This window comes from Marinibacterium profundimaris (assembly GCF_002210095.1).
Classification (GTDB): Bacteria; Pseudomonadota; Alphaproteobacteria; order Rhodobacterales; family Rhodobacteraceae; genus Marinibacterium; species Marinibacterium profundimaris.
Map to the genome: position 1 here is coordinate 1 of NZ_AQQR01000016.1, position 82,886 is coordinate 82,886.

General features: G+C 61.4%; 73 protein-coding genes and 1 pseudogene. 42 read left to right on the forward strand and 32 right to left on the reverse strand.

Annotation, left to right across the window (positions count from 1 at the left end; all coding sequences use genetic code 11):
* Window positions 1-159 precede the first annotated feature (159 nt).
* The 9 genes from ATO3_RS22350 to ATO3_RS22390 form a co-directional block, all read right to left on the reverse strand.
* A complete protein-coding gene (locus tag ATO3_RS22350; RefSeq protein WP_028093934.1) occupies window positions 160-978 on the reverse strand; it encodes an MBL fold metallo-hydrolase in 819 nt (272 codons plus the stop codon).
* Window positions 979-1,179: 201 nt separating this feature from the next.
* Window positions 1,180-1,746: a biotin transporter BioY gene (locus ATO3_RS22355; RefSeq protein ID WP_035366645.1), complete on the reverse strand. Its 567-nt coding sequence runs from the start codon at window positions 1,744-1,746 to the stop codon at window positions 1,180-1,182.
* A gap of 48 nt (window positions 1,747-1,794) precedes the next feature.
* Window positions 1,795-2,961, reverse strand: coding sequence for an acyl-CoA dehydrogenase family protein (locus tag ATO3_RS22360; protein WP_035366643.1), 1,167 nt, complete (start codon window positions 2,959-2,961; stop codon window positions 1,795-1,797).
* The gene (locus tag ATO3_RS22365; protein WP_233152265.1) at window positions 2,958-4,961 is read right to left on the reverse strand and encodes an acetyl/propionyl/methylcrotonyl-CoA carboxylase subunit alpha; all 2,004 of its coding nucleotides are present in this window, start codon (window positions 4,959-4,961) and stop codon (window positions 2,958-2,960) included. The genes ATO3_RS22360 and ATO3_RS22365 overlap by 4 nt, the downstream gene beginning before the upstream one ends.
* Window positions 4,958-5,752, reverse strand: a complete 795-nt coding sequence (locus ATO3_RS22370; protein WP_088652137.1) for a crotonase/enoyl-CoA hydratase family protein — start codon at window positions 5,750-5,752, stop codon at window positions 4,958-4,960. Before ATO3_RS22370 ends, ATO3_RS22365 begins: the two co-directional genes overlap by 4 nt.
* A gap of 9 nt (window positions 5,753-5,761) precedes the next feature.
* Entirely contained in the window at window positions 5,762-7,360 is a 1,599-nt protein-coding gene (locus ATO3_RS22375; protein ID WP_088652138.1) for an acyl-CoA carboxylase subunit beta, read from the reverse strand.
* Window positions 7,361-7,364: 4 nt separating this feature from the next.
* On the reverse strand, window positions 7,365-7,994 hold the full coding sequence (locus ATO3_RS22380) for a TetR/AcrR family transcriptional regulator (RefSeq protein ID WP_028093929.1): 630 nt from the start codon (window positions 7,992-7,994) through the stop codon (window positions 7,365-7,367).
* Window positions 7,995-8,174: 180 nt separating this feature from the next.
* Window positions 8,175-9,005 (reverse strand): SDR family NAD(P)-dependent oxidoreductase, encoded by an 831-nt coding sequence (locus ATO3_RS22385; RefSeq protein ID WP_088652139.1) that lies wholly within the window; start codon window positions 9,003-9,005, stop codon window positions 8,175-8,177.
* Window positions 9,006-9,029: 24 nt separating this feature from the next.
* Window positions 9,030-10,214 (reverse strand): lipid-transfer protein, encoded by a 1,185-nt coding sequence (locus ATO3_RS22390; protein ID WP_088652140.1) that lies wholly within the window; start codon window positions 10,212-10,214, stop codon window positions 9,030-9,032.
* Between the two features lie 243 nt (window positions 10,215-10,457).
* On the opposite strand from ATO3_RS22390, the gene ATO3_RS22395 reads away from it, so the two are divergent.
* Window positions 10,458-11,120 carry an acyltransferase gene (locus ATO3_RS22395; protein ID WP_233152267.1) on the forward strand — a complete coding sequence of 221 codons (663 nt, stop codon included), beginning with the start codon at window positions 10,458-10,460 and terminating at the stop codon, window positions 11,118-11,120.
* A 114-nt stretch (window positions 11,121-11,234) separates the two neighbouring features.
* On the opposite strand, the gene ATO3_RS22400 is transcribed toward ATO3_RS22395, so the two are convergent.
* The 5 genes from ATO3_RS22400 to ATO3_RS22420 are packed head-to-tail and all read right to left on the reverse strand — an operon-like array spanning window position 11,235 to window position 17,436.
* Window positions 11,235-12,842, reverse strand: a complete 1,608-nt coding sequence (locus tag ATO3_RS22400) for an acyl-CoA carboxylase subunit beta (RefSeq protein ID WP_088652142.1) — start codon at window positions 12,840-12,842, stop codon at window positions 11,235-11,237.
* A 2-nt stretch (window positions 12,843-12,844) separates the two neighbouring features.
* Window positions 12,845-13,348, reverse strand: coding sequence for an acetyl-CoA carboxylase biotin carboxyl carrier protein subunit (locus tag ATO3_RS22405; protein ID WP_233152268.1), 504 nt, complete (start codon window positions 13,346-13,348; stop codon window positions 12,845-12,847).
* A complete protein-coding gene (locus ATO3_RS22410) occupies window positions 13,348-14,817 on the reverse strand; it encodes an acetyl-CoA carboxylase biotin carboxylase subunit (protein WP_088652144.1) in 1,470 nt (489 codons plus the stop codon). The genes ATO3_RS22405 and ATO3_RS22410 overlap by 1 nt, the downstream gene beginning before the upstream one ends.
* Window positions 14,818-14,829: 12 nt before the next feature.
* A complete protein-coding gene (locus tag ATO3_RS22415; RefSeq protein WP_088652145.1) occupies window positions 14,830-16,629 on the reverse strand; it encodes an acyclic terpene utilization AtuA family protein in 1,800 nt (599 codons plus the stop codon).
* Between the two features lie 21 nt (window positions 16,630-16,650).
* Complete coding sequence (locus ATO3_RS22420) at window positions 16,651-17,436, reverse strand: enoyl-CoA hydratase-related protein (protein WP_088652146.1); 786 nt, start codon at window positions 17,434-17,436, stop codon at window positions 16,651-16,653.
* 133 nt (window positions 17,437-17,569) lie between these two features.
* Between ATO3_RS22420 and ATO3_RS22425 the strand changes: the two genes are divergently transcribed.
* The 6 genes from ATO3_RS22425 to ATO3_RS22450 are packed head-to-tail and all read left to right on the forward strand — an operon-like array spanning window position 17,570 to window position 22,553.
* Complete coding sequence (locus ATO3_RS22425) at window positions 17,570-18,784, forward strand: acyl-CoA dehydrogenase family protein (RefSeq protein ID WP_088652188.1); 1,215 nt, start codon at window positions 17,570-17,572, stop codon at window positions 18,782-18,784.
* A 13-nt stretch (window positions 18,785-18,797) separates the two neighbouring features.
* Window positions 18,798-19,997 carry an acyl-CoA dehydrogenase family protein gene (locus ATO3_RS22430; protein WP_088652147.1) on the forward strand — a complete coding sequence of 400 codons (1,200 nt, stop codon included), beginning with the start codon at window positions 18,798-18,800 and terminating at the stop codon, window positions 19,995-19,997.
* Window positions 19,998-20,045: 48 nt separating this feature from the next.
* Complete coding sequence (locus ATO3_RS22435) at window positions 20,046-20,861, forward strand: SDR family NAD(P)-dependent oxidoreductase (RefSeq protein WP_269845430.1); 816 nt, start codon at window positions 20,046-20,048, stop codon at window positions 20,859-20,861.
* Window positions 20,854-21,657 (forward strand): enoyl-CoA hydratase-related protein, encoded by an 804-nt coding sequence (locus tag ATO3_RS22440; protein ID WP_088652149.1) that lies wholly within the window; start codon window positions 20,854-20,856, stop codon window positions 21,655-21,657. The genes ATO3_RS22435 and ATO3_RS22440 overlap by 8 nt, the downstream gene beginning before the upstream one ends.
* A gap of 12 nt (window positions 21,658-21,669) precedes the next feature.
* On the forward strand, window positions 21,670-22,152 hold the full coding sequence (locus tag ATO3_RS22445; RefSeq protein ID WP_027264417.1) for a PaaI family thioesterase: 483 nt from the start codon (window positions 21,670-21,672) through the stop codon (window positions 22,150-22,152).
* Entirely contained in the window at window positions 22,152-22,553 is a 402-nt protein-coding gene (locus tag ATO3_RS22450) for a PaaI family thioesterase (RefSeq protein ID WP_028093915.1), read from the forward strand. Before ATO3_RS22445 ends, ATO3_RS22450 begins: the two co-directional genes overlap by 1 nt.
* Here ATO3_RS22450 and ATO3_RS22455 read toward each other — a convergent pair.
* Entirely contained in the window at window positions 22,535-23,869 is a 1,335-nt protein-coding gene (locus ATO3_RS22455) for a TetR/AcrR family transcriptional regulator (RefSeq protein ID WP_233152270.1), read from the reverse strand. The genes ATO3_RS22450 and ATO3_RS22455 overlap by 19 nt on opposite strands.
* A 154-nt stretch (window positions 23,870-24,023) precedes the next feature.
* On the opposite strand from ATO3_RS22455, the gene ATO3_RS22460 reads away from it, so the two are divergent.
* The 6 genes from ATO3_RS22460 to ATO3_RS29585 all read left to right on the forward strand — a co-directional run bounded on the left by ATO3_RS22460 (window position 24,024) and on the right by ATO3_RS29585 (window position 29,677).
* Window positions 24,024-24,785, forward strand: a complete 762-nt coding sequence (locus ATO3_RS22460) for a glucose 1-dehydrogenase (protein WP_088652151.1) — start codon at window positions 24,024-24,026, stop codon at window positions 24,783-24,785.
* Between the two features lie 79 nt (window positions 24,786-24,864).
* A complete protein-coding gene (locus tag ATO3_RS22465) occupies window positions 24,865-26,835 on the forward strand; it encodes an AMP-binding protein (protein ID WP_233152271.1) in 1,971 nt (656 codons plus the stop codon).
* Window positions 26,832-27,686, forward strand: coding sequence for an SDR family oxidoreductase (locus ATO3_RS22470; protein ID WP_088652153.1), 855 nt, complete (start codon window positions 26,832-26,834; stop codon window positions 27,684-27,686). The genes ATO3_RS22465 and ATO3_RS22470 overlap by 4 nt, the downstream gene beginning before the upstream one ends.
* Window positions 27,670-28,395, forward strand: a complete 726-nt coding sequence (locus ATO3_RS22475; RefSeq protein ID WP_088652154.1) for a helix-turn-helix domain-containing protein — start codon at window positions 27,670-27,672, stop codon at window positions 28,393-28,395. The genes ATO3_RS22470 and ATO3_RS22475 overlap by 17 nt, the downstream gene beginning before the upstream one ends.
* Before the next feature lie 21 nt (window positions 28,396-28,416).
* Window positions 28,417-28,872 carry a PaaI family thioesterase gene (locus ATO3_RS22480; RefSeq protein WP_088652155.1) on the forward strand — a complete coding sequence of 152 codons (456 nt, stop codon included), beginning with the start codon at window positions 28,417-28,419 and terminating at the stop codon, window positions 28,870-28,872.
* Window positions 28,873-29,137: 265 nt separating this feature from the next.
* Window positions 29,138-29,677 carry a DNA-3-methyladenine glycosylase I gene (locus ATO3_RS29585; protein WP_408630826.1) on the forward strand — a complete coding sequence of 180 codons (540 nt, stop codon included), beginning with the start codon at window positions 29,138-29,140 and terminating at the stop codon, window positions 29,675-29,677.
* A gap of 87 nt (window positions 29,678-29,764) precedes the next feature.
* Here ATO3_RS29585 and ATO3_RS22490 read toward each other — a convergent pair whose 3' ends face one another.
* Window positions 29,765-30,193, reverse strand: a complete 429-nt coding sequence (locus ATO3_RS22490) for a MarR family winged helix-turn-helix transcriptional regulator (RefSeq protein WP_084658444.1) — start codon at window positions 30,191-30,193, stop codon at window positions 29,765-29,767.
* Between the two features lie 98 nt (window positions 30,194-30,291).
* On the opposite strand from ATO3_RS22490, the gene ATO3_RS22495 reads away from it, so the two are divergent.
* Together ATO3_RS22495 and ATO3_RS22500 are read left to right on the forward strand one after the other, a co-directional pair.
* On the forward strand, window positions 30,292-30,726 hold the full coding sequence (locus ATO3_RS22495; RefSeq protein WP_040608736.1) for a DoxX family protein: 435 nt from the start codon (window positions 30,292-30,294) through the stop codon (window positions 30,724-30,726).
* Entirely contained in the window at window positions 30,723-31,475 is a 753-nt protein-coding gene (locus ATO3_RS22500; RefSeq protein ID WP_088652156.1) for a glutathione S-transferase family protein, read from the forward strand. The genes ATO3_RS22495 and ATO3_RS22500 overlap by 4 nt, the downstream gene beginning before the upstream one ends.
* Window positions 31,476-31,890: 415 nt before the next feature.
* Here the strand turns inward: ATO3_RS22500 and ATO3_RS22505 are convergent, their stop codons facing one another.
* Both ATO3_RS22505 and ATO3_RS22510 read right to left on the reverse strand, forming a co-directional pair.
* The gene (locus ATO3_RS22505; RefSeq protein WP_088652157.1) at window positions 31,891-33,411 is read right to left on the reverse strand and encodes a class I adenylate-forming enzyme family protein; all 1,521 of its coding nucleotides are present in this window, start codon (window positions 33,409-33,411) and stop codon (window positions 31,891-31,893) included.
* Between the two features lie 26 nt (window positions 33,412-33,437).
* Window positions 33,438-35,438, reverse strand: a complete 2,001-nt coding sequence (locus ATO3_RS22510) for an FAD-dependent oxidoreductase (RefSeq protein ID WP_088652158.1) — start codon at window positions 35,436-35,438, stop codon at window positions 33,438-33,440.
* 59 nt (window positions 35,439-35,497) lie between these two features.
* Here ATO3_RS22510 and ATO3_RS22515 point away from each other — a divergent pair, with 59 nt between their 5' ends.
* From ATO3_RS22515 to ATO3_RS22575, 13 genes are all read left to right on the forward strand, one after another.
* Entirely contained in the window at window positions 35,498-36,748 is a 1,251-nt protein-coding gene (locus ATO3_RS22515; protein ID WP_332888715.1) for an acyl-CoA dehydrogenase family protein, read from the forward strand.
* Window positions 36,745-37,524, forward strand: a complete 780-nt coding sequence (locus ATO3_RS22520; protein ID WP_088652159.1) for an enoyl-CoA hydratase/isomerase family protein — start codon at window positions 36,745-36,747, stop codon at window positions 37,522-37,524. Before ATO3_RS22515 ends, ATO3_RS22520 begins: the two co-directional genes overlap by 4 nt.
* A gap of 9 nt (window positions 37,525-37,533) precedes the next feature.
* Entirely contained in the window at window positions 37,534-38,694 is a 1,161-nt protein-coding gene (locus ATO3_RS22525) for an acyl-CoA dehydrogenase family protein (RefSeq protein WP_088652160.1), read from the forward strand.
* Between the two features lie 26 nt (window positions 38,695-38,720).
* The gene (locus ATO3_RS22530) at window positions 38,721-40,112 is read left to right on the forward strand and encodes a phenylacetate--CoA ligase family protein (protein WP_088652189.1); all 1,392 of its coding nucleotides are present in this window, start codon (window positions 38,721-38,723) and stop codon (window positions 40,110-40,112) included.
* A complete protein-coding gene (locus tag ATO3_RS22535) occupies window positions 40,109-41,716 on the forward strand; it encodes an acyl-CoA carboxylase subunit beta (protein ID WP_088652161.1) in 1,608 nt (535 codons plus the stop codon). Before ATO3_RS22530 ends, ATO3_RS22535 begins: the two co-directional genes overlap by 4 nt.
* A gap of 10 nt (window positions 41,717-41,726) precedes the next feature.
* Window positions 41,727-43,733, forward strand: a complete 2,007-nt coding sequence (locus tag ATO3_RS22540; protein ID WP_009803515.1) for an acetyl/propionyl/methylcrotonyl-CoA carboxylase subunit alpha — start codon at window positions 41,727-41,729, stop codon at window positions 43,731-43,733.
* Window positions 43,675-44,697 carry a hydroxymethylglutaryl-CoA lyase gene (locus ATO3_RS22545; RefSeq protein ID WP_233152272.1) on the forward strand — a complete coding sequence of 341 codons (1,023 nt, stop codon included), beginning with the start codon at window positions 43,675-43,677 and terminating at the stop codon, window positions 44,695-44,697. The genes ATO3_RS22540 and ATO3_RS22545 overlap by 59 nt, the downstream gene beginning before the upstream one ends.
* A 12-nt stretch (window positions 44,698-44,709) precedes the next feature.
* Window positions 44,710-45,624, forward strand: a complete 915-nt coding sequence (locus ATO3_RS22550) for an SDR family NAD(P)-dependent oxidoreductase (protein ID WP_040608815.1) — start codon at window positions 44,710-44,712, stop codon at window positions 45,622-45,624.
* The gene (locus ATO3_RS22555; protein ID WP_088652162.1) at window positions 45,624-46,418 is read left to right on the forward strand and encodes a citryl-CoA lyase; all 795 of its coding nucleotides are present in this window, start codon (window positions 45,624-45,626) and stop codon (window positions 46,416-46,418) included. Before ATO3_RS22550 ends, ATO3_RS22555 begins: the two co-directional genes overlap by 1 nt.
* Before the next feature lie 3 nt (window positions 46,419-46,421).
* On the forward strand, window positions 46,422-47,585 hold the full coding sequence (locus ATO3_RS22560; protein ID WP_088652163.1) for an acyl-CoA dehydrogenase family protein: 1,164 nt from the start codon (window positions 46,422-46,424) through the stop codon (window positions 47,583-47,585).
* An 11-nt stretch (window positions 47,586-47,596) separates the two neighbouring features.
* On the forward strand, window positions 47,597-48,436 hold the full coding sequence (locus ATO3_RS22565) for an FAS1-like dehydratase domain-containing protein (protein ID WP_028093896.1): 840 nt from the start codon (window positions 47,597-47,599) through the stop codon (window positions 48,434-48,436).
* Between the two features lie 210 nt (window positions 48,437-48,646).
* Complete coding sequence (locus ATO3_RS22570; protein ID WP_088652164.1) at window positions 48,647-49,426, forward strand: ABC transporter ATP-binding protein; 780 nt, start codon at window positions 48,647-48,649, stop codon at window positions 49,424-49,426.
* Between the two features lie 4 nt (window positions 49,427-49,430).
* On the forward strand, window positions 49,431-51,491 hold the full coding sequence (locus tag ATO3_RS22575; protein WP_233152273.1) for an AMP-binding protein: 2,061 nt from the start codon (window positions 49,431-49,433) through the stop codon (window positions 51,489-51,491).
* On the opposite strand, the gene ATO3_RS22580 is transcribed toward ATO3_RS22575, so the two are convergent.
* The 7 genes and pseudogenes from ATO3_RS22580 to ATO3_RS22610 all read right to left on the reverse strand — a co-directional run bounded on the left by ATO3_RS22580 (window position 51,407) and on the right by ATO3_RS22610 (window position 59,035).
* Window positions 51,407-52,339 (reverse strand): IS5 family transposase, encoded by a 933-nt coding sequence (locus ATO3_RS22580; RefSeq protein ID WP_088652165.1) that lies wholly within the window; start codon window positions 52,337-52,339, stop codon window positions 51,407-51,409. The genes ATO3_RS22575 and ATO3_RS22580 overlap by 85 nt on opposite strands.
* 23 nt (window positions 52,340-52,362) lie before the next feature.
* Window positions 52,363-52,791 (reverse strand): type 2 periplasmic-binding domain-containing protein, encoded by a 429-nt coding sequence (locus tag ATO3_RS22585; protein WP_088652166.1) that lies wholly within the window; start codon window positions 52,789-52,791, stop codon window positions 52,363-52,365.
* A 246-nt stretch (window positions 52,792-53,037) separates the two neighbouring features.
* A pseudogene (locus ATO3_RS22590) lies at window positions 53,038-53,398 on the reverse strand (acyl-CoA dehydrogenase family protein).
* A gap of 143 nt (window positions 53,399-53,541) precedes the next feature.
* Complete coding sequence (locus tag ATO3_RS22595; protein WP_088652190.1) at window positions 53,542-54,345, reverse strand: IclR family transcriptional regulator; 804 nt, start codon at window positions 54,343-54,345, stop codon at window positions 53,542-53,544.
* Window positions 54,346-54,485: 140 nt separating this feature from the next.
* On the reverse strand, window positions 54,486-56,600 hold the full coding sequence (locus ATO3_RS22600) for an acetate--CoA ligase family protein (RefSeq protein WP_233152274.1): 2,115 nt from the start codon (window positions 56,598-56,600) through the stop codon (window positions 54,486-54,488).
* Between the two features lie 23 nt (window positions 56,601-56,623).
* Window positions 56,624-57,790, reverse strand: a complete 1,167-nt coding sequence (locus ATO3_RS22605) for an acyl-CoA dehydrogenase family protein (protein ID WP_088652168.1) — start codon at window positions 57,788-57,790, stop codon at window positions 56,624-56,626.
* 30 nt (window positions 57,791-57,820) lie between these two features.
* Entirely contained in the window at window positions 57,821-59,035 is a 1,215-nt protein-coding gene (locus ATO3_RS22610) for a CaiB/BaiF CoA transferase family protein (RefSeq protein ID WP_088652169.1), read from the reverse strand.
* 158 nt (window positions 59,036-59,193) lie between these two features.
* Here ATO3_RS22610 and ATO3_RS22615 point away from each other — a divergent pair, with 158 nt between their 5' ends.
* The 6 genes from ATO3_RS22615 to ATO3_RS22640 are packed head-to-tail and all read left to right on the forward strand — an operon-like array spanning window position 59,194 to window position 64,543.
* Window positions 59,194-60,609, forward strand: a complete 1,416-nt coding sequence (locus tag ATO3_RS22615; RefSeq protein WP_233152275.1) for an acetate--CoA ligase family protein — start codon at window positions 59,194-59,196, stop codon at window positions 60,607-60,609.
* On the forward strand, window positions 60,606-61,277 hold the full coding sequence (locus ATO3_RS22620) for an acetate--CoA ligase family protein (RefSeq protein WP_088652171.1): 672 nt from the start codon (window positions 60,606-60,608) through the stop codon (window positions 61,275-61,277). The genes ATO3_RS22615 and ATO3_RS22620 overlap by 4 nt, the downstream gene beginning before the upstream one ends.
* Window positions 61,274-61,774, forward strand: coding sequence for a MaoC/PaaZ C-terminal domain-containing protein (locus ATO3_RS22625; RefSeq protein ID WP_233152276.1), 501 nt, complete (start codon window positions 61,274-61,276; stop codon window positions 61,772-61,774). The genes ATO3_RS22620 and ATO3_RS22625 overlap by 4 nt, the downstream gene beginning before the upstream one ends.
* Window positions 61,771-62,913 (forward strand): acyl-CoA dehydrogenase family protein, encoded by a 1,143-nt coding sequence (locus ATO3_RS22630; RefSeq protein WP_088652172.1) that lies wholly within the window; start codon window positions 61,771-61,773, stop codon window positions 62,911-62,913. Before ATO3_RS22625 ends, ATO3_RS22630 begins: the two co-directional genes overlap by 4 nt.
* 48 nt (window positions 62,914-62,961) lie before the next feature.
* On the forward strand, window positions 62,962-64,134 hold the full coding sequence (locus tag ATO3_RS22635) for an acetyl-CoA acetyltransferase (protein WP_088652173.1): 1,173 nt from the start codon (window positions 62,962-62,964) through the stop codon (window positions 64,132-64,134).
* A 4-nt stretch (window positions 64,135-64,138) separates the two neighbouring features.
* Window positions 64,139-64,543, forward strand: a complete 405-nt coding sequence (locus tag ATO3_RS22640) for a Zn-ribbon domain-containing OB-fold protein (protein WP_088652174.1) — start codon at window positions 64,139-64,141, stop codon at window positions 64,541-64,543.
* Between the two features lie 89 nt (window positions 64,544-64,632).
* Here ATO3_RS22640 and ATO3_RS22645 read toward each other — a convergent pair whose 3' ends face one another.
* The 5 genes from ATO3_RS22645 to ATO3_RS22665 all read right to left on the reverse strand — a co-directional run bounded on the left by ATO3_RS22645 (window position 64,633) and on the right by ATO3_RS22665 (window position 70,979).
* Complete coding sequence (locus tag ATO3_RS22645; RefSeq protein ID WP_233152277.1) at window positions 64,633-66,576, reverse strand: TRAP transporter permease; 1,944 nt, start codon at window positions 66,574-66,576, stop codon at window positions 64,633-64,635.
* Window positions 66,577-66,661: 85 nt separating this feature from the next.
* Window positions 66,662-67,633, reverse strand: a complete 972-nt coding sequence (locus ATO3_RS22650) for a TAXI family TRAP transporter solute-binding subunit (protein WP_088652192.1) — start codon at window positions 67,631-67,633, stop codon at window positions 66,662-66,664.
* Window positions 67,634-67,675: 42 nt separating this feature from the next.
* Complete coding sequence (locus ATO3_RS22655; RefSeq protein ID WP_088652176.1) at window positions 67,676-68,443, reverse strand: CoA-transferase; 768 nt, start codon at window positions 68,441-68,443, stop codon at window positions 67,676-67,678.
* Entirely contained in the window at window positions 68,440-69,378 is a 939-nt protein-coding gene (locus ATO3_RS22660) for a CoA transferase subunit A (RefSeq protein ID WP_233152278.1), read from the reverse strand. Before ATO3_RS22660 ends, ATO3_RS22655 begins: the two co-directional genes overlap by 4 nt.
* Window positions 69,379-69,551: 173 nt before the next feature.
* Window positions 69,552-70,979 (reverse strand): hypothetical protein, encoded by a 1,428-nt coding sequence (locus tag ATO3_RS22665; protein WP_088652177.1) that lies wholly within the window; start codon window positions 70,977-70,979, stop codon window positions 69,552-69,554.
* A gap of 500 nt (window positions 70,980-71,479) precedes the next feature.
* Between ATO3_RS22665 and ATO3_RS22670 the strand changes: the two genes are divergently transcribed.
* Genes ATO3_RS22670 through ATO3_RS22680 form a run of 3 tightly spaced genes read left to right on the forward strand, consistent with a single transcriptional unit; the run spans window position 71,480 to window position 75,113 of the window.
* Window positions 71,480-72,910 carry an MmgE/PrpD family protein gene (locus ATO3_RS22670; protein WP_088652178.1) on the forward strand — a complete coding sequence of 477 codons (1,431 nt, stop codon included), beginning with the start codon at window positions 71,480-71,482 and terminating at the stop codon, window positions 72,908-72,910.
* Window positions 72,910-73,968 (forward strand): acyl-CoA dehydrogenase family protein, encoded by a 1,059-nt coding sequence (locus ATO3_RS22675; RefSeq protein ID WP_088652179.1) that lies wholly within the window; start codon window positions 72,910-72,912, stop codon window positions 73,966-73,968. The genes ATO3_RS22670 and ATO3_RS22675 overlap by 1 nt, the downstream gene beginning before the upstream one ends.
* Complete coding sequence (locus tag ATO3_RS22680) at window positions 73,965-75,113, forward strand: acyl-CoA dehydrogenase family protein (protein WP_088652180.1); 1,149 nt, start codon at window positions 73,965-73,967, stop codon at window positions 75,111-75,113. The genes ATO3_RS22675 and ATO3_RS22680 overlap by 4 nt, the downstream gene beginning before the upstream one ends.
* Window positions 75,114-75,145: 32 nt before the next feature.
* Here ATO3_RS22680 and ATO3_RS22685 read toward each other — a convergent pair whose 3' ends face one another.
* Window positions 75,146-75,964, reverse strand: coding sequence for an IclR family transcriptional regulator (locus ATO3_RS22685; protein ID WP_088652181.1), 819 nt, complete (start codon window positions 75,962-75,964; stop codon window positions 75,146-75,148).
* 99 nt (window positions 75,965-76,063) lie between these two features.
* Window positions 76,064-76,546, reverse strand: a complete 483-nt coding sequence (locus ATO3_RS22690) for a MaoC family dehydratase (RefSeq protein ID WP_088652182.1) — start codon at window positions 76,544-76,546, stop codon at window positions 76,064-76,066.
* Between the two features lie 173 nt (window positions 76,547-76,719).
* On the opposite strand from ATO3_RS22690, the gene ATO3_RS22695 reads away from it, so the two are divergent.
* Genes ATO3_RS22695 through ATO3_RS22715 form a run of 5 tightly spaced genes read left to right on the forward strand, consistent with a single transcriptional unit; the run spans window position 76,720 to window position 82,861 of the window.
* Window positions 76,720-77,982, forward strand: coding sequence for an acyl-CoA dehydrogenase family protein (locus ATO3_RS22695; protein ID WP_233152279.1), 1,263 nt, complete (start codon window positions 76,720-76,722; stop codon window positions 77,980-77,982).
* A 16-nt stretch (window positions 77,983-77,998) separates the two neighbouring features.
* Entirely contained in the window at window positions 77,999-79,225 is a 1,227-nt protein-coding gene (locus ATO3_RS22700; protein ID WP_088652184.1) for an acyl-CoA dehydrogenase family protein, read from the forward strand.
* Between the two features lie 46 nt (window positions 79,226-79,271).
* Entirely contained in the window at window positions 79,272-80,420 is a 1,149-nt protein-coding gene (locus tag ATO3_RS22705; protein WP_088652185.1) for a TAXI family TRAP transporter solute-binding subunit, read from the forward strand.
* Between the two features lie 31 nt (window positions 80,421-80,451).
* Window positions 80,452-82,419 carry a TRAP transporter permease gene (locus tag ATO3_RS22710; RefSeq protein ID WP_233152280.1) on the forward strand — a complete coding sequence of 656 codons (1,968 nt, stop codon included), beginning with the start codon at window positions 80,452-80,454 and terminating at the stop codon, window positions 82,417-82,419.
* A 1-nt stretch (window position 82,420) separates the two neighbouring features.
* Complete coding sequence (locus tag ATO3_RS22715) at window positions 82,421-82,861, forward strand: PaaI family thioesterase (RefSeq protein WP_088652186.1); 441 nt, start codon at window positions 82,421-82,423, stop codon at window positions 82,859-82,861.
* The last annotated feature ends 25 nt before the right edge of the window (window positions 82,862-82,886 follow it).

Consider the following 82,886-nt stretch of genomic DNA (forward strand, 5'->3'; position numbering starts at 1 on the left):
GGCTGCCGGATATGTCTCAGGTTAAAGGTCTGAGGCTCTAGCCCGGTGAAAGAGGCGGCATCGGCAAAGCCGATGCCGCCAGAGGTTCGCCCACAGGGAGGAGGTAGAGGGCGAAATTCAAATGATTTCAATGTTTTGTTGCTAGTCGCATAACGCGTCTTATGTTAATTTCCAGACTCCGCCATCTTGTACCACCCGCGACTCAGACAACAGCTTCTCCAGATGCGCCGCAACGTTTCGTTCTGCGGCCATTGCGATATGTGGGTCGGTTTTCTGGTAGACGGAAGCGGCGATATTCTGGACCGAACCCGGGGTGTTTGAGAGGTGGGCGAGGATCTCCGCCTCGCGACGCATGCGGTTGGAAAGCAACCGTTTGACGTAAGGTTGCGGATCCCGGAGTATAGGTCCGTGCCCCGGACAGTAGATCCTATCGTCGCGCTCAATCAGCCGCTGTAGCTGCGCGCAGTAGTCGTGCATGTTTCCGTCAGGGGGGCTGACGATCGAACTGTTCCAGCTCATAACGTGGTCGCCCGTGAAGAGCACTCCGTCAGGTCTCGCGAAACAAAGGTGGTCGCTCGCGTGACCAGGTGTGTGCAGGACGGTAAGACCGGCAATGACCTGTCCGTCCTCCAGAAACCGGTCAGGTCGAAATGCATCGTCAGGGAATGCCCGTGAGGCATAAACAGGTGCGTCTGTCCGTGCTCGCAGGGCTGGGACGACTCCAAAATGATCAGAATGGTGGTGTGTGAGCAGAATCCCGGATGGTTTGGCCCCCAAATTTTCGATGATTGCCTCGAAATGTGTACTGTCTTCTGCTGGGCCGGGGTCGATTATGAACCGACCATCAGGCGTATCAATGATGTAGCTATTTGTCCCGTGGTAGGTCATCTTTCCGGGATTGTTCGCGACGATCCTCAGAATTCCAGGGGCCAATTCGACTCCCTTCGCGCGGCAAGGCTCCGGCTCTGAGAAAAACATGCTGCTTCTTTTCATTGTGTGCGACCAGTTATTGATTGCGAACAATCCGGTTCGCACAGTTTTGTGCGTTGCTCTCGCATGGCGCCGGAAACCTCAGGCTGGCGTCCGGTGCCTACCAAATCTGGCATCGGACCATTTCAACTTATATCGGACTAAGACCGTATGAGACTAAAACAGTCTGATACGGTCTTGGGCTGGCAGTCACACAGCGCGGCGATTATGGTAAGCAGAATACAGAACTACAGCAATTGTCGCCTTCGTCAGATCCCCGATCAGGAATGGGTAAAGCCCGGCGTTCAGCAATTCCTCGCCATAACCGACAAAGCCACCCAACCAGAACAGCCCTGCGCAATACATGAGTATCGAGCCCGAAAAGACCGCGACAGATGCTCTGAATGAAGGCCAAAGTCCTTGCAGTGCTTGAACAACCCAACCGGCAGCCGCCGCTGCAAGTGCGAAGCCTACCAGGTATCCGCCTGTGGGACCCGCGATATATGCCAGTCCTGCCGGAGCCGGAGGCGTGCCTGCGAAGACCGGCAGGCCAAGCAGACCTTCAAAAAGGTATGTCACAACAACAAGACTACTACGCACCGGCCCCAGGAAAAGACCCAGACCCAAGACAACCAAGGTCTGTGTAGACATAGGTACGGGGTAGAACGGCACCACGATTTTGGCGGATATTGTCAGAAGAATTGTGCCGACGAGTATTATCGAGATCTCTCGGGTCAGTCTTGCGACTGATCGGCTTTGAGTGGTTTCCAGATTCATCTTTTTCGTCCTTGTTTCTGTAGATTGTTACTTTTTTGGATAGTAAGCTCACATGCGCTTGGCGACTTCTTCCAACATGACTTCGCTCGCCCCGCCGCCGATGGCCTGCACACGGGCATCGCGTGACATGCGTTCCACCGGTGTTTCGCGCATATAGCCCATACCGCCATGAAACTGGACGCAGTCATAGAGCACGCTGTTCACCAGTTCGCCGCAATAGGCTTTGACCATCGAGACCTCTTTCACGCAGTCACGGCCCGCGGCATCCAAACCGGCGGCGTGATAGACCAGCTGACGCCCTGCCACGATCCGCGTCTGACAGTCGGCCAGTCGCTGGCGCACGGCCTGCTTGTCCCAAAGAGCGCCGCCAAAGGCCTTGCGCTGCTTGACGTAATCCACAGTTATGTCCAGCGCGGTTTGCGCCTCGGCACAGGCCATCGCACCCAGCACGATGCGTTCGTTCTGGAAGTTCTTCATTACCGAATAGAAGCCGTGGTTGACCTCGCCCAAAACGTTTTCGGTCGGGATGCGGACTTCTTCGAAGATCAGTTCGGCAGTGTCCGAGCACAGCCAGCCGGTCTTATTCAACGCCCGGCCCACCGAAAAGCCCGGCGTGCCCTTTTCGACCGCGAACATGGTGATCCCGCGCGACCCCTTGGCATCGGGATCGGTCTTGGCACCGACAAAGTAGAGATCGCCATGCACGCCGTTGGTGATGAACATCTTGGTGCCGTTCAGCACCCAGTCCGACCCGTCCCGCACCGCGCGGGTGCGCATGCCGGCCACGTCCGAGCCCGCGCCCGGTTCAGTCACAGCAACGGCGGTGATCATTTCGCCCGAGACGATCGACGGCATCCAGCGCGCCTTCTGTTCGGGCGTGCCGGCGTTTTCCAGATGCGGCGAGGCCATGTCGGTGTGGACCAGAACCGTGGCCGAGAACCCGCCGAAAGTGGATCGCCCGACCTCTTCGGCCAAAACCACGCTGGACATCACGTCCAGCCCCGCGCCGCCATACTGTTCGTCATAGCGCATCCCCAGCACGCCGAGATCACCCATCCGGCGCAGCACGTCGCGGGGTACCTTGCCCTCCTCCTCCCAAGGCTCGGCCTTGGCGATCACCTCGGCTTCAATGAACCGGCGCAACTGGTTGCGGATCAACTCGAGGTCTTCGTTGAACGGGCCGGTGACCTGAGTAATGCTGTCTTGTCTGGTCATGTGTTTTCCTCTGGATCGAGTTTGATAAGTGGGGCGTGCCCGGCGACCGTATCGCCGGGTGCACAATAGATTTCAGTCACCACGCCCGCGACCGGCGCGGGCAGGCTTTGCAACAGCTTCATGGCCTCAAGCACCACCAGGGTGTCACCGGCTTTGACGCGGTCGCCGAGTGCGACGCGCACCTCGGCCACGGCGCCGGGCATGGGTGCGGACAACAGGTCAGCGACGCCAGACCCGCCGGTGGCACGTTGCAGATGCTGGTCTTCCAGCGTACGCAGGTCTGTCGCGGTCATTCCAGCAGGGGTTTGCAGGTGCACTCGCCAGTGACTCGGCGCGCGCACGACGTAAGCGATGCGCGAAAACGGAACCCCATCGATGCGTCCGCTCAGTCGGCATCCTGTTAAAGCGGCACTCTCGACCGTGATGGTCTGGCCGTCCGGCTGAATGGCAGTCAACCCCGACCCGGAGCCGTTCATGCGGATCGGTTCGTCTTTGGTTGTGTCCCAATAGAAGGCCGCGCCGGACTGTCTCGCAGGGGCTGTGAGTCGCCATGACCCCAGGCTTTCCCAGGGCGACGCGCCCGCCGGCACGAGACGCAGATGCAGCGCCATCGCGGCAAAGGCCATGTCCCGGGGATCAGCGGACGGTTCAGTCCAGCCGCCTGGAAACATCTCGGGCAGGCCCGAGGTATGGTGACGGAACGCCTCAAAATCCGGGTGTGTCAGCAACGCGCGCTGATAGGCCAGGTTCAGACCGACGCCACCGACGGCAAAGGCATCCATTGCGACGACCGCCTGACGGATCGCACCGGCCCGGTCCGGCGCGTGGACGATCAGCTTGGCAATCATCGAATCGTAATGGTGGCTGACGACCGAGCCTGCCTCGACCCCGGTATCGAGCCGCACGCCGGCGGGCGGAGCCCAAAGGCTGATCTCGCCCGTTTCGGGGCGGAAATTCTCGGCCGGGTTTTCGGCGGCGATGCGGATTTCAATCGCGTGCCCGTCGAATTTCACATCCGATTGCGCCAGTGTCAGCGGCTCGCCCCGCGCGATGCGCAACTGCCATTCAACAAGGTCGATGCCGGTGATTGCCTCAGTCACGGGGTGTTCGACCTGCAAGCGGGTGTTCATTTCCAGAAAGTAGTATTCACCGCGCCCGGGGTCATAGAGGTATTCCACCGTCCCGGCGGAGCGATAGCCGATCGCCAGCGCCAACCGCACCGCTGCAGCACGCATGCGGTCGCGCACAGCCTCGGGAAGATCGGCGGCGGGGGCTTCTTCGATCAGCTTTTGGTGGTTGCGTTGCAGCGAACAATCGCGGTCGCCCAGATGCAGCACGGTGCCGTGAGTGTCGCCCAGAACCTGCACTTCGACGTGGCGGGCACGGGGCGCATAGCGTTCGAGGAACACCGCCGGATCGCCGAAGGCGCTCTGCGCTTCGGCCCGGGCAGATGCAATCGCTTCGGGTGCGTCGCCCAGATCGGAGACAAGCCGCATCCCGCGTCCGCCGCCGCCGGCGCTGGCCTTGACCAGAAAGGGGGTGCCAAGCGCCTCGGCCTCTTGCAGCAGGCGCGCGTCGGACTGATCCTCGCCGCGATAGCCGGGCAGGACGGGCACGCCTGCGGCTTCGGCGGCAGCCTTGGCCTCGATCTTGGAGCCCATCCGCGCGATAGCGTCGGGTTCCGGCCCGATGAACACAAGGCCCGCCGCCTCGACCGCCGCCGCGAAACCGGCATTCTCAGACAGAAAACCATAGCCCGGGTGCACCGCACCCGCGCCCGTCGCCCGCGCGGCCTCAAGGATGGCCTCGACGTTCAAATAACTGTCCGACGGGGCGGCTCCGCCGATGCAGACGGCATGATCGGCCTCGGCCACGAAGGGCGCGTCGCGGTCCGCCTCTGAGAACACCGCTACGTTTTCCAGCCCCAGTTTGCGGCACCCGCGCTGGATGCGCCGGGCAATCTCGCCCCGGTTGGCGATCAAAACGCGGGTGAAGCTCATTTCACCCGCCATGACGGAACGCCCTTGTTGATGAAGCTGTTGATGCCTTCGATACCTTCCTCCGTCTCCCACGCATCGGCCAGCCGGTCGGCGGTGTAGATCATATTGGTCTCCAGATCGTGGGACGCGACATAGGCGATCAGCGCCTTGGTATCGGCCACGGCACCCGGCGCGGCCTGAAGGTGATCATGCACCAACCGGTTCACCGTGGCGTCCAGGTCGGTCGGCGCGACAACTTCGGTCAACAGACCGATCCGCTCGGCGCGGACCGTGTCGAACAACGCCCCTGACAGCATGGTTTCACGCGAATGCACCTTGCCGATGCGGGCCACCACATAAGGCGATATATTCGCGGGCAGAAGGCCCAGTTTGACCTCGGTCAGACCGAAGCGCGCGTCTTCGGCGCCGATGGTGTAGTCGCAGACGGAGATCATGCCGACACCGCCACCGTAGGCCGGGCCGTTGATCCGCCCGATCAAGGGCTTAGGCAGCGTGTCAAGACGGCGCAACAGCAGCGCCAGCGTGGCGCTTTGTGCGACCCTTTCACTACGGGTTTTCTCGACGTTAGAGGCGAACCAGTTGAAATCGCCGCCCGCGCAGAAGCTCTTGCCCGCGCCGGTCAGGACCACAATACGCACATCGTCATCTGCAGCCAGCTTTTCTGCGGCATCGTATAGCTCTGCGATCAATTCGCCATTCAGCGCGTTGTGTTTGTCGGGGCGGTTGAGCGTCAGCGTGGCGACGCCGCGCGCATCAGTTTCGACAAGGATCGTGTTGTAGGTATTGGTCAACTTGAAGCCTCACATTCTGAATACAGGCGTATGGCGACCGGCTTCGGGCACCGATGTCACGATGGCCAGGCACAGGCCAAGGATATCGCGGGTTTGCGCGGGTTCGATCAGCCCGTCATCCCAAAGCCGCGAGGTGGCATAATAGGGATCGGACTGTTCACCATACTGGGCCCGAACCTGCTCCTCGATCAGCTTCATGTCGGCCTCCATCTTGCCCGGGTCGCCCCCTTTCTGGCGGCGCAGTTCCAGCATCACATTTGTGGCGATGTCGGCAGACATGGTGGCCAGTTCCGCCGTGGGCCAGGCAAAGAGAAAATTCGGGGCGAAACCACGTCCGCACATGCCGTAGTTGCCTGCCCCGTATGAGCCGCCCAAGAGGACCGACAGGCGCGGCACCTTGGCAACCGACATGGCATAGACCAGCTTGGCACTGTCTTTGGCAATGCCGCCGCGCTCGGCTTCGGTGCCGACCATGAAGCCCGAGATGTTGTGGAGGAACAAAAGCGGTATGTTGCGTTGATCGCACATCGACACGAATTGCGCGCCCTTGAGCGAACTGTCGGACACAAGCGCCCCATTATTTGCGAGAATGCCCACTCGATAGCCGTGAATCCGCGCGGTGCCGCAGACCAGCGTCTCACCCCATCCGGGCTTGAATTCGCGGAATTCGCCGGCGTCGATCATGCGCAGCAGAACCTCGCGCATGTCATAGGGCTGTTTGCGATCGGCGCTGATGACGCCAAGCAGTTCCTCTGGGTTGCGCGCCGGCGGCGCGCAGGTTGCATCGGGACCCATCGGGCGCGACAGGCCCAGTTCGGATACGATGTCGCGCATCAGAGCAAGCGCATGATACTCGTCCTCGGCCAGATGGTCAGACACACCGGAGACGCGCGAATGCATCTCGGCCCCCCCCAATGTTTCTCCATCAACCTCTTCGTTGATCGCCACCTTGACGATCGAGGGGCCGCCCAGATGGATGCGTGCGTTGCCGCGTACCATGATGACTTCGTCCGACAGGGCCGGGATATAGGCCCCACCGGCCGTGCAGCCTCCAAAGACCGCCGAGATCTGCGGCAGGCCGCTCGCGGACATGTTGGTTTGACGATAAAAGGAATTGCCGAAATGGCGGGCATCGGGGAAAACCCGGTCCTGCTCTGGCAGATAGGCACCGCCGCAATCCACCAGATAGAGGCAGGGCAGCCGGTTCTCGGCTGCGATTTCCTGGGCGCGGATGTGTTTCTGCACGGTTTCGTGATAGAAAGACCCACCCTTCACTGTCGCATCGTTGGCGATCACAACGCAGGGAAGCCCGTGGACGATCCCGATACCGGTCACGATTCCCGCACCGGGCACCTCGCCCCCGTATTGACCGTAGGCGGCAAGCGACGACAGCTCAAGAAACGCAGTGCCCGTATCCACCAGCAGGTCGATCCGTTCGCGAACCAACAGCTTGCTGCGCTTGCGATGCCGCGCGACCATGTCGGGGCGGCCGCCAGCCGTTGCTTCGGCGATCCGCGCGCGCAGCGTTTCGACGCGCTCGCTTTGTGCGGCGTGGTTGCGGGTGTAGGTCTCTGATGCGGTCAGCACCGCTGTTTCAAGACGTGCCATGAAGTCAGGTATCCTGTCTTTGGAGTATCCCGTTGAGGAACACATCGGCATAGGTGCGTGACAACGCATCGGCGCTACCGCGGTCCGGGTCGAACCAATCGAGCGTGGCGTTCAATGTACCGATCAGCATCAGGCGCAGGCGACGGATATCGACGTCTTGCTTCAGCGTGCCATCTTTCTTAAGCTGGGACAGAAGACTGTCCCACTCTGCCTCATAGGCCCTGCGCGTGGGCAAGTTGGCATCCCGGACGGATTGCGGCACCTGCCCGAAAATACGCACATTCGCCGATGTATAATCGCTCACATCAAGAAGCGCGCGCAAATGCGCCCGGATCGCAGAGCGCAGGATCGTTTCGCCATCGGTATCGGCTGGCAGGTCGGTGATGGCGTCTCTCATACTCGCGTGAACGACCCGAATCCCTGCATCAAGAACGGCCGCGACGATCTCGTCCTTGGAACCGAAATGATAGTATATGCTACCCGCCTTGATCCCGGCGGCCTCGGCAATTTTTCGGAGCGAAACGGACCCGTAGCCTTGTTCGCGGAAAAGCCGCGCGGCAATGTCCAGCACCCCGTCCCGTCCGACCGCGCTGCGCGATGTCTCGTTGACTTTGCTTGCAGTGCTTTGTGCCATAGACCTTCGTTTCGCCTCAGCGCCTAACTAACGCCTGTTAGGTCAATAGCGCAAGTGAGTCAATCGTCTTAATCGTGCCCGATTGGAGTTTGCGGGAAATTCCGCATGGGCGACCGCCAAGAGGCCGCCCAGACAACAATGTGCTTGCCCGGACCCCGTTATCGGCTCCGGGCAAATGCTTTAGATCACGAAACCGCCGCCACATATGACGTGCTGCCCCGAAATGAAGTTCGATTCCGGCGCACAGAACAGATAGACGGCACCGGCAGCTTCTTCCGGAGTGCCGACCCGGCCCAGCGGGATCATGCGCTCCATCTGGGACAGGAGATCGGGATTCACGCCGACCTTGATCTCTTTTTCGTCGACCTTGATTGTGCTGTTGCCATCAGCGCTACCTTCAGTCAGGCGGGTGCGGATCGGGCCGAAGGCGACGGCGTTGACGTTGACCTTGTAGCGGCCCCATTCCTTGGCCATCGTCCGGGTGACACCCAGGATGCCGGCCTTGGCGGCGGAATAGTTGATCTGGCCGGCATTCCCGCCAGTGCCCGCGATTGACGAGATGTTGACCACCTTGCGGAACACTTCATGTCCGGCGGCGGCCTCTTCCTTTGCCTTGGCGCTGATCACCGGCTGCGCGGCGCGCAGGATCCTGAAGGGGGCCGTCAGGTGAACGTCGATGATCGCCTGCCACTGTTCGTCGGTCATTTTCTGAACGACGCTGTCCCAGGTATAGCCCGCATTGTTCACGATGATGTCCAGCCCGCCAAAGCTGTCCATACCGGTCTTGATGAACCGTTCGGCAAATCCGTCTTCGGTGACGCTGCCGGCACAGACCACGGCCTCAGCTCCCATTGCGCGCAACGCCTCGGCGGTTTCATTGGCCGGATCGGCGTCCAGATCGTTGATCACCAGCCGGGCCCCTTCCGACGCGAGTTTGAGAGCGATTTCGCGGCCAATGCCCCGGCCCGAGCCCGTGACCAGCGCCACGCGCCCGTCGAGTTTTCCAGTCATATTAATTCCTCCCGAAGGGCGCTATCAGGCTTTTTCATAAAGCGTGGCGACGCAGGCCCCGCCGAGGCCAAGGTTGTGCTGAAGCGCCAGTCGCGCGCCATCGACCTGCCGAGCATCGGCCTGGCCGCGAAGTTGCTGAACAAGCTCAGTGCATTGCGCAAGTCCGGTCGCGCCCAGAGGATGCCCTTTGGACAACAGACCGCCAGACGGGTTGGTCACGTACTTGCCGCCATAGGTGTTGTCGCCATCATCGACAAACTTCGCCGCTTCGCCGCGACCGCAAAGGCCAAGCGCCTCATAGGTGATAAGCTCGTTGTGAGCGAAACAGTCGTGCAGTTCGACCACATCCACGTCCTCGGGCCCGATGCCGGCGGCCTCGTAGACCTGATCGGCGGCGCGCTTGGCCATCGAAAAGCCGACCACTTCGCGCATGTCATGGGCTCCGAAAGTTTCCGGGCCGTCCGTTGTCATTGCCTGCGCCGCGATCCGAACGGAACTGTCGAGTCCGTGCTTGTCGGCGAATTCCTTGGAACAGATAATTGCCGCCGCTGCGCCACAGGTTGGCGGGCAGGCCATGAGCTTGGTCATCACGCCCGGCCAGACGACCTGGGCCGCCATGACATCCTCGGCGGTGACTTCCTGCCGGAACAGGGCCACCGGATTTTTGGCCGCATGCCGGCTGGCCTTGGCGCGGATCTTTGCGAAGGTCTCAAGGGGCGTGCCGAACTCATCCATATGCGCCTTGCCCGCACCGCCGAAGTACCGCAGTGCCAGCGGGATCTCGGCACTGCCAACCAGATCGTCGGTTTCTGCGTCGAAAGCTGCAAACGGGCTGACCCGATCATGGAACATTGCACCGATTGCGCCGGGCTGCATCTGCTCGAACCCAAGCGCCAGAGCACATTCCACCGCGCCGCTTTCCACGGCCTGACGCGCCAGGAACAGGGCGGACGACCCCGTCGAGCAGTTGTTGTTCACATTCAGAACCGGGATGCCGGTCATTCTAACATGGTACAGGGCGCGCTGGCCGCAAGTGCTGTCGCCATAGACATAGCCCACATAGGCCTGTTGGATTTTGTCGTAGTCCAGACCCGCGTCGGCCAGAGCGGAACGGGTCGCCGCGGTTGCCATCACATCGTAGCTCTCGGATTTCCCCGGCTTCTGGAACGGGACCATCCCGACGCCGACGACATAGGCTTTATCTGACATTTCTCTCTCTCAGGTTTGGACTGGCCTGCATTATACAAGTGCCATTGCATTTTCTACCGTTTGTTAGAATTTACATGACGCCACGCGGACCTGTCAACACGATCACACTGTGGAGTATGGTGCTTGTCGAAGTTTCTAACATATGTTTGGTTGTTCGCGCTGCCTGTCTCGGAAGTCCGGGCAATTTTCGGTCCAGACCTCTGAGTCTGACCATGGCCTGACACAGCGAATGATGCATTTGGGATGTCTGGATTTCGCGACCATTGGTTTACAGACTACGAAAGGGCAAGAAAAATGGCGCATTGCTATGAATTCAAAGGGTTTATACCCGTTGTTCCCGATGATACATATGTCCATCCTCAGGCCGTTCTGATCGGAAATGTCATCTTGGGTCATGGATGCTACATCGGACCCGGCGCAAGCCTGCGGGGCGATTTCGGCAGAATCGTGATCGGTGACGGCGCCAATGTACAGGATAACTGCATCATCCATTCCTTTCCCGGCCGCGACGCCGTCGTGGAAACCGACGGTCACATCGGCCATGGCGCGATCCTGCACGGCTGCACAATTGGCCGGAACGCTCTGGTCGGGATGAATGCCGTCATAATGGATGGTGTAGATCTTGGCGCGGAATCGATTGTCGGCGCGCAGGCGTTTTTGCGCGGCGAAACTGTGATTCCGCCCCGTTCGATGGTGGTCGGTTCGCCGGCAAAGGTGATCCGGGAGGTCAGCGAGAAAGAAGTCGCGTGGAAAACACGCGGCACCGCGGAATACCAGCAACTTGCGCGCGACTGTCTGGCCGGATTGATGCCGGTCGAGCCGCTGAAGACGGTCGAGGCAGACCGGCCCGGGATGGTGGCCTCTGACGTCGTCTCCATTCAGGAGGCGCGGCGGACATCGTCCTGACCTCTCCAGGCACCGGACCGGGGCGGGTTTAAGAAGCGGCCCGAAGCGGCAGGACCTATCTGAAAACGGGCGACACGACCGTTTCCCGGTGTATCGCCCGAGCCCCTCAAGCCGTTACAGACGGAAGATCCCGTAGTGCGGATCGTCGATCGGTGCATTTAGCGAGGCGGATATAGATATTCCAAGCGCGTTGCGAGTGTCTGCCGGGTCAAGAATGCCATCGTCCCACAATTCCGAGGTCGAGGTATAGGCCTCGACATCCCTTTTGTACTTTTCCAGCACAGGCTCTCGGATGGCGGCGATTTCCTCTTCGGTCAGCTCTTTGCCTTCACGCTGAAGCTGCCGGATCTTGACGTCCGCCATGGTGTTGGCGGCCTGATCCGCGCCCATCACGCCGATTTCGGCCTGGGGCCACATGAACAGCGTGCGCGCATCCCAGGCCCGCCCACACATGCCGTAATTACCGGCCCCGTAAGAGGCATTGGCGATCACTGTGAACTTCGGCACGACCGAGCCGCCCTGCGCCATCAGCATCTTGGCGCCGTCCTTGGCGATGCCGCGCTCTTCATATTCGCGGCCGACCATGTAGCCGGTGATGTTCTGGAAGAAGACCAGGGGCGTCCGGTTCTGATTGCAAAGCTGCATGAAATGCGCCGCCTTGAGCGAACTGTCGTTGAACAAAACCCCATTGTTGGCAAGGATGCCGACCTTGTAACCCCAGATATGGGCAAAACCGCAAACCATCGTGGTGCCATAGTCCGGCTGGTATTCGTGAAAGCGTGAGCCGTCCACGATCCGGGCCAGAACCTCGCGCATGTCGAACTGGGTTTTCCGGTCCTTTGGAATGATCCCGTAAAGTTCCTTCGGGTCATAGAAAGGCTCTTCATAGGACGCGGTTTCGATGATTGTTTTTGGCATACGTTTCCACTGGCTGACAATTTCGCGCGCCAGTGAAAAGGCGTGCTGTTCGGTCGCGGCGCGATAGTCGCCCGTGCCCGAAACCGAGGTGTGCATGACCGCCCCGCCCAGTTCCTGAACGCCGACCTCCTCGCCGGTGGCCGCTTTGACCAGCGGAGGGCCGCCAAGGAAAATCGCCCCTGTACCTTCGATGATGATGTTGTAGTCGCTCAGGGTCGGCACATAGGCGCCACCAGCCGTGCAGTGTCCGCCGACCACGGCAATCTGCGGGATATTGGCCTGGCTCAGCTTGACTTGGTTGCGGAACACCCGTCCGCCCAGATACCGGTCGGGAAAGACGCCGTGCTGAAGCGGCAGGAAACCACCCGCGCTGTCGCAAATATGGATGACCGGCAGTCGGTTTTCCAGCGCGACATCCAGAAGCCGCACGATCTTTTTCACGGTATGGGGATACCAGGCGCCGCCCTTGACGCTGGCGTCGTTGGCGTGGATGGCGACCTCGCGACCTTGCACGATACCGATGCCTGTCACCACAGCGGCGCCGGGCACGGTGCCGTCGTATTCGCGACAAGCGGCAAGTGTGGAAAACTCCAAAAAGGGCGTGCCGGGGTCCAGTAGTAGTTTCAGTCGCTCGCGAACGCCCAGCTTGTTCTGGCGGGCAAGGCGGTCGATATCGCGCTGGGGGCGTTCGAAACGCGCCGCGTGCTGGCGGGCGTGGAATTCCTTAAGCCGTTCAGACATGGCGGCATAATTTGCCTTGTAGTCGGCGGCATTGGTGTCGATCTGACTTTCAATCCTGCGCATTGTCACTCCTCCTCCGGGGCCAATTGGGCTAGGATGTCTTTCAGACCAAAACTGTCGCCTACGGCGAATGGCATTTCGGCAACAACCCCGCTGCGCGGCGCCACCAGTGTGGTTTCCAACTTCATGCTTTCGATCACCAAAAGCGGCTGGCCTTCCTTAACCGCATCGCCGGGTTTGACCGCAACCGACACCACGACACCCGGCATGGGCGCCACCAATCGGTCGTCGCTCGCGCCACCGTCGCTGCCGGCCAGGCGTTCGGCGGGATCAACCCGTCCGACTTCGTAGGTCCGGCCGTTCATGTGCACAAAAGTTGCTTCCGGCCCCACTGCCAGTCGCAGTTCGCGCACAACACCCTTGGCCCGCAACGTATACCCGCCCGGCAGACCCGTCGGGTCCAATTGGCAGGCAACAGCGCGAGTGGGGGTATGAAGCACGAACCGGCTGCCATCATGACCCAGCCAGCAATCTGTCTCTTCTCCGTCGATTTGAAAAATCCGTTGCATCAGTTTCTCCACCCGCCCATCTTGCGGTACATTTCCGGTATCTGCATGACCTCAATCACCAGCCGCTCGTCCGATAGGGCTGCCGCCGCCATCAGCAGGTCAGTGACATCTTCGCCCGTTGCAGTCAGCGTTTCGGATTGTTCCGCCAGGAACCCGGTTGAAACTTCCCCCGAGGCGAAATCCGGATGAGCTAGGATCGCATCCAGGTAACCGGTGTTGGTCGTCACCCCGAGGACCACATAGTTTTGCACCGCTTGCCGGGCACGGGCGATCGCCTGCGCGCGATCCTGGCCATGCACGATCAGCTTGGACAACATCGGATCAAAGTCGGTCGTTACCTTGCCACCGTCCAGAATGCCGCTGTCCACCCGCACGCCGGGCCCAGTGGGTTCGTCCAGCAGCAGGATATCGCCGACCGCGGGGCGAAAATCGACCGTCGCATCCTCAGCACAGATGCGCAGCTCGATCGAATGCCCGGTTTGAGGAATATCCGCCTGCACGGCGCTCAGCCCGTCGCCCGCCGCGACACGCAGTTGCTCAGCAACCAGATCGAAGCCGGTCACCATCTCGGTCACCGGATGTTCGACCTGAAGGCGGGTGTTCATTTCCAGGAAGTAAAAGGTCCCGTCCTGCGCATAGATGAATTCGACGGTCCCAGCCCCGCGATAGTTGACGGCGCTGGCAATACCTGCGGCGGTTTCGCAGATCTCGTCCCGTTGTTCGGGAGTCAGCGCCGGTGACGGCGTTTCCTCGATAATCTTCTGGAACCGGCGCTGGATCGAACATTCGCGTTCCCAGAAATGGACCACTTTACCCTGCCCGTCGCCCATCACCTGCACCTCGATATGGCGCGGACTTTCAATATAGCGCTCGACGAACAGCCGCCCGTCACCGAAATACCGCTCGCCTTCGCGGCGTGCGGTTTCGATTTCGGTCTCCAGCGTGCTGTCCTCGCGTACGACGCGCATGCCCTTGCCGCCACCGCCGGCCGAGGGCTTGATGAGCAGCGGATAGCCAACGGCGCGGGCGCGTTCGACAAAGTTCGCCGGATCATCATCCTCGATGGCCGAGGGGGCGACGGGAAACCCGCGTTCCTCGACAAAGGCGCGGGCGCGGACCTTGTCCCCCATCAGGTCGATGACCTCGGACGTCGGGCCGACAAAGGTCACTCCGGCTTTTTCCAGCGCCGCGACAAAACCGGCATTCTCTGACAGAAAGCCATAGCCGGGATGAACCGCGTCCGCGCCGATCCCTTTGGCGGCTTCGACGATCTGAGGAATATCGAGATAGGCGGCCACGGGCGTCGGGCCCTCGATCATCACGACCTCATCTGCGATCAGATGCGCCGGCCCCTCTTGCTCGGCGACATGACGCAACACGGCAGTCGCAAGCCCGCGGGCCTTAGCGGTGCGCAACACGCGCGCCGCGATCTCGCCCCGATTGGCGACCAGGAGTTTCGAAATGGTCATGGTGTCGTCCTCTTAGTTCCGGGCCGCGGCATTCAGTCCGTCACGTGCGGCCAGATCGGCTGGCACGGGAATTTCGATATCAAGCAGCATCTGCGCGAACCCTTTGCCCTGCGGGTCTATGCGGACCGAGGCGATGCCGCCACCGCCAAGCGATTCATGCAACAGGAAATTCAGCGAATGGCTTCCAGGCAAGTCGAACCGTTCTACCCTGCCGTCGCAGACATGGGAGAAATAGTCCTTCACCACCTCTTCGCTGAGAGCCGAGCGGATATATGGCAGGTAGTCCGGCTTGCGCGCGAGGATGCCGATATTGGCGATGTCCCCCTTGTCGCCCGAGCGGCCCCAGGCCAAATCGACGAGGCGGACCTTGACAACGTCCGGACCGGGCTCGCGGCTATCTGCGGGCGGTGCGGCAGGCGGATCAAGGTGGACTGGCGTAGTGGCCACGCTCACGGGCACATCCTTGCCGTCGACCTCGACCGCGACGGGGGTTTCGGCCTTGCTCTGAAGGAAGGAAAATAGACGGACCACCGGCTGCACCTTTGGCCGTCCGGCGAAGAACCCGGTCAGACCCTGCGCGGTCGAAATCGCCATCGGTGCGATTTCGCCGGCAAAAATGTTCAGCGCGGCGCGATCGTCATGGACCGCGCCGATCTTGAGCACCACCTCGCGGGTCCGGGCGCGCGCATTTGCGCCATAGGCCGCCTCGGCCCCCAGCACCTCGACGCTGACCTGCCGGAAATCTCCCATGTTGCGGTCGCGGAAAATCCGGCGACAGCGGGTCAGGATCGCCTCGGCCACACGTTCGGCCTTGGCGGGTGCGTCAATCGCAGCCAGTGTCAGGGTAGAGACCGCGCGCCAGCCATCGGCATGGGTCGCCGACACCTTGTAGCTGTCGGTGCGCCCAAGCCCCCTGCCGCCCTTGACCAGCACCCGGTCGGGTCCGACCTGTTCCAGGGTGACCCCGGACCAGTCGCAGATCACGTCGGGCAACAGGTAGGCGCGCGGGTCCCCGATTTCATAGAGCATCTGCTCTCCGACTGACCCGGGCACGACCAGCCCGCCGGTGTCAGGCGTCTTGGTCATGATGAAACTGCCGTCTTCGGACACCTCGACGATGGGCATGCCCATATTGTCCCAACCCGGCACGTCCTGCCAGTCGGTGAAGTTGCCGCCGGTTCCCTGGGGGCCGCATTCGATCAGGTGGCCGGCCAGCGATCCCTGGCTGAGCTTGTCCCAGTCATCGTCGCCCCAGCCGTATTCATGCATCAGGGGACCAAGCGCGACCGCGCTGTCGGCGCAGCGTCCGGTGATCACGATGTCGGCCCCGGCATCCAGCGCGGCAGCGATGGGGCGGGCACCCAGATAGGCATTCATGCTCCAGATATCATCTGGAAATGCGACACCCGAGAACATTTCCGTCTGACCGTTTTTGCGAATTTCATCGGCCCTGGGCAACAGGTCATCGCCTAGCACGACTCCGATGGACAGATCGATTCCGGCCTGGGCGGCGGCTTTGGCAAGCGCATCGCGGCAGCCACGCGGGTTCACGCCCCCTGCATTGGCAACGACCTTGATCCCTTTTGCCTTGATATCCGGCAACCAGGGTGCCAGCGCCTTGACGAAGTCCGGCGCATAGCCCGACTCGGGCGCTTTGGCGCGGGCCCGCGCCATCAGCGACATTGTCACCTCCGCCAGATAGTCAAACACCAGATAGTCGATCTCGGCCTTTGAGACCAGTTGACCGATCGCTTCCGGCGTATCGCCCCAGAAGCCCGACGCGCATCCGATGCGCAGCTTTCGTTCCGACATATTCCTCTCCTCCCCGTTTGATCAGCGGCCCGTCCATTCAGGTTTGCGCTTCTCAATAAAGGCATCAAAGCCTTCGCGCGCGTCTTCGGTCTGTGCTACTCGCGGTAACAGTGTTTCTGCAAACCGCATCTGCTGCGGATAGGTCATGTCCTCCATCGCGTGACAGGCGTATTTTCCCAGCCGGATCGCGCTCGGCGATTGCGCAGCAATCTGGGCAACCAGTTCTGCAACCTTGTCGTCCAACCCCACGGCATCGGTCACATAGTTGACCAGATTGAACTGCAGGGCTTCCTCGGCCGTCAGAGGAACGCCGGTGATGAACATCTCCATCAGCCTCCGCCGGGGCAGCACGCGCATCATGGGTGGCACGATCGTCATGGGAAACAGACCTACCTTCACTTCCGGCGTTCCGATGCGGGCATGATCCACCATCACAGCCAGATCGCAGGCACAGATGATGCCCGCCCCCGCCCCCATCGCGATGCCATTGATGCGCGCGATCGTTGGCTTTCGGCACGCCTGTATCGTCTCGAACAACCTTCCGGCAAAATGATCCGGGTCCGCCGGATCCTGAACAAACGGGCCGCCATCCGCCCCCGCCTTGATGTCGCCCCCGGCACAGAAGGCGCGCTCGCCCTCGCCGGTCAGAACGATCACGCGACAATCGCTGTCCCTCTCGGCAGCACATACGGCGGCAATGATCCCGTCTGCGACCTCACGGTTGAGGGCATTTCGATTATCAGGACGTCGAATCGTGATACGCACTTCTTTGCCGAGCGCCTGCGATTGAACAACGCTCTCAGTCATTTCCGAAGCTCCCCCCTGTATTTAGGACACCGCGCTTTCTTACGTCAGGTCGTCAAAAGCTTGGCTTGATCTATTTTCTAACATGTGTTTGATTTTGGTCAACACGGCGGACGACATTTTTCGGGAGGATGATATGACGACTCAAAGTGAGGCTCTCGCGGCTGATCTGAAGGCCATCAGGGCAAACTATTCGTTGACCGATGAGCAGCGCCAGATTGTCGATCACGTGGATCGAGTATCGCGCGAGGTGCTGCATCCGCTACAGGCGCGCATGGACGAAGAGGAGTGGTGGCCCGACGATCTGTTCAAGCAGATGGGCGAACTGGGCCTTCTGGGCATCACCGCGCCCGAGGAGCTGGGTGGCTCCGGACAGAATGAATTTACCCAGGCGCTGGTCTCTGAGGTGATATCAAAATGGAACCCTGCCGTGGGACTGTCACATGGCGCACATGACAACCTGTGCCTGAACAACCTTCTACGCAACGGCTCGGAGGAGCAGGTCAAGAAATATGTGCCCGGCCTATGCTCGGGCGACTTGGTTGGTGCTCTGGGTTTGACAGAGCCGGGCGCGGGGTCAGATGCGCTTGGGTCCATGGCGACCACCGCGCGCCGCGACGGCGACGACTATATCATCAACGGCTCGAAGATCTACATCACCAACGGGCCGATTGCCGATGTGATCCTGCTTTATGCCAAGACCGACAAATCGAAGGGCGCCAAGGGCATTTCTGCTTTCATCATCGAGACGGACAATCCTGGTTTCAAGGTGGCGCAAAAGCTTGACAAGATGGGCTTCCGCGGCTCGCCAACCGGAGAACTGGTGTTTGAGGATTGCCGCGTACCCGCATCCGCCATGGTTGGACAGGAAAACACCGGCGTTTCGGTGGTAATGAGCGGACTGGATCTGGAACGCGCCATGGTCGCATCGGTCTGTGTCGGCATGGCCGAACGCGCGCTGGAACTGGGGCTGGAATACGCCAAGATTCGCGAACAGTTCGGCAAGCCAATTGCAAGTTTCCAGATGATGCAGTCGAAACTGGCCGAGATCTACACCGAGGTCGAAACGGCACGCGCCTTCGGGTATCGGGCGCTGGCCGCCTGTACGGGCCTGCCGAAAGGCGCCGGGGGCCGTGGCGAAATCCACAAGCTGACCGCGGCGGCCTGTCTTTACGCAGGCGAGGCATTCAACAAGGCGGTCACCGAAGCCTGCCATATACATGGTGGCTCCGGCTACATGCAGGACACCGAAATCAACCGGCTCTACCGCGCCAACAAGCTGTTGGAGATCGGCGCTGGAACAAGCGAAGTCCGCAAGATCATCATTGCCGAAGAACTTTTGCGCGCCTGAGGGAGACGAGACCATGAACAAGCAACTGCGCAACGATACCGCTCTGCCGAGCCATTTCATGACGGACGAACAGCAGGCGCTGGCCGATCAGGCTGGTAAGTTCTTCATGTCCGAGTTCCACCATCTGAACGCGGAAATGGACGACACCGACGATTTACCCCCTTCGGTTTTTCCAAAGCTGGGCGAAATGGGCTATCTGGGCCTGAACGTGCCGCCGGAATTCGGCGGCGCGGGGCTGGATTTCACCTCGGCCTGCATCATCACCGAAGAGCTGTCGCGCGCCTCCGCGGCCATCGGGCTGACCCATGTGGCCCATGACAACTTGTGCGTCAACAATATCTACCGCAACGCCAATGACGATCTGCGCCGCAAGTATCTGCCGGGGCTTTGCAATGGCACGCTGATCGGCGCCCTGGGTCTGACCGAACCCGGCGCGGGGTCTGATGCGCTTGGCTCGATGCGGACCACGGCCAAACAAGATGGTGACGACTACATCCTGAACGGCGCCAAGATCTACATCACCAATGGGCCGATTGCCGATCTGGTCCTTGTCTATGCGAAGACTTCGCCGGAAAAGGGCGCCAAGGGCATTTCCGCCTTTATCGTGGAAACCGACACGCCCGGTTTCAAGGTGGCACAGAAGCTCAACAAGATGGGATTCCGCGGCTCGCCGACGGGCGAACTGGTATTCGAAGATTGCCGTGTTCCGGCCAGAAACATGGTCGGCAAGCTGGATGGCGGGGTTGCCGTTACCATGTCCGGACTTGATCTGGAACGTGCCATCGTCTGTTTCAACGCCTTGGGCATTGCGCAGCGGGCGCTGGATATTTCCATCGATTATGCCAAGACACGCCAGCAATTCGGCAAACCGATCGCCAGTTTTCAGATGGTTCAGGCGATGCTGGCCGACATGTATACGCAGATCGAGGCCGCGCGCAGCCTGTCCTTGCGCACCGCAGCCATGTGTGAGGGCCTCGAAGAGGGCGAAGGCGGGCGCGGCGAAATCCACAAGCTTACCGCTGCGGCGATCTACAAGGCCGCTGAGGCGACATCCTTCGTGCTCGACAGGGCCGTCCAGATTCACGGCGGCTCGGGTTACATGCGTGATACAGAAGTGAACCGGCTGTACCGGACCGGTCGCGTACTTGAGGTCGGCGCAGGCACCCAAGAGGTTCGCAAACTCATCATCTCTGGCGAATTGCTGAAGAACTAGGGGCGGAACATGAGCGAAGCGAAATCAAGGCGTTACGCGTCGGATCTCATGGCGGGCCAGGTTGCCCTGGTTACGGGATCCGGATCTGGAATGGGCCGGGCGACGGCGATCGAAATGGCCGCTTGCGGGGCCAGGCTTGCGCTGTTCGCGCGCCGCGAAGAGCCGCTGGAAGAGACCGCCGAAATGATCCGGGCGGCGGGGGGCGAGGCCTTTGTCGTGCCCGGAGACACCCGCGACGAAGACAGTATCGAAACTGCGATGGGGCGGATCAAGGACCACTATGGGCAGTTGGATGTTTTGGTGAACAATGCCGGCGGTCAGTATATCGCGGCCGCCCGCGATATCACCAACAAGGGCTTTGAAGCTGTGATCCGCAACAACCTGATCGGGTCTTGGCAAATGACCCGCGCCGCTGCCGATCATTTCATGTACGAAAATGGTGGATCGGTTGTGTTTGTCACCGCCATCTCGGCGCGCACCGCGCTCACCGGCTTTACACACACCGTCGCGGCCCGCGCCGGTGTGACGGGCATGATGAAAACGCTGGCCGCCGAATGGGGCGAGTACGGCATCCGGCTGAACTGCGTTGCACCGGGCACGATCAAGACCGATGCGCTTGGCCGCTATCCCATTCCGCCGGAACAGTGGAAAAAGCTGAACCGTTCGGTCCTGAACCGGATGGGCGCGGCCGAGGACATCGCAGGCACGATCATATTCCTGGCTTCGAAACTTGGCGGTTTCATTACCGGCGAGGACATCTATGTAGACGGCGGTGAGACCCTGCACATGGGTCATGACGCGCGGGACATGATCAACCCCGCGATGTTCGAGAAACGCGAACGGGGAGATGGCAAGAATGAGTAAACACCCAGTCCTTCTGGAGATTTCCGACAGGATCGCCACGGTAACGCTGAACGACCCCGAGCGTCGCAATCCGGTTACCGGGAACGACATGATCGCTGCCCTTCTGGAGACCTTCGCCAAGGTGCAGGCCGATCCGCAGGTCAGCGTGATGATTCTGACCGGGGCCGACCCGGCCTTTTGTGCCGGCGGGGACATCAAGGAGATGAACGATCCCGACAGTGTGTTCCGCAAGGAGCCGCTGGCGGCGGCGCAGAGCTATGTTGATGGGGTGCAGCGGCTGCCGCTTGCGCTCTACAACATGGATATTCCGACCATCGCCGCAGTCAACGGCCCGGCGGTGGGCGCGGGGTGCGACCTGACCATGATGTGCGACATGCGCATCGCTTCGGAAAAAGCAAGGTTCGGCGAGGTGTTTCTGAATCTCGGAATCATTCCGGGCGATGCGGGCAGCTGGTTCCTGTTGCGTCGTCTGGGCCACCAGAAGGCCGCCGATCTGACCTTCTCAGGGCGCATGGTCGAGGCCAAGGAAGCGCTGGAGCTTGGTATGGTGCTTGAACTTGTGCCTCATGAAAAATTGATGGAACGGGCCCGCGAACGGGCCGCTGTCATCGCCGCGAAACCGCCGCGCGCGGTGCGGGTCGCCAAGCGTCTGATGCGCAATGCCGAACGGATGGACCTGCCGGATTTCCTGAATTCCGCGGCGGCCTATCAGGCGCTCATGCATCAGACCGAAGACCACCACGAGGCGGTTGCTGCGTTCGTCGAAAAACGAAAACCCAATTTCACGGGGCGTTAAAGGAAAGATCGCATGTCAGACATCACCCAAAAGAAGATGGAGCAAATCGCGCAGATGTGGAATGCGCGCGGCAAGGGTCTGATAACGCATATGGCGCTTGAGATCGAAGAGGTCTCGACCGAAGGTGTTCGGGTTCGGATGCCGTTCAATCCGGACTTTTGCGTCGATGCGGAACAATCACTGCTCCACGGTGGTATCCTGACGGCACTTCTGGACAGTGTCTTTGGACTGGCGAACTTTGTTGCCATCGAAGGCGTCAGTACCATGGCCACTCTTGACCTCAGAGTTGATTACCTGCGCCCGGCCCGTTCGCGCGCGGATGTCATCGTTCAAGCGCATTGTTTTCGCAAGACCCGTCACATCGCCTTCAATTCCGGCAGCGTCTGGTTCGCGGGCCATGAGGATGCTGAAATAGCCAGGGGAACCGCCTCGTTTGCATTGACGCGCGGCGAAACCAGCCTGTTTGACGCAATGACAAAAGGAAAAACCTCGTGATGGACGTGCAAACTGTCAATGCCAATGTATCCCGGGTGCCGTTCTTCCGATTTCTCAACTTTGAGGTCAGAAGTCTAGACAGTCTCCATGCTGAGGCGGAAATGACCTTTGATGACCGCCATATCGGTAACCCGATCATGGAGTACTACCATGGCGGCATAATCGCGAGTTTTATGGAGGCCACTGCCGCCATCGCGGTACAGCCCGATTTCGCCGACGTTCCGGCCAAGCCGATCAACCTGACCGTCGATTACCTCAGACCCGGTGTGAAGGGACCGCTTTTTGCCCGCGCTAACGTCACGCGCAAAGGCAAGCGGATGGCAAGCGTCAGCGTGCTCAGCTGGCAGACGGATCGGGAAAAGGCGGTTGCCGAAGGGCTGTATCACTTCCTTCTGGTCTGACCGGGGCAACCGCTTTCAGGGCTACCTTGTCCTGTGGACGGGGCCGCTTCCCGGTTACAAATGCCTTCCAGTAACAGATTGATGAGCATGCTGGAGAATTCAGGCAGTGATAGATATCCTTCCACTCCTGCCTTGTTCGGGTCGAACCATTCCACCGTCCAGTTTAAGGCACCCAACATCACCTGGCGCAAGGGGACGATCTTGATATCCGACCGTATGGCACCGTCGTCCTGAGCTTCACGGAGTATCCAATCCCAGAGTTTTCCATACTCATGGCGAATACCCCTGTGCCTCTCCCTGAAATGATTGGGGAGCATTCCATAACTTCGGATGTTCGCCGAGGTAAATTCGCTTGCCTTGAAGAGGAAATCCAGGTGCGTCCAGATTGCGGTCGCTATCCTGGCGTGATGATCGTAGGGGGCATCGAATTGCCGAACGGCGGCTTCGACACCTGATAGCAGGTCCTTTAGTCCGACGTTCAGCACTTCGTCAACGATCGCGTCCTTGGAATTGAAGTGGTAATAGACGCTGCCCGCTTTCAAGCCAGCATTGTCCGCGACCTTTCTCAGAGTCGTCGCCTTGTAGCCATTGTCCCTCAGAACGCGCGCTGCGGCCGTTAGTATTTCTGCACGGGTCTTAGCCGCCTTGCTGCCAGGGTCCGGAGTTTTGACGGGAGTGGCGGGACACAGCTTCAAGCCTTCTGTATCAGCACTGTCATGCAAACACATTCCGTCAAGTATCAGCTTACTCATTCGTTCCGCGAGGATGCGCACCGGATACTTGTCGACATCGTACCATTCCACGGTCCAGTTCATGGCACTCAGGATGAACTGGCGGATCACAGCAGTGGATATGTCACTTCGAAGGTGGCCGGCGCGTTTGGCGTCATTCAGGAATTTGCCCCAGGCACCTGCATATGATGCACGCAATTCGCGATGCGGGGCGCGTGTTTCGTCCGACAACATCGGATAGTTCCGAATATTAGCTGACGTAAAGTCACTGTCGGTCAACAGATAGGTAAGGTGTGTTTCAATCAGGGTTCCGAAAGTCTTGCGAAAATCCTCCGAACTTGTCGGTGCCGGCCGAACGATTTCACTGACCGTCTGATATAGTTGACGGACGCCAATTTCGAGAACTTCGCTCAGAATTTGGTCCTTGGATTGAAAATGGTAATAAATGCTGCCGGCCTCAATGCGGGCTTCCTGCGCGATGTCGCGCATCGTCGTTGCATGATAACCTTGATACCGAAAAAGTCGCGCGGCCGCAGCGAGTATGGCTTCGCGGGTCCTCTCCGACTTGCTTAGATCGTCATACACTATCTTGGTATCTTCACTCTGTCGTGCCATCCATTGTCGATACTTGTTGGCCCTGTGGCTGTCCATTGCAATAAATCTAACAGACGTTAGAATACATCCGAGAGAGTGTCGAATCAACTCTTTTCAAGGTGCAACGGAAGAGGAGGACCTCCACATGCGAGGATTGAGTGGAAAACGGGTCGTCGTGACCGGCGGTGGGAGCGGCATCGGCCGAGCGGTTTGCGAACGGTTCGGCGCAGAGGGCGCCGAAGTTGCCGTTTTCGATCTGAACAAGGATGGGGCGGATGAAACTGTCCGACTGATCATCGACGCGGGTGGAAAGGCCCAGGCCTTCAAAGCGGACATCACCGATCGTTCTCAGGTCGACATGGCAGTGGCCGCGTTCGAGGCCGGAGGCCCGATTGACGTGCTGGTGAACAACGCCGGCTGGGACGTGATCAAACCGTTCCTCGATACCGATGCCGATCTTTGGAAAAAGGTCATCGACATCAATCTTTATGGCCCGCTCAACATGCATCACGCGGTGCTTCCGGGCATGGTCAAGAACGGCAGCGGCCGCGTGGTCAATATCGCGTCCGACGCCGGACGCGTCGGATCATCCGGCGAGGCTGTGTATTCGGCCTGCAAAGGTGGCATCATCTCGTTTACCAAGACCGTGGCGCGCGAACTTGCACGCAATGGCATTCAATTGAACGCGGTCGCCCCCGGACCGACCGACACGCCTCTGTTCGCGCAGGTTGCCGAAGGCGAGGCCGGTCAAAAGATCGCTGAGGGTCTCAAGCGGGCGATTCCGATGAAGCGCCTGGCGCAGCCGTCAGATTACCCGGGCATCATCTGTTTTCTGTCGTCCGACGACGCGGGATTCATCACCGGTCAGGTGATTTCGGTTTCGGGCGGCTTGTCCATGCACGGTTGAAACGCTGACAGCTGCGACGGAGACAAGGCGCTGCTGCCAAACCGTGCCAAGAGTTACTCCTCGACTGGCCGCGCCTTATGTGCGGCCCCTTTTTATTGTAGAAAGGTTGCGAATGTTTCAGCCAAGCTCTGAAATCCAGCGAACAAGCACGCTGACCGCTTTTCTGAATGACTGTGAGATTGACAGCTACGAGGAGCTCGTCGGCCTATCGAACGAAGAGCCCGAATGGTTCTGGGGCCGGATCATCGACCATGCCGGCATGCGGTTCGCGCAGCCTTACACCCGGTTGCGAGATATCTCCACAGGGCCCGAATCGATCAGATGGGCCGTGGGAGGCACGTTGAATCTGACAGAAACCTGTCTTGACGCCCGAATTGCCGATGGCCTGGGCGACAAGACCGCAATCGACTGGGTCGGTGAAGACGGAAGCCGCCGTCGCTGGACCTACTTCGACCTTGCCGCCGAAGCCTCCCGCGTCGCCTCGGCCCTTGCCGCGCGCGGTGTAATGCCGGGTCAGGCGGTGGGCATTTGTATGCCGATGATCCCCGAAATCGAGGCCGCGCTTCTGGGTATCGCGCGGCTGGGCGCGGTTGCGGTACCGCTGTTCTCCGGCTTTGCGCCCCATGCCATCGTATCGCGCCTGAGCGATGCGGATGCCGTAGCGGTGTTGACAGCGGATGCCACACCCCGACGAGGCAAGCCGGTCTGGATGGAGGCGACCCTTGCCCAGGCTTTGACCGACGTACCATCGGTTCATACCGTTATCAGCCTGCGACGGTTCGGCGGTGCAGTGGCCGATCCGGTCCGCGATCTGGACTGGAGCGAAACCATAGGCCGCGCCAGTCCGGAGTTTGCCGCCGTTCCGGTCAAGGCCGAAGACACCTTTCTGATCGCCTATACTTCGGGCACCACCGGGCGGCCCAAGGGCGTCGTGCATACCCATTTGGGCGTGCAGGCGAAGGCCACGGCCGATATCCTGCTTTGTCTCGACATGAAACGGGACGACCGGCACCTCTGGATGACCGACATGGGGTGGGTCATGGGACCGCTCACCCTATTGTCGGTGCTCTTGGCCGGTTCGACTCTGGTACTGGCCGAGGGCGCACCATCAATGTCCGGCGATCCCTTCAGGCTGCTGCGTCTTGCGTCCGAAATGGAGGTCACACATCTCGGCGTGGCCCCGACTCTGATACGGCAGTTCATGACGCAGGATACGGAAACTTTGTCGGGCTACGACCTGTCGCCCCTGCGGATTGTCGCCTCGACCGGTGAACCTTGGACCGACGACGCCTGGCTCTGGCAGCTCGATCATATCTGCCGCCGCCGCGCCGTGCCGCTGAACATCTCGGGCGGGACCGAGCTTTTTGGCGCGATCCTGACCTCGACCGTGCTACACGAGATCAAGCCCGGCGGATTTTCGGCCCAGGCACTTGGCGTCGGCGCCAAGGTGCTGCGGGAAAACGGCAGTGAAGCCGCGCCGGGCGAGGTGGGGGAACTGGTGGTGACTCAACCGCCTTTGGGTTTGACCCCGGCCATCCGGGGCGACCGCGAGCGCTACCTTGAAACCTATTGGTCCACCTTCCCGGGCATGTGGCGACACGGAGATTGGGTGCGCTGCGATCCGGACGGGACATGGTATATCCTGGGCCGGTCCGACGACACGCTGAACATCGCCGGCAAACGCATCGGCCCGCCCGAGATTGAGGCGGCCCTGACCGAAACCGGAGAGGTGGTGGACGCCGCTGCCATTGCTGCACCCGACGATATCAAAGGCGTGGCCGTCGTCTGCGTCTGTGTGGCAGCCCAGGGCGTCACGCCTGACGCAGAGCTTGTGGAGCGGCTCAAGGATCGGGTCGGAGAGATCGTCTCGAAACCCTTCCGCCCGCGCGAGATCCACTTTGTCGAGGCCCTGCCCAAGACCCGCAGCATGAAAACCATGCGCCGGATCGTGCGCGCGGCCTTTCTGGGCGAAGATCCGGGCGATCTGTCGTCGATCAGCAACCCGGAAACCATTCAACCCATCGCAGACCTGCAAAAGGAAAAGCCATGATCACTGTTTTCGGAGCCACGGGCACCACCGGCGCCCCTCTTGTCGATACGCTTATGGCAAAAGGCGCGACCGTGCGTGCTGTCACCAGCGACCCTTCCAGGCTCGATGCGCTAAAAGCCAAAGGATGCGAGGCGGTCGTTGCGAATTTCACGGACCCTGCCGCGCTGGCGCGGGCCTGTGACGGGGCAGAAAAGATATACCTGGTCACGCCTGCCCATCTGGACATGCGTCAGTGGAAGGCGAATGTGATCGCGGCGGCCAAGACCGCGGGGGTGCGCCATGTTGTCGTGGCCACCGGGCTTGGCGCCTCGCCCAAGGCGGGGCTGACATTTGGGAAATGGCATTCCGAAACCCAGGAACTGCTGAAGCAAAGCGGCCTTGACTGGACCTTCGTCCAGCCGACCTATTTCATGCAGAACCTGCTCTGGCAGGCCGGCAATATTGCAAAAGATGGGGTCTATTACGACGATCTGGGCGGCCCTGTGGCCTGGGTCGACGCCCGCGACATCGCGGATGTCGCCGCCGAGGCGCTGACCGCTCCGGGGTACGAAGGCAAGGCTCTTGGTCTGACCGGGCCCGAAGCTCTTACCGGAGAAGATATCGCCGCCCTCCTGTCCAGGGTGACCGGGCGCACTGTCACCTGCGCACCCCTGTCGGCCGAAAATGCCAAGGCGGGCATGGTGGCTGGCGGAATGCAGGACGAGGTCGCCAGAGCCATGGTCGAATTGGCTTCCATCGCGCCCAAGGGCTACCTTGCCGGCATCGAGACCACGGTCAGCGATGTGATGGGACGCCCGGCGCGCCGATTTGCCGATTTCGTCGCCGAGAACCGGGATGCTTTCGTCAAGTAACCTGATGGCGCCGCCGCTTTATCTCGAACTGGCGCCGCCTGAGGAAGCGGCCAAACAGATCGACCATTTGTTCGTGTTCCGCGATACCGGTGTGCTGAGCGGTGGTGGACGCGGGCGGTTCGCAACCGACCTCTTTACCCTTTCGGTAACGCGCGACGACAGCGGCGGCGGGCGCGTATCGCTGGCAGAACCGCGCCCCTATTTTTCGCCCCGCCCAAGGCCATTCCAGGGTGTCGTGGCCGGGCTGCGACTGTCGTCACGACCGCAGCGATTTCCCGACTCCACAGGGCTGGACATGCTGGCCTCAGAACTGGCCCGGATTCAGACCGGGGACGATGACCTGCCTGCGCTCATCGCGGTGCTTGACGGCCTTGCGAGAGACCTGCGCTTTGCCGCACCAACCGGAGCTTACAGCGACCGGACCAAACGTCGAAAGGTGCGGGCGGAAACCGGCGTGTCGCGGCGGCGGCTTGCGACCTTGCGACGCTTTCGCCGGGCTCTCGGGCAGCTTGCGTCAAAGACCCTGCCGCTGAGCGATCTGGCGCTGGACGCCGGATATTACGATCAATCTCACTTGTCCGCCGCTTGCCGGATCTTCGCCGGCAAACCGCCCGGCGCGTTGCGCGCTCTGTCTATTCCGCGTCGTTTTGACCTTTTGCTACAAGATACGCGCCTCAAAGACCGCCTAAGATTGGTCATTGACGAATGAAATCGAAGAGGAAGACCCGCCATGACACAATTCAAACCGAAAAACCCCGACTATGACGCACGCGTGCGCAACAGTTTCGATCGCCAGAAGGCAATGAACACGTTGGGGATCAGCATTGCCGAGTTGTTACCCGGCCGCATCGTTCTGGAAATGGCACATCAGGTTGCACTGACCCAGCAGCATGGGTTTTTGCATGCCGGAATCGTGTCGACAGCGCTGGACAGCGCCTGCGGATACGCGGCCTTTTCGCTGATGCCAGCGGACGCGGCAGTGTTGACGGCCGAATTCAAGATCAACCTACTCAACCCGGCGGACGGCGCACGGTTTCGCTTCGTCGCTGACGTGGTGAAACCAGGCAGGACGCTGACCATATGCGAGGCGCGTGCCTATGCCGTGAAGGGCCAGGATGAAAAGCTCGTCGCAACGATGACCGGAACGCTCATGGCGCTGATCGGGCGGGCGGGGGTCGCGGACTGAGCGCAACCCGGCCGCAGCACATCCGATCCGGGCGGCCGGGCCGATTATTCAGACAGCTGGATCAGCTGTTCCAGCGGCTCGCGACCTCGGCCAACCGTTTCCCGTAGGCTCGCGCGGTATCCAGATCGCCGCCAGCAGGTTCAGACCTGCCAAGCGGTAATGTTAGCCTTTAGCAGTGCGGTCGCCGATTGTCCGTCGTCAGGGTTTTTCGGAGAGCTGAGACTGTATCGTAACGGAGGATCTGGTTCGGTTTCTGTTCAAGTTTATGCTGCAGCGGCCTGATGCTGCAACCGTAATTGGAACGGATGGACGCCCACGGTGCCGATGGGCTGCCGTCACGCCGGAGTTTCCAGTCAGGGCTGAGCTGGCGCACCATTCTGGCCAAGCGCGAGAATTTTCGTGCTGCCTTCGCCGGGTTCGACTTTCGGGAGTTGCGAACTTTGACGACAACGACATTGAGCGCCTACTTGCCGATGAAGGAATTGTTCGCTATCGAGGCAAGATCGAAGCCGTGATCAACAACGCTCGCCGTACTTTCGAGGTCGTCCAAGAGGAAGGCTCCTTCGCTGCATTCATCTGGCTATATGAACCTGCCAAGGACGACGCACTGCCACAAATGCGGTCCAAATCACCAGCGTCCGAGACCCTGTCCAAAGATCTACGAAAGCTTGGCTTCAAATTCGTGGGACCGACCACCGTATATGCATTCATGCAGGCCATGGGATTTATCAACGATCACGCAGAAGTCTGTTGGATGCGAAAGGACGTCGGAACAGCCCGAAACACCCTTCGCACACCGACATAGGCAACTGTCGGCCAATTAACGTGAAAAAAATCAGGGCCACTTAGCGTGGAAAGTCACAGACAGGTTTCGCGTCAGTCGACCGAGACTTCAGAGCCTTGAGAGTAGCGTGGCCAATTGAGCGGCGTCTTTGGGTTTCAGCTTTGCGCCGATCCTTTCCGACAGAACCCGTTCATAGATCGGCCACATCGCCCTCCTGACAGATTTACCCTTTTCAGAGATAGAAATGTTTTGACCTCGCCCATCTTCCGAGCAGTTCCGTCGGTCCACCAGCCCTGCTTTCACCATGCGGTCCAGCAACCGCGATGTACCGTATTGGGGTAACAAAATCCGGTCTTTGAGTTCGAATGGACGGAGTCCGTCCGGGCCTGCCTTCTCGAGTTCGAGAAGCGCGTCATACCATGCAAGTGGCGGGTATCCTGCCGATTTCAGAGACGATTCGACAGCCTCAAGCAAAACGCGGCTTTTAGTCATGAGGGCTGTCCAGGCGGCCTCAGTAGCATGGTCAATCTCGTTCATATCCAGCACATATCATATACATGTAAGTGCATCAACCTTGACGTCGCATGTGACGCGCTATATATAGATGCAAATGCATCGACATATGGGATCATATCATGTCACAATCGCACCTCACAGAATTTGGGATATTCCTGCTCCGTATAGCACTCGGTATCATGTTCCTGGCGCACAGCCTGTTTCTCAAGCTCTTCATTTTCACACTTCCCGGAACGGCGCAGTTCTTCGTTTCGATCGGGCTGCCCGGCTGGTTTGCCTATATGATCTTTGCAGTCGAGGCGATTGCCGGTGCCCTTTTGGTCCTCGGCGTACAGGCTCGGTGGGTCGCGTCGGCGACCGTGCCCATCTTGGCCGGAGCAACCTGGGCTCACTCAGGAAACGGCTGGATGTTCGGATACGAGAACGGCGGGTGGGAATACCCGGCCTATCTGACGCTGCTTGCCGTCGTGCAAGGACTTCTGGGCGACGGCCGTTTCGCCCTCAGCCCCTCCTTCGCGCCCGGCAACGTGCAGATGGAGGGAGAGACAACATGAGCCTCCACCTCATTAGCCATGCGCTCTGCCCATATGTGCAGCGCGCAGCGATCTCGCTCACTGAGAAAGGTGTCACGTTCGAGAGAACTCACATCGATCTTTCGAACAAGCCCGACTGGTTTCTTGCCATATCTCCGCTGGGCAAGACGCCTGTCCTGGTTGTGAACGGGACGCCGATTTTCGAATCTGCGGTTATCCTCGAATATCTTGAGGATACACAACCCCACGCGCTTCATCCGCACGACGCTCTCGATCGCGCCCGCCACCGTGCCTGGATTGAATTTGGATCTGCTGTCTTGAACGACATTGCGGGGTTCTACTCGGCGCCGAACGATAAAGCGTTGGAAGCAAAAGTCGCGGCGCTCCGCGCAAAATTCCTTCGGCTGGACGCGGAGCTTGGGGAGGGACCATGGTTCGACGGCCACCAGTTCAGCCTCGTCGATGTCGTATTCGGCCCGGTCTTCCGCTATTTCGACGTTTTTGACGCCATCGGAGAGTTTGGCGTCTTCACAGGGCTTGCCCGTGTAAGGGCCTGGCGATATGAACTGGAGCGTCGGGTTTCTGTGAAGAGTGCCGTCAGTGAAGACTACCCGACTCTTCTGCGTGACTTCATCAGACGGCGCAATTCTTACCTGTCCCAGATCATGCAGACAGGAGGGCCGAAGAAGACTGTTACACAGGTGCAATCGGCTGATCGCCGATCACTTGATATCGTTCTGTCGGGCCGCAGTGCAGAACCGGACGTTTGAGTTCGCTTGGTGAATACCCGCTCTGTCCCGCACATCGGATAGTCGCCGACTTTCCCTTGAAGGCCCGCAGCAGCCCCAACCGGCACTTGCCGGCATTCCATGCCCGTCCGTGCGAAGCGCCGGGTGACCTGCTGCCCCCACAGCGCAACCGGGAACAAACCACCGATCGCGCTGATGAATGGCTCAGGGATCGAAGAATCCGCCTGAGCTCAAACCCCCGGGAAACCCCCAGCCGTGTGGTCCGACAGAGGGCAGCACGTCAATCGCGGGTCAATCTATCCCGGTTGGTGGACCACTTTCAGGGGGCTACTCCAAAGGGCGGGGATGAGAAGCTCGTCGCAACGATGACAGGAACGCTTATTTCGCTAGTGGGGCGAACGGGCGTGGCGGGGTGACGATCGGGTCGGAGCAAAAATTAATCTGCGAGCCGCGCTTCTAGGACATGCCGCTGGACCTTTCCGCTGGTCGATCTGGGAAAATCCTCGAACGCGATGAAGCGAATTTCGCGCGGCCGTTTGTAGCCTGCGAGGTTGTCGCGGCACAAATTCATCAGCGCTTCGGCATCCGGCCCGTCCTTGCCGCGGGCGACAAAGGCCACCGGACTTTCGCCCCATTTCACGTCAAATGCCCGTACGACTGCGGCATCGACCACCCCGGGATGAGATAGAAGAACACGCTCGATCTCCGCAGGATAGACGTTCTCGCCGCCGGTCTTGATCAAGTATTTGGCCCGGTCCACAAAGTCGATGGTTCCGTCCGCATTGCGCCGGAACAAGTCGCCCATGTGGAAAAAGCCGTTGCGAAAGTCATGGGCATTGGCGTCGTCCGCGTTCCAGTACCCTGAAAACAATGTCGGACCCCGCACAGCCATTTCGCCTGGCGTTCCATCCGTCACTTCTTGGTCGTCGGGATCGACGAGCCGAACCTCGCAAAGTGCGCTGATGCGCTTGGAAAGGCGGTCCGGAGTCACACCTGGCGCAATTAGATCGGCGGACCCCGGCGGCAGGCCGGTTTCGGTTGCGCCGAAGGAATTCAGATAGGGCGTGTGGAGAAGGGCTGTCAGTTCCGCGATCTGATGCGGCGGCACCAGATCGGCCATGGCGCCGCAAACTTTGATACCCTTCAGCGGCAAAGGGTTGGCGCGTCGTTCTGCGATAAAGGCGTCCAGCGCACCGGGCATCATCACGAACCAGCCGATCCGGTGGCGCGACAGAGCCTCGTTGATGACCGCAGGCTGCAAACCGTCAACCATCACCACGGTTCCGCCCCGCAGGACCGTCGCCAACCCATGATCGGTGGACGCCATGTGGAACATTGGCGCCCAGGCGATAAACCCGTCGCCGGGGTCCAGCGCCAGCTGCGCCGCAAAAGCCATGGATCTGGCGATATGCGCGCGGTGGCTGATGAGCGCGCCCTTGGGCAGGCCCGTGGTCCCTGAGGTATAAAGGATCGTCAGACCAGCCTCTGGATCGTCGACCATGGTTCCGATGCGCGGGTCCGGTCCGGCCGCGGCAATGGCCGTTTCCAAATCCGGCCCGATAATCAGACAGGGCGTTGCCGCGACGGCCCGGTAAGCTTCTGAAAGGTCCGGTTCGACGACCGCGAGAACCGGCGCGACCAGATCTATGCAGTGCCGCAGTTCATCGGAAGCAAGCCGCCAGTTCAGACAGGCGACGATCGCGCCGATTCCCGCTGCGGCGAGTTCGACCTCCAGGTATTCAGAGCGGTTGTGCGACAGGATCGCAATCCTGTCGCCCGGCGCAACGCCCCTGGCCAGAAACACGGCAGCCAGACGATCGACCCGCTCCAGCAGCTCGGCATAGGTCAATTTCCTGCTGCCGTCCTCGATGGCCAGGGCGCGGGCGCAGTCTTGCGCGCGGGTTCGAAAGATCGAATACAGATCAGCGCGCCCCGCGCGGATGACGTCGGTCAGCATGGTTTACCCCTTGCCCGGCCTTCGGTTCAGAGACCCTGCGCCAGGCGCACGCCCTCATCAATGGCGCGCAGCGCATCCAGTTCAGCGGCCTCTTTTGCCCCGCCGATCATCGTAACCGGGACGCCGCGCGCGGCAAGCTCTTGGGCCAGGGTCCGTTCCGGTTCCTGACCGGTGCATAGCACAATTGTATCGGCCGCAATGACCTTTGGCATTCCGTCCGCGACGATATGCAGTCCCGCATCGTCGATACGTTCATAGGTCACGCCGCCCATTGCCTCGACCCCATGTTTGCGCAGCGCGTTGCGCAGGATCCACCCTGTCGAAACACCAAGCCCCGCGCCCGGTTTGGCCGTCTTGCGTTGCAGCATAACGACCTTGCGGCGCGACGGTTTCGGTGCCAGAGGGTCGCCCGCCAGGGCACCCGACGATACAAATTCGGGGTCCACACCCCAGGTTTCGCAAAAGACGTCGGAGTTGGCAGTCTTGGCGGGTTCGGTCACCAAGAACTCGGCCACATCATGACCGATGCCCCCTGCCCCCATCACGACGACACGGTCGCCCGCCAGACGGTCGCCGGACAGAATTTCGGCGTAAGTCGCGACGCTGTGATGGTCGATACCCGGCAGGTCGGGAATGCGCGGCATGACCCCGGTGGCGATAACCACATGGTCGAAGCCTTCAAGATCGCTCACGTCAGCACGCTGCCGCAGACGCTGCGTGACCCCGTGTTTTTGCATCTGACCGGCATAATACCGAAGGGTTTCGTCGAATTCGTCCTTGCCCGGTGCGGCGCGGGCCAGATTCAGCTGACCGCCCAGCTTGTCCTGCGCCTCGAACAGCGTGACAGCATGGCCCAGCCGCGCCGCCTCGGCGGCTGTGGCCATGCCCGCGGCACCACCGCCAACGACGGCCACTTTCTTTGGCGTGTCGGCTGGCGTATCCCGGAATTCCGTTTCACGCCCGGCCTTTGGATTGACCAGACATCCGACCGGACGGTCAGAAAAGATGAAATCCAGACAGGCCTGGTTGCAGGCGATGCAGGTGTTGATCTCGTCCGCGCGGCCCTCTCGCGCCTTTTTCACGAAATGCGGATCGGCCAGAAACGGGCGCGCCATCGAGATCATGTCCGCATCGCCAGAGGCAAGTATGTCTTCGGCAAGCTGGGGTGTGTTGATCCGGTTCGAGGCGACCACCGGGATCGACACGGCCGCTTTCACGTTGGCTGCCGCCTTGCGCCAGGCACCGCGCGGCACCGGATAGGCGATCGTCGGCACGCGGGCCTCGTGCCAGCCGATGCCGGTGTTCAGAATATCCGCACCTGCGGCCTCGATCTTGCGGGCCAGTGCGGCAATTTCATCGGCGGGCGCGCCGCCCTCGATCAGATCGGCCGCCGAAATCCGGTAGATGACCAGAAAGTCGGGGCCGCAACGTTCGCGCACCGCGCGCACGATCTCGACCGGGAATCGGTGGCGGTTCGCGGCGCTGCCGCCCCAGTCGTCTTGGCGCTTGTTGGTATGGGTGACGGTGAATTCGTTGATCAGGTATCCCTCGGACCCCATGATCTCGACGCCATCAAAGCCTGCGGCCTGCGCATTGGCGGCCGCCACGGCAAAATCCTCGATGGTACGGAGAATGTCGGCTTCGGTCATTTCACGCGGGATGAAACGGTTGATCGGAGCGCGGATCGGCGACGGGGCGACACAGCCTTCGATCTTGGCATAGCGCCCGGCGTGGAGGAGTTGCGCGCAGATCAGGCTGCCTTCGGCCTGCACCGCCTCGCAGATCGGGCGCAGGTCAAGCGCTTCTTCCGGGCCATCGATTCGCGGACCTTCTGGATCGAATATGCCCTCGGCATTGGGCGAAAACCCGCCGGTGACCAGAATCGCCGCCTCCCCCCGCGCACGCTCGGCGTAAAACGCGATCTGTTTGGCTATGCCGTCAGGCTCGGTTTCCAACCGCGTGTGCATCGACCCCATGATGACACGATTTCGCAATGTATGTTGGCCTGCGCGGATGGGCGAGAGCATGGTTTCAAAGCTTCCATCTGGTCTATTTTTCACTTCGGTTCTCCTCCTCAAAACTGCACTTGATCTACAATCTAACATTTGTTAGATTTTTTTGGAAAGAAGATTTTCGCTCATGGGGAGGAGCACCGATGCAATTCCAGCCTACAGACGATCAGAAGGCGTTTCGCGAGACCGCAAAGCGCTTCGCAACTGAAAGACTTGCGCCCACATATCAAGAACGCGCCAGCGGCCATACATTCGACCGTGCGCTGATCAAGGAGATGGGCGCACTGGGGCTGATCGGGGCCGATCTGCCCGAGGAATTCGGGGGACTCGGCGAAAGCTCTGTCACGTCAGGGCTGATCGTCGAAGAGATCGCCTATGCTGATTTCAACGCAAGTTACGTGCAGCTTCTGGGCTCTCTCATGGGCGGAATGGTTGCCAAACATGCCTCCAAGGACATCGCGTCGGAATGGGTGCCCAAGGTTGTTTCGGGTGATGCTGTCATTGGCCTGGGCCTGACAGAGCCGCGCGGCGGTTCGGATGCGGCGAACCTGATTCTGAGGGCCGAGAAATCCGGCAACGGCTGGCGGCTGAACGGTGAAAAGACATCCATGAGTTTTGCCAGTCAGGCGGATGCGGCGGTCGTCTTTGCCCGTACCGGCGATCCTGACGGCGGCTCACGCGGGGTCAGCGCCTTTTTCGTCGATCTGAACCAGGAAGGCATCAAGCGCACCCATTTTGACGACATCGGCACCAAGCCTGTCGGGCGCGGCTCGGTTTTCTTTGACGATGTTTTCGTGCCGGCTGAAAACATGATGGCGGAACAGGACCGTGCCTTTGGCACGATCATGGCGGGCTTCGACTATTCCCGCGCACTGATCGGGCTGGAGTGCCTGGGGGCCGCGCAAGCGTCGGTGGATGAAACCTGGGCCTACGTTCAGGAGCGCGAGGCATTCGGGGCCCCAATCGTGCAGTATCAGGGTGTCAGCTTTCCCTTGGCCGAGGCCGAGACCCAACTTACCATGATGCGCCAGCTTTGCTATTACACGCTGGACCTGCGCGACCGTGGCCTGCCCCACACCTCTCAGGCCGCCATGTGCAAATGGTACCTGCCCAAAACCGCCTGCGAGATCCTGCACCAGTGCCTGATCCTGCACGGACATTACGGCTACACCACCGACCTGCCCCACCACCAGCGCTACAACGATGTGCTCGGCTTGCAGATCGGTGACGGGACCGCGCAGATCCAGAAGCTGGTGATCGCCCGCGAGAAGGTCGGTCGCATGGCGCTGCAGTATGACAAGAAGGCGAAGGGAGCCGCCAAATGAGCGGCCCCATCCTCGTCACTTCCGAGGGCAACACCGGCATCATCGAACTTGCCCGCCCCGAGAAATTCAATTGCCTGTCACTTGACGTGCATGAGCGCATTTCTGCTGCGCGGTCGGAATTCGAGGCGAACCCGGATATTCGGGCGATCCTGATCCGGGCGCAAGGCAAGAACTTTTGCACCGGCGCCGATCTGGTGGAAGTGAAAGGTAAATTGAACGATCCCGCCGCGCTGGACCATTTCATCGCCTTTGGCATGAAAAACCTGCGTGCGCTCGAAACCTCCTCCCTCCCTGTCGTAGTCGCAGTGCAGGGGTTGTGTCTGGCCGGCGGGATCGAACTGATGCTGGCCTGCGACGTGTGCTTTGCGGCCGAAAGCGCCCAGTTTGGCGATCAGCATGCGCAATTCGGGCTGATTCCCGGTTGGGGTGGCTCGCAGCGGCTGACGCGGCTAATGGGGGAACGCCGGGCGCTTGACCTGATGTTCTCAGCGCGCTGGCTCAAAGCCGACGAGGCCAAGGAGGTCGGGCTGGTCAACTACATCGTACCGGATGCGGATCTGCACCAGGCCGCGCTGGAATATTGCGAAAAGATCGCGACCCGCTCGCGCCCAGGTATCGCGGAAATGAAGCGGCTGGCGCGCGAAGGTGCAGATCTCGGCATCGACCAGCAGATGCGGCTTGAGCGTGACGCCGCCGTGCGCGCACTGCCCAGCGATGACGTCGCCGAGGGGCTCGATGCATTCGAGAACCGGCGCGCCCCCGAATTCAAGGCTTGAGGACGAAACATGGAATTCACTCTGAACGATGAACAGCGCCAGATTTACGAATATGGCGGTCAGCTGGCGCAGACATATGACAATGCTTATTGGCTGGAACACGCGCGCAAGCACGAGTTTCCCCACGATATGTTCAAGCAGGTTGCCGATGACGGTTTTCTCGGCATCATGGTGCCTGAGGAATACGGCGGCGCGGGCCTCGGTATGACCGAAATGGCGCTGTTCATGGAAGGCACCGCCAATCACGGCATTCCGCTTTTGATGATGGTGGTCGGGCCGACCATGTCGCTGGCTCATATCGCCAGCCACGGGAGTGAATTCCACAAGAAAGAGCTGCTGCCGGCGGCCTGCCGCGGTGATATCCAGTTCTGTTTTGCGATCACGGAACCGGGCGCCGGGTCGAACACGATGAAGGCCACTACGCTGGCCAAACGTCGGGGCAACCGGTTCAGCCTGTCGGGCGAAAAGACCTTTATCACTGGCGCCGAGGTCTCGGACTATTGCCTAGTCGTGGCGCGAACCAAGCCGCATACCGAGGTCAGCCGCAAGACCGACGGCTTTACCCTGTTCGCAGTGGATCTGAAGAAAAAGGGCGTCGACAAGCAGCGGGTGAAGATCTCGATCCCCCTGCCCGAGGAACAGTGGACCCTGTTCTTCGACGAGGTGGATCTGGGCCCGGAGGATGTGGTCGGCGAGGTGGACGAAGGGTTCTCGATCCTGTTCGACAGTCTCAACCCCGAACGCATCATCCTGGCCGCCCTGTGCTGCGGCATCGGCCGGTTCGCCCTGAACAAGGGCGTGGCCTATGCCTCCGAACGCAATGTGTTCGGCCAACCCATCGGTGCGCATCAGGGCGTGCAGCACCCGATGGCCAAGGCGCACACAGCGGTCGAGATGGCCAGCCTGATGACCCGTCGCGCGGCCTGGGAGTTTGACAACAAACTGCCGGCAGGGGCGTCGTCAAACATGGCAAAATACGCCGCCGCCGAAGCCGGGATCGAAGCGGTGGACGCCGCGCTGCAGGCGCATGGCGGATCGGGCTTCACCGAGGATACGGGACTATACGAGATGTACCCGCTGGTGCGCTTGTTGCGCACGGCGCCCGTGAACCGCGAGCTGTGCCTCAGCTTCATCGGCGAAAAGGTCATGGGTCTGCCGCGGTCTTATTGATCGCTCTGCCCGACATGGAGAACGACATGCAATTTGGAATGCGCTTCAGGCGGCAGGATGCCGCCGACAAGGTAAATGATCGCTTCTGGCACACGATCGAGGGCACACCGCTCGACGAGGTGCGCCGTATTCAGGAAGAGCGGCTGCGCGATCAGATGGCGTATCTCAAGGCGAACTCGACCTTCTATCAGGAAAAGTTCGCCGAGGCCGGTGTGGACTTCGACGATATCCGCACCATCGAAGACCTGCAAAAACTGCCCTATACCTACAAGACCGAGATCCGCGAAAGCCTCGCTGCCGAGCCGCCCTTTGGCAAGCACCGTGCCGCGCCCATGTCGGACATCATCCAGATGCAGGCCTCGTCGGGCACGACCGGCAGCCCCTCATATGTGGCCCTGACAGAATCCGACGCCGAGATGTGGCACGAGATGACAGCGCGCTGCTTCTTTGCCAATGGCGTGCGCCCCGGCGACATGGTGTTGCACGCGTTTTCGCTGGCCAAGGGCTTTGTCGGCGGCATCCCCGTGATGCAGGGGTTGCAGTATATGGGCGCGATCGATGTGCCGGTGGGGGCGGATGGCGGTGCCGAACGGCTGCTGCGTGCCTGCGCGGATACGCGCCCGCGCTGCATCGTTGGTGCTCCGAATTTCGTTCTGCACCTGGCCGAAAAAGCGCCCGAAGTGCTGGGCTGCAAGGCTAGTGAGTTGGGCGTGGAACAGGTCATCGTCGGTGGCGAACCCGGCGGCGGCATCCCTGCTATCCGCGCCAAGATCGAAGCGGCTTGGGGGGCGAAATGCACCGAAATGCTGGGCGGAACCGATCTGGGCGTGACTTACTGGGCCGAGTGCGACGAACAGTCGGGAATGCATATGGTCAACATGGACTATATCATCACCGAATTGCTCGATCCCGATAGCGGCAGGATCATTCCCTGGGAAAAGGGCGCCGAGGGCGAGATGATCTATACCGCGATCGGCCGCCAGGCGAGCCCGCTCGTGCGGTTCCGGTCAGGCGACTATATCGAGGTCATCGACACCGAATGCGCCTGCGGGCGCACCGGCCCCAAGATCCGCTGCACCGGTCGCACCGACGACATGCTGATCGTGCGCGGGGCCAATGTATTCCCGTCCGCCATCAACAGCGTAATCACCGAGATGGTGCCAGACACCAATGGCGTCATGCGGATCGTCGCTGATTTCGAGGGCCACACCACGCAGGGCGCGCTGACGGTGATTGTCGAACGCGGCCCCGGTCGTGATCCGGCCGATGACGCCGCCCTCAAGAAGAAGATCGAGCAACGCCTGCGCGACGCGCTTGTCTTCAAGGCCGACGTTCACCTGGTGGCGGCTGACACTTTCGAAAAACCCGGCGCCGCCAAGGTCGCCTTTGTTCTCAGGGAATATCCGAACCTGCCATGACCAAAATGAAATCCCTGCTTGATACCGGGTCCGACGACTTTCGGGCAAATGACGCACACTACCGTGAAAAACTCTCCGATCTGCACGCGCTGCGGCTGCTGCAACGTGTCGGCGGCCCCAAAAAGGCGCGCGACCGGCATGTGGAGAAGGGCAAGATCCTGCCGCGGGAACGGATTGAACGCCTGATCGACCCGGGCACACCATTTCTGGAACTCGGAGAACTTGCCGGGTTGAACAAATACAATGGCGTGCCGCCGGGCGCGGGCATCATCACCGGGATCGGTGTGATCGAGGGCCGTCAATGCATGATCATCGCCAATGATGCCACGGTAAAGGGCGGCACCTATTTCGGCATGACATCGCGCAAACATGTGCGGGCGCAGAAGATCGCATGGAAGAACCGTCTGCCCGTTATCACCCTCGTGGACTCCGGCGGCGCCTTCCTGCCGGATCAGGAAAACATCTTTCCCGACGAAGGCCAGTTCGGGTCCATCTTTCACCAACAGGTTGGCATGTCCGGCGATGGTGTGCCGCAAATCGCCGTGGTCATGGGGCCCTGCACTGCGGGTGGTGCCTATATCCCCGCGCTCTGTGACGAAGTGGTGATCGTGCGCGGTCAGGGCTTTATGTATCTGGGCGGACCGGAATTGACCTTTGCCGCAACCGGCGAAAAGGTCGAAGCCGAAGAACTGGGTGGCGGCAAGATGCATTCGTCCGTCTCCGGCGTGACCGACCATTTGGCTGAAGATGACGCCCATGCTCTGGCCATCACGCGCGAAATTGTCAGCCATCTTGGCGAAAAACCCCAACCCCGCAAGACGCCCGAAGCGCCCCGTGCGCCCGCCTACCCGGTCGAAGAGATTTATGGACTCATCAGCCGCGACCCCAAGGTACCGACCGACAACCGCGAAATCGTGGCTCGGTTGGTCGATGAGAGCGATTTTCACGAATTCAAACCGCTTTATGGCGACACGATCATGACCGGCTGGGGTCGCATCCACGGCCACGAGGTCGGTATTCTCGCCAATACAGGTGTGCTTTTCGTCGAAGCCGCGCTGAAGGCCACGCATTTCATCAATCTCTGCGTGCAGCGTGATATTCCGCTGCTGTTCCTGGCCGATGTGAACGGCTTCATGGTCGGGCGCGAGGTCGAGCAGATGGGCATCGCAAAAGCCGGTGCGAAGATGATCACGGCCATGTCTTCGGCCCGGGTGCCGAAATTCACAATCATCACCGGTGGCTCTTACGGGGCCGGATACCTGGCGATGCTGGGCCGCCCGTTCCAGCCGGACGCAATGTTCGCCTGGCCGACGGGACGGTCGGCGATCATGGGGCCGGAACAGGCCGCCAGCGTGCTAGCTCAGGTCCGCGCGCAGATCAACGAACGCGAAGGCAGAAACTGGACCGCCGAGGAGGAGGAGGCCTTCAAGGCACCGATCCGCGAGGAATACGAAGATTTTCAGGGAGCCTATAATTTTGCTTCCAACCTTTGGATCGACAGCGTGATCGAGCCCTGTGAGACCCGTGACGTCATGGCGCTGATGCTAGATGTGACATCGCGCAGACCCAAGGTCGAGACCAACTTCGGCGTGTTCAGGATGTGAGGAGCGAACCGTGAAAATCAAAACGCTTCTGATCGCCAACCGCGGCGAAATTGCCTGCCGGATCGCGCGCACTGCGCGGGCCAGCGGTATCACACCTGTCGGCATACATTCGCAGGCCGACGCCAATGCCCTGCATGTCCGCGAGATCGGCAAATCTGTCTGTATCGGCGGCGGACCGGCCTCCGAAAGTTACCTGAAGATCGACGCGGTGATTGCCGCCGCGCAATCGGTGGGCGCGGATGCGATCCATCCCGGTTACGGCTTTCTGGCCGAAAACCCCGATTTTGCCCGCGCGGTCGAAGCCGCCGGCATGATATTCATGGGGCCGACGCCGGAAACGCTGGAACGTTTCGGCGACAAGGCCAGCGCCAAAGAGGCCGCCGTGGCGGCCAGCGTCCCGGTGATTTCGGGCGCCGAAGGTGCGCGGTCCGATCCCGAGCAGATTGCCGAGGAGGTGCGCCAAATGGGCCTGCCGGTGCTGCTCAAGGCTGTCGGCGGCGGTGGTGGGCGAGGGCAACGGCTCGTCACCGACGAAACCACGCTGGTCGAGGACATCGAAGGCGCGCTGCGCGAAGCAAAATCCACCTTCGGTTCCGAAGGGCTGCTGTTGGAGCGTTTCCTGCCCGAGGCGCGCCATGTCGAAGTGCAGATCGCAGGTGACGGCAAGGGCCATGTGGTGCACCTGTTCGAACGCGATTGCACGCTTCAGCGCCGTCACCAGAAGGTCATCGAGGAAGCCCCGGCCTGGGGATTGCCGCGCACGCTTCTGGACGACATCGCGCGCGACGCGGTGCGCCTCGGTGAAACGCTGGACTATCGCGGGCTGGGCACGGTCGAATTTCTGGTCGCGGGGGACGAATATTTCTTTCTTGAGGTGAACCCGCGCATTCAGGTGGAACATCCCGTCACCGAAGCGATCACCGGGCTGGACCTTGTCGCGCTTCACCTGCGCATTGCCGAAGGCGCGGGCCTCGGGCTGGTGCAGGAGGATCTGGCGATCAACGGCCATGCGGTCGAGGCACGGCTATACGCCGAAGATCCGGCGATGCAATTCGCCCCGTCGACGGGTACGCTCACCACGCTCAGCCTGCCATCGGGCCTGCGTATCGACAGCGGCGTCGAGGAAGGCGATGCCGTCACGCCCTACTACGACCCGATGATCGCCAAGCTGATCGTGCACGCGCCCGACCGGGAAACCGCATTGGCACGTCTGGCCACGGCGCTTGATCATGTCGCGGTCGAAGGTGTCGAAACCAATCGCGCCTTTTTGACGGCGCTGGCGCGAAACCATGAATTCGAACGGATGCAGGTGCATACCCGCTGGATCGACGGCAGGCTGGATGAGCTGACACAGGCACCCGGCCTGACCCGCCCCGATCTGTGGAAAGCAACCGCTGCCATTCTCTTCGTGACCCAGTCGCGCAGCGACACAAACGCCAATCCCTGGACCAACCGTGATGCCTTTACCGGCTGGCGGCTTGGACTGGGCGGCGATGCGATGGAAGCGGGGCAGCGCGTGACGCTTACCGATTCTGACGAGGTATCCGAGGAATTGCGCGTCAGTCCTGTCAAACCGGGTGCCAGATACACCGTCTATTCGGAAAACGGCGAGGCGCTGACACTGTCGGCACGCGAAATCACGCCGGGCCGTTGGCGCCTGAACGAGGGCGACACTGTCCACCTGATCGAGGCACGTCTGCATGCCGGCGTGATCGAACTGGGCACGCCCGAAGGCCGCCTGGTCTTCCGCCCCGCCGCGCCCCTTGCCTTTGCCGGCGGCGATGCCGCGGCGGATCGCGCCGTGACCTCTCCGCTGACCGGCATGATTGTCGAAATCAAGGTCTCCGATGGTCAGAGCGTGGCCGAAGGCGACGTGGTTGCGGTCATGGAATCCATGAAACTCGAAATCTCGATCCGGGCGGCCGCGGCCGGGATCGCCAGCCACATATCCGTCTCGAATGGAGACATGGTCGACCGGGGCCAGGTCATCGCCGAGATTCTGCCATCCGAGGAGTGATGAAATGAACGACTTTCCCAAATTCGTCGAATTTCGTGAAGAAGGCCCGCGCGAGGGTTTTCAGATCGAAAAGAAGATTTATCCGATCGAAGAGCGGATCGAACTGATCGACATGCTCAGCGAAACCGGTCTGAAGCGCATTCAGGTCGGAAGTTTCGTCAGCCCGAAATACGTACCGCAAATGGCCGACACCGGCGAGTTGTTCCAGCGTATCAAGCGCAAGCCGGGCGTGAATTACACATCGCTGTGGCTGAACGACAAAGGGTTTCGCAAGGCCCTGACCGCGCATGAGGTCGATATCGACCCGCGCCTGCTGTTCTATCCCTCCGAGGCATTCGCCCAATCGAACAACAATTGTTCCTCGGCGGAGATGCGGGAAAAACAACGCGACTGGGTCCGTCTTTACAAGGAAGAAGGATATACCGTCGACGCGGCCTATGTGATGACGGCCTTTGGCTGCAACTTCGAAGGCCCCATCCCGCAAGAGCGAATCTTGGACGATTTCCGCTTTATCCTTCAGCTGTGCGAAGAAGAGAACATCCCCGTGCCGATCCTCGTGGTCGCCGACACCATGGGTTGGGGAAACCCCGAGGCGGTCAAACGGATGATCGGCGCGCTGCGCGAAATGGCGCCCGAGGCGCGCATCGGTATGCACATCCATGATACGCGTGGGCTGGGGATCGCCAATCTCCATGCCGCCCTGTCGATGGGCGTGGACATGTTCGAAAGCTCGGTCGCCGGTCTTGGCGGCTGTCCTTTCGCGGGCCACGGTCACGCCCGCGCCGCAGGCAATGTCTGCACCGAGGATGCGGTGTTCCTGTGTCACGAGCTCGGCATCGAAACCGGCATTGATCTGGACAAGCTGATCGCAGCGGCGAACAAGGCAGAAGAGATCATCGGCGTGCCGCTCATGGGCCGGGTCATGCATACCGGCGGCCTGGACAAATATCGCAAGGCAAGCTGAGGGAGAATGAAGATGACAAAGGCACTTGATGGGAAGGTGGTTCTGGTCACCGGGGCCGGCGGTGGGATCGGGCGTGATATCGCCTTGATGGCAGCCTCGGAAGGCGCCGCCGTGGTGGTCAATGATCTGGGCGCGTCACTGAAGGGCACCGGACAGACGGAAACCGCGGCGCAGAAAGTCGTTGAAGAAATCAAGGCGGCGGGCGGCGATGCGATCGCCGATGGCGGCAACGTCACCGATCCGGACGCCGCGCGCGCGATGATCGAAGCCGGAGTCAGCGAATTCGGCCGCATCGACGCGGTGGTGAACAACGCGGGCATCCTGCGCGACGGGTTCTTCCACAAGATGACCTACGAGGATTTCGACGCGGTTGTGAAGGTCCATCTCTACGGTGCGTTCAACACCAGCCGCGCGGCGGCCGATTATTTCCGCGAACAAGAGGGCGGTGCTCTGGTGCACATGACCTCGACCTCGGGGCTGATTGGCAATCTGGCGCAGGCGAATTATTCGGCGGCAAAGCTGGGCATCGCGGCCTTCTCGAAATCGGTCGCGCTCGACCTGAAACGCTGGAACGTGCGGTCAAACTGCATCGCGCCCTTCGCCTGGAGCCGGATGATCTCGTCTATCAAGACAGACACCCCGGAACAGGCGGCACGGGTCGAAAAGATCAAGGAAATGACACCGGCCAAAGTCGCTCCAATGGCCTGTTTCCTGATGAGCGACCGCGCGGCCGACGTGTCCGGACAGATCTTTGCGGTTCGCAAGAACGAAATCTTCCTGTTCAACCAGCCCCGCCCGGTGCGGTCGGTTCATTCCGGTGATGGCTGGACCGCCGACGAAATCGCCGAGCGTGCCATTCCCGCGCTCAAATCGCAATTCACACCGCTCGAAGTTTCGGCGGATGTCTTTTCGTGGGATCCTGTCTGATGGGAAGACGCAAAGAAAAAATCAGCTCCGACATTGCCTGGAGCACCTCTGACAAGATCAGCGTGCGCGGGCTCGATCTGCCCAACGAAATCCTGGGCCACATGAATCTGGGCGATCTGGCGTTCCTGCAACTGACCGGTCGCAAGGCGACGCCCGAGGAAAGCCGGGTGTTCAACGCGATCGTCATCACCCTGGTCGAACATGGCATCACGCCCTCGGCCATTGCCGCGCGTATGACCTATATGGGGGCGCCGGAATCGCTTCAGGCGGCGGTTGCCGCCGGGCTTTGCGGGCTGGGTACGGTCTTTGTCGGCTCGATGGAAGGCGCATCCAGGATGCTTTACGAGGCGCTGCCGCAGGACAAGCTGGGCACCGGCGCCGATCTGGATGCGATCGCGGTGGAAACGGTTGAAAAATTCCGCGCCCGCAAGATGATCGTGCCGGGGCTCGGACATCCGGTGCACAAGCCGGTCGATCCGCGCACACCTCGCCTGTTCCAGATCGCTGCCGAGAACGGCAAGTCCGGTGAATACATCGAGTTGATCCAGAAAATTCAGGCCGTTGCCGAAGAAAAATCGGGTAAGATGCTGCCGATTAACGCCACCGGGGCGATCGGAGCAATCTGCTGTGAATTTGGCTTCCCCTGGAAGATCGTGCGGGGCTTTGGCGTCATGGCACGCGCCATCGGTCTTGTCGGTCATATCCTCGAAGAGAGCGAAAACCCGATTTCCTATGAGCTTTGGCAGCGTGCCGAGCAGGAAATTCTTGAAACGTCGGGTCCGGGAGCGAAGTAACCGATGCAGACGTCAGTCCCAGACACTCATACCGATCTGCGCGATGCCTTGCGCGCACTTTGCGCGCAGTTTCCGCCAGAATATCATCGCAGGTTCGGCGAAAACGAAACCTACCCCGAGGAATTCGTCGATGCGCTGACCCGCGAGGGCTGGCTTGCCGCAATGATCCCCGAGGAATACGGCGGCTCGGGTCTGGGCCTGACGGAAGCCTCGATCATCATGGAGGAGGTGAACCGCTGCGGCGGAAACGCGGGCCATTGCCACGGGCAGATGTATAACATGGGCACGCTTCTGCGACATGGTTCGGATGAGCAAAAGCAGACATACCTGCCCGGCATCGCCAGCGGCGCGTTGCGCCTGCAATCCATGGCCGTGACCGAACCGACAACCGGGACCGACACCACCAAACTGAAGACCACCGCGGTCAAGAAGGGTGACCGGTATGAGATCAATGGCCAGAAGGTCTGGATCAGCCGTATCCAGCATTCTGACCTGATGATCCTGCTGGCACGCACCACGCCGTTGAACGAGGTCACGAAAAAGTCGCAGGGCCTGTCGATCTTTATGGTCGAACTGAAAGAGGCCATCGGCAACGGGATGGAGGTCCGCCCCATCGCCAATATGCCCGGCCACGAAACCAATGAAGTGTTTTTCGACAACTTGGAAATCCCCGCCGAGAACCTGATTGGGACCGAGGGGCGCGGATTTTACCATATTCTTGACGGGCTGAATGCCGAACGGACCCTGATTGCGGCGGAATGTATCGGTGATGGATACTGGTTCGTTGACAAGGCCCGCATCTATGCCGGCGACCGCATGGTCTTTGACCGTCCCATCGGCCAGAACCAGGGCGTGCAATTCCCTATCGCCAGGTCCTATGTGAACATCGAGGCCGCCAATCTGATGCGCTTTGAAGCCTGCAGGCGGTTCGATGCTGGGCTGGATTGCGGAGCACAGGCGAATATGGCCAAGCTGCTGGCTTCGGAGGCCAGCTGGGAAGCGGCCAATGCCTGCATCCAGACCCATGGCGGCTTCGGTTTCGCACGGGAATACGATGTCGAGCGCAAGTTCCGCGAGGCGCGCCTCTATCAGGTCGCCCCGATCTCGACCAACCTGATCCTGTCATATGTCGGAGAACATATCCTCGGCATGCCAAGATCGTTCTGAAGGCCAGGGTTATGGGTGAGATCGACCTTGACGCGCTGGCGCCCTGGCTGGGACGCACCGAGACCAAGGAAGATGTTCTGACGCAGGGGCTGATCGACAAATTCCGCGCCACGCTCGGTCCGCATCTTTGGGACGGATCAGGCGATGTCCCGCTGGGAATTCATTGGTGCATTGCCCTTGATACCGTGCCAGCTGCCGCCCTTTCAGCAGACGGCCATGCCGCGAGGGGTGGATTTCTGCCCCCAGTTCCGCTGCCCGCCCGCATGTGGGCGGGCGGCGATGTTACGCATATCGCGCCGCTGAAGACCGGCGAAACCATCACCCGCCGCTCGGTGATCGGGGACATAACGGCCAAGCAGGGCCGCAGTGGCCCATTGGTTTTTGTGACCGTCGAGCACGAGTATCTGAGTGGCGAACGGCTTTGTATCCGGGAGCAGCAATCGATCGTTTATCGTGAGATTTCCACCCCCCGCACGGGCGAGAGCGCAGCTGACGCGGGTGACCCCACCACGCTTAGATCGACGCTGACACCGGATCCTGTTCTTCTGTTTCGCTATTCGGCGCTGACGTTCAATGCCCATCGCATTCACTATGATTACGTCTACGCCACCGAAACCGAAGCCTATTCCGGACTTGTTGTGCATGGTCCATTGCAGGCCACGCTGCTTCTGAATCTGGCGGCGGATGCGTTGAAGACATCGCCCCACCGGTTTTCGTTCCGCGGCCTCGCGCCACTCACCCTGCCCTGCGAATTGCAACTGCACAATGAAGAGACCGGCACCTCCGGGACAGTCTGGTGTCAGGATCAAAACGGTCTTCGAAGCTTTTCCGCAGAGTACGCGGCTGTCTGATCGGTTTCCTTTGGTAGCGGATTCAGTTGTTGACCAATTTTTCTAACATCTGTTAGGCTGTGCGGAGAGACTTGGTAAATAGACCAGGCAAACCTCTGAATTAAGAGGTGGGAGGAGGAACAATGCGAGGAAAACTCGTAACCAACGGAAAACCGTGCGGTCAGGCTATGCGTGCCTCCATGAGGTGTTGGGGAAAGCACGGATTGTAACATGACCACGAATAACGGGCACGTATCGTCACCGCTTGCGGTGCGTGGTGCAACTTTGAAATTTGGCGGCGTGACGGCGCTCGACGATGTGAGCATCTCCGTGGCCGACGATGAATTGCTTGCAATCATCGGCCCGAATGGTGCCGGAAAAACATCACTTCTGAACGTTACCGCGGGCTTCTATCGTCCACAGCAGGGCCGTGTCGAATTGTCCGGGCAGGACGTGACCGGCCTGCGTGTTGACCAGATCGCGCGACGCGGTCTGGCGCGGACGTTTCAGGGCACCCATCTTTTTGCCGGGCAGACCGTGGTAGAAAACATCATGATCGGTCGTCACATGCTGATGAAATCGAATGTGATCCAGGCCTTTTTCCAGTTCGGTCCCGTGATGCGCGAAGAAACGGAACATCGAGAAGCCGCAGAAGAGATTATCGACTTTCTAGAGATTGAGGCAATTCGCAACCGGCCCGTGGGGACGTTGGGATATGGGTTGCGAAAGCGTGTCGATCTGGGCCGTGCATTGGCGCAGGAACCATCGATCCTCCTGATGGATGAACCGATGGCCGGCATGAACTCGGAAGAGAAAGAAGACCTGGCGCGCTTCATTCTCGATGTGCGCGAGGCACGCAAGATTCCAGTGGTTCTGGTCGAACACGACATGGGCGTCGTGATGGACCTTGCCGACCGGATCGTGGTGCTTGATTTCGGGCGGGTCATCGCCGAAGGCACCCCGGAAGAAATCCAGAACGACCCGGCTGTGATCAAGGCGTATCTGGGGTAGCGAAATGGCTAAACAACGGACAGCAATGGCCTTTTCGGACCCGGCGGTGACACATAGCGAAACCCTGCCGCAGGTTTTGCTCGCGCGAGCGACATCCACGCCGACCAATCTCGCCGAACGGCACAAGCGCCTGGGCATCTGGCGAGAATTCACCTGGGCGGATGTTCTTGACAGGGTTCGTGCCCTGGCTCTCGGGTTGGAGAACCTGGGCTTGTCGGCTGGCGAATCCGTCATGACGATCGGCGAAAACGAACCCGAACATTTCTGGGCTGAATACGCCGTCCAGTCGTTAGGCGGCAAAGTCCTGTCTGTCTATCCGGATCAAAACGCCGAAGAAATTCTGTATCTGGCCGAAGACTCGCAAACGCGGATTTTTCTGGCGCAGGATCAGGAGCAGGTCGATAAATGCATCGAGATCGCGGGCAAGTACTCGGGCGCCCTGGCGATCGTTTACTGGGATGACTCCGGTCTATGGGGCTATGATCATCCCCTTTTGCATTCGTTTGAAAGTGTGAGCGCGGCAGGGCGTCAGATCCACGCCAAGGAACCCGCCAGATTTGAAAAACACGTAAAACGTGGACGGGCGGACGATACCGCCTTGCTGTCCTATACCTCGGGGACCACGGGAAAACCCAAGGGCGTTGTCATCAGCCATCGCTACCTGTTCGACAACTGCTCGCGGGTGATGGGGGCAATAGAAATCGCGCCCGGCACCGAATACCTGACCTACATTTCGCCTGCCTGGGTAACAGAGCAGATATTCGGCCTGTCGATCGGTTTGATTGCGCCCATGGTCGTCAATTTCCCTGAAGGCCCTGAAGACGTACTGACCAACATTCGCGAACTGGCGGTTGACGCTCTGGTGTTCAGTCCGCGCCAGTGGGAAAATCTTGCCTCCATCGTGCAGGCCCGAATGCTGGGTGCGGGCAAGATCCGTACGGCGATGTACAATTGGGGGATGGAGGTCGGCTGCGCCGTTCATGTCGAACGGCTGGAAGGGCGAAAGCCCAGCCTTGCAAAGCGCCTGCAGCTTCCCTTCGCCGAGGCGCTCGTGCTGCATCACCTGCGCGACAATCTTGGCCTTGGTAAGGCCAAAAATGCAATGAGCGGCGGCGCCCTGATGGCGCCAGACGTTTTTCGTATGTTCCACGCCATGGGCGTCAAACTGCGCAACGTGTATGGCGCGACCGAAATCGGCCTTCTGACCGCGCATGTCGGCGAAAGCTATCAGCTGGAAACCAGCGGCAGTTGGATGCAAAGCAACAAGAACTACGGCGAACCGCTGGAATACAGGGTTTCGGACGACGGGGAGCTACAGGTACGTGGCGGATCAGGCTTCGGTGGCTATCACGGCAAGCCCGAGAAGACCGCCGAGGAGCTGACCGAAGACGGTTGGTACAAAACCGGTGACGCGGTGTCGATGACCGACGATGGCGAACTCTTGTTCTTTGACCGTGTCAAGGACATGCGCCGCCTGGCAAACGGTCACAGCTATCCGCCGCAATTCATCGAAACGCGGTTGCGGTATAGCCCCTTCGTCAAGGACCTCATGACATTGGGCGACGAACGCCGGAACTTCGTCAGCGCGCTTATCAATATAGATATGGAAGTTCTCGGCCGTTGGGCTGAAGAGAACAAGATTAATTTCTCGACCTATACCGATCTCTCGCAGAAACCAGAAATTCTGGACCTTATCAAAGGCGAAGTAGCGCGCATCAATGAGCTTTTGCCCGACGGTTCGCGCGTGGCACGGTTTGCGAACTTCCCAAAGGAACTCGACCCGGACGAAGGCGAGTTGACCCGCAGCCGGAAACTGCGGCGGACCTTTCTGGAAGAGCGATATGCGAAACTTGTCGATGCGATTTATGGCGGTGATGCACAGACCGACCTTGAAATCGCGGTGACCTATCAGGATGGCCGCCAGGTGACTCTGTTGCGCAAATCGGGTGATGGCCGAGGTTCCCCTTTCCCCGGACGGACTTATCCCACAGCTTCCGTGACGGGTATGCCGAGCGCGGTGTATCCGTTCAGGACGGCGATGCGGACCTGGAGTTCAGCGACCTGACGGTCGAAGTCCCGCGCCATAAGGCGCTGCCCCAGCAACTTCACACAGTGCATCTTTGTCTCAACGCGGCTTCGTCGGTGGTATCCGCTCCATCGTCGCCAGAGCGCGCGGCCCAGGTATTTCGCCGCGCGCAGGGCCTCGTTTCGCGCCACGGCTCCGGCGGTGATGGTCTTCCAGGGCTTCGCGTTCTTGCGGGGCGGGATGACGGCATGGGCGCCGCGGTCGGCAATGGCGTCGTGGCATTTACGTGTGTCGTAGGCACCGTCGGCGGTGACGCTGCCGATCTGCTCGTGAGCCGGGATCTGGTTGAGCAGGTCAGGTAGCACCGGCGCATCGCCGATGTGGCTCCCGGTGATCTCGACTGCGCGGACCTCCAGTGTTTCCTCATCAATCCCGAGATGGATCTTGCGCCAGACGCGCCGTTTGGGACCGCCATGCTTGCGGGCGTGCCATTCGCCTTCGCCCTCGACCTTGATGCCGGTGCTGTCGATCAGCAGGTGCAACGGCCCCTTGGAGCCGCGATACGGGATATTGACGGCCAGCGTCTTCTGGCGGCGCGACAGCGTGCTGAAGTTGGGCACCGTCCAGTCGAGGCCAACCAGCCGCAGCAGACTTTCGACGAACCCGGTCGTCTGTCGGAGCGCCATGCCGAACAGCACCTTCATCGAGAGGCACGTCTGTATGGCGGCATCGCTGTAGCTCTGCTGGCGGCCACGCCTGCCTGTCGGCACGGCCTCCCAGCTCATCTCGGGATCGAACCAGATCGTCAGCGAGCCCCGGCGCTTGAGCGCTTCATTGTAGGCTGGCCAGTTCCTGGTCTTGTATGTCGGGGGTGTGGGGCTGCTCATGCATCCCAGCTACCACGCTGGATTCATGAGATGAATCCCACACGGGATTTGTGCAACAGAGCCACCGTATCGTAGAAAGCCGGCGTGCCGACCGTACTTTGCGAGAACAGACCCGGCAGCGTGTGCACACCGGCCAGCGGCATCGTGCCTCCGTTATAGGCCGGTGGAACATAGCCTATGTCCACCACGCCCGATTGCACCATCGAGAACATGTCGCGAAGCGAGCCCATCTGCCCGGCGCCGAAATACTGGAACTTGACCTCACCGTCGGTCAGTTCGGTCACCCGCTCCATCCAGTATTCGGTGCCGGTTTCGACGATGTAGTGGCCCGGCGGAAAAGTGTCCGCCACCTTGAGGGTCGTCTCGGCCAAGGCCACCTGCGGCGCCAGCGCACCCGCAATTATCAGCGCCGCGCCTGCGGCAAGCCGATCCAGTCCGTTCAATACGGTCATCGTAATTCTCCCTCCCTGCGTCGGCCGACGCTTCCCGAACCCGGCCCCTCTCGTAGCGTTTCGGCGGGTGCCTCATGGACCGTTTCGTGGCCCGTCCGTAGGTCGGCCTTCCTGGTTCGACGCAACCACACGGCACGCGGCCCGGTCAATGCGGAAGCGGTGCCCACTCCGATGCGGTCACCAGATCGCACATATATGCTATTGCGCTAACCGAAGCCGCAGCGACAGCCACGCGCCAATCAAGGGTCAGCAGGACTTGGACATCCCCGGCGCTTTCTCGGCCACGTAAGAGAGGATCAGTTCCTCGCTGACCGGCGCGATGAAGTGCAGCACGCTTTCTCGGAAATACCGCTCGACGTGAAATTCCCGCGCGAAGCCAAAGCCGCCATGGGTGCGCACCGCCCGGAACGCCGCTTCGTAGGCTGCCGATCCTGCGAGGGTGCGCGCGGTATTGGCCCGGAGCCCGCAGGGCCTGCCCTGAACGTAAAGCGCGGCGGAACTGAAGACGCATCCACACCGAAGCGAGCGGATGCTGGATAGACTGGTTCTGACTGATCGGACGACCGAAGACGACGCGCTCGCGCGAAAAGGCCGGTGCCTGCCTCATGGGACCACTGCAACCCGCTGCCGTCAATTTACCCTGACTTTGCAAAAAGCCAACGCCAGTGGGCTACCGATTCTGACCAGGGTCAGAACCTACTCTTTTGCCAGGGGGGGCAAAAAAATCACGACGGGTGGGGATCCCGATGTTCAACAGACTCTAGGATCATGACCTTTCTTTCCCAGATGCCGAACAATTTCTTCACGCATGATCCTAACAATCTCGTTCTCGGATCGCTGGATGACATCCGTTGGGGCACCAACCCCGACGGCAAAAAGGCGGGAACTCTGGTGGCTGGGAAAGGGCATGGAGATCAATCCGGCGCCTTTGACGACTTGATCGGTTGAAAGATAGTACCCCTTGGCACGGGTCTCGGTCAACGAGGCGACGAAGGCCTTCACGTCCACCGCCGGTTTGTCGGGCGCACGATAGGCATTGATCTTTCGTAACAGGCGGCACACTTCTTCATCGCTGAAGCGGCTCATCAGAACCCGCCCCACCCCCGAAGTCCCCAGCGGACGTCGCGTGCCGAGTGAAATGTGGTGGATCGGCGACTTCTTCGGACGGATTACTTGGACATACTCAGCTTCGTCACCGTTCTTTGTTCCCAGGACAACGACATGCTGCGTCCGTTGCGCGATCGCCTTGAGCAGCCGCTGGATGATGCCTTCGCCGAACAGATCCGGGTTCATCCATGAGCCCAGAAGAGGGACGCGCTCAGTGGGGAAGTAGTTCTTGTTTCGGGCATCGTGCGTCAGGAAGCCGAGGCTGACCATGCTCTTCAAGAGCGCCGAGGTACTCGATTGCGGATACCCCAGCTTCTTGGATACTTCCACGACCGTTAGCGGCCGTCGCACCTCGTCGAAATATACCAACGTTTCACAGGTGCGGGCGACTGATTTCACGACGTGGTCCCCGCCGGTCTTCGCCAGCGCCTGATGCGCGTCCTCCATGATCATCTCCCAGCATACTATTATATGAACAGCATTCCGATATAAGAATGATCGCGTATGCGGTTTCTGTCAACTGTTAGAAAATCGTAGAAGGCTCGCCGCATACTCTCAGGGGGTCGGGAACATTTCGGGCTCGTTTGTCAGTGGCCGCCTCGCTTTGTGGGGATGATGACGCCATCAGCGGCCACGGCGCCCTGGCCACTGGGCCCGACGATCAACGGGTTCACATCAATGGTCTCAAGCGCTGCCCCGTGATAGGCGGCAAAGGCCGACAGGCGCGCAAGGGCGTCGGCGAGCGCGCCGATGTCGCGTTCGGGCGCCCCCCGGAATGCGTCCAGCAGTTTTCGACCGTGGATTTCGTCGATCATGCGGCGCGCTTCGGCGGGACCGAAAGGAGCAACCCGGAAGGACACGTCTCCCAGCGCCTCGACCAGCACGCCGCCCAGACCGAACATGACCACCGGGCCGAACGCCGGATCCTGGGTCACACCCAGTATGGCCTCCAGCCCAGGTGCTGCCTGTTCCGCCACGACCAGACCGTCGATTCGCGCATCGGGCGCTTTCTCGGACGCCAGTTCCAGAATGCGCGCTCCGGCTGAGCGGACCTCTTCGACCGAGCGCAGGTTCAGCGCCACGCCACCGATATCGGATTTATGCAGGATGTCGGGCGAGGCGATCTTCAACACGATCGGAAAGCCCATCTCCTGCGCCGCCTCGGCTGCCGCCTCCGGAGTCCTGGCCAGGGTTTCGCGCACGATCCCGATGCCGGCCTCGGCAAGCAGCGCCTTGGCCTCGATCTCGTTCACCATGCCGTCCGGCAACGGCGACAGGTCGGACAGTTCGGGTATCGGGTCATGTTCGCCGGCCCGCGCGAAGGACCTGGCGAAATAGCGCAATGCGGCCATCGCACGGACCGCGCGTGTCGGTTCCTCGAACACGATGAACCCCGACTTTTCATATGCGGCACGACCCTCGGGTTCGGTCAGCGAACAGAACAGCATCGGCCGGCCAGGAAACTTCTCGCGGATGCGCTCCAGCCCGGTCCGGATGGCTTCGTTCAGGTCGGCGACAAGACCGACCGTGGACATGAAGATGATGGCTCCGTCGATTTCGCCGTCGCCAAACAACACATCCATGTTGGTTTCCAGCAGGTCGATCTGGTTGACCAGCTGCGCCGTCACATCGACCGGGTTTCGGACACCTGCGAAAGGCAGCACCTCTTTTAGTTTTTTCTGCGCGTGATCGGGAAGCGCGGGCACATCCAGTTTCAGTTTCTCGGCTTCGTCGGCCATCAGCACCCCGACGCCGCCGGACACCGTCACAAGACCCAGCCGGTCACCCTGCATCATCGAACCGGATTCGGCGCAGGCATAGGTCACATCGAACATTTCGTCGACCGATTGCGCCCGGTAGACGCCGTATTGCCGAAAGGCCGAGTCATAGACCGCGTCGGACCCCGCCAGCGAGGCGGTATGCGATTGCGCGGCCTCGGCACCGACCGCGCTGCGGCCGACCTTCATCATGACCACCGGCTTTTCGCGTGCGCGCGCCAGTTCAAGGGCCTCGACCAGCCTGTCGCGGTCGGTCGCGCCTTCGAGGTATCCCATGATTACGCGGGTTTCGTCATCCTGCGCGCAATAGGCCACCGCATCGGCGAAATCGACGTCGCAGGAATTGCCCGTCGTCGCCCAGAGGTTCACACCAAGTCCGCGCATCCTGACCAGCGTCATGCAATACGACCCGAAGGCGCCGCTCTGGCTGACGATCGACACGCCGCCAGGCTTGGGCAGGTGCTTTTCGACCCCCGGTGTGAAGGTGGCGTAAAGATTGTGGCGCACATTGGCGATGCCAAGGCAGTTCGGCCCGACAAGCCGCATACCCCCTTCGCGCGCGATATCCACCATGCGCGCCTGAAGCGCGGTGCCTTCGGCATCAACCTCGGAAAACCCCGAGCTGAAGATCACCGCCCCCCGCACGCCGCGGGCCGCGCATTGCTCGACCGCTTGAACCGCCAACGGCGCGGGCAACGCGATCACCGCCAGATCCGGGGTCGTCGGGGCCTCGGAGATCGACGGATAGGCCGTCAAACCCTGCACCTCGGGCGACTTCGGATTTATCGGCAGGATCGGGCCGTCGAACCCGTGACGTATCAGAAAATCCACCGGCCGTCCGCCGATGCGCTTGGGGTCACTCGACGCGCCGATCACGGCAACAGAACGAGGGGCGAAAATGGCATCCATTCCGTCAATTCGCATGGGTCTTCCTTTGATACTCTAAACTAGTAGGATTTCGGCAGGCCGAGCGCATGTTCCGCGATGAACGACAGCACCAGTTGCGGGGTGACCGGCGCGATGCGGAACAGGATGGCTTCCCGCACAAGCCGCTCGACATGGTATTCCTTGGCATAGCCGAAACCGCCGAAGGTAAGCTGCGCGGTCTGCGTCGCCTTCACCGCCGCTTCGCCCGCCAGGTATTTGCCTGCGTTGGCTTCGTTTCCGCAGGGCTTGCCGGCATCGTAAAGCGCGCCGGCGTTCATCGCCATGAGGTTGGCGGCTTCCAGCTCGGCCCAGCAGGCGGCCAGCGGGTGCTGCACACCCTGGTTCTGTCCGATCGGCCTGCCAAAGACGACACGCTCATTGGCGTAATCCGCCGCACGCCGAAGCGCGTTGCGCCCGATGCCCACCGCTTCGGCGGCGACAAGCACCCTTTCGGGATTCAGCCCGTGCAAGATCTGGCGAAAGCCCTGACCTTCCTCGCCGATCAGATCTTCGGCCGGGATCGGCAGCCCGTCGATGAACAGCTCGTTTGAATCGACGCACTTGCGACCCATCTTCTCGATCTCGCGCACCGTCACGAACGTCCGATCAAGATCGGTGTAGAACAGGCTCAGGCCTTCGGTCGGTTTTTTGACCTCTTCAAGCGGGGTGGTGCGCGCCAGAAGCAGGATCTTGTCGGCCACCTGGGCGGTCGAAATCCAGACCTTCTGCCCATGTACGACATAGCGGTCGCCCTGACGCACGGCGCGGGTTTTCAGCTTGGTCGTGTCGAGGCCGGTCGTCGGTTCGGTGACACCGAAACAGGCCCGTTGCTCGCCGGCCACCAGTGGCGGAAGATAGGTCTTCTTCTGGTCCTCAGTGCCGAACTTGACGACCGGATTCAGGCCGAAGATGTTCATATGGATCGCCGAGGCGGCGCTGTTGCCGCCCCCGGACTCTGCGATCGCCTGCATCATGATCGCAGCGTCGACAATGCCAAGTCCGGCGCCGCCGTAGGCTTCGGGGATGGCGATTCCCAGCCAGCCATCGCGGGCCAGCTTCTGGTGCAATTCGTGCGGGAAGCCGCCTTCGCGATCCCGGTTCAGCCAGAACTCGTCGTCGAACTCTTCGCAAATCCGCAGGACGGCATTGCGGATTCCCTGCTGATCGGATGTCATCTGATAGGTCATGGTGTTCTCCTCAAATCTCGCAGTCCGCTCTCAGCGTTTCGGTTCGGCTACAGTGCCGTTTTCGGTGAGCTTGTCGATCTTCCCGGCGTCGTATCCGAGCTCTTCCAGCACTGCGCGGCTGTCGGCGCCCAGCTCTCTGCGCCCGAGCCAGCGCAGCCGTCCCGGCGTCTTGTCCAGCTTTGGCACGGGTCCGACGACCTTGGTGTCGTCGCCCTCGACCCCGACGATGTCGCCGCGCGCGGCGATCTGCGGATCGGCAAGGATGTCATCGACGTCATAGACCATCGCCGCCACGGCATCGTGGGCCTGGAAGATGTCAATCGCCTTCTGCGCGTCATGCTGTGCCACAAATGCGCCGAGACGGTCCACAATCTCGTCCATGTGCTCCGCGAAGCCATCGAGGCTTTGGAATTGCGGCTGTTCCGCCCATTCCTTTCCGCCCGCGGCTTCCAGAAGCCGCCGCCCGGTCGCCGCACTCCCTGCGCTGATTGTGACCCATTTCCCGTCCCTGGCGCGAAACACCCCCGCCGGGGCGTAGGAATTGGGTGCCTGAAGTCCGTTTCGGTCAACCGGTAGCCCCGCGCCGGTTCGCGTCGGAACGTGATAGTCGATCAGGCGCAACAGCGGCTCGAAGATGGCCAGGTCCACCACCTGGCCCCTGGCGCTGCCGTTCTGCACCGCATGAAGCGCCATCATCGCGCCGTAGGCCGCCATCAGGCCGGTGGTCGAATCCGCGGCGGGAAAGCCGGGGTGCATCGGCGCGTTGTCGGCAAAGCCGGTGATGTGCGCCAGTCCGCTCATGGCCTCGCCGGCCCGACCGAAACCCGGCCACGAGGAACGCGGCCCGGTCTGGCCATAGCCCGAGATCCGCACGATCACCAGATCGGGATTCCAGCCATGCAGAACCTCTGGCGCCAATCCCGCCCTTTCAAGCACGCCGGGGCGGAAGTTTTCGATAAGAACCTGCGCGTTTTCGACCAAGCGGCGCAGAACCTCGCGGCCGTCTTCGGTTTTCCAGTCCAAGGCAACCAGTCGCTTGTTTCGGGCCAGCGTCTTCCACCACACACCGACGCCATCCTTGGCGCGCGCGCTCAGAACCCGCAGCATGTCGCCCTGCCCCGGCCGTTCGATCTTGATCACATCGGCGCCGAAATCGGAGAGCAGAGCGCCGCACATCGGCGCGGCAATCACATGCCCCATTTCAATCACCCTGAGATCGCTCAGCGGCCCGTCTGTTATCTTCACTCGGTAGTCTCCCAGATTGTCATTTCTCGGTCGTCAAGCCCTAACCTCCGGGTCCAGCGCCCTCAGTCTCATCGGAACCTAAATCCATTGCGAGAACAATCGAACGCCCGTTAGATCATCGAAACGGACAATAAAATTTTCACTTGACGGAGAAAGAAATGGCTGAGCCAAACACGAATCGAATGGCGGTTCGCCGACCTTCGGTTGCAGAGGCATTGGACGCTCTGTTCGATCCCAGCACCATCGCGGTCGTCGGGGCCTCCCGCACCAAGGGCAAGCTCGGGCAGGCCGTGCTGGCCCTGCTGAAGAGCAACGGCTATCGCGGCAAGATCATTCCGGTGAACCCCTCGGGCGGCGAAATCGAGGGGCTTGCGGCAGCACGCAGCCTGGAGGAGATCGACGGCCCGATCGACGTGGTCGTTCTGGCAACCCCGGTCGGCGTCGCTCTCGATGCGCTGGAAACCTGTACCCGGCTCGATGTGAAAGTCGTGGTCGGGGTGACCTCCGGCTTTTCGGAAGCCGGGGAAGACGGCCACAACAACGAGATGCGGCTGCGCCGGATCATGCAGGACGCGCCCTTTCGCCTGGTCGGGCCGAACTGCGAAGGCGTGGTGCGCCCCGCGTCGGATCTGCAATTGACCTTCAGCCCCATGTTCAACGGTCTCAGGCCCGGCCCCGTGGCCATGATTTCCCAGTCCGGCGCGCTAGGCGGCCTTATGGCGTTGCGTCTGGGCGAACGCGGCGTGGGGATCAATGCCATCGTCTCCAGCGGCAACGAAACGGATCTGACCGCCGCGGATCTGCTCGAATATCTCGGCAACGATCCGCAGACCCGCGTGGTTCTGTGCTACGTCGAGGAACTGCGCGACGGGCGCCGCTTTGCCGAGGCGGCCCAACGACTCACAAGAGCCGGAAAGCACGTCGTTGCGGTCAAGGGCGGACGAAGCCGCGCCGGATCGCGCGCTGTCGAATCGCATACCGGCGCGATGGCCGGAGACGACCGGGTGATCAGTGCGGTCTTCCGCGAAACCGGGGTTTTCCGCGCCCGGGAATCCGTGGCTGCCGTCGATGCCGTCACGGCCCTCGCCGCAGGCAGGCGGCCTGCCGGCAACCGGGTCGGAATCATCTCTGTCACCGGCGGGCTCGGCGTCGAGATGACCGACCTGGCCGAAAGCGCTGGCTTCGAGGTTCCGGTCCTGGACGAGGCGACGCAGACCGCGCTGTCGCGCTATGTGCCGTTCTACGGCTCGGTGTCGAATCCGGTCGACCTGACCGGCGTCGTTCTGGCGAATCCCACCTATGTGGGCCGTTGCCTCGAGGCCGTAGCGGCCGATCCGGGCGTGGATATCGCCATCGCAATTATCACATTTGTGCCGGATCAACAGTTCATCGAGGCTTTGGCCGAGGCGTTCGACAGCACCGGCAAGCCGATCCTGATCGTCTGGACAGGCTCGGCGCGCAGCAATGCCTCGGGCGAAGCTCTGCGCGAACGGGCTGTCCCGGTTTATGATTCGCCCGCGCGGGCGGCCTCGGGCCTTTCGGCGCTAGCGGCTACGACTGGAGAAGTGGCATGACCCCGAGGGAAACACTGGAAAACTGGCAGCGCGCCGGGCGTAAAGTGGTCCACGAGGCCGACTCGAAGGACCTGCTGCAACAGATCGGTATACCGGTGCCGAAACGCGATCCCGCCGAGGGGCGCTGTGTCGCCAAGCTGTGTCACGACGACTACCCGCATAAGTCCGATCATGGTCTCGTCCGACTGGGTCTCTCGCCTCAAGAGGCGAATCAGGCCGCCACCGAAATGGCAGAACGGTTTGTGGGCGGTACGGCGCTGATCGAGGAAATGGAAGAAGGGTCCGTGGCCGAATGGATCATAGGTTGCAAACGCGACGACACCTTCGGTCCGATCGTTCTGGCCGGCCCCGGCGGCATTCTGGTGGAACTGATAGACGCGGCCGAAATCCGGCTTGCGCCCGCAGGGCCGCAAACCGCCGAGGCGATGGTGAATTCAGGTCCCGGTGCCAGATTGCTGGCGGGGCTGCGCGGCGCGGAACCCGCCGACAAGGGGGCCCTGGCGGACCTGATTTCACGCATATCTGTTTTCTTCGCCGAAAACGCCGATCTGATCTCGGAAATTGAAATCAACCCTGTGATGGTTCGGGCGGACGGGAAAGGATTGGCTGCTGCCGATGCCTTGATCGTGTTGGCACCCAAGGCGAATGAACAGGAGAATTTAACGTGATACGTCACCCTTTCGGAGAGTTGTCACTGGGCCAGACCGGCGTTTCGAGCGGGCGGACGGTGACGGAAACCGATGTCGTCAATTTCTGCATGCTCACCGGGAACTGGCTCGAACTGCATTCCAACATCGAGCATGCCAAGGAGGCGATATACGGCCAGCGCCTTGTTCAGGGCAGCCTCGTGTTTTCCATCGTCAACGCGATGATCCCCTTCGACAGCTCCGTGCTCGCTGCCTTCTACGGCTGCGACAAGCTGCGCTTTCTGCGGCCGACCTTCATCAACGACACCCTCTGGGCACGCGTCGAAATCGCCGATCTGAAGGATCATGACGAAAAGCACGGTGTCGTAACCAGCAAGCTGGAAGGCATCAACCAGCGGGACGAAACGGTGATGCGCTGCGAGTTCAGCCTGCTGATCCGAAAGACCCGTCTCGATCGCCCCGGAGAACCGCCCAAAATCCGGGCCGCGCACGACACCACACAAGGAGAGAGCGCATGAACTTCCTGACCCCCGAGCAGGAGATGTGGCGCACGACCGTCGAGCGTTTCATCGACGAGGAGATCGGCCGCGACTATATCCGCAAATGCGATCTCGAACGCGAATACCCCTATGAGGCCTATGAAAAGGTGGCCAAGCAGGGCTGGCTCGGCATCCTGTTCTCGGAAGAGAGCGGCGGGCTGGGCGGCGACATCATGGATTATGCGCTGATGTGCGAGGGGCTGGCAAAATACGGCTTCGACTTTTCCACCGGCCTGATGGTCGCCACCTTCACCGCGATGAATATCGAGAAATTCGGCACGCCCGAACAGAAAGAGCGGTACATCCAGCCGTTCCTGGATGGTGACATCCGCTTCTCGATCTCGATTTCCGAACCCGGCGCCGGGTCGGACGCGGCTTCGACCAAGACCCGCGCGCGGCGCGACGGCAACGGCTGGGTGGTCAAGGGGCAAAAGCTCTGGTGCTCGGGCGCAAAGGCCGACAATGCGATCCTCGCCATGCTGACCCGCACCGACCCCGACGCGCCAAAGCACAAGGGGCTGTCGGTGTTCCTGATCCCCAATGACACCGAGGGTCTGGACATCCGCAAGCTGCCGACCCTGGCGCGACGCGCAACAGGCACCACCGAGATTTTCGTCGATGACGTGAAACTGCCCGCCGATGCTCTGCTGGGCACCGAAAACGAAGGCTGGAAAATCATCACCGACCACCTGGAACTGGAGCGTGTCGCCGTGGCCGCCGCCTATGTCGGCAACGCCCAGACAGCGGTGGACGATGCCCTGCGCTACGCCCATGAGCGGATTCAGTTCGACAAGCCGATCTTTGACTTTCAGGTGATCCGCCACATGCTGGCCGACATGCAGACCCAGGTCGACGCCGCGCGGCTGCTGGTCTATCGCGCTGCCAGTCTGGCCGCGGCCAAGACGCCCTGCACGCGCGAAGTGTCGATGGCAAAGCTCTTTGCCTCCGAGACCCTGCAAACCGTCACGCGCAACGGCATGCAGATCCTCGGCGGCCATTCCATGCTGCCCGAGGCGGATATGGAACGCTATTTCCGCGAAGGAATGCAAAGCACCATCGGTGGCGGGACCTCGCAGATTCAGCGCACGCTGATCGCCAAGACCATGCGCCCGAACTGACCTCGGGACCGCTTTGGGACACCACCGCACAACAAAGGGAAAGAGCATATGAAGAACGGACGCGATCCGGTGATCGTCGGCCTTGCCGACGCGCCAATCGAGGACGGGAAATTTGTCACGAAGGCTTCGGTTCTGGGCCATGCCGCCCTGGTGGCAAAGGCCGCCGTCGAAGAAGCCGGCCTGACGCTGGACGATGTGGACGGTCTTCTGACCGCCGGCATGTGGGGCGTACCGGGGCCGGGGCAGCTTGCGACGGTGACGCTGGGCGAATATCTCGGCATCATGCCAACCTATGTCGACGGCACCAATATCGGCGGCTCGGCGTTTGAGGCGCATGTCGCCCATGCCGCGATGGCGCTGCGCGAGGGCTATTGCGAGGTGGCGCTGATCGTCTACAGCTCCGACCAGAAATCCTTGCGCAGCCGCAATCTGGGGGGGCGCCCCTCGGTCCTGTCGATGCAGCACGAAACACCCTACGGGATGCCGACGCCGGTGGGTGGCTACGCGATGGCGGCGCAGCGTCACATGCACGAATACGGCACCACCTCCGAGAACCTGGCCGAGATCGCCGTCGCCACCCGGAAATGGGCGCAGCTGAACCCCGCCGCGACGCGGCGCGATCCGCTTTCCGTCGACGACGTCCTGTCCAGCACGATGATCTCGGAACCGCTGCACCTGCTTGATTGCTGCCTCGTCACCGACGGCGCGGGCGCCATCGTGATGACCACCGCCGAACGCGCCAAGGACCTCAAGACCAAACCCGTCGGGGTCAAGGGCTATGGTGAGGCACACACCCATTGGGCCATCGGAGAGATGCCCGATCTCGCCCGCCTGCTGCCGGCGCAAAAGGCTGGCGAAACCGCGATGAAAATGGCCGGTGTAAGCCATTCCGACATCGACGTGGTCGAGGTCTATGACAGTTTCACCATCACCGTCCTGCTGACGCTGGAGGCGCTGGGTTTCTGCAAGATCGGCGAAGGCGGCGATTTTGTCTCTGGCCAACGCACGGCGCCGGGCGGCGCCTTTCCGATGAACACCAATGGCGGCGGCCTGTCGGCGCTGCATCCGGGCATGTACGGGATGTTCCTGCTGATCGAGGCCACCCGCCAGTTGCGGGGCGTCTGCGGCGACCGGCAGGTCGCGGGTGCCGAGACCGCGCTGGTGCATGGCACGGGGGGCACGCTGTCCTCTGGCGCGACCGTGATTTTGCAGAAGGACTGAGCCGATGAGCACTGAAAAACCGCTTCCGGTGATCGACCACGACAGCGCCCCCTATTGGCAGGCCGCACACGAGGGCCGTCTTGACATCCCGCTGTGCGGCGATTGCGGCAAGCATCACTTCTATCCGCGGGCGATCTGCCCGCATTGCCATTCCGACAACCTGAAATTCGACACGGTCAGCGGGCGTGGCGAGGTGCATACCTTCACCATCGCCCGCCGCCCGGCAGGCCCGGCCTTTGCCGACGACGTTCCCTATGTCGTCGCGCTGATCGAACTGGAAGAAGGCCCGCGGATGATGAGCCGGATCCAGACCGACGACCCGGAGAAAGTGCATATCGGGGCCAAGGTCGAGGTGACCTTCGTGAAAGCCACCGACGAGATCACCTTTCCCTACTTCAGGATGACCTGAGACAGCGGGCACAGGTCCGCGCAACCAATCGTAAAAGGGCCGCCGCAGAATACCTGCGGCGGCCCTTCTTTGTGAAAAAGGCGCAGGTGTCACCCGGAACTGAGGGTCCGTCGCTCTCCACGAAGAAAACGCCATGCAATCAGACCGGTCAATGCCAGCCCGCCGATAATATCGGCCATCGGCGCGGCATAGAACAGCAGCGCGGCCGCCGCCAGAAACAAGCCCCGGCCGATAAAGGACAGCGTTCCCCGAAGGTAACCGCTGAACCCGACACTGACAGCAAAAACCGCGGCGCTTGCCACGCCAACGTCCAGAATGACCTGACCGGTCCCGCCCTGTGCGAGGATCCCCGGCCGGAACACAAACAGGAACGGCACCACATAGACCGCCCCGGCCAGTGACAGCGCCCGGCCCGCCACTTTCCAGAAATTGGCCCCGGCCAGTGCGGCGGCGGCGTAGACGCTGGCGCAGACCGGCGGCGTGATGGCTGACAGGATCGCGTAGTAGAAGACGAACAGATGCGCCGTCAGTTCCGGCAGGCCAAGCCGCACGAGGCTGGGCGCGGCAACCGCTGCCGCCAGAACATAAGAGGCCGTGGTCGGCACATCCATGCCCAGCACGATCGACAGCACAGCCGCCAGCAGCAGGGCGACGATCAGGCCCTGATCGGACACCGAAAACAGCAGATTCGAGATTTTCACCCCCGCGCCCGTCGCTGTCAAAACCTTGACGACGATCGCGGCACAGGCCAGCAGCGCGGCGATCATCACCAGCGCGCGACCGGCCTCGACCATCCCCTCGTAAACGTCGCGGGCCAGCCCGGTCCAACATGCCTTCAGCCCCTGCCCCCTTGTGGCGCGGCCAAAGGGGCGCACGGCCGCACAGGCCAAGATCAAAACGATGATCGACGCGGCACCGGCAAAGCTTGGCGTGTAACCCTGGAAAAGAAAGTAAACCACTGTGGCGATAGGAAGAAACAGCGGGATCGCCTTGTCGGGCGCCAGGAAATCCGCCGGTTTCGGCATTTCGTTTTTTGGGGTGGGCTGAAGGCCCGTGCGGCGCGCATAAAGGTCCACCCCGAGCCATATCGCGAGGTAGTAGAGAAACGCAGGACCGACCGCTGCCACGGCGATCTGGGTGTAGGGAATGTTCAGGAACTCGGCCATGATGAACGCCCCCGCCCCCATCACCGGCGGCGTCAGCTGGCCGGCGGAAGACGCAACCGCCTCGACCGCCCCGGCAAAGGCCGGCGGATAGCGCAGCCGCTTCATCGTCGGGATGGTGATCGAACCCGTCGCCATCACATTGGCCACCGCCGATCCGGTCACTGTCCCGAACATCGCCGAGGACAGGGCGCAGACCTTGGCGGGGCCGCCAAACGTGCGTCCAGCGATCCAGGTTGCCATTTTCATGAACACGTCGGTTGCCCCGGTGGACAGCAGCAACGCCCCCAAAAGCACATAGATCGTGATGACCCGCGCGCCCACATCCGCCAGATAACCGAAAATGCCGGTGGTCGAACTGTAAAAGGTCTCGACCGCCGTTCGCGCCGAAACGCGCGGCGGGCGCCAGCCCCCGTCGATCAAATCGTATCCGAAGTAATAATAGAGGACGGTGATCAGCGCCAGCAAGGGCAGGAACCAGCCGATCACCCGGCGAGCCGCTTCGAGCGTCAGCAGGACGGCCAGCAACCCGGCGGCCTTGTCGAGCGGGCCGTACTGCACCATGATGTCGGAAAAACGATCCCGGTTGAGGATCACATAAAGGCACACGCCAAAGGCCAGTAGCCCGAGTGTGATGTCGATGGCCCGTTCCAGGCCGTTTCGGCCGCCGGTCCGCGACGCGCGCGCGGCGTACAGGAAAAAGGCACCGCCCAGACCGAAGCCGATAAAGATCGGTCGTTGAACCAGCGGTTCGAACTGTCCGAACAGGGCATTGTAGAAATGCAGCGCGACGAATGCCGCAAACAACGCGCCGAGCGCCTGCGCGCCGCGCCGTTCCCAGCGCGAAGCTTCGGTCAATGAGTGTTTCATGTTTCCTCCCGAGACGGCGGGGCGCATGTGGCGCCCCGCTCGACCGGTCCGTTCGACCGGCAGTATGACCGTCCGCAGTGCGGAATCAGTTGCCGACGGCTTCTTTCCAGTACCGCACCGCGCCCGGATGATAGGGTACACCGGCCTCGATGGTGGCGACGGCATCGGCGGCGATGTCGTACTCCGCCAGCTGCGGCCAGGCTTCGACCAGCAGATCCATGTTCTGGTGGATGCTGCGGGCGATGTCATAGGCTGTGTCGTCGTCCATGACGCCGGTGCGGGTCAGGAAGAAGACGTTGAGCTTAGGCACCCGCATCTCCTCGGATCCCGGAATAAGCCCTGCGGGGAGGGTTGTGAAACCGACGCCCTCCATGGCTTCCGTCGCCGCTTTCTCCTGCTCTTCGGAGAAACCGATCAACCGCATCTCGGTGCTTGTCATCAGCTCTTGCAGGGTCGCATCGACAGAGTTTGCGGCACCGTATTTGCTGTAGCCGATGATCTGGCGGTTCTTGATGCCTTCCACCGCGTCACCGACGGCACCATGCACAAGGTCGGCGTTGATGTCGAACATCGACAGCACGGTGGTTGTCAGGGTCTCGGCGGCCGACCCCCGGATACCGGGATTGAACTTCTTGCCATCCAGATCGTCGAGCGTGGTCACACCCGATTCCTCGGTTGCGGCAATCAACAGGACCGACGCGCTGTAGGGATAGAGCGCAACCGTATCGGGAATGGCGTTGCCTTCGAACTTGCCGGTTCCGTTTCGGGCCGAGATAAGAATGTCGGTGGTGGCAAGGCCGAGATCGATTTCGTCCCGCGCGAGGCGCAGGACATTGTCCACGCTGGCGCCGGTCTCGATCACGTTGACGGTGGTATCTTCCATGCCGGTCTCGATCGCCTTGCTCATCGCCACCGAGATCGTGAAGTGGCTGGACGTCGGGCTGGTGGTCCCCATCGTGAGATCCTTGGCCGAAACCACCCCGCCCACAAGCATGGCACTCAAGGCCGCAGCGGCACCGATTGCCGTCCGGTTTCTGGTCGTTACGCGTTTGAACATGTCTTCCTCCCAGTCGTTGTTCAAATTATCGGAACCTGCGCGTCAGGCGCGCAGAGTTCCGGTCTTGTCGATCCGCTCACGCAGGACAGTCAGTTCCTCCTCTGTTGGCGGCGGCGTCTGTGGCACGTCTCCCCTGATCCCAAGATCGAACCCCGTGTGGCGCTGAACCTCTTCGGGCGTATTGCCCGCATGGACCGATTTCAGTCGCATCCGCAGCGTCGCCGGGTCGAAATCCATGACAGCGCGTGGTGTCACCACGAACCGCGGTCCTTCCTTTTTCAGGCCGGCGGCGCGTTTCGCCTCGGGCCCGGAAAGGTGGCCCGGTATGGTGATGAAGTCCACTTTCTCGACAAAATTTCGCGTAGTATGAACCGTGGGGCAGACATAGAATCGCGTGGAGGTGTGGCAGTAGGACAGGTTGGCCGCCCCCGGCCCGCGCATCCCGGGCGCGTCGAGCGTGCCACCGACGTGATGCAAGTTGATGTTGCCGTAGGAATCGTGCTGCAACCCGCTGTGAAAGAAGAAGTCCAGGCCGTGATGACTGTGGCCGAAAAGCTCGATGAAGGTTTCGGCAGCCTCACAGCGGCCCAAGGCACGGTCATCCAGCATGGACGGATAAAGATGCCCCGGCAGCGGATTGAAGAACATCTCTCCGCCGACTGTCAGGTTCGGTGCGTGCAGTTCACGCGCCAGAGCGATCGCCGCCATCGGGACCAATGCAGCAGCACCCGCCGCGCCCAGCTCGCCATCGGCCAGGTCGCGGGCCAGCACGACAACCATTTGCTCAAGGGGGGAAACCGCCGCGCTCATCTCTTCCGTGTCTCCGCTTCGAGCCGGGCGAAATATTCGGCGCCGCCGACCGCTTCAATATAGTCACCCTGGCTTTTCGGCCCCGTCACATGACGCGCGATGTAGTCGTCCAGTCCTGCGCGGTCGCCGGTACGGGCGGCGTCGCCCAGATCTGCGTAGGCGTCGATATGATCCTCGTCCATCGCGTAATGGGGGAAGCTCGCGGTGGGATGCGCGCCGTAAGGCACCTCGACCACGGCATCGACATAGTGGGACGGCACCGTAACCCGCGACGGATCGTCAAGGATCACCTCGTCCGGCACGATCCTGTCCACGCTGGCAATGACAATGTCCGAAGCGCGCGCCATCAGCTGATCGGCATAGACCATGGTGCTGAGATGGCGCAGGTTTCCCCAGCGGTCGGCCTCTTGCGCGTGCAGGAACGTGACGCGGGGCCGGATCGGCCCGACGGCGTGGATGCGGCGTCCCGAAAAGGGGCAGTCGATTTCGCGTATCAGCGGATTGTGCTTCAACACGTCCGACCCGCGCAGCGCGTCGATCGGCTGGAACGGCACGCCGTGGGCCGAGGCCATCAGCCCGCCGACCACGGTCAACGCGTCAAGCGCGTGGGCGGTCACCTGCCCTGCCTCGACCGCGCGGCGGAAATTGGGGCAAAGCCGGTTCTCCAGCGTGACGCCGGGAATGAACACCTGCTCGACCGCGCCTGTCGCGATCATCAGATCGACGTCATAGCCCGCGCCGGGCGAGGAATAGACATGCAGGTCCTTTGCGCCCGCTGCCAGCAACCCGCGCACCAATGCGACCGGCCGGCCCTGCTTGAACAGCCCGCCAAGGCATAGTTCAGGACGTTCCTGCAAAGCGTCCCGGGCCAGATGCGCTGCGTCCTGCAGCCCCGTGACCTTGCTGCGACGCGTGGGTTTCGTTTGGCCGTTCATCGTATGGGTCGTCGCTCCGATGCTTCTGTTTCCCTGGCAGACCGCCGGGAAATTTGCGCAGAACAACTGTACTGGAACCCACGCAATCCAGCACCCTCCGCCATGTGACAGGCATGATCGAACACATATGTGCGATTGGCCGCGCCCGGACCCGGATGAAAAATCCCCGTCGCTCAGAACAGCCCTGTAGCGACACCGCCACCGACAATGAGGGTGATGAGGACGATGCTGGCAAGACCGAAAACTCCGTTCCAGCGAAAACCGATGGTCAGGGGCCGTTCCCCGACGATTGAGGAGGCATAAACGACGGCAGTGATGGCAGGCCCCATGCAGATGATGCTGCTCCAGCCGCCGGCCAGTGCAAGGCCCAGAGCGAGCGGCGACAAACCATCCACGCCGACGCGGTTGACCACGTCCGCCAGCAGCACCACCGAGATCATCGGGTGCACACCCAGCAGCCCCGTCACGAACACCGTCATGATCAACAGCACAACGGTCAGGACAGGCCGCGCGGCAATCCAGCCCAAGTGGTCGGCAATCCACTCGACCGGGACCACTTCCAGCGCGACAAGGCCGATGAACCCCGCCGAAGCGATAACGCTCATCTCGGTCGCGAACCCTGAAGCCTGGGCCACGAACCGGCGCGACATGTCCGAAATGCCGCCGATGCCCTTCCGCAGACCCGACCAGAGAAGCGCATAGACCGGCACGATGGCGATCAGGACAGTCTGGAAACTGTATTCCGTCGCCCTATCCAGAGCCACCACAACGCCCCCGAGTACAAGGATATGACCAGCAACGATCACGACCGACCAATGCGCCCAGTCCGGCAAGTCCCCGGTCAGGGCCGCGACCCGACCGCGCGCCGATGGCGGACGCCACCATTCCAACGTGTCGAACAGCCACCCCAGAAGGAAAAGCACCCCGGCCAGCGCGATTCCGATAGGCGCCAGATGCGCCCATTCGAGATCCGGAATCGTGAGAATCATCAGATTCAGGGCGACGCCGAACGGCGTCCAGAACGCGATCGAGGAAAACCCCCGCATACAGGCGCTTACCATCCTGCGCTTGCGGGCCTCGTACACCACATCGTCCATTTCATGGCGATGGGCCTGCAAGCCTTTCATGATGACCTCAAGCATAACGCCCAGCCCGCCGAGGTTCAGCAGCACGCCGAACAGGTGGCCCCCTGCACTCAGAGAGGCGTAGCGGCGGGTCGGCGGCTGCAACGTCAGGAATTCTCCAGCGACCTCTACAACCGGGTCCTGCGTGGCCGCGATGCGTAGGAATGCGACAGCCGTCAGCAGCGCGGACAGGAAAACGACACGCCCCGCCGCCTCGGCGAAAATGCGCGTTTCGATACCTCCAGCCAGCGCCAGAACGGCAATCGCGAACGAGAAGAAAAGCAGCACCCATCCGACGCGGGCAATGCTGCGGAACGCTATCACGAGATAGACGCCAAAAAACGGCACGGCCGCGATCGACACGCCGCTGGCGGGGAAGACACCCTGCGCGATGCCACCGCCAAGACAGATCATCAGACAGATAGTGGCAATCGGGTTGCGCACGGCGCGCCGTTTCAGAACGTCAATGAACAACATCTGCCCCCGCTTTTCCTAAGCCGTATGGCCTGTCCGCAAAGCGTCGGCAGATCCGACCGCGTCAGAAACGCCGGTCGGACAACCATGTCGCCGATTCCGGATTCATCCCGTGCGGTACGCAACCCGCTCATATCGCCAGCGCGTGAACGGCGAGAGCGACTGCCTGACGCGGCCGACGGACCCGGTCGCGAATCTTTGCGAAATGAAAGTCTGACGGAAACGGCGTGGTGCAATGCCTTGTCGCGTTCCCGCCCTGGCCTTACAGAGAATTTACACCGGCACCCCAGCCACGCTCGCCCTTCTTTTAGCGGTTTTTCTGACACGCCCGGCGCCCGATCTTCAAGGGATTCAGATGAAGGTTTGCACCCAGGCTGCCGCAGACTCAGCGGGAATCACAACGCTCGTATCCTTCTTCAACACATATGTGCAAACAGGAGGTCACCCGAATTGATAGCACCTCCCGACATGAGGCAAAGTGCAATACCAGAGAGGATCAGCAAATGACCAGTGATTTCACCCGCCGTCTAACGCGGTTCATCGCCGCGCCACATCGGCTGGACGCTGCAAATGCAGAACCGGCCGCGCTTTGCGTGGAGGATACGGTGGCCGTCATCTATGGCGGGTGGCACGAGCCGGTGGTCCGCCGACTGGCGGCACTTGACGGGGACGAAGCGGCCACGCCGATGGGCGCAGTCGGAAAGGGCGGCGTAGAGTGGGCCGCGTTCCTCAACGCCGTGGCCGGTCACGCGCTGGACTTCGACGATGTCCACACGCTCAGCGTCACGCACCCCAGTGTGGTCTTCGTGCCGGCGCTGCTGGCCATGGCAGACGTGCGGCCAGAGACGGCCGCCCGTGTCGCCCCCGCGCTTGCGGTGGGAGCGGCCGTCAATGTCGCGCTAGGACAGGTTCTCGGCTTTGGTCACTACGACAAGGGCTGGCATGCCACATCGACGATCGGGGCCGTGGCCGCGGCGGCAGCGGTCGCGCATCAGCTTGACCTTGACGACGAGGCCATCGGAAACGCCCTGTCGCTGGCCGCGTCACTGGCCGGCGGATTGCAGATCAATTTCGGCGCGATGGCAAAACCGATCCAGGCTGGCAACGCCGCCCTTGTCGGAGTGCGCGCCGCTCGCATGGCCGAAGCCGGGATCACCGGCGCCCCCGACATCTTTTCGCGGCGCGGCTTCTTCGATCTTTATGCCGGTCCGGACGGGCTTGCGACCGACCCTGCGGAAGTGGTGTCAAAGATCGATCTGGGCAGCGTGTCGCGCAAGCTTTATCCGTGCTGCTATCTCACGCACAGGATGATCGCCGCAGGGCGGCATCTATATGCCGAACGCGGCGGCGACGCGGTGCCCGGGGACTCGGTGATCGAAATGACAGTGCCCAAGGGCGTCATGGTGCCCCTGCATATCACCAATCCCAAGGACGGAATGGAAGCCAAGTTCTGTGCCGCCTATACCCTGTGCGCCGCCCTGCATCAGGGCCAGGTCGGGCTCGCGGATTTCGAGGGCGACAGCCCCCACCGGGCTGAGATCCGTCGCCTGATGGACATGGTGACCATCGAAACGGAACCGGACGCGGGGCAGGATCGCGTCGGCGTGGACCATGGGGCGGTCCATGTCCGCCTGCGAAGAGGCAACGAAACCCTGGCCGAAACCTCGGTCGCGGCACATCCCGGATCGCCCGCGGACCCGGCGACGCCAGCCGAGATCGGTGACAAGATCGCCGATTGTCTCGAGAAATACCGCCGGGACGGCGGAACGCCGCCCGCCTCCGGTACGTTTCGTCAGGATCTGCGCACACGGCTGCATCTGCCGCCGCTGCGCGCTTCGATTGAAACCGACGGCCAATCACATCACGCCCGTCACAACACACCAGAACACGGCACTTCAATCGCCAACCAAGCACTGTCTGAAAGGACCACCTGATGGAGTCGATGATCTTCGACACGGCCGAGCGGCTTTTCCGCGATCATGTCAGCCACGGCCTGCGCGAGGACGCCGCCGCCGGACAATGCCCCGAGGCCCTCTGGACGCGGATCGAAGAGGCCGGGTTGCACATGGCGCTGGTGCCCGAAGAGGCTGGCGGCTTCGGCGTGCCCGCTTCCGAGGCGCTCGGGCTTGTGCGCATTGCCGGGGCGCATGGCCTGCCCCTGCCACTCGCCGAAACCCTGATCGCAAATGCGGTTCTGGCGCGCGCGGGTCTGGCCCTGTCCGGCGGCAGGCTGACCATTGCCGAGGGCGACGGGCTGCAGCTGGAACGGCGGGGCGGTGCCGTGCATGCAAGCGGACACCTGACGCTGGTGCCTTTTGCCCGCTGGGCGGACCGGATCGTGACCATTGCCGCACTGGATGGCGCCGATCACGTATTGTCCCTGCCGGTGAAGGATCTGACCGTCACCCCGGCGCGGGATCTTGCCGGGATGCCGCGCGACGATGTCGCGGTCGATCTCGACCTGCCCGGGGCCAATGCCGCCGCCTTGCCCGTGTCGATGGGCGGGATGCGCAGGCTGGGTGCGCTTGTCCGCAGCTTGGCCACCACCGGTGCGATGGAAACCATCCTGAAGATGAGTGTCGAATACGCCAACGACCGGGTCCAGTTCGGACGGCCGATCGGCAAGTTTCAGGCGATTCAGCAATACCTCGCAACGATGGCCGGAGAAACCGCCGCTTCGCGCACTGCCGCCGAAATGGCGGCCGACAGCTATGACACAGCCGCCTTTGCGCTGAACGTTGCCGCCGCCAAAAGCCGCGCCGGAGAAGCTGCGGAAACGGTCGGTGCGCTGGCTCATCAGATTCATGGGGCCATCGGCTATACCCAGGAACATGCGCTGCACCATTTCACCAAACGGATCTGGAGCTGGCGCGACGAGTTCGGCACCGAACTGGACTGGACAAAGGAACTGGGACGGGCCGCGCTGTCTAGCCCCCACGACACCTTCTGGCATTTCATCACTGACAGCACAGCACAAGGCGCAATGGCATGACACTCACCGCGTTTCCTTCACCCCCGCCCGGCGCCGACTATGACGATCTGCGGCAAGAGGTCCGTGCATTTCTAGCCAAAGAGCTGGCCGATTTCCCGCCCGAAAAACGCGCCGAGTCGTGGAATGGGTACAACCGTGACTTTTCACGCAAGCTGGCGCAGCGCGGCTGGGTCGGCATGACTTTTCCCAAAGAATACGGCGGTCACGCACGCAGCGCACTGGAACGCTATGTCGTGTCTGAAGAACTGCTGGCTGCCGGTGCGCCGGTAATTTCGCACTGGATCGCCGATCGTCAGAGCGGCCCGCTGATACTTGCCAAGGGCACCGAAGATCAGAAACGCGCGATCGTGCCGCGCATCGCCGCGGGAGAGCTCTGTTTCTGCATCGGGATGAGCGAACCGGATTCCGGCTCGGACCTTGCGGCCACGCGCACCGTAGCCACCGAGGTCGAGGGCGGTTTCCGCGTCAATGGCACAAAGGTCTGGACGACCTATGCGCATGTGGCCGATTACATGATCCTGTTCTGCCGCACTGGCAAGAGCGACGACCGCCACGGCGGGATGAGCCAGTTTCTGATCGATCTCAAGACCACCGAGAACATCCAGATCAGCCCGATCATCGATCTGGGTGGCGAACACCATTTCAACCAGGTCGTCTTCGACAACACCTTCCTGCCATCCGATGCGCTTCTGGGCCAACAGGGCGAGGGGTGGTCCCAGGTCATGAGCGAACTGGCCTTCGAACGCAGCGGACCGGAACGATTCCTGTCGTCCTTCGCCCTGATCGAAGAACTGATCCGTTTGCTGCGCAAAGACTCCACCGAGGCGCAACAGGCCGAGATCGGCCGCCTGTCCGCGCATCTGAAGGTACTGCGGCAAATGTCGCGGTCGGTGGCCGGGATGCTGAACGAGGGCGAGAACCCAGCGCTTCAGGCCGCCATCGTCAAGGATCTCGGTGCGCTCTATGAACAGGACATTCCGCGCCTGGCCCGTAGCCTCTTGTCCCGCCCGGCCGTGCCTGGAGGACGCGACAGCTATGCAGCAGTGCTGGCCTATACGGAACTCGCGGTACCGTCGTTCTCGCTCCGGGGGGGCACCCGCGAGATCCTGCGCGGCATCATCGCGCGCGGACTGGGATTGAGGTAACGGGGGGCTCGGCCAGCCGGAGCGGGGCGTGTCTAATTCGGGGCCATCCCAGTCCGACCGGGACGATAGCCTAGCGCCAACGAAAGTTGTTCGGCGCTCGCTTTGGCCGCTGTGACGCAAAGCTTCCGGTTCCTCTCTGCGCGTTCCAGAGGGGCGCCGATCACCAGGGCTCCTGCCAGGCACCCATCGGCCCGAAACACGGGCACACCGAAGCCTGCGGCGTCTACATGCGCGGTGCCGACCGTTCTGGCGTAGCCGGTTTTGCGAATCTCTGAAATCATGCGCCGTAATGCATTTTCGTCGGTGATCGAATTGCCGGTAAGCGGCGTCAATTCCGTCCGTTCGAAATACGCGTCAAGCTGCTCGGGCGTGTCATAGGCCAGCATGACAAGACCCGATGCCGAACAGAACAGGGGCCGATCGACACCCGTCTGGGCAACGTACCGAACGGGCTGCTCGCTTTCGATGACCGATGAATAGACAACGCGATCACCATCCCGGACGGCATAGAGAACCGTCTCGCCCGTCTGCTTGACAACCTCGCTCATCACACCGCGCAGGATCGACTCGAACGGGTGGTTGGTAAGGATGGACTGCGCGAACTGGAAAATCCTCGGCCCGAGAAGATAGGTGTCCTTCTCGCGCATCAGGTAACCTTTTTCCGTGAGAGGGCGCAGCAGCAACAGCAAACTGCTCTTGGGGCAATTTAGCGCGCCGCTGAGTTCAGAGAGCGTCATGCGCCGGTCGCTTTGCGCCACCAGATCGAAGAGCGCAAGGATGCGGTTCAGGGACCGTGGCCCATCCGATTTACGCCCGGCAGATCCAATTTCATCAGATTGCGCGGTTTTCATATCTGCGTCTCCCGTTTCGCCCGGTTACTAGCAAAACCGGGGCGGCAGTCCAGCCATTTACGGCCAGAGGAGTACTCCCGCATCGTATCAGAGACGGGTTTACGCTTCTCCCGGCTCCTTGTCCGTCGTTCGTGCCTTGATCATCCGCAGGGGCGTGTATTCCAGCACCTGCTCTCCGGTCTGTTTGAATACCCTGTTCCGGGTCCGGACCAGGCCGCGGTTCGGCCGGCTTTTCGAGCGGCGCGACTCGGTCACCTCGACCTCGCAATGGATCGTGTCGCCCGCGAACGTTGGTCCCAGAACCTTCAACTCCATTTCCAGAAAGGCAAAGCCCGTGTGTTGCATCGTGGACTGGGTCAGCAGACCCTCCATGAAGCAATAGACTAGGGAGCCGGGGGCGGCGAACCCCGGCATGTTGGATTCCTTTTCGCGGAAGTCTCTGTTGATGAACAGCACTTCGAGCATGCCGGTGACACTGACGAAATTCGTGATGTCTGTTTTGGTCACGGTGCGGCCGATGGTCCGAAACTTGCGCCCCACCGGCAAATCTTCATAACAAAATCCAAGGCCCACAGTTTCCATGCCGCTCGTTCCCTTGTTAAGTCCCGTCTTCTGCGAAGGCTAGTCCACGCCAGTCCCACAACCTGAACATTCCCCACTCTCGGAAGGTTAAGGTGCCAGAGCCGGGCCAATCAATCGAAGCGACCATTTTTTCGGGTCTGACGTGAATCAAGCACATTCATGATGAATCCGGCTTGTCGGTCTTTTTCGCCGTTCTCATCGCGACATTGCACGTATGTGGTTTTGTGCGACCGCCGGCCGTTAGTGTTTGGTCAGGCCCGGACGCCAACCTAACGTCGGCCAACAAGCACTCGGCATCCACAACCGCAAGGAGTCATTCAGGCATGAATTTCGGTTTTTCCGAGGAGCAGGATACCATACGCGAAACCCTGGCCCGAATGCTTGGCGATCACGCCACCCTGGAGGTCGCGCACAACCGCCTCGACAGCGGGGAAGGGTTCGATACGGCAACCTGGTCCGCACTGGCCGAAGGCGGCTGGCTTGGCCTCGCCATGTCGGAAGAAGAGGGTGGCTCGGGGATGGGCGCGGTGGAACTGGCCATCCTTGCAGAAGAAATCGGTCGCTGCCTGGCCGCCGTACCTTTCATCCCGGTCCTTTGTATGGCGGTTCCGGCCCTTCAGTCCGCCGGCACGGACGACCAGCGCAAATCGCTTCTGCCCGGCATCGCCGAAGGCCGCACGATCATAGCGACAGCGCTTGCCGAAGGCGGGGGTCTCGCACCTGACACCGTATCGGCGAAAGTGACGCGGGATCGCCTTTCGGGGCAGAAAACGCCGGTCACCTTTGGCGCCGAGGCGACCCACGCTCTTGTCGCTGCGACCGATGAAGAGGGCACGCCGCGTCTCTATCTTGCGGATCTCTCCGCGTCGGGTGTGACGACGCGTGCGCTCGACCCGGTCGACCGCACGCGCCCGGCGGCCGAGATCGTTTTTGACAACACGCCGGTCGAACTTCTGCCCGGCTCGGACCCCGCGGCGATCAAGCGTCTTCTGGACGGCGCCGCAGTGCTGGCCGCCTTCGAACAGATCGGCCTTGCCGAGCGCGTGCTTGCCCTGACCACCGCCTATGCCCGCGAGCGGCACGCTTTCGGGCGTCCGATCGGCGGCTTTCAGGCGGTCAAGCACCGGCTCGCGGACATGTTCGCCAAGATCGAACTGGCGCGATCCAATGCCTTCTTCGGAGCCTGGGCGCTGGCGAGCGGCGACAACCGACTGCCCGAAGCGGCCGCCGTCGCGCGCCTCACAGCACTCGATGCCGTGCAATTCGCCACCGAGGAATCGATCCAGCTTCACGGCGGTGTCGGGTTCACATGGGCCGCCAACCCGCATCTTTTCCTGCGGCGCGGCTGGCAGTTGAAGGCAGAACTCGGCCCGACCGCCATTTGGCGCGAACGGCTGCTCGGGCATCTGGCGGACGCCCCACGGACCGCAAGCTAACAAGGAAATCGGACACATGGATTTTAGCGACAGCCCCGAAGAAGCCGCCTTTCGTGCAAAAGCGCGGGAATGGCTGGACGCCAACGCAACCCTGCGGGACGGCAGCGAGAAGGTTCAGGATCACTTCATGGCCCGCGACGCCGACGAGGTCGCGCGAGCGCGGGACTGGCAGGCCCGCAAGGCCGAAGCGGGCTGGGCCGGACTGACTTGGCCGCGTGCCTTCGGCGGCCGCGGCGCCACGCCGATCGAACAGGTGATCTGGAACCAGGAGGAAGGCCGCTATGCCGTTCCGCCCAACGCCTTCCTGATCGGCATCGGGCTGGTCGGGCCGACGGTCATGATCCACGGCACGGAGGACCAGAAAACCGCGATTCTGCCGCGCGCCCTGACCGGCGAGAACATCTGGTGCCAGTTGTTTTCCGAACCCGCCGCCGGCTCCGACCTGGCCGGAATACGGACCCGCGCGCGGCGCGATGGCAACGACTGGGTGATTTCCGGCCAGAAAGTCTGGACCTCGGGGGCGCATTATTCCAGCCACGGCATCCTTCTGGCGCGCACAGACCCGTCGGTGCCCAAACACAAGGGGATGACCATGTTCCTCGTGGACATGTCCGACCCGGCCATCGAAACGCGCCCGATCCGCCAGATCTCGGGCGGGGCCAGCTTCAACGAGGTGTTCATCGACGACCTGCGCGTGCCGGACAGCGCCCGTCTGGGCGGCGAATCCGAAGGCTGGAAGGTGGCGCTGACGACGCTGATGAACGAACGGTTCAGCATCTCGGTCGGACGCGCCAGCGGCGGAGCGCGCGCCGAGGAGCTGATCGACCTGGCCGCCCGCGTCGAACGCAACGGGCGCCCGGCCATCGAGGACGGCGAAGCGCGCGCGCGGATCGCTGACTTCATCGCGCGGCAACGCGGACTCGAATTCACGTCCTACCGGGTCATGACGTCGCTTTCGCGCGGCGAGGCACCGGGGGAGGAAGGCTCGATCGGAAAGCTGCTACTGGGCAAGCTGCGGCAGGAGATGGGCGCCTTCGGGATGGAACTGGCAGGGACTGCGGCGGGCGTGTCGACGGCCGCCGGCGACGATACCGCGCGCTGGCGCAACGAGTATCTTACGGCGCCGGGCAACCGCGTCGCCGGCGGGTCCGACGAGATCCAGCGCACGATCATCGGCGAGCGCATTCTTGGGCTTCCGCCGGAAATACGCGTCGACAAGAACGTGCCGTTCTCGGAACTTTAGGCAAATTGCCGACTGAGCCCGAATAACCAATAGGGAGGAGACTACCATGAACTTCAGATGGACAAGCGTCGTGGCTGCCGGGTGTCTAGCGATGGCTTCACCGGTTGGCGCACAGAACATCGAACTGCCCGACATCATCACCTGGTCGGCCTATGACACGGGATCAGCCGGCCACGCACATTCCATCGCCATCGGCAACATGATGCGCAACCGTTTTGGAACGACGATCCGAGTGCTTCCCGGGCGCAACGATGTATCGCGGATGACGCCTCTCAAGAATGGCACGGTGGATTACTGCCTGTGCGGAATCGCCTCCTATTTCGCCGCCGAGGGCGTGTTCCTGTTTGCAGCGCCGGAATGGGGGCCGCAGCCGATCCGGGCGGTTATTCAGGCTGTCGGCGACTATGGCCTGGGCGTGGTTGTCGCCGCCGATGCCGGCATTGAGACGATTGCCGACCTCGAGGGCAAACGAGTCGGCCGCGCCACCAGTTCGCCCGCGATCGACGTAAACATGGAGGGTTTGCTGGCTTTTGCGGATCTGACATGGGACGATGTCGAAGCCGTTGAATTCTCGGGTTATGTGAATTCTCTCAAGGGCATCCTTGAGGATCGCGTCGATGCGGCCTTTGCGCTGACAACCACCACTGTGAACTACCAGATCGAGTCCAGCCCGCGGGGTATCAAGTGGCTTGAAACCCCCGCCGAGGATACCGAAGCTTGGGCCCGCTATACCAAAATAACGCCGTACGTGACGCCGCACATGGTGTCGGTCGGGCCGGGGATCGACCCCAAGGCACCGCTGCCCATGGCACAATACCCCTATCCGATTCTCGTCACCGAAGCCGATCAGGATGCCACCGAGGTGCGCAACATCGTCGCCGCGCTTGACGTCGGTTTTGACGAATTCAAGGACGCAGCCCCCGGTGCCAATGCCTATGCAATCGATCGCCAGATCCTTAGTTGGGTGATGCCGTGGAGCGATGGAAGCGTCGCCTACTTCAAGGAAAAGGGCATGTGGACCCCGGAGCACCAGGAGAACCAGGACAAGTTGCTGGAACGGCAAAGGGTGCTTTCCGAAGCGTGGAGCGGTTTTGTCGAAGGTGCTCCCGAGGGTGAGGAAGAGTTTGCCGCCGCCTGGATGAAGGCACGCGCCCAGGCGCTTGAGGCAGCAGGTCAGGAAGTCTACTTCCGCTGACTTTCCACAATCGCACAAGTCAGGAACAACTATGCCACATCAACCGCAGGCCACAACGGTACAGCCGATAGGCACGAGCAACGAGCCGACCGGTCTGCGGTTGATGCTTGCGGCGTCGGCGCTTCTTTTGTCTGCAGCGTCGGCCAATCATATCTTCAATCTCGGGTTCTTCATGAACGTCCGACTGCTGGAGATTCATTACCTCTACCTGATGTTGTTGCTGACGTTACCGCTCGCCTACCTTGTCTTTCCATGCAGCAAGACAAACCCGCACGGGTCAACGCGATGGTGGGATTATTTTCTTGCCCTCCTCGCTTTGATAACTTGCGCATTCTTCGTCTATTACGGGCGCAGCGTGGTGAACAAAGGCTGGGATTTCGCGGCCCCCACCCATGCCGTGATTGCCAGCTTCGCCTTCTGGTTTCTGCTGCTCGTGGCGGCGCGGCGCACCGGCGGCTGGACGCTCTTTGTCGTCATCCTGATGTTTTCCATCTATCCTTTGATCGCCAATCATGCGCCGGGACCGATCCAGGGTTTCCAGCGCCCGCCGATTGAGACGGCGATCTTCCACGCCATGAGCGGCGAAAGCGTTCTGGGCATCCCGATGCGCAGTTTCGTCAACCTTGTTGTCGGCTTCATGATCTTCGGGGTTGCGATGCAGCACACCGGTGCGGGGCCGTTCTTTATCGACCTCGCCTTTGCCGCGCTCGGGCATGTGCGGGGCGGCCCAGCCAAGGTCGGCGTCTTGACCAGTGCGCTGACCGGATCCATGAGCGGCAGCGTCATCACCAATGTGCTTACCACCGGGTCTATCACCATTCCGGCCATGAAGAAGGTGGGCTTCCGGCCCAGCTATGCCGCCGGGATCGAGGCGGCGGCCTCGACCGGCGCGGTGCTGATGCCTCCGATCATGGGGGCCACGGCGTTTGTCATGGCGAGCTTCCTGCTTACGGACTACACCAACATCGTGGTTGCGGCGGTGCTGCCCTCGCTACTCTATTTTTTCGGTCTCTTCGCCCAGATCGACGCATACTCGGCGCGCAACGGGCTGAAGGGCGTGCCCCGCGCCGATCTTTCCAGATTCGGAAAGGTGCTGCGCGAGGGCTGGTATTTCCTCGCCGTCTTCGGGCTTCTCATCTGGATGCTGCTTTATCTCAAGCGCGAGGCGATCGCCCCGTTCTATGCAACCGCGCTGCTGATCGTTCTGAACCAGTTGCTGTCGAAATCGCGCTGGGGTCGGCAAGAGCTGATGAACTTCCTGGCGGCGACGGGGCGGCTGTTTGTCGAACTGATCGCAATCCTCGCGGCTGTCGGGCTGATTGTCGGCGGGCTGGCGGTGACCGGCATGTCCGGCACGATCAGCAATGATCTGCTTTTCATCGCGGGCGGCAACACCTTCCTGCTGCTGCTTCTCGGCGCCCTGACCAGTTTCATCCTCGGGATGGGCATGACGGTGACGGCCGCCTATGTCATCCTCGCGGTGTCTCTGGCCCCGGCCCTGGTCGCCGGAGGGCTCGACCCGATCGGCGTCCATCTGTTCATCCTCTACTGGAGCATGCTGAGCTACATCACCCCACCCGTGGCGCTGGCGGCTTTCGCCGCGGCGGCGATTGCCCAAGCCCGGCCCTTCGCTGCGGCCTATGAGGCGATGAAGCTGGGCACCATCATCTATATCGTGCCCTTCTTCTTCGTCCTCGATCCTGCGTACACCCTCCAGGCAGGGTTCGTCGACAGTGCCCTGACAATCCTGCGCGCAGGTATCGGCATTCTGCTGATCTGCGCCGGATTGCAGGGATACCTGCTGGGCGTCGGCCGTATCGAACCCGGTCCCACGGGCGCGATTGCGCGGCTTCTGCTCGGGATTGCCGGTCTGGCCTTCGCCCTCCCCTCGACCGCGATGCTGGCAATTCCGATCGCTGCGGCGGTAGGCGTCGGTGTCGCGGTGACGGCGCTGGCGGCGGTCATCGTGACGTTCTCGCGCAACCGAAAGGCCAACTGAAATGAGCGCACAGAATGGCAAACCCGAGGTCCCTGCCCCGTTCAATGCCTTGCTGGGCGTCCGATTCATTTCCTGGTCCGATGACATGGCGGAACTGCAATTGACGATCACCCATGACCATCTGAATGGCGCCTTCGCGGTCCATGGCGGGGTTTTCGCAACCATGCTGGACAACGCGGTCACCTTCTGCGCGGCCTTTGCGGGCGAAGGCCGTCCCGGTCATCGCTGTCTGACGCTCTCTCTCACCACCAGCTTTGTCGGCCCGGCGATCGACGGCGACGTGCTGACGGCACGCGCGCGCATTGTCGGTGGTGGGCGCAAACTGGTCTTCGTGCGGGGCGAGGTCGTCAATCAGGACGGGCGTCGTCTGGCACATGGAGATGCCGTGATCAAGCGGGACACACCGCCCTCGGGCCAACCCGAGCCGAGCGGCGGAAACTGATCCGCAGAATTCAGTAAGGAGGGGG

Excerpts from the sequence above, each read along its gene's own strand:
- ATO3_RS22675 (WP_088652179.1), top strand. The coding sequence starts at position 72,910 with ATGGAGTCGATGATCTTCGACACGGCCGAGCGGCTTTTCCGCGATCAT.
- ATO3_RS22425 (WP_088652188.1), top strand. The coding sequence starts at position 17,570 with ATGACGACTCAAAGTGAGGCTCTCGCGGCTGATCTGAAGGCCATCAGG.
- ATO3_RS22690 (WP_088652182.1), bottom strand. The coding sequence starts at position 76,546 with ATGGAAACTGTGGGCCTTGGATTTTGTTATGAAGATTTGCCGGTGGGG.
- ATO3_RS22500 (WP_088652156.1), top strand. The coding sequence starts at position 30,723 with ATGAGCCTCCACCTCATTAGCCATGCGCTCTGCCCATATGTGCAGCGC.
- ATO3_RS22580 (WP_088652165.1), bottom strand. The coding sequence starts at position 52,339 with ATGAGCAGCCCCACACCCCCGACATACAAGACCAGGAACTGGCCAGCC.
- ATO3_RS22705 (WP_088652185.1), top strand. The coding sequence starts at position 79,272 with ATGAACTTCAGATGGACAAGCGTCGTGGCTGCCGGGTGTCTAGCGATG.
- ATO3_RS22710 (WP_233152280.1), top strand. The coding sequence starts at position 80,452 with ATGCCACATCAACCGCAGGCCACAACGGTACAGCCGATAGGCACGAGC.
- ATO3_RS22480 (WP_088652155.1), top strand. The coding sequence starts at position 28,417 with ATGACACAATTCAAACCGAAAAACCCCGACTATGACGCACGCGTGCGC.
- ATO3_RS22615 (WP_233152275.1), top strand. The coding sequence starts at position 59,194 with ATGGCTGAGCCAAACACGAATCGAATGGCGGTTCGCCGACCTTCGGTT.
- ATO3_RS22650 (WP_088652192.1), bottom strand. The coding sequence starts at position 67,633 with ATGTTCAAACGCGTAACGACCAGAAACCGGACGGCAATCGGTGCCGCT.
- ATO3_RS22365 (WP_233152265.1), bottom strand. The coding sequence starts at position 4,961 with ATGAGCTTCACCCGCGTTTTGATCGCCAACCGGGGCGAGATTGCCCGG.
- ATO3_RS22355 (WP_035366645.1), bottom strand. The coding sequence starts at position 1,746 with ATGAATCTGGAAACCACTCAAAGCCGATCAGTCGCAAGACTGACCCGA.
- ATO3_RS22645 (WP_233152277.1), bottom strand. The coding sequence starts at position 66,576 with ATGAAACACTCATTGACCGAAGCTTCGCGCTGGGAACGGCGCGGCGCG.
- ATO3_RS22520 (WP_088652159.1), top strand. The coding sequence starts at position 36,745 with ATGAGCGGCCCCATCCTCGTCACTTCCGAGGGCAACACCGGCATCATC.
- ATO3_RS22405 (WP_233152268.1), bottom strand. The coding sequence starts at position 13,348 with ATGCAACGGATTTTTCAAATCGACGGAGAAGAGACAGATTGCTGGCTG.
- ATO3_RS22655 (WP_088652176.1), bottom strand. The coding sequence starts at position 68,443 with ATGAGCGCGGCGGTTTCCCCCCTTGAGCAAATGGTTGTCGTGCTGGCC.
- ATO3_RS22560 (WP_088652163.1), top strand. The coding sequence starts at position 46,422 with ATGCAGACGTCAGTCCCAGACACTCATACCGATCTGCGCGATGCCTTG.
- ATO3_RS22595 (WP_088652190.1), bottom strand. The coding sequence starts at position 54,345 with ATGGAGGACGCGCATCAGGCGCTGGCGAAGACCGGCGGGGACCACGTC.
- ATO3_RS22680 (WP_088652180.1), top strand. The coding sequence starts at position 73,965 with ATGACACTCACCGCGTTTCCTTCACCCCCGCCCGGCGCCGACTATGAC.
- ATO3_RS22535 (WP_088652161.1), top strand. The coding sequence starts at position 40,109 with ATGACCAAAATGAAATCCCTGCTTGATACCGGGTCCGACGACTTTCGG.
- ATO3_RS22575 (WP_233152273.1), top strand. The coding sequence starts at position 49,431 with ATGGCTAAACAACGGACAGCAATGGCCTTTTCGGACCCGGCGGTGACA.
- ATO3_RS22585 (WP_088652166.1), bottom strand. The coding sequence starts at position 52,791 with ATGACCGTATTGAACGGACTGGATCGGCTTGCCGCAGGCGCGGCGCTG.
- ATO3_RS22440 (WP_088652149.1), top strand. The coding sequence starts at position 20,854 with ATGAGTAAACACCCAGTCCTTCTGGAGATTTCCGACAGGATCGCCACG.
- ATO3_RS22380 (WP_028093929.1), bottom strand. The coding sequence starts at position 7,994 with ATGGCACAAAGCACTGCAAGCAAAGTCAACGAGACATCGCGCAGCGCG.
- ATO3_RS22375 (WP_088652138.1), bottom strand. The coding sequence starts at position 7,360 with ATGGCACGTCTTGAAACAGCGGTGCTGACCGCATCAGAGACCTACACC.
- ATO3_RS22475 (WP_088652154.1), top strand. The coding sequence starts at position 27,670 with ATGCTTTCGTCAAGTAACCTGATGGCGCCGCCGCTTTATCTCGAACTG.
- ATO3_RS22450 (WP_028093915.1), top strand. The coding sequence starts at position 22,152 with ATGGACGTGCAAACTGTCAATGCCAATGTATCCCGGGTGCCGTTCTTC.
- ATO3_RS22445 (WP_027264417.1), top strand. The coding sequence starts at position 21,670 with ATGTCAGACATCACCCAAAAGAAGATGGAGCAAATCGCGCAGATGTGG.
- ATO3_RS22605 (WP_088652168.1), bottom strand. The coding sequence starts at position 57,790 with ATGACCTATCAGATGACATCCGATCAGCAGGGAATCCGCAATGCCGTC.
- ATO3_RS22715 (WP_088652186.1), top strand. The coding sequence starts at position 82,421 with ATGAGCGCACAGAATGGCAAACCCGAGGTCCCTGCCCCGTTCAATGCC.
- ATO3_RS22395 (WP_233152267.1), top strand. The coding sequence starts at position 10,458 with ATGTCTGGATTTCGCGACCATTGGTTTACAGACTACGAAAGGGCAAGA.
- ATO3_RS22435 (WP_269845430.1), top strand. The coding sequence starts at position 20,046 with ATGGCGGGCCAGGTTGCCCTGGTTACGGGATCCGGATCTGGAATGGGC.
- ATO3_RS22505 (WP_088652157.1), bottom strand. The coding sequence starts at position 33,411 with ATGCTGACCGACGTCATCCGCGCGGGGCGCGCTGATCTGTATTCGATC.
- ATO3_RS22385 (WP_088652139.1), bottom strand. The coding sequence starts at position 9,005 with ATGACTGGAAAACTCGACGGGCGCGTGGCGCTGGTCACGGGCTCGGGC.
- ATO3_RS22700 (WP_088652184.1), top strand. The coding sequence starts at position 77,999 with ATGGATTTTAGCGACAGCCCCGAAGAAGCCGCCTTTCGTGCAAAAGCG.
- ATO3_RS22430 (WP_088652147.1), top strand. The coding sequence starts at position 18,798 with ATGAACAAGCAACTGCGCAACGATACCGCTCTGCCGAGCCATTTCATG.
- ATO3_RS22525 (WP_088652160.1), top strand. The coding sequence starts at position 37,534 with ATGGAATTCACTCTGAACGATGAACAGCGCCAGATTTACGAATATGGC.
- ATO3_RS22640 (WP_088652174.1), top strand. The coding sequence starts at position 64,139 with ATGAGCACTGAAAAACCGCTTCCGGTGATCGACCACGACAGCGCCCCC.
- ATO3_RS22495 (WP_040608736.1), top strand. The coding sequence starts at position 30,292 with ATGTCACAATCGCACCTCACAGAATTTGGGATATTCCTGCTCCGTATA.
- ATO3_RS22670 (WP_088652178.1), top strand. The coding sequence starts at position 71,480 with ATGACCAGTGATTTCACCCGCCGTCTAACGCGGTTCATCGCCGCGCCA.
- ATO3_RS22390 (WP_088652140.1), bottom strand. The coding sequence starts at position 10,214 with ATGTCAGATAAAGCCTATGTCGTCGGCGTCGGGATGGTCCCGTTCCAG.
- ATO3_RS22410 (WP_088652144.1), bottom strand. The coding sequence starts at position 14,817 with ATGACCATTTCGAAACTCCTGGTCGCCAATCGGGGCGAGATCGCGGCG.
- ATO3_RS22550 (WP_040608815.1), top strand. The coding sequence starts at position 44,710 with ATGACAAAGGCACTTGATGGGAAGGTGGTTCTGGTCACCGGGGCCGGC.
- ATO3_RS22600 (WP_233152274.1), bottom strand. The coding sequence starts at position 56,600 with ATGCGAATTGACGGAATGGATGCCATTTTCGCCCCTCGTTCTGTTGCC.
- ATO3_RS22460 (WP_088652151.1), top strand. The coding sequence starts at position 24,024 with ATGCGAGGATTGAGTGGAAAACGGGTCGTCGTGACCGGCGGTGGGAGC.
- ATO3_RS22660 (WP_233152278.1), bottom strand. The coding sequence starts at position 69,378 with ATGAACGGCCAAACGAAACCCACGCGTCGCAGCAAGGTCACGGGGCTG.
- ATO3_RS22545 (WP_233152272.1), top strand. The coding sequence starts at position 43,675 with ATGGAGACATGGTCGACCGGGGCCAGGTCATCGCCGAGATTCTGCCAT.
- ATO3_RS22490 (WP_084658444.1), bottom strand. The coding sequence starts at position 30,193 with ATGAACGAGATTGACCATGCTACTGAGGCCGCCTGGACAGCCCTCATG.
- ATO3_RS22350 (WP_028093934.1), bottom strand. The coding sequence starts at position 978 with ATGTTTTTCTCAGAGCCGGAGCCTTGCCGCGCGAAGGGAGTCGAATTG.
- ATO3_RS22420 (WP_088652146.1), bottom strand. The coding sequence starts at position 17,436 with ATGACTGAGAGCGTTGTTCAATCGCAGGCGCTCGGCAAAGAAGTGCGT.
- ATO3_RS22635 (WP_088652173.1), top strand. The coding sequence starts at position 62,962 with ATGAAGAACGGACGCGATCCGGTGATCGTCGGCCTTGCCGACGCGCCA.
- ATO3_RS29585 (WP_408630826.1), top strand. The coding sequence starts at position 29,138 with ATGCTGCAGCGGCCTGATGCTGCAACCGTAATTGGAACGGATGGACGC.
- ATO3_RS22665 (WP_088652177.1), bottom strand. The coding sequence starts at position 70,979 with ATGTTGTTCATTGACGTTCTGAAACGGCGCGCCGTGCGCAACCCGATT.
- ATO3_RS22360 (WP_035366643.1), bottom strand. The coding sequence starts at position 2,961 with ATGACCAGACAAGACAGCATTACTCAGGTCACCGGCCCGTTCAACGAA.
- ATO3_RS22510 (WP_088652158.1), bottom strand. The coding sequence starts at position 35,438 with ATGCTCTCGCCCATCCGCGCAGGCCAACATACATTGCGAAATCGTGTC.
- ATO3_RS22470 (WP_088652153.1), top strand. The coding sequence starts at position 26,832 with ATGATCACTGTTTTCGGAGCCACGGGCACCACCGGCGCCCCTCTTGTC.
- ATO3_RS22415 (WP_088652145.1), bottom strand. The coding sequence starts at position 16,629 with ATGTCGGAACGAAAGCTGCGCATCGGATGCGCGTCGGGCTTCTGGGGC.
- ATO3_RS22630 (WP_088652172.1), top strand. The coding sequence starts at position 61,771 with ATGAACTTCCTGACCCCCGAGCAGGAGATGTGGCGCACGACCGTCGAG.
- ATO3_RS22400 (WP_088652142.1), bottom strand. The coding sequence starts at position 12,842 with ATGCGCAGGATTGAAAGTCAGATCGACACCAATGCCGCCGACTACAAG.
- ATO3_RS22685 (WP_088652181.1), bottom strand. The coding sequence starts at position 75,964 with ATGAAAACCGCGCAATCTGATGAAATTGGATCTGCCGGGCGTAAATCG.
- ATO3_RS22555 (WP_088652162.1), top strand. The coding sequence starts at position 45,624 with ATGGGAAGACGCAAAGAAAAAATCAGCTCCGACATTGCCTGGAGCACC.
- ATO3_RS22620 (WP_088652171.1), top strand. The coding sequence starts at position 60,606 with ATGACCCCGAGGGAAACACTGGAAAACTGGCAGCGCGCCGGGCGTAAA.
- ATO3_RS22565 (WP_028093896.1), top strand. The coding sequence starts at position 47,597 with ATGGGTGAGATCGACCTTGACGCGCTGGCGCCCTGGCTGGGACGCACC.
- ATO3_RS22530 (WP_088652189.1), top strand. The coding sequence starts at position 38,721 with ATGCAATTTGGAATGCGCTTCAGGCGGCAGGATGCCGCCGACAAGGTA.
- ATO3_RS22570 (WP_088652164.1), top strand. The coding sequence starts at position 48,647 with ATGACCACGAATAACGGGCACGTATCGTCACCGCTTGCGGTGCGTGGT.